The sequence below is a fragment of the Bradyrhizobium sp. AUGA SZCCT0160 genome, assembly GCF_018130105.1.
In the GTDB taxonomy this organism is placed as follows: Bacteria; Pseudomonadota; Alphaproteobacteria; order Rhizobiales; family Xanthobacteraceae; genus Bradyrhizobium.
Genome location: NZ_JAFCMD010000022.1, coordinates 1 through 113,801, shown reverse-complemented (window position 1 = coordinate 113,801; position 113,801 = coordinate 1). Strand labels below are relative to the sequence as shown.

Annotated in this window: 108 protein-coding genes, 1 tRNA gene and 2 pseudogenes (1 of these 111 running past the window's edge); 67 read left to right on the top strand and 44 right to left on the bottom strand. The window is 63.2% G+C overall.

What is annotated here, in order from left to right; translation table 11 throughout:
* Positions 1-139: the beginning of an RluA family pseudouridine synthase gene (locus tag JQ558_RS29055; RefSeq protein ID WP_212295926.1), read on the bottom strand. It extends 605 nt beyond the left edge of the window; the window shows 139 of its 744 coding nt (coding positions 1-139); it begins with the start codon at positions 137-139; its stop codon lies off the left edge, out of view.
* A gap of 28 nt (positions 140-167) precedes the next feature.
* On the opposite strand from JQ558_RS29055, the gene ftsY reads away from it, so the two are divergent.
* Together ftsY and JQ558_RS29045 are read left to right on the top strand one after the other, a co-directional pair.
* On the top strand, positions 168-1,115 hold the full coding sequence (gene ftsY, locus JQ558_RS29050; protein WP_212295925.1) for a signal recognition particle-docking protein FtsY: 948 nt from the start codon (positions 168-170) through the stop codon (positions 1,113-1,115).
* 61 nt (positions 1,116-1,176) lie between these two features.
* The gene (locus JQ558_RS29045; RefSeq protein WP_212295924.1) at positions 1,177-1,779 is read left to right on the top strand and encodes a septation protein A; all 603 of its coding nucleotides are present in this window, start codon (positions 1,177-1,179) and stop codon (positions 1,777-1,779) included.
* 154 nt (positions 1,780-1,933) lie between these two features.
* Here JQ558_RS29045 and JQ558_RS29040 read toward each other — a convergent pair whose 3' ends face one another.
* From JQ558_RS29040 to ccmA, 6 genes are all read right to left on the bottom strand, one after another.
* The gene (locus JQ558_RS29040; RefSeq protein WP_192739317.1) at positions 1,934-2,293 is read right to left on the bottom strand and encodes a helix-hairpin-helix domain-containing protein; all 360 of its coding nucleotides are present in this window, start codon (positions 2,291-2,293) and stop codon (positions 1,934-1,936) included.
* A gap of 241 nt (positions 2,294-2,534) precedes the next feature.
* Positions 2,535-3,131, bottom strand: coding sequence for a DsbE family thiol:disulfide interchange protein (locus JQ558_RS29035; protein WP_212204128.1), 597 nt, complete (start codon positions 3,129-3,131; stop codon positions 2,535-2,537).
* Entirely contained in the window at positions 3,128-3,307 is a 180-nt protein-coding gene (gene ccmD / locus JQ558_RS29030; RefSeq protein ID WP_212295923.1) for a heme exporter protein CcmD, read from the bottom strand. The genes JQ558_RS29035 and ccmD overlap by 4 nt, the downstream gene beginning before the upstream one ends.
* Positions 3,307-4,038, bottom strand: a complete 732-nt coding sequence (locus JQ558_RS29025) for a heme ABC transporter permease (protein ID WP_283813708.1) — start codon at positions 4,036-4,038, stop codon at positions 3,307-3,309. The genes ccmD and JQ558_RS29025 overlap by 1 nt, the downstream gene beginning before the upstream one ends.
* Positions 4,039-4,119: 81 nt before the next feature.
* The gene (gene ccmB, locus JQ558_RS29020; protein ID WP_212295922.1) at positions 4,120-4,788 is read right to left on the bottom strand and encodes a heme exporter protein CcmB; all 669 of its coding nucleotides are present in this window, start codon (positions 4,786-4,788) and stop codon (positions 4,120-4,122) included.
* Between the two features lie 268 nt (positions 4,789-5,056).
* Entirely contained in the window at positions 5,057-5,659 is a 603-nt protein-coding gene (gene ccmA, locus JQ558_RS29015; protein WP_212273358.1) for a heme ABC exporter ATP-binding protein CcmA, read from the bottom strand.
* 227 nt (positions 5,660-5,886) lie between these two features.
* Between ccmA and acnA the strand changes: the two genes are divergently transcribed.
* From acnA to JQ558_RS29000, 3 genes are all read left to right on the top strand, one after another.
* A complete protein-coding gene (acnA, locus tag JQ558_RS29010) occupies positions 5,887-8,607 on the top strand; it encodes an aconitate hydratase AcnA (protein ID WP_212204131.1) in 2,721 nt (906 codons plus the stop codon).
* 247 nt (positions 8,608-8,854) lie between these two features.
* On the top strand, positions 8,855-9,616 hold the full coding sequence (locus JQ558_RS29005; RefSeq protein ID WP_192739310.1) for a DUF1223 domain-containing protein: 762 nt from the start codon (positions 8,855-8,857) through the stop codon (positions 9,614-9,616).
* Positions 9,617-10,236: 620 nt separating this feature from the next.
* On the top strand, positions 10,237-10,608 hold the full coding sequence (locus tag JQ558_RS29000; protein ID WP_211999183.1) for a DUF2794 domain-containing protein: 372 nt from the start codon (positions 10,237-10,239) through the stop codon (positions 10,606-10,608).
* Positions 10,609-10,699: 91 nt separating this feature from the next.
* Here the strand turns inward: JQ558_RS29000 and JQ558_RS28995 are convergent, their stop codons facing one another.
* The 4 genes from JQ558_RS28995 to JQ558_RS28980 form a co-directional block, all read right to left on the bottom strand.
* Complete coding sequence (locus JQ558_RS28995; protein WP_212295921.1) at positions 10,700-11,239, bottom strand: GNAT family N-acetyltransferase; 540 nt, start codon at positions 11,237-11,239, stop codon at positions 10,700-10,702.
* 83 nt (positions 11,240-11,322) lie between these two features.
* Complete coding sequence (locus JQ558_RS28990) at positions 11,323-12,114, bottom strand: Bax inhibitor-1/YccA family protein (protein WP_212204133.1); 792 nt, start codon at positions 12,112-12,114, stop codon at positions 11,323-11,325.
* A gap of 245 nt (positions 12,115-12,359) precedes the next feature.
* The gene (locus tag JQ558_RS28985) at positions 12,360-14,933 is read right to left on the bottom strand and encodes an ABC transporter permease (protein WP_212295920.1); all 2,574 of its coding nucleotides are present in this window, start codon (positions 14,931-14,933) and stop codon (positions 12,360-12,362) included.
* Positions 14,930-15,649 carry an ABC transporter ATP-binding protein gene (locus JQ558_RS28980; RefSeq protein WP_212295919.1) on the bottom strand — a complete coding sequence of 240 codons (720 nt, stop codon included), beginning with the start codon at positions 15,647-15,649 and terminating at the stop codon, positions 14,930-14,932. The genes JQ558_RS28985 and JQ558_RS28980 overlap by 4 nt, the downstream gene beginning before the upstream one ends.
* Positions 15,650-15,704: 55 nt before the next feature.
* On the opposite strand from JQ558_RS28980, the gene JQ558_RS28975 reads away from it, so the two are divergent.
* The 13 genes from JQ558_RS28975 to JQ558_RS28915 all read left to right on the top strand — a co-directional run bounded on the left by JQ558_RS28975 (position 15,705) and on the right by JQ558_RS28915 (position 29,875).
* Entirely contained in the window at positions 15,705-16,352 is a 648-nt protein-coding gene (locus JQ558_RS28975) for an arylesterase (protein WP_409410599.1), read from the top strand.
* 146 nt (positions 16,353-16,498) lie between these two features.
* Positions 16,499-17,035, top strand: a complete 537-nt coding sequence (gene thpR, locus JQ558_RS28970; protein WP_192739017.1) for an RNA 2',3'-cyclic phosphodiesterase — start codon at positions 16,499-16,501, stop codon at positions 17,033-17,035.
* A gap of 121 nt (positions 17,036-17,156) precedes the next feature.
* A complete protein-coding gene (gene zapE, locus JQ558_RS28965; protein ID WP_212204136.1) occupies positions 17,157-18,344 on the top strand; it encodes a cell division protein ZapE in 1,188 nt (395 codons plus the stop codon).
* 232 nt (positions 18,345-18,576) lie between these two features.
* Positions 18,577-19,545, top strand: coding sequence for a malate dehydrogenase (mdh, locus tag JQ558_RS28960; RefSeq protein ID WP_212204137.1), 969 nt, complete (start codon positions 18,577-18,579; stop codon positions 19,543-19,545).
* Between the two features lie 132 nt (positions 19,546-19,677).
* A complete protein-coding gene (gene sucC / locus JQ558_RS28955; RefSeq protein ID WP_212204145.1) occupies positions 19,678-20,874 on the top strand; it encodes an ADP-forming succinate--CoA ligase subunit beta in 1,197 nt (398 codons plus the stop codon).
* 2 nt (positions 20,875-20,876) lie between these two features.
* Entirely contained in the window at positions 20,877-21,353 is a 477-nt protein-coding gene (locus JQ558_RS28950; protein ID WP_212295917.1) for a DUF1579 family protein, read from the top strand.
* A gap of 36 nt (positions 21,354-21,389) precedes the next feature.
* A complete protein-coding gene (gene sucD, locus JQ558_RS28945) occupies positions 21,390-22,274 on the top strand; it encodes a succinate--CoA ligase subunit alpha (protein ID WP_212295916.1) in 885 nt (294 codons plus the stop codon).
* A gap of 137 nt (positions 22,275-22,411) precedes the next feature.
* Entirely contained in the window at positions 22,412-25,369 is a 2,958-nt protein-coding gene (locus JQ558_RS28940) for a 2-oxoglutarate dehydrogenase E1 component (RefSeq protein ID WP_212204151.1), read from the top strand.
* A gap of 167 nt (positions 25,370-25,536) precedes the next feature.
* Complete coding sequence (gene odhB / locus JQ558_RS28935; RefSeq protein ID WP_212295915.1) at positions 25,537-26,781, top strand: 2-oxoglutarate dehydrogenase complex dihydrolipoyllysine-residue succinyltransferase; 1,245 nt, start codon at positions 25,537-25,539, stop codon at positions 26,779-26,781.
* Between the two features lie 13 nt (positions 26,782-26,794).
* Positions 26,795-27,109, top strand: a complete 315-nt coding sequence (locus JQ558_RS28930; RefSeq protein WP_212295914.1) for a DUF2442 domain-containing protein — start codon at positions 26,795-26,797, stop codon at positions 27,107-27,109.
* A 13-nt stretch (positions 27,110-27,122) separates the two neighbouring features.
* Entirely contained in the window at positions 27,123-27,869 is a 747-nt protein-coding gene (locus JQ558_RS28925; protein WP_212295913.1) for an SDR family oxidoreductase, read from the top strand.
* A 36-nt stretch (positions 27,870-27,905) separates the two neighbouring features.
* On the top strand, positions 27,906-29,309 hold the full coding sequence (lpdA, locus tag JQ558_RS28920) for a dihydrolipoyl dehydrogenase (RefSeq protein WP_212204157.1): 1,404 nt from the start codon (positions 27,906-27,908) through the stop codon (positions 29,307-29,309).
* 35 nt (positions 29,310-29,344) lie between these two features.
* Positions 29,345-29,875, top strand: a complete 531-nt coding sequence (locus tag JQ558_RS28915; RefSeq protein ID WP_212295912.1) for a hypothetical protein — start codon at positions 29,345-29,347, stop codon at positions 29,873-29,875.
* A gap of 48 nt (positions 29,876-29,923) precedes the next feature.
* Here the strand turns inward: JQ558_RS28915 and JQ558_RS28910 are convergent, their stop codons facing one another.
* Positions 29,924-30,514 (bottom strand): DUF4337 domain-containing protein, encoded by a 591-nt coding sequence (locus JQ558_RS28910; RefSeq protein ID WP_212204161.1) that lies wholly within the window; start codon positions 30,512-30,514, stop codon positions 29,924-29,926.
* Positions 30,515-30,628: 114 nt separating this feature from the next.
* Positions 30,629-31,600, bottom strand: coding sequence for a tyrosine recombinase XerC (locus tag JQ558_RS28905; protein WP_212273350.1), 972 nt, complete (start codon positions 31,598-31,600; stop codon positions 30,629-30,631).
* 145 nt (positions 31,601-31,745) lie between these two features.
* Between JQ558_RS28905 and JQ558_RS28900 the strand changes: the two genes are divergently transcribed.
* Positions 31,746-33,956, top strand: a complete 2,211-nt coding sequence (locus JQ558_RS28900) for a primosomal protein N' (RefSeq protein WP_212295911.1) — start codon at positions 31,746-31,748, stop codon at positions 33,954-33,956.
* A gap of 29 nt (positions 33,957-33,985) precedes the next feature.
* Here the strand turns inward: JQ558_RS28900 and JQ558_RS28895 are convergent, their stop codons facing one another.
* Positions 33,986-34,609, bottom strand: coding sequence for an MSMEG_1061 family FMN-dependent PPOX-type flavoprotein (locus JQ558_RS28895; RefSeq protein WP_212273348.1), 624 nt, complete (start codon positions 34,607-34,609; stop codon positions 33,986-33,988).
* Positions 34,610-34,871: 262 nt separating this feature from the next.
* The gene (locus JQ558_RS28890) at positions 34,872-35,369 is read right to left on the bottom strand and encodes a septal ring lytic transglycosylase RlpA family protein (RefSeq protein WP_212273347.1); all 498 of its coding nucleotides are present in this window, start codon (positions 35,367-35,369) and stop codon (positions 34,872-34,874) included.
* 691 nt (positions 35,370-36,060) lie between these two features.
* Between JQ558_RS28890 and JQ558_RS28885 the strand changes: the two genes are divergently transcribed.
* The 6 genes and pseudogenes from JQ558_RS28885 (at position 36,061) to JQ558_RS28860 (ending at position 42,933) form a co-directional block, all read left to right on the top strand.
* On the top strand, positions 36,061-36,621 hold the full coding sequence (locus tag JQ558_RS28885) for a F0F1 ATP synthase subunit delta (protein WP_212204173.1): 561 nt from the start codon (positions 36,061-36,063) through the stop codon (positions 36,619-36,621).
* On the top strand, positions 36,621-38,150 hold the full coding sequence (atpA, locus tag JQ558_RS28880) for a F0F1 ATP synthase subunit alpha (protein ID WP_212204174.1): 1,530 nt from the start codon (positions 36,621-36,623) through the stop codon (positions 38,148-38,150). Before JQ558_RS28885 ends, atpA begins: the two co-directional genes overlap by 1 nt.
* A gap of 89 nt (positions 38,151-38,239) precedes the next feature.
* Positions 38,240-39,118, top strand: a complete 879-nt coding sequence (locus JQ558_RS28875) for a F0F1 ATP synthase subunit gamma (protein WP_212204176.1) — start codon at positions 38,240-38,242, stop codon at positions 39,116-39,118.
* Between the two features lie 58 nt (positions 39,119-39,176).
* A complete protein-coding gene (gene atpD / locus JQ558_RS28870) occupies positions 39,177-40,622 on the top strand; it encodes a F0F1 ATP synthase subunit beta (RefSeq protein WP_212204177.1) in 1,446 nt (481 codons plus the stop codon).
* A gap of 97 nt (positions 40,623-40,719) precedes the next feature.
* Positions 40,720-41,127 (top strand): F0F1 ATP synthase subunit epsilon, encoded by a 408-nt coding sequence (locus JQ558_RS28865; protein WP_212204178.1) that lies wholly within the window; start codon positions 40,720-40,722, stop codon positions 41,125-41,127.
* 196 nt (positions 41,128-41,323) lie between these two features.
* Positions 41,324-42,933: pseudogene (locus JQ558_RS28860) on the top strand (adenylate/guanylate cyclase domain-containing protein).
* 9 nt (positions 42,934-42,942) lie between these two features.
* Here the strand turns inward: JQ558_RS28860 and JQ558_RS28855 are convergent.
* The 10 genes from JQ558_RS28855 to JQ558_RS28810 form a co-directional block, all read right to left on the bottom strand.
* A complete protein-coding gene (locus JQ558_RS28855; protein WP_212295910.1) occupies positions 42,943-43,599 on the bottom strand; it encodes an HAD family hydrolase in 657 nt (218 codons plus the stop codon).
* Between the two features lie 10 nt (positions 43,600-43,609).
* Entirely contained in the window at positions 43,610-44,119 is a 510-nt protein-coding gene (locus JQ558_RS28850; protein WP_212295909.1) for an RNA pyrophosphohydrolase, read from the bottom strand.
* Positions 44,120-44,179: 60 nt separating this feature from the next.
* Positions 44,180-44,683: an RNA pyrophosphohydrolase gene (locus tag JQ558_RS28845; RefSeq protein ID WP_212204181.1), complete on the bottom strand. Its 504-nt coding sequence runs from the start codon at positions 44,681-44,683 to the stop codon at positions 44,180-44,182.
* A 96-nt stretch (positions 44,684-44,779) separates the two neighbouring features.
* Positions 44,780-45,985 carry a divergent polysaccharide deacetylase family protein gene (locus JQ558_RS28840; protein ID WP_212295908.1) on the bottom strand — a complete coding sequence of 402 codons (1,206 nt, stop codon included), beginning with the start codon at positions 45,983-45,985 and terminating at the stop codon, positions 44,780-44,782.
* A 263-nt stretch (positions 45,986-46,248) separates the two neighbouring features.
* Positions 46,249-47,610: a S41 family peptidase gene (locus JQ558_RS28835; protein WP_212204183.1), complete on the bottom strand. Its 1,362-nt coding sequence runs from the start codon at positions 47,608-47,610 to the stop codon at positions 46,249-46,251.
* Positions 47,607-48,929, bottom strand: a complete 1,323-nt coding sequence (locus tag JQ558_RS28830) for a murein hydrolase activator EnvC (protein WP_212204942.1) — start codon at positions 48,927-48,929, stop codon at positions 47,607-47,609. Before JQ558_RS28830 ends, JQ558_RS28835 begins: the two co-directional genes overlap by 4 nt.
* 141 nt (positions 48,930-49,070) lie before the next feature.
* Positions 49,071-49,553, bottom strand: coding sequence for a 23S rRNA (pseudouridine(1915)-N(3))-methyltransferase RlmH (gene rlmH / locus JQ558_RS28825; RefSeq protein WP_211999212.1), 483 nt, complete (start codon positions 49,551-49,553; stop codon positions 49,071-49,073).
* A 101-nt stretch (positions 49,554-49,654) separates the two neighbouring features.
* On the bottom strand, positions 49,655-50,011 hold the full coding sequence (rsfS, locus tag JQ558_RS28820) for a ribosome silencing factor (RefSeq protein WP_212295946.1): 357 nt from the start codon (positions 50,009-50,011) through the stop codon (positions 49,655-49,657).
* 211 nt (positions 50,012-50,222) lie between these two features.
* A complete protein-coding gene (locus tag JQ558_RS28815) occupies positions 50,223-50,849 on the bottom strand; it encodes a nicotinate-nucleotide adenylyltransferase (protein ID WP_212295907.1) in 627 nt (208 codons plus the stop codon).
* A gap of 49 nt (positions 50,850-50,898) precedes the next feature.
* Positions 50,899-52,191: a glutamate-5-semialdehyde dehydrogenase gene (locus JQ558_RS28810; RefSeq protein WP_212273343.1), complete on the bottom strand. Its 1,293-nt coding sequence runs from the start codon at positions 52,189-52,191 to the stop codon at positions 50,899-50,901.
* 198 nt (positions 52,192-52,389) lie between these two features.
* Between JQ558_RS28810 and JQ558_RS28805 the strand changes: the two genes are divergently transcribed.
* Positions 52,390-52,668, top strand: coding sequence for a type II toxin-antitoxin system ParD family antitoxin (locus JQ558_RS28805; RefSeq protein WP_212204187.1), 279 nt, complete (start codon positions 52,390-52,392; stop codon positions 52,666-52,668).
* Between the two features lie 148 nt (positions 52,669-52,816).
* Here the strand turns inward: JQ558_RS28805 and proB are convergent, their stop codons facing one another.
* A complete protein-coding gene (proB, locus tag JQ558_RS28800; protein WP_212273342.1) occupies positions 52,817-53,959 on the bottom strand; it encodes a glutamate 5-kinase in 1,143 nt (380 codons plus the stop codon).
* A 143-nt stretch (positions 53,960-54,102) separates the two neighbouring features.
* On the opposite strand from proB, the gene JQ558_RS28795 reads away from it, so the two are divergent.
* The gene (locus JQ558_RS28795) at positions 54,103-55,071 is read left to right on the top strand and encodes a Bug family tripartite tricarboxylate transporter substrate binding protein (RefSeq protein ID WP_212273341.1); all 969 of its coding nucleotides are present in this window, start codon (positions 54,103-54,105) and stop codon (positions 55,069-55,071) included.
* A gap of 49 nt (positions 55,072-55,120) precedes the next feature.
* Here the strand turns inward: JQ558_RS28795 and JQ558_RS28790 are convergent, their stop codons facing one another.
* The 4 genes from JQ558_RS28790 to JQ558_RS28775 all read right to left on the bottom strand — a co-directional run bounded on the left by JQ558_RS28790 (position 55,121) and on the right by JQ558_RS28775 (position 59,376).
* Positions 55,121-55,801 (bottom strand): ankyrin repeat domain-containing protein, encoded by a 681-nt coding sequence (locus JQ558_RS28790; protein WP_212295906.1) that lies wholly within the window; start codon positions 55,799-55,801, stop codon positions 55,121-55,123.
* 17 nt (positions 55,802-55,818) lie between these two features.
* Positions 55,819-57,444, bottom strand: coding sequence for an alkaline phosphatase family protein (locus JQ558_RS28785; RefSeq protein ID WP_212295905.1), 1,626 nt, complete (start codon positions 57,442-57,444; stop codon positions 55,819-55,821).
* Between the two features lie 79 nt (positions 57,445-57,523).
* Entirely contained in the window at positions 57,524-58,582 is a 1,059-nt protein-coding gene (gene obgE, locus JQ558_RS28780) for a GTPase ObgE (protein WP_212295904.1), read from the bottom strand.
* Positions 58,583-58,896: 314 nt separating this feature from the next.
* Positions 58,897-59,376, bottom strand: a complete 480-nt coding sequence (locus tag JQ558_RS28775) for a MaoC family dehydratase (RefSeq protein WP_212273337.1) — start codon at positions 59,374-59,376, stop codon at positions 58,897-58,899.
* A gap of 168 nt (positions 59,377-59,544) precedes the next feature.
* On the opposite strand from JQ558_RS28775, the gene JQ558_RS28770 reads away from it, so the two are divergent.
* Entirely contained in the window at positions 59,545-60,459 is a 915-nt protein-coding gene (locus JQ558_RS28770) for a DMT family transporter (RefSeq protein ID WP_212204203.1), read from the top strand.
* Positions 60,460-60,624: 165 nt separating this feature from the next.
* Here JQ558_RS28770 and JQ558_RS28765 read toward each other — a convergent pair whose 3' ends face one another.
* From JQ558_RS28765 to rplU, 3 genes are all read right to left on the bottom strand, one after another.
* A complete protein-coding gene (locus JQ558_RS28765; protein WP_212204205.1) occupies positions 60,625-61,218 on the bottom strand; it encodes a GNAT family N-acetyltransferase in 594 nt (197 codons plus the stop codon).
* 125 nt (positions 61,219-61,343) lie between these two features.
* The gene (gene rpmA / locus JQ558_RS28760) at positions 61,344-61,613 is read right to left on the bottom strand and encodes a 50S ribosomal protein L27 (RefSeq protein ID WP_192739055.1); all 270 of its coding nucleotides are present in this window, start codon (positions 61,611-61,613) and stop codon (positions 61,344-61,346) included.
* A 90-nt stretch (positions 61,614-61,703) separates the two neighbouring features.
* Complete coding sequence (rplU, locus tag JQ558_RS28755) at positions 61,704-62,177, bottom strand: 50S ribosomal protein L21 (protein WP_212204208.1); 474 nt, start codon at positions 62,175-62,177, stop codon at positions 61,704-61,706.
* 386 nt (positions 62,178-62,563) lie between these two features.
* On the opposite strand from rplU, the gene JQ558_RS28750 reads away from it, so the two are divergent.
* Positions 62,564-63,700 (top strand): ROK family protein, encoded by a 1,137-nt coding sequence (locus JQ558_RS28750; protein WP_212204210.1) that lies wholly within the window; start codon positions 62,564-62,566, stop codon positions 63,698-63,700.
* Between the two features lie 304 nt (positions 63,701-64,004).
* On the opposite strand, the gene JQ558_RS28745 is transcribed toward JQ558_RS28750, so the two are convergent.
* Complete coding sequence (locus tag JQ558_RS28745; protein ID WP_212295903.1) at positions 64,005-64,868, bottom strand: alpha/beta fold hydrolase; 864 nt, start codon at positions 64,866-64,868, stop codon at positions 64,005-64,007.
* Between the two features lie 140 nt (positions 64,869-65,008).
* On the opposite strand from JQ558_RS28745, the gene JQ558_RS28740 reads away from it, so the two are divergent.
* The 3 genes from JQ558_RS28740 to JQ558_RS28730 all read left to right on the top strand — a co-directional run bounded on the left by JQ558_RS28740 (position 65,009) and on the right by JQ558_RS28730 (position 66,982).
* A tRNA-Ser gene (locus tag JQ558_RS28740) sits at positions 65,009-65,098 on the top strand.
* Positions 65,099-65,620: 522 nt separating this feature from the next.
* Entirely contained in the window at positions 65,621-65,929 is a 309-nt protein-coding gene (locus JQ558_RS28735; protein WP_212295902.1) for a hypothetical protein, read from the top strand.
* Positions 65,930-65,953: 24 nt separating this feature from the next.
* Positions 65,954-66,982, top strand: a complete 1,029-nt coding sequence (locus JQ558_RS28730) for a cupin-like domain-containing protein (RefSeq protein ID WP_212295901.1) — start codon at positions 65,954-65,956, stop codon at positions 66,980-66,982.
* Positions 66,983-67,995: 1,013 nt separating this feature from the next.
* Here the strand turns inward: JQ558_RS28730 and JQ558_RS28725 are convergent.
* Both JQ558_RS28725 and JQ558_RS28720 read right to left on the bottom strand, forming a co-directional pair.
* A complete protein-coding gene (locus tag JQ558_RS28725; RefSeq protein ID WP_212295900.1) occupies positions 67,996-68,955 on the bottom strand; it encodes a hypothetical protein in 960 nt (319 codons plus the stop codon).
* Positions 68,956-68,962: 7 nt separating this feature from the next.
* A complete protein-coding gene (locus tag JQ558_RS28720; protein WP_212295899.1) occupies positions 68,963-70,342 on the bottom strand; it encodes an MBOAT family protein in 1,380 nt (459 codons plus the stop codon).
* A gap of 493 nt (positions 70,343-70,835) precedes the next feature.
* Between JQ558_RS28720 and JQ558_RS28715 the strand changes: the two genes are divergently transcribed.
* The 30 genes from JQ558_RS28715 (at position 70,836) to JQ558_RS28570 (ending at position 102,551) form a co-directional block, all read left to right on the top strand.
* A complete protein-coding gene (locus JQ558_RS28715; protein ID WP_212204219.1) occupies positions 70,836-71,576 on the top strand; it encodes a FadR/GntR family transcriptional regulator in 741 nt (246 codons plus the stop codon).
* Positions 71,577-71,614: 38 nt separating this feature from the next.
* Positions 71,615-72,514, top strand: coding sequence for an NAD(P)-dependent oxidoreductase (locus JQ558_RS28710; protein ID WP_212295898.1), 900 nt, complete (start codon positions 71,615-71,617; stop codon positions 72,512-72,514).
* Between the two features lie 10 nt (positions 72,515-72,524).
* Positions 72,525-73,208, top strand: a complete 684-nt coding sequence (locus JQ558_RS28705; protein ID WP_212204221.1) for an amino acid ABC transporter permease — start codon at positions 72,525-72,527, stop codon at positions 73,206-73,208.
* 8 nt (positions 73,209-73,216) lie between these two features.
* Positions 73,217-73,888: an amino acid ABC transporter permease gene (locus JQ558_RS28700; protein WP_212204222.1), complete on the top strand. Its 672-nt coding sequence runs from the start codon at positions 73,217-73,219 to the stop codon at positions 73,886-73,888.
* A 1-nt stretch (position 73,889) separates the two neighbouring features.
* Positions 73,890-74,645, top strand: coding sequence for an amino acid ABC transporter ATP-binding protein (locus JQ558_RS28695; RefSeq protein ID WP_212204944.1), 756 nt, complete (start codon positions 73,890-73,892; stop codon positions 74,643-74,645).
* 18 nt (positions 74,646-74,663) lie between these two features.
* Positions 74,664-75,464 carry a transporter substrate-binding domain-containing protein gene (locus JQ558_RS28690; RefSeq protein ID WP_249127817.1) on the top strand — a complete coding sequence of 267 codons (801 nt, stop codon included), beginning with the start codon at positions 74,664-74,666 and terminating at the stop codon, positions 75,462-75,464.
* A gap of 66 nt (positions 75,465-75,530) precedes the next feature.
* Positions 75,531-75,977: a ribose 5-phosphate isomerase B gene (gene rpiB / locus JQ558_RS28685; protein ID WP_212204225.1), complete on the top strand. Its 447-nt coding sequence runs from the start codon at positions 75,531-75,533 to the stop codon at positions 75,975-75,977.
* Positions 75,978-75,999: 22 nt separating this feature from the next.
* On the top strand, positions 76,000-76,971 hold the full coding sequence (locus JQ558_RS28680) for a ribokinase (RefSeq protein WP_212295897.1): 972 nt from the start codon (positions 76,000-76,002) through the stop codon (positions 76,969-76,971).
* Positions 76,972-77,133: 162 nt separating this feature from the next.
* Positions 77,134-78,210: a sugar phosphate isomerase/epimerase gene (locus tag JQ558_RS28675; protein ID WP_249142684.1), complete on the top strand. Its 1,077-nt coding sequence runs from the start codon at positions 77,134-77,136 to the stop codon at positions 78,208-78,210.
* 31 nt (positions 78,211-78,241) lie between these two features.
* Entirely contained in the window at positions 78,242-79,393 is a 1,152-nt protein-coding gene (locus tag JQ558_RS28670) for a Gfo/Idh/MocA family protein (protein WP_212295896.1), read from the top strand.
* Between the two features lie 339 nt (positions 79,394-79,732).
* On the top strand, positions 79,733-80,998 hold the full coding sequence (locus tag JQ558_RS28665; protein WP_212204231.1) for an ABC transporter substrate-binding protein: 1,266 nt from the start codon (positions 79,733-79,735) through the stop codon (positions 80,996-80,998).
* A 115-nt stretch (positions 80,999-81,113) separates the two neighbouring features.
* Positions 81,114-82,169, top strand: a complete 1,056-nt coding sequence (locus tag JQ558_RS28660; protein ID WP_212204234.1) for an iron-containing alcohol dehydrogenase — start codon at positions 81,114-81,116, stop codon at positions 82,167-82,169.
* 136 nt (positions 82,170-82,305) lie between these two features.
* On the top strand, positions 82,306-83,142 hold the full coding sequence (locus tag JQ558_RS28655; RefSeq protein WP_212295895.1) for a helix-turn-helix domain-containing protein: 837 nt from the start codon (positions 82,306-82,308) through the stop codon (positions 83,140-83,142).
* Positions 83,143-83,282: 140 nt separating this feature from the next.
* Positions 83,283-84,299 (top strand): branched-chain amino acid ABC transporter permease, encoded by a 1,017-nt coding sequence (locus JQ558_RS28650; protein ID WP_212295894.1) that lies wholly within the window; start codon positions 83,283-83,285, stop codon positions 84,297-84,299.
* A 3-nt stretch (positions 84,300-84,302) separates the two neighbouring features.
* Positions 84,303-85,364, top strand: a complete 1,062-nt coding sequence (locus JQ558_RS28645) for a branched-chain amino acid ABC transporter permease (RefSeq protein WP_212204244.1) — start codon at positions 84,303-84,305, stop codon at positions 85,362-85,364.
* 23 nt (positions 85,365-85,387) lie between these two features.
* Positions 85,388-86,170, top strand: a complete 783-nt coding sequence (locus JQ558_RS28640; protein WP_212204950.1) for an ABC transporter ATP-binding protein — start codon at positions 85,388-85,390, stop codon at positions 86,168-86,170.
* A complete protein-coding gene (locus tag JQ558_RS28635) occupies positions 86,157-88,418 on the top strand; it encodes an ABC transporter permease (RefSeq protein ID WP_212295893.1) in 2,262 nt (753 codons plus the stop codon). The genes JQ558_RS28640 and JQ558_RS28635 overlap by 14 nt, the downstream gene beginning before the upstream one ends.
* Positions 88,419-88,429: 11 nt before the next feature.
* A complete protein-coding gene (locus JQ558_RS28630; RefSeq protein ID WP_212295892.1) occupies positions 88,430-89,263 on the top strand; it encodes a phosphoenolpyruvate hydrolase family protein in 834 nt (277 codons plus the stop codon).
* 39 nt (positions 89,264-89,302) lie between these two features.
* On the top strand, positions 89,303-92,209 hold the full coding sequence (locus JQ558_RS28625) for a flotillin family protein (protein WP_212273323.1): 2,907 nt from the start codon (positions 89,303-89,305) through the stop codon (positions 92,207-92,209).
* 3 nt (positions 92,210-92,212) lie between these two features.
* Complete coding sequence (locus JQ558_RS28620; protein ID WP_211995586.1) at positions 92,213-92,650, top strand: SRPBCC family protein; 438 nt, start codon at positions 92,213-92,215, stop codon at positions 92,648-92,650.
* A 3-nt stretch (positions 92,651-92,653) separates the two neighbouring features.
* A complete protein-coding gene (locus JQ558_RS28615) occupies positions 92,654-93,097 on the top strand; it encodes an SRPBCC family protein (protein WP_212204253.1) in 444 nt (147 codons plus the stop codon).
* Between the two features lie 9 nt (positions 93,098-93,106).
* The gene (locus JQ558_RS28610) at positions 93,107-93,931 is read left to right on the top strand and encodes a xanthine dehydrogenase family protein subunit M (protein ID WP_212295891.1); all 825 of its coding nucleotides are present in this window, start codon (positions 93,107-93,109) and stop codon (positions 93,929-93,931) included.
* Between the two features lie 11 nt (positions 93,932-93,942).
* The gene (locus JQ558_RS28605; RefSeq protein WP_192740553.1) at positions 93,943-94,425 is read left to right on the top strand and encodes a (2Fe-2S)-binding protein; all 483 of its coding nucleotides are present in this window, start codon (positions 93,943-93,945) and stop codon (positions 94,423-94,425) included.
* 10 nt (positions 94,426-94,435) lie between these two features.
* Positions 94,436-96,115, top strand: a complete 1,680-nt coding sequence (locus JQ558_RS28600; RefSeq protein WP_212295890.1) for a xanthine dehydrogenase family protein molybdopterin-binding subunit — start codon at positions 94,436-94,438, stop codon at positions 96,113-96,115.
* Between the two features lies 1 nt (position 96,116).
* Positions 96,117-97,142, top strand: a complete 1,026-nt coding sequence (locus JQ558_RS28595; protein ID WP_249119764.1) for a xanthine dehydrogenase family protein molybdopterin-binding subunit — start codon at positions 96,117-96,119, stop codon at positions 97,140-97,142.
* 10 nt (positions 97,143-97,152) lie between these two features.
* Positions 97,153-98,034: a MoxR family ATPase gene (locus tag JQ558_RS28590; protein WP_212295889.1), complete on the top strand. Its 882-nt coding sequence runs from the start codon at positions 97,153-97,155 to the stop codon at positions 98,032-98,034.
* On the top strand, positions 98,031-99,149 hold the full coding sequence (locus JQ558_RS28585) for a VWA domain-containing protein (protein WP_212295888.1): 1,119 nt from the start codon (positions 98,031-98,033) through the stop codon (positions 99,147-99,149). The genes JQ558_RS28590 and JQ558_RS28585 overlap by 4 nt, the downstream gene beginning before the upstream one ends.
* Positions 99,146-100,051, top strand: a complete 906-nt coding sequence (locus JQ558_RS28580; RefSeq protein ID WP_212295887.1) for an amidohydrolase — start codon at positions 99,146-99,148, stop codon at positions 100,049-100,051. The genes JQ558_RS28585 and JQ558_RS28580 overlap by 4 nt, the downstream gene beginning before the upstream one ends.
* A gap of 30 nt (positions 100,052-100,081) precedes the next feature.
* Positions 100,082-100,930 (top strand): MBL fold metallo-hydrolase, encoded by an 849-nt coding sequence (locus tag JQ558_RS28575; protein WP_212295886.1) that lies wholly within the window; start codon positions 100,082-100,084, stop codon positions 100,928-100,930.
* 22 nt (positions 100,931-100,952) lie between these two features.
* Positions 100,953-102,551 carry an isochorismatase family protein gene (locus JQ558_RS28570; protein WP_212295885.1) on the top strand — a complete coding sequence of 533 codons (1,599 nt, stop codon included), beginning with the start codon at positions 100,953-100,955 and terminating at the stop codon, positions 102,549-102,551.
* 82 nt (positions 102,552-102,633) lie between these two features.
* Here JQ558_RS28570 and JQ558_RS28565 read toward each other — a convergent pair whose 3' ends face one another.
* The 5 genes from JQ558_RS28565 to JQ558_RS28545 form a co-directional block, all read right to left on the bottom strand.
* Positions 102,634-103,233: a thiamine pyrophosphate-dependent enzyme gene (locus JQ558_RS28565; RefSeq protein WP_212295884.1), complete on the bottom strand. Its 600-nt coding sequence runs from the start codon at positions 103,231-103,233 to the stop codon at positions 102,634-102,636.
* Entirely contained in the window at positions 103,230-103,787 is a 558-nt protein-coding gene (locus JQ558_RS28560; protein WP_312015046.1) for a thiamine pyrophosphate-binding protein, read from the bottom strand. Before JQ558_RS28560 ends, JQ558_RS28565 begins: the two co-directional genes overlap by 4 nt.
* 180 nt (positions 103,788-103,967) lie before the next feature.
* Complete coding sequence (locus JQ558_RS28555) at positions 103,968-105,008, bottom strand: serine hydrolase (protein ID WP_212295882.1); 1,041 nt, start codon at positions 105,006-105,008, stop codon at positions 103,968-103,970.
* Between the two features lie 215 nt (positions 105,009-105,223).
* Positions 105,224-105,706: a transcription elongation factor GreA gene (gene greA / locus JQ558_RS28550; protein WP_212204281.1), complete on the bottom strand. Its 483-nt coding sequence runs from the start codon at positions 105,704-105,706 to the stop codon at positions 105,224-105,226.
* A 186-nt stretch (positions 105,707-105,892) separates the two neighbouring features.
* On the bottom strand, positions 105,893-106,915 hold the full coding sequence (locus JQ558_RS28545; protein WP_212295881.1) for an LLM class flavin-dependent oxidoreductase: 1,023 nt from the start codon (positions 106,913-106,915) through the stop codon (positions 105,893-105,895).
* Positions 106,916-107,113: 198 nt separating this feature from the next.
* On the opposite strand from JQ558_RS28545, the gene JQ558_RS28540 reads away from it, so the two are divergent.
* The 3 genes from JQ558_RS28540 to JQ558_RS28530 all read left to right on the top strand — a co-directional run bounded on the left by JQ558_RS28540 (position 107,114) and on the right by JQ558_RS28530 (position 109,827).
* Positions 107,114-108,133 carry a glycoside hydrolase family 3 N-terminal domain-containing protein gene (locus JQ558_RS28540; RefSeq protein ID WP_312014830.1) on the top strand — a complete coding sequence of 340 codons (1,020 nt, stop codon included), beginning with the start codon at positions 107,114-107,116 and terminating at the stop codon, positions 108,131-108,133.
* A 111-nt stretch (positions 108,134-108,244) separates the two neighbouring features.
* Entirely contained in the window at positions 108,245-108,451 is a 207-nt protein-coding gene (locus tag JQ558_RS28535; RefSeq protein WP_192740564.1) for a hypothetical protein, read from the top strand.
* Positions 108,452-109,206: 755 nt separating this feature from the next.
* A complete protein-coding gene (locus JQ558_RS28530; RefSeq protein WP_212295880.1) occupies positions 109,207-109,827 on the top strand; it encodes a helix-turn-helix transcriptional regulator in 621 nt (206 codons plus the stop codon).
* A gap of 171 nt (positions 109,828-109,998) precedes the next feature.
* Here JQ558_RS28530 and JQ558_RS28525 read toward each other — a convergent pair whose 3' ends face one another.
* The 3 genes from JQ558_RS28525 to JQ558_RS28515 all read right to left on the bottom strand — a co-directional run bounded on the left by JQ558_RS28525 (position 109,999) and on the right by JQ558_RS28515 (position 111,909).
* Positions 109,999-110,244, bottom strand: a complete 246-nt coding sequence (locus JQ558_RS28525; RefSeq protein ID WP_212204289.1) for a hypothetical protein — start codon at positions 110,242-110,244, stop codon at positions 109,999-110,001.
* Between the two features lie 248 nt (positions 110,245-110,492).
* Positions 110,493-110,885, bottom strand: a complete 393-nt coding sequence (locus JQ558_RS28520; RefSeq protein ID WP_192740568.1) for a response regulator — start codon at positions 110,883-110,885, stop codon at positions 110,493-110,495.
* Positions 110,886-111,183: 298 nt separating this feature from the next.
* Positions 111,184-111,909: a Crp/Fnr family transcriptional regulator gene (locus tag JQ558_RS28515; RefSeq protein ID WP_212204291.1), complete on the bottom strand. Its 726-nt coding sequence runs from the start codon at positions 111,907-111,909 to the stop codon at positions 111,184-111,186.
* 940 nt (positions 111,910-112,849) lie between these two features.
* Between JQ558_RS28515 and JQ558_RS28510 the strand changes: the two genes are divergently transcribed.
* Entirely contained in the window at positions 112,850-113,266 is a 417-nt protein-coding gene (locus JQ558_RS28510) for a response regulator (protein ID WP_212295879.1), read from the top strand.
* A gap of 356 nt (positions 113,267-113,622) precedes the next feature.
* A pseudogene (locus JQ558_RS37505) lies at positions 113,623-113,801 on the top strand (flagellar protein); the annotation flags it as partial.

Sequence of the window (113,801 nt, the reverse complement as noted above, 5' to 3'; positions counted from 1 at the left end):
GCAGGCCGCAGGGCTTGTCGATGACCAGCATCAGCCCGTCGCGGTGGAGCACGCGAGCCTGGATTTCTTCCGCGGTCAGGTCGGGGACCTCAGGGGATGCCCCGCCAATATCAATGGATTGGTTGTGGCTTTCGTTCATGGCGCGAAACCGCTAACACACGTCCGACATGAGCGATACCACTCCTGGAACTCCAAAACTGAGCTGGTGGCGGCGGCTTTCGAGCGGCCTGAAGCGAACCTCGAGTTCGATCGGGTCAGCCGTTGCCGACCTCGTCATCAAACGCAAGCTCGACCGCGCCATGCTCGATGATATCGAGGATGTGCTGCTGCGCGCCGATCTCGGCACCGAGGTCGCGGTGCGGATCGCGGACGCCGTCGGCGCCGGCCGCTACGACAAGGCGATCTCGGCGGATGAGGTCAAGGCGGTGGTCGCGACCGAGGTCGAGAAGGTGCTGGCGCCGGTGGCCAAGCCGCTGGTGATCGACGCCGCTCAAAAACCGTTCGTCATTCTCGTGGTTGGCGTCAACGGTTCCGGCAAGACCACCACCATCGGCAAGCTGGCGGCGAAACTGAGCGCCGAGGGCCGCAAGATGATGCTGGCGGCCGGCGACACGTTCCGCGCCGCCGCGATCGAGCAATTGAAGGTCTGGGGCGAGCGGACCAAATCGCCTGTGATCGCGGGCGCGCAGGGGTCTGATTCAGCGGGCCTCGCCTTCAATGCGCTGACCGCAGCGAAAGAACAGAACGTCGACGTGCTGCTGGTCGATACTGCCGGGCGATTGCAGAACAAGGCCGAGCTGATGAAGGAGCTCGAAAAAGTCGTCCGCGTCATCAAGAAGGTCGATGCCTCGGCCCCGCATGCGGTGCTGCTGGTGCTCGACGCCACGGTGGGACAAAATGCGCTGTCGCAGGTCGAGGCTTTTCATCGTACCGCAGGCGTCACCGGCCTTGTGATGACCAAGCTCGACGGCACCGCGCGGGGCGGCATCCTGGTGGCGCTGTCGGAGAAATTCAAACTGCCGGTGCACTTCATCGGCGTCGGCGAAGGCGTCGACGATCTGGCGCCGTTCACCGCGCGGGACTTTGCGAACGCGATTGCAGGAATCGAGGCATGACCCCGAAAAGTGGGAGCCGGTTTTCGGAAAAGGTCATGCCTCAAACAAAGAGCGCAAGTTGATGGACAAGACCCAGCCGCATCCGCTGTTCAAGCTTGCGACCGAACTCGGTCCGCTGATCGTGTTCTTTGTCGCCAACGCCAAATTCGGTCTGTTCGTCGCCACCGCCGCTTTCATGGTGGCGATCATCGCCGCGATGATCGCGTCCTATGTGGTGACCAGGCATGTGCCCATGATGGCGATCGTCACCGCCGTCATCGTCATCGTGTTCGGCACGCTGACCCTGGTGCTGCATGATGAGACCTTCATCAAGATGAAGCCGACCATCATCTACGGCCTGTTCGCCGCGATCCTCGGCGGCGGCCTGTTGTTCGGCCGTTCCTTCATCGCCGTCATGTTCGATCAGGTGTTCAACCTGACGCCGCAGGGCTGGCGCATCCTCACCATGCGCTGGACGCTGTTCTTTTTCGCAATGGCGCTTCTGAACGAATTCATCTGGCGCACCCAGTCGACCGACTTCTGGGTCGGCTTCAAGGTGTTCGGCGTGATTCCGCTGACGATGATCTTTGCGATCGCCCAGATGCCGCTGACCAAGCGCTATCATCTGGAGCCGGCCTCGCTGGAAGCCAGCGAAGCGGACGCGGGAGATGTGAGGAAGGGCTGAGAGTTAGTGTCCTGGACGCGGTGCAGCGTTCTTTACGATGCACCGCAGAGCCGGGACCCATCTATCCGTTTGAGCCGATCTATCCGTTAGAGTGGGCCCCGGCTCTGCAGCGCACCGCAAGAGCGCTGCGCTGCGTCCGGGGCACGATAACCAATCAGCTCTTTTGCTTGGCGATCACCTGGTCCTTGATCTTGTCGTAGGTCGCCTGCGGGACGATGTTCTTGTGCACCAGATCGTCCTTGCCCTTGTAGGGACGGCCGGCGACGATCTTGGCGGAATAGGCCTTGCCAATCCCCGGCAGCGCTTCGAGCTGGTCGACGGTCGCCGAATTGATGTCGAGCAGTTCGGCCTTCGGGGCCGGCGCCATCTTCGACTCCTGGGCCTTCGGCGCGGGAGCCATCTTGCTGTCGGATTTGGTCGCGGGCTGCGCGGTCTGGGCCATCGACGGGGTTGCCGTCATCAGGCCAACCGTGAGCGCAGTTGCGAGAAGAGAAGCGAGCGTGAAATGACGCATAGAAGTGTCCCTCCAAGGACGGTTTAAGTAACGCCATCAAGCTAGCTTCGAATTCGTGGCGGCGCCATGGCCGGCAAATGAACGGCAGATAAAAGCTGGAAATTATTTATCCCTCGTCATTCCCCGATGCGCAATTGCGCATCTGAGGGCGAGCGAAGCGAGAGCCCGGAATCCATCAGATCGCAAGTCGCGTCGACAAATTGGGCTCGCGCCAAGGCGCGCCCCGGAATGACGGCCGGAGCTAACTCCCCGCTCGCAACGCCTTCTCGATCTCGGCCTTCAGCACGGTATCGACATTGGCTGGCGTGATCGGCCCGACCAGTTTGTAGACGATGGTGCCTTCGCGGCCGACCACGAAGGTTTCAGGCACGCCATAGACGCCCCATTCGATCGAGCCGCGGCCATTGCTGTCGGCGCCGACCATGCTGAACGGGTTGCCGTAGCGGCCGAGGAAGCGGCGGGCGTTGTCGGGCGAATCCTTGTAGTTGATGCCGACGATCTGCAGCCGCTTGTCCTTGGCCAGAGCGGTGAGCAGCGGCATCTCGTCATGGCATGGTACGCACCAGGACGCCCAGACGTTGACGACGCTGACCTTGCCCTTGAAGGCCGCCGGGTCGAGCCCGGGAACGGCGATGCCGTTGTCGACCAGGCCTGCCAGCGCCGGCAGCGCGGTCTGCGGCGCCGGGCGGCCGATCAAAGCGGATGGAATTTTCGAAGGATCGCCGCCGTGCAGCCGCAGCAGGAACAGCCCGGCGACCGCCATGAAGCCGATCAGCGGCAGCGTCACCAGCCAGCGCCGGCTTTGCCGCGGTGCGTCAGATGCCGCCGGCCCGCTCATCTGATATCCGCCGCACTGCGGCCGGAGCGCCGGGTGATGCCGCTGGCCTCGAGCTCGCGCAGGCGCGCCTTCTGGCGGCGAAAATCGATGGCGATCCAGGTAATCAGGATCGCGACCACCGCGGCGACCAGCGCATAGGACGTCACGATGAAGGAGGCATAGGGACCGAGCGCCATCACGCGGCCTGTTGGCTGGCTTGCATGATCTGCAAGCTGCGCACGCGGCGGCGCAGGATCTCGTTGCGCATCGCCGCCAGATGCAGCGTGACGAACAGCAGCGAAAATCCAACCGCCATCACCAGCAACGGAATCAGGAAGGCGCGGTCGAGCGTGGAGCCTCCCATGCGAAGCACCGAGGCCGGCTGATGCAGCGTGTTCCACCAGTCGACCGAGAATTTGATGATCGGCAAATTGAGCGCGCCGACCAGTGTGAGGATCGCCGCCGCCCGCGCCGCGCGCGAGGGATCGTCCACCGCGCGCCACAGCGCGATCAGGCCGAGATACATCAGGAACAGGATCAGCACCGAGGTGAGCCGCGCATCCCATTGCCAATAGGTGCCCCACATCGGCCGGCCCCATAGCGAGCCCGTGACCAGCGCGAGAAATGTGAAGGCGGCGCCGATCGGGGCGGCGGCTTTCGCAGCGACGTCGGCGAGCGGATGCCGCCACACCAGCGTGCCCAGCGCCGCAAGGCTCATGACGCCCCACACGAACATCGACAGCCAGGCGTTGGGCACGTGGATGAACATGATTTTGACGGTGGCGCCCTGCTGATAATCGTCGGGTGCCATTGCTGCCTGGTACAAGCCGATGAGCAGCAGGATCGCGGTCGCGCCCGCCAGCCACGGCAATATGCGCCCCGTCAGCGACAGGAATTTGGTGGGGTTGGCGAGGTCGATCAACGTCATGGGCATCCTGATAATCGTCGGCGGCGGGGCAGGCAATGCGGCTTGTTCTGTTCCATCAAGTGTTGATCGGCATCAAACTATCTAGTCCAGCCCGTGCCGCAGGCTGGCGGCTGCGGCAAACGGTCCGATCACGAAACTGACCAGCGAGATCGCGCACAGGATCGAGAACGGCGTTCCAAACGGCAGCGGCCCCGATATCGCGGCCTGCGACGCTGCGACGCCGAAAATCAGCACCGGGATCGACAGCGGCAGCACCAGCACCGCAAGCAACAACCCGCCGCGATGCAGCGTCACCGCCAGGGCGGCGCCGATCATGCCGATAAAAGTCAGCGCCGGCGTTCCCACCAGCAGCGTCAGCGCCACGGCCGAGGTCGCGGTGGCGTCGAGATTGAGCATCAGCCCAAGCACGGGGGTCGCGATGATCAGCGGCAGCCCGGCGGCGAGCCAGTGCGCCAGCGCTTTGGCGGCACAGGCCAGTTCCAGCGGCGTCCGGCCCATCACGATCAGATCGAGCGAGCCGTCCTCGTGATCTGCCGTGAACAGACGGTCGAGCGTCAGCAGACTGGCCAGCAGCGCGCCGAGCCAGAGAATGGAGGGCCCGAGCCGCGTCAGCAGCGCCAGGTCGGGCCCGAGTGCAAACGGCATCAGCACGGTGACGGTCAGGAAGAACAGCACGCCGATCAGCGCGCCGCCGCCGACGCGCAGCGCGATCCTGATATCCCGTCGAATCAGCACGGCAAGGGCGGTCATTCCGGCGCTCGCAATGGCTGCATGCGGTGTGCAATCCGCTGTGACGGCGTACACCGGTAGCTCCCTCCCCCCTTGCGGGGGAGGGCGGGGGAGAGGGGTAGCTCCGGAAATGGTGTCTGAGGGGGGCTATTGTCGCAGGTCGAACGGAGAGAGCACGTCGTGGGATACCTCTCTCCCTGACCTCGAGAGCGAGCTTCGCTCGCCTCGGACCCCGCAAGGGGGGAGGGAACGGAGAGAGTTGTACCAAGAGGCGAGAAGCTCAGCGCACTCACTGCCCGCCCCCCATCCGCAATTCGTCCGCCTCGATCCCGAGCGGCGCATGGGTGGCCGCGACGATGATGCCGCCGCGCGCGAGGTGATCGCGCATCAGGCCCGCGAACAGATCCTGCCCGGCGGCGTCGAGCGCCGAGGTCGGCTCGTCCAATAGCCAGACCGGCCGCCGCACCGCGAGCAGCCGGGCGATCGACAACCGGCGCCGTTGGCCGGCCGACAGATACGCCGCCGGCAGATGCGTCGCGTGCGCGAGCCCCACCTTGGCGAGGCTTTCGTTGGGATCGCTGGCGTCCCCGCCCAGAAAATCCCGCCAGAACGACAGGTTCTCCAGCACGCTGAGCGCGGGCTTCAGTGCGTCGCGATGGCCGAGATAATGGGCCTGCTCGGGCAGCGTTAGTTCATCAGCGCCGCCTTCCAGCGCGACCGATCCGCCTGCCGGCACCAGCAAGCCCGCGATCAGCCGCAGCAGCGACGTCTTGCCGGACCCGTTGGGGCCGATGACGGCGAGCGCTTGGCTAGAAGCGGCCTCGAAATCGAGCCCGGAAAACACCGCGCGCCCGCTCCGCACACAATCGATCTGACGTCCTGTGAGCCGCATCTTGCCTCGTTACGGCCCTTCAGAAAACCTTGGGGTACCGCATCAGAATTTTTGGGTCGCGCAATGCTGCAGCACGATCGTGGTTGTGGCGGCGCATCTAGAAAGATTCTATAAGCCCGGAACTTGATGCAGCACACAACCGGCGGCCGCAAGCCGGTAAGCCGACCGCGCTGACGGTGTTTAAATACCCCTTGCCGGGTATAACTGAGAATTGGGATTTCCTGACAATGACCTCGCTCGACAGCTTCAAATGCCGCAAGACCCTCAAGGTCGGTGGCAAGACCTACGTGTATTACAGCCTGCCCGCCGCCGAGAAGAACGGTCTGAAGGGAATTTCCAAGCTTCCCTATTCGATGAAGGTGCTGCTGGAAAACCTGCTGCGTTTTGAAGACGATCGCACGGTCAAGAAGGCCGACATCATCGCGGTGTCGAAATGGCTGAAGACCCGCAAGCTCGAGCATGAAATCTCGTTTCGCCCCGCCCGCGTGCTGATGCAGGATTTCACCGGCGTGCCGGCGGTGGTCGATCTCGCCGCGATGCGCAACGCAATGCAGGCGCTCGGCGGCGACGCCGCAAAGATCAATCCGCTGGTGCCGGTCGACCTCGTCATCGACCACAGCGTGATCGTCAACTTCTTCGGTGACAACAAGGCGTTCGGCAAGAACGTGGTCGAGGAATACAAGCAGAACCAGGAGCGCTACGAGTTCCTGAAGTGGGGCCAGAAGGCGTTCACGAATTTCTCGGTGGTGCCGCCCGGCACCGGCATCTGCCACCAGGTCAATCTCGAATACCTCGCCCAGACGGTGTGGACCCGCAAAGAGAAGATGACGGTCGGCAGGAAGACCGGCACGTTCGAAGTCGCCTATCCCGACACGCTGGTCGGCACCGATTCGCACACCACGATGGTCAACGGTCTTGCCGTGCTGGGCTGGGGCGTTGGCGGCATCGAGGCAGAAGCTGCGATGCTCGGCCAGCCGCAGTCGATGCTGCTGCCCGAAGTGATCGGCTTCAAGCTCAAGGGCCAGATGAAGGAAGGCGTCACCGCCACCGATTTGGTGCTGACCGTGACGCAGATGCTGCGCAAGCAGGGCGTGGTCGGAAAGTTCGTCGAATTCTACGGCCCCGGCCTTGATTATCTGTCGGTCGCGGACAAGGCGACGATCGGCAACATGGCGCCGGAATATGGCGCGACCTGCGGCTTCTTTCCGGTCGACGCCGCGACCATCGATTATCTGAAAACCTCTGGCCGCAAGGCCGATCGGGTCAAGCTGGTCGCGGCCTACGCCAAGGCGCAGGGCCTGTTCCGCACCGCCAAATCGGCCGATCCCGTGTTCACGGAAACGCTGACGCTCGATCTTGCCGACGTGGTGCCCTCGATGGCCGGACCGAAGCGCCCCGAAGGCCGCGTCGCACTTCCGGCGGTCGCCTCGGGCTTCTCCGCAGCGATGACCACCGAATACAAGAAGGCGGCGGATGCCTCGCATCGCTTCGCCGTCGAGAGCCGCAAGTTCGACCTCGGCCATGGCGACGTCGTGATCGCGGCGATCACCTCCTGCACCAACACGTCAAATCCGAGCGTGCTGATCGGCGCGGGCCTGCTGGCGCGCAACGCCGCCGCCAAGGGCCTGAAGGCCAAGCCATGGGTCAAGACCTCGCTGGCGCCGGGCAGCCAGGTGGTCGCGGAATATCTGTCCAATTCCGGACTGCAACTCGATCTCGACAAGGTCGGCTTCAACCTGGTCGGCTTCGGCTGCACCACCTGCATCGGCAATTCCGGCCCGCTGCCGGAGGATATTTCGAAGTCGATCAACGACAATGGCATCGTCGCCGCCGCCGTGTTGTCGGGTAACCGCAATTTCGAAGGCCGCGTGTCGCCGGATGTGCAGGCGAATTATCTCGCCTCGCCGCCGCTGGTCGTCGCCTATGCGCTGGCCGGCACCGTGACCAAGGACCTTTCGGTCGAGCCGATCGGCGAAGGCAAGGACGGCAAGCCGGTGTTCCTGAAGGACATCTGGCCGACCACCAAGGAAATCAACGCCTATATGAAGAAGTTCGTCACCGCGACGATCTTCAAGAAGCGCTACGCCGACGTGTTCAAGGGCGATACCAACTGGCGCAAGATCAAGACGGTCGAGAGCGAGACCTACCGCTGGAACATGAGCTCGACCTATGTGCAGAACCCGCCCTACTTCGAAGGCATGAAGAAAGAACCGGAACCGATCGTCGACGTGGTCGATGCGCGGATTCTGGCGATGTTCGGCGACAAGATCACCACCGACCACATCTCGCCGGCCGGTTCGATCAAGCTGACCTCTCCGGCCGGAAAGTATCTGTCGGAGCATCAGGTGCGTCCGGCCGACTTCAACCAGTACGGCACGCGGCGCGGCAACCATGAGATCATGATGCGCGGCACTTTCGCAAATATCCGCATCAAGAACTTTATGCTCAAAGGCGCTGATGGAAATATTCCGGAAGGCGGATTGACAAAGCATTGGCCCGACGGCGAGCAGATGTCGATCTACGACGCGGCGATGAAGTACCAGGCCGAGCAGGTGCCGCTGGTGGTGTTCGCCGGCGCCGAATACGGCAACGGCTCGTCGCGTGACTGGGCGGCGAAGGGCACCAGGCTACTCGGCGTCCGCGCGGTGATCTGCCAGAGCTTTGAGCGCATCCATCGCTCCAACCTGGTCGGCATGGGCGTGCTGCCGCTGACCTTCGAGGACGGCCAGTCCTGGACATCGATCGGGCTGAAGGGCGACGAGAAGGTGACGATCCGCGGCCTGCAGGGCGATTTGAAGCCGCGCCAGAAGCTGACCGCGGAAATCGTGTCCGGCGACGGGTCGCTGCAGCGCGTTTCGCTGCTCTGCCGCATCGATACGCTCGACGAACTCGACTACTACCGCAACGGCGGTATTCTGCACTATGTGCTGCGCAAGCTTGCGGCTTGAGTTCTGTTTTGATGCGTTTCTTCACGCGAAGGCGTATCCACCACCGGATCAAGTCCGAGGGCATACTTCGCTTGAAAACGCCCTGAAACGCGGATTTGTGATCGGTGGCTCACTGCTACGTGAGTAGCGACCGGGAAGAAGGCGGCCTATGAAAAGGCCGCTTTCTTGCGTCTGGGGTGCGCGCTTAGGGATAGAAAATCATGCCCCGTACAAATACGGATAGAAATCGCCGGGACCGGTTCGCAGTATGACAGCGATGATGGCCAATAGTTCGATTTCGCGATGGTCGAGTGCGCTTGGCGTCTGTGCCATCGTCGCGATTATCCGTCCCGCTCATGCCGACCCGCGCGCGGTCGTCGAGCTGTTCACCTCGCAAGGCTGCTCGTCGTGCCCGCCGGCCGACGAGATCATTGGCGAGCTCGCCAAGGACCCCAACGTGATCGCGCTGAGCATGCCGATCGAATATTGGGATTATCTGGGCTGGAAGGATACGCTGGCGGACTCGCGCTTCAGCGCGCGCCAGAAAGCCTATTCGCAAATGCGTGGCGATCGCGACGTCTACACGCCGCAGGTCATCGTCAACGGTTCGGCGAAGGTGGTCGGCAGCGATCGTGCAGGCATCGACAGCGCAATCCAGCACACCCAGAAAGCCGCCGGCGTGATGTCGGTACCGGTGACGATGACGTTGTCCGGCAAGCACATCAACGTGTCGGTGGCGGCGAGCAACGCGCCGACTTCATCGCAGGGCGAAGTCTGGATTTGCTCGGTCTCGAAGGCGGTGCCGATCTCGATCGGGCGCGGCGAAAACCGCGGCCGCCAGGTCACCTACTACAATGTGGTGCGCAACATCCTGAAGGTCGGGGACTGGAACGGCAATTCCGGAAGCTGGACCGTTCCGCTTGAAAACATCTCCCGCGATGGCGTCGATGCCGCGGTCGTCTATGTCCAGGACGGCAATCGCGAAAAGCCCGGCCCGATGCTGGGCGCGGCCTACACGCCGCTGCGCTGATTTCGGATTTCTCGCGCCACCCAAGCTGTCGTCGCCCGACAACGTAGTCTGCCTTGCGCAGACTACGTAAACTTGTCTGCGCTTCGGGCGATCCAGTAGTCCGAAAAACCAGCGATATATCTCGCCGCCGCGGCGTACTGGGCCCCCGCTTTCGCGGAGGACGACAGCAGAAATTGTGGGGCGCTTTGCGCGGATCCGGTGGAATGCTCCGCAATGACGATGCACCCCCCAAAAGAAAAAGGACCAACTCTCGTTGGCCCAGTGCGGGAGAAAGCTCCCCTGCGAACAGACCCGATCCCGACGACCCCGGGGGGCTGGGGGCTGAGGAATCCGGAACCGAAAGGACCGGGTCAACGCAGGATTCACTTGTCGCAAGCCAGCGGGGCGGGCGATGGGCGGAAGTGGGGCAGCAATATGATTCCTCTAACGTTCCCGTGACTCGGTATTTCCGGTGTTGCCGCACGGCCCGTCGCGGTTTTCCGCCGCAATTTCAAAGGGCCTTGCGGTGCCCGGCGGTTAGCGCGATCATGTCATTGTCATGATCCGAAAGTGGGACCGGGTTTTAGTGGGGACCGGTTTTTTCGGAACAAGATCATGCCGGAGACGACAGGAGGCGCTCGATGAGTTCGATGTCGGAGGACACTGATCCAAGCGGGAGTCGCGCGGTGGCGCGTACCGCCACTGCAAGTCCGCTGCCGAATAGCGTTACGTTCAATCGCCTGGAGCTCAATCGCATCCTCAATCTGTACGGCCGCATGGTCGCCGATGGCGAGTGGCGCGACTATGCCATCGACTTCCTGAAGGACCGCGCGGTGTTTTCGGTGTTCCGCCGCGCCTCCGAAGTACCGATCTATCGCATCGAGAAGGATCCGCGGCTGGCGCGCAAGCAGGGCATGTACAGCGTGATCTCGGCGACCGGGCTGATCCTGCGCCGCGGCCATGAGCTTGAGCGCGTGCTGCTGGTGATCGATCGCAAGCTGGCGGTTGTGTAGCGCGGTCTCGTAGCCCGGATGAGCGCAGCGACATCCGGGGCCAGTGCCTCGACGACTCCCGGATTTCGCGTCGCTCATCCGGCCTACGATTCTAGGCCTTCGAATCCGCGGGCACCGTCGTGGCGCCTTCGCCAAGCGCGCGCTGCATCATCACCGTGTCCAGCCAGCGTCCGAATTTGAGACCGACGCAGGGGTGCGTCCCGATCATCTGGAAGCCGGTCTTGGTGTGGACGCCGATCGAGCCGGCGTTGGCGGAATCGCCGATGACGGCGATCATTTGCCGGTAGCCCCGCGCTTCGCATTCGGCGATCAGCCGCTGCAGCAGCAACAGGCCGATGCCGCGGCGGTGGGTCGCCGGCTGCAGATAGACCGAGTTCTCCACCGTGAAGCGATAGGCCGGCCGAGGGCGGTAGGGGCCGGCATAGGCATATCCGATCACCCGGCCTTCGACCGCGGCGACGAAATACGGAAATCCCCCGTCCATCAGCACACGGAACCGCCTTGTCATCTCGGCGAGATCGGGCGGGATCAGCTCGAATGTCGCGGTGCCGTAGCGCACCGCGTGCTCGTAGATTTCGGTGACAAAGGGAAGGTCGGCCTCGGTGGCGGGCCTGATATCGGGCGTAGACATGGTGACAGATTATTTTTGCTGGCCGCAAAAGAAAAGCCCCGGCCGCGAGGCCGGGGCTTCAATTCTTTGGCTGGACTGGAGCGCTAGTCGCGCTGGCCAAGCAGCTGCAGCAGCAGCGTGAACAGGTTGATGAAGTTCAGGTAGAGCGAAAGTGCGCCGGTAATCGCCGCCTTTTCCGCAATGTCACCGCCCTGCGAGGCATAGCCGTAGATGTAGTCGTTCTTCAGCCGCTGGGTGTCATAGGCGGTGAGGCCCGCGAACACCAGCACGCCCACCACCGAGATGATGAACTGCAGCATCGAGCTGCCGAGGAACATGTTGACCAGGCTCGCGATGATGACGCCGATCAGGCCCATGAACAGGAACGACGCCATGCCGCTCATGTCACGTTTGGTGGTGTAGCCGTAGAGGCTCAGCGCGCCGAACGTTGCCGCCGTGATGAAGAACACCCGCACGATCGAGGTGTGGGTGTACACCAGGAAGATCGACGACAGCGAGATGCCCATCAGCGCCGCGAACGCCCAGAACAGCAATTGCGCCGTCGCGGGCCTCAGCCGGTTGATGCCAAACGAAATCGCGAACACCATGACCAACGGCGCGAGGATAAACAGCCACTTCAGCGGGCTGACATACATCGCGTAGCCGAACGGCGTCAGGAACTCCCTGCCGAACTTGGCGACGCCGGCCGACTGATCCGGGGTCACCGCCATCATATAGACGCCGAGCGCCGCCAGACCGGTGATGGCCAGGCCGATCGACATGTAATTGTAGATGCGCAGCATGTATGCGCGCAGACCGGCATCGACGGCCGCGGCATCGACGCGTCCGGCGGCCCGGCCGAAAGGAGAAGCGTAGTTACGGTCTAGGTCCGACATGGTCGAATTCCCGTTGGTTGCCCGGCGGATCGCAAGGGGTTTGCGTCGCCGGTTAGAATATCTAGCCCAAAGGCCGCGATTTGCTGACATTAATTCGGTGTCATCAAACCGGCCTCTGTCCCAGGCTGGTATGTGGGAAACTAACACATCCGCTGCAAGCTTCCACGCGCGGCTGAATGTCGCTCTAGATAGCTATTTTCCAGCAAAAGCAGCGTTAACGCGGCCTTGCCGCCCGCTACAAATTGTCACAAATTTCGCAGCACGCTGGCCGGCTTCTGGTTCAGGGCCAGCAACGTGCCGGCGAGTCCGAGGCCTACCGTGACGATCAGGGCCGCGGCGACGACGCCGGCGGCGCTGCCGGCCTGCCATATGAAGCTCAGCGTCATCAGCCGCGTCACGATCAGCCAGGCCGCGACCGAGCCTGCGATCACGCCGAACACCGCCGTGGCCAGGCCGATCATCAGATATTCCAGCGCGTAGGCGCCGAGCAGCCGCACCCGCGTCGCGCCCAGGGTCTTCAGGATCACAGCGTCATAGACCCGATGGCGATGGCCGGCGGCGAGTGCGCCGCCCAGCACCAGGATGGCCGAAATCAGTGTCACGGCGCTGGCGCCGCGGATCGCGAGCGTGAGATTGGTGACGACGGTGCCGATCGTGTCCAGCGCCTCGCGGACCCGTACGCTGGTCACCATCGGGAACGCGTCGGCCACCTGCTTGATGATCCGGGCGTCGCCGGCCGGATCCGGGTGGACCTCGGACAGGGTCGCGACATGGGTGTGCGGCGCGCCCTTGAAGGCGTTGGGCGAGAACACCAGCACGAAATTGATGCCGAGGCCCTGCCAGTCGACGTTGCGCAGATTGGCGATCTTCGCCGGGATGTCGCGGCCCAGCACATTGACGACGATCTCGTCGCCGATCTTGAGCCTCATTCCGTCGGCGATCTTTTTCTCCATCGAGACCAGTGGTGGCCCGCGATAGTCCGCGCCCCACCAATCGCCCTCGACGACTTTCGAGCCCCTGGGGATGTCGGCCGTATAGGTCAGGCCGCGGTCGCTCTGCAGCACCCATTCGGTATCCCGCGTTGGTTTGAGCTCGTCGGCCTTGACGCCGCGGGCTGCTACGATGCGTCCGCGCAGCATCGGCACATCCTCCACGGTCGATTGCGGCGCTGTCTGCTTGAGAAACGCGCCGAAGCGATCGGCTTCCGAGGTCGGGATGTCGATGAAGTAGAACGAGGGGGCGCGGTCCGGCAACGCCGCCAGGAATTGCCGGCGCAGATTGCCGTCGATCTGGGTGATGGTGACGAGGACGGCGAGGCCAAGGCCCAGCGACATCACGACCGACGGCGTCAGCGCGCCGGGACGGTAGATGTTGGCAATCGCCAGCCGCAGCATGGTGATATCCGATCGCGGCAGCCGGCGCGCCAGCGCCATCAGGCCGGCGGCGACGCCGCGCAGCAACGCGAACACCGCAACCGACGATGCGACGAACACGGCCGCGATGCGCTTGTCGTAGGCAAGGCCGATGGCGACTGCGATCAAAAGCGCAATCACGACGGCCATCAAGGCGAGGTATCGCCAGCGCGGACGGTGCCATTCGCGGGCGACTTCCTCGCGGAACAGCGCCGCCACCGGCACGTCGTGCACCCGTCCGAGCGGCCACAGCCCGAACGCAAGCGCGGTCAGCAGGCCGTAGATGAAGGACAATGCGAGTTCGTCGAGGTGCAGCGCGGGGATCACCGGCAGCGGCAGCAGCTTGCCGAACAGGCCGACGATGACGAACGGCAGCGCGGCGCCTGCGACGAGCCCGATGATCGAGCCGATCCCGGCGAGCACGACGACCTGGGTCAGATAGATCGTGAAGACGTCGCGGCCGGTGGCGCCGAGCGCCTTGAACGAGGCGATGACGTCGCGGCGGCGGTCGATATGGCTCTTGACGGCGTTGGCGACGCCGACACCGCCGACCAGGAGGGCGGCAAGGCCGACCAGGGTGAGGAACTGGGTGAAACGGCTGATGGTGCGCTCGAGCTGCGGCGAGGCGTTGGCGCGGCTGCGGATCCACCAGCCGGCCTCCGGCAACGCGGCCCGCACGCTATCGATCAGCTGGGTCGCGGCGCGCTCGTCGGCCGCATTGTCGGGCAGTTTCAGCCGATAGATCCAGCGCACCAGGCTGCCGGGCTGCAGCAATCCGGTCGCGCGCAGACTGGTTTCGCTGACCAGGACGCGCGGCCCGAGCCCGACATTGCCGGCGAGCTTGTCCGGTTCCGCGCCGACCACGCTGCGGATCTGGTAGTTGGCGTTGCCGATGCTGATGCGGTCGCCGAGCTTGAGATCGAGCCGCGCCAGCAGCACGGAATCCACCGCCGCGCCGAATACGCCGTCGCGCTCGGCCAGCAAGTCCGCAACCGGCATCTTGGGCTCAAGCGTCAACTCCCCGAGCATCGGGTATTTGCCGTCCACCGCCTTGAGTTCGACCAGCGCCAGCCTGCCGTCGCCGCTGCGGGCCATGACGCGCAAGGCGGCTGCGACCGAAACCTCGCCGCGGGCGCGCAGGAAGGCGATTTCCTCTGGCGTGGCTTCGCGCTGGATCAGCGAGAATGCGACGTCGCCGCCGAGCAAGGTGCGGCCCTCCCGGCTCAGGCCGTCGCTAAGGCTGGCCGCGACCGAGCCGACCCCGGCGATCGCCATCACGCCGAGCGCGATGCAGGCGATGAAGACGTAAAAGCCGCGCAGGCCGCCGCGCAGTTCGCGAAACGCGTAACGCAGCGCCAGTGATGATGATGCGCGGCTGCCGCCAGCGGCTTCCGACGCCATGGTCATGAAGTGGACTGTCCGTCGATGCGGCCCGAGCGCAGCCGCACCACGCGGTCGCAGCGTTGCGCCAGCGAGGTGTCGTGCGTCACCAGCACCAGCGTCATGCCGCGCTCGGAATGCTTGGTGAAGAGCAGGTCGACGATCTGCTTGCCGGTCGCCTCGTCGAGATTGCCGGTCGGTTCGTCCGCGACGAGGATCGCAGGATCCGGCGCCAGCGCGCGGGCCAGCGCGACGCGCTGCTGCTCGCCGCCGGAGAGCTGCGTCGGATAGTGATGCAGCCGATCGCCGAGGCCGACCGAGGTCAGCTCCTGCTCGGCTCGTTTGGCCGCAGCGGGATTGCCGGCGAGCTCCAGCGGCACCGCGACGTTTTCCAGCGCCGTCATGGTCGGGATCAGATGGAACGACTGGAACACGATGCCGACCTGGCGGCCGCGGAAGCGGGCGAGGGCGTCCTCGTCGAGGGCATTGAACGGCGTGCCGTTCACCACCACCTCTCCGCTGTCAGGCCGCTCCAACCCCGCCATCACCATCAGCAAGGTGGATTTCCCCGAACCTGACGGTCCGATCAGGCCGATCGCTTCGCCCGGTGCCACACGAAGGCTGATATCCTTCAGAATATGAACGCGTGCCGCGCCCGTACCGAGCGAGAGATTGACGTTGGAAAGGGAAATGGTGTCCGGCTCCAGGCCGGTTAGTGAAGAGGGTTCGATGAGACTGTCCATGGATCGGTCATATGGCAATTCCGCCGCCGGGGTCGAGGGCCGGATAGGCATGTTCGTGCACATACTCGTGTTGATTATGGCCTTGATGACGACACAGACGGTTTTTGCGCAGACCCCGGCCACACCTCCGGTCAAGCCGATCAAGATGGTCGTGCTCGGCGACTCCTTAAGTGCCGGCTATGGCCTGGCGGCGACCGGGGCGTTCCCCGCCCGCCTGCAAAAAGCGTTGGAAGCCAAGGGGATAAAGGTCGATATGATCAATGCCGGGGTGTCCGGCGACACCACGTCAGGCGGCCGCGACCGGCTCGACTGGTCGGTCCCGGAGGGAACCGAGGCCGTGATCCTCGAGCTTGGCGCCAATGACGCCTTGCGCGGCACCGATCCTGCCGTCACCCGCGCCGCGCTCACCGATATCCTGACCCGGCTGAAGGCCCGCAAGATCGCCGTCCTGCTGTGCGGGATGCTGGCGCCGCCGAATTATGGCAGCGAGTATGCGGCCCGCTTCAACGCGATCTACCCGGAGCTTTCGAAATCCTTCGGCGTGCCGCTCTATCCGTTTTTCCTGGAAGGCGTCGCCACTGAGGCCAAGCTTAACCAGCCGGACGGATTGCATCCGACCGCTGAGGGCGTCGACATCATCGTGAAAAATATTCTGCCCAGTGTCGAGGCATTTCTTGGCGCGATAGCTGCGCAACGCAGCTGAAAATACAGCAGTGAATAACCCTGCCCGATAGTTTTCCCCGTAGCTTTCCGGTCCAGTGGCGCCGGCTGCTTCGCAGGGTCATATAACTCAGGTAGAAATTGGTGATCGGTGATTCGTCATCGGGTTTCAGCATCGGGAGTCGAGCGATGCCGCGTTTGTTTGCTGGACTGGAAATTCCGGCCGAGATTGGCCAGACCCTTTCCAATTTGCGTGGCGGCCTTCCGGGCGCACGCTGGATCGATCCCGAAAATTATCACGTCACCTTGCGTTTCATCGGCGACATCGACGGCATGTCGGCGAATGAAATCGCCTCGATGTTGTTTCGGGTCAACCGCAAGCCGTTCGAGGTCAAGGTGCAGGGCCTGCAAAGTTTTGGCGGCCGCAAGCCGCGGGCGGTGGTCGCCTCCGTCGAGCCGAGCCGGCCGCTGATCGAATTGCAGGCCGAACTCGAGCGGATGATGCAACGCATGGGGCTAGATCCCGAGGGACGCAAATTCACCCCTCATGTGACGCTGGCGCGGCTGCACGACGCCTCGAGCCAGGATGTCGCCGACTATCTGTCGGTGCGCGGCTATTTTCCGAGCCGCACCTTCATGGCCTCGCGCTTCGTGCTGTTCTCGTCGCGCGCTTCGACCGGCGGCGGCCCCTATGTGGTCGAGGATTCCTACGCGCTGAGTGCGTGAGGGCGCTTCTTACCTCGCCCCGCTTGCGCCGTAAGAACGGGGCGAGGGAGAAGAAAGCGCATACCCCCACCACCAATTCACGGCTTGCAATTCTCGCACGCTTGGGGCCGTAAGGTGGGCCATGCTGTCGACGACCTCACCCACCTCGTTCCGCGCCCATTATCAGGGGCTGGTCACCTCGGGCGCGATCGAGGCCGACCCGGCGCAGGCCCGTGCTGCGGACGCCTTTGCTGCGCTGGAAGACCGGCTGTCGAGCTACAAGCCGCGGCGCAAGCAAAGCCTGCTCGGCCGGCTGTTCGCCGACAAGGACGAGCCGCCCCCGCGCGGGCTTTACGTCCATGGGGAGGTCGGTCGCGGCAAGACCATGCTGATGGACCTGTTCTTCCAGCAGAGCGCCATCGAGCACAAGCGCCGCGCGCATTTCCACGAATTCATGGCCGAGGTGCACGAGCGGATTTACGGCTACCGGCAGGAGATCGCGCGCGGCGAGATCGCCGACGGCGATGTGATCGCGCTGACCGCGAACGCGATTTTCGAGGAGGCGTGGCTGCTGTGCTTCGATGAATTCCACGTCACCGACATCGCCGACGCCATGATTTTGGGGCGGCTGTTCTCAAAGCTGTTCGAGCTCGGCACCGTCGTGGTGGCGACCTCGAACGTGGCGCCCGAAGACCTCTACAAGGGTGGCCTCAACCGCGCGCTGTTCCTGCCGTTCATTTCGCAGATTGCCGATCGCATGGACGTGCTGCGGCTCGACGCGCGCACCGACTTCCGGCTGGAAAAACTCGCCGGCGTGAAGATGTGGCTGGTGCCGGCGGATGACGCCGCCGGTGACGCGCTCGACAAGGCCTGGCGCAAGATGACCGGCAACGCGCCCTGCAAGGCGCGCGATATCGCGATCAAGGGCCGCATCCTGCGCGTGCCCTGTTCGTCGCATGGCGTCGCCCGCTTTTCGTTTGCCGAACTCTGCGAGCAGCCGCTGGCCGCCTCTGATTATCTGCGGCTGGCGCACGATTATCACACCATCCTCGTCGATCGCATTCCTGTGATGGACTATGCCGAACGCAACGCGGCCAAGCGCTTCATCTCGCTGATCGACACGCTCTATGACAATGCCGTGAAGCTGATGGCCTCGGCGGACGCCGATCCGGTGTCGCTGTATCTGGCAACCGACGGCATTGAGGCGAACGAGTTCAAGCGGACCTCGTCGCGCCTGATCGAAATGAGTTCCGAATCCTATCTGGCGCTCCCGCACGGGCGGAAGGATTCAGCGGCGAGCGGCTCCAGCACCGGGCTGGTGGAGACATAAGCGCTCCGCCGTCATTGCGAGCGAAGCGACTTGTCCGCCGTAGCTCAAGAGCGAAGGCGGAAGCAATTCACCTTTCCGCACGGGGATAGAGGCGACCGTGGCATACCTGATCGAAATGAAGGCAAGGCCTACAATTGGGCACGCCGCGACTTGAACGTATCATTCGAAAGGGATAACCAGCCTCCCAGTTCACTCTCCATCCTCCTCTACGTCTCAGAAGGACAAATTTCCCATGGCGCGCGACAAGATTGCTTTGATTGGCTCCGGTCAGATCGGCGGAACGCTGGCTCACCTCATTGGCCTGAAGGAGCTCGGCGACGTCGTCATGTTCGACATCGCCGAGGGCGTGCCGCAGGGCAAGGCGCTCGACATTGCGCAGTCGTCGCCGGTCGACGGTTTCGACGCGCATCTGACCGGCGCCAATTCCTATGAGGCGCTCGACAATGCCAAGGTCTGCATCGTCACCGCCGGCGTGCCGCGCAAGCCCGGCATGAGCCGCGATGATCTGCTCAGCATCAACCTCAAGGTCATGGAGCAGGTCGGCGCCGGCATCAAGAAATACGCCCCCGACGCCTTCGTCATCTGCATCACCAACCCGCTGGACGCGATGGTATGGGCGCTGCAGAAGGCTTCCGGCATGCCGCACAAGAAGGTGGTCGGCATGGCCGGCGTGCTGGATTCCGCGCGCTTCCGTTATTTCCTCGCCGACGAATTCAACGTCTCGGTCGAGGACGTCACCGCCTTCGTGCTCGGCGGCCATGGCGACACCATGGTGCCGCTGACGCGTTACTCCACCATTGCCGGCATTCCGCTGCCCGACCTCGTCAAGATGGGCTGGACCTCGCAGGCGCGGATCGACGAGATCGTCGATCGCACCCGCAATGGCGGAGCCGAGATCGTCAACCTGCTGAAGACCGGTTCGGCCTTCTACGCCCCGGCGGCTTCCGCGATTGCGATGGCCGAGAGCTATCTGAAGGACAAGAAGCGCGTGCTGCCCTGCGCCGCCTATCTCAACGGCGAATACGGCGTGAAGGACATGTATGTCGGCGTGCCCGTCGTCATCGGCTCGAAGGGTGTCGAGCGCATTGTCGAGATCGAGCTGGCCGGCAAGGACCGCGAAGCCTTCGACAAGTCGGTCGGCGCTGTGCAGGGCCTGGTCGATGCCTGCAAGAAAATCGCTCCCGATCTGCTCGGCCGTTGATTTTATTTAGCTTTCGCCCTGGAAACGGGGCGAAAGCGTTTCTGGCTTGCAGTTCTATTGGTATATGGTATGCCAACTACCAATACCGGTGGGCCGTAGAACTTGCCGTGTGAAGGTTTGGGGAGCGTCCAGATGAATATCCATGAATACCAGGCCAAGGCGTTGCTCAGTGAATTCGGGGTGCCGATTTCGCGCGGCGTGCCGGTCTTGAAGGCCTCGGATTCGGAAGCCGCCGCCAAGGCGCTTCCCGGCCCGATCTGGGTGGTGAAAAGCCAGATCCACGCCGGCGGCCGCGGCAAGGGCAAGTTCAAGGAAGCTTCCGCGGGCGACAAGGGCGGTGTGCGCATCGCCAAGTCGGTCGCCGAGGTCAACGAGTTCGCCAAGCAGATGCTGGGCGCGACCCTCGTCACGATCCAGACCGGCGCCCACGGCAAGCAGGTCAACCGCCTCTACATCGAGGAAGGCTCCGACATCGACAAGGAGTTCTATCTCTCGATCCTGGTCGATCGCGAAACCTCGGAAGTCTCGTTCGTGGTCTCGACCGAAGGTGGCGTCAACATCGAGGACGTCGCGCACAACACCCCTGAGAAGATCATCACCTTCTCGGTCGATCCGGCCACCGGCATCATGGCCCATCACGGCCGCACGGTCGCGAAGGCGCTGAAGCTCTCCGGCGATCTGGCCAAGCAGGCCGAGAAGCTGGTTGCGCAGCTCTACAAAGCCTTCACCGCCAAGGACATGGCGATGCTGGAAATCAATCCGCTGGTCGTCACCAAGCAGGGCGATTTGCGCGTGCTCGACGCCAAGGTCGCGTTCGACGACAACGCGATGTATCGCCATCCGGAAGTCGCCGCCCTGCGCGACGAGACCGAAGAGGACGCCAAGGAAATCGAGGCGTCGAAATACGATCTCAACTACGTCACGCTCGACGGCACCATCGGCTGCATGGTCAACGGCGCCGGCCTTGCCATGGCGACGATGGACATCATCAAGCTCTACGGCATGGAGCCCGCGAACTTCCTCGACGTCGGCGGCGGCGCGAGCAAGGAAAAGGTTGCGGCCGCCTTCAAGATCATCACCGCCGACCCGAACGTAAAGGGCATCCTCGTCAACATCTTCGGCGGCATCATGAAATGCGACATCATCGCCGAGGGCGTGGTCGCGGCCGTCAAGGAAGTCGGCCTGAAGGTGCCGCTGGTGGTTCGGCTCGAGGGCACCAATGTCGACGCCGGCAAGAAAATCATCCGCGAATCCGGTCTCAACGTGCTGCCCGCCGATGATCTCGACGACGCCGCGCAGAAAATCGTGAATGCCGTCAAGGGAGGCTAGCGATGGCTGACCGTCTCGCCGCACCGACTGCCCTGGAGGAACACCGCAAGCTCGCCGTGTTTGCCGGCGAGTGGAGCGGCGAAGAGATGGTCTATCCCTCGCGCTGGAACGCGGGCGGCCCGGCGACCGCGCATGTCACAGCGCGCATGGATCTCAACGGTTTTTATCTGATCCAGGACGCGGTCCAGATGCGCGACGGCAAGGAAACTTTCGCCACCCATGGCGTGTTCACCTACGACCGCGAGGACCGGCACTACAAATTGTTCTGGCACGATTCGCTCGGCTACTACTCGCCGGCGCCGGCCTCCGGCGGCTGGACCGGCAAGACGCTGATCCTGGTGCGCGGCTCGCTGCGCGGCAATGCGCGCCACGTCTATGAAGTCGTCGACGACAACAACTACACCATGAAAATCCAGTTCTCGCCTGATGCCGAAGGTTGGGCCGACGTGCTCACCGGTACGTATCGGCGAATCCACTGATCCCGTTTCCGATCACCCAGGGAAGTAACATCCATCATGTCCGTTCTGATCGATCAAAACACCAAAGTCATCTGCCAGGGTTTTACCGGCAAGAACGGCACGTTCCATTCCGAAGCCGCGATCGCGTACGGCACCAAGATGGTCGGCGGCACCTCGCCGGGCAAAGGCGGTGCGACGCATCTGGGTCTGCCGGTGTTCGACACCGTCGCCGAAGCGCGTGAGAAAACCGGTGCGGACGCGAGCGTCATCTACGTGCCGCCGCCGGGGGCGGCGGATGCGATCTGCGAGGCGATCGACGCGGAGATCCCGCTGATCGTCTGCATCACCGAGGGCATTCCGGTGCTCGACATGGTCCGCGTCAAGCGTTCGCTGTCAGGGTCGAAGTCCCGCCTGATCGGACCGAATTGCCCGGGTGTCATGACCGCGGGTGAATGCAAGATCGGCATCATGCCGGCCAATATCTTCAAGCCCGGCAGCGTCGGCATCGTCTCCCGTTCGGGCACGCTGACCTATGAAGCCGTGTTCCAGACCACCCAGGAAGGTCTCGGCCAGACCACCGCCGTGGGCATCGGCGGCGACCCGGTCAAGGGCACCGAATTTATCGACGTGCTGGAAATGTTCCTTGCCGACCCCAAGACCACCTCGATCATCATGATCGGTGAAATCGGCGGTTCCGCCGAGGAAGACGCCGCCCAGTTCATCAAGGACGAGGCCAAGCGGGGCCGCATGAAGCCGATGGTCGGCTTCATCGCCGGCGTCACCGCCCCTCCCGGCCGCCGCATGGGCCATGCCGGCGCGATCATCTCCGGCGGCAAGGGTGACGCCGGTTCCAAGACCGCAGCGATGGAATCGGCCGGAATCACGGTCTCTCCGTCGCCGGCGCGGCTTGGACACACCCTTGTCGAAAAATTGAAGTCCTAATTCAATTCTTGGTTCTTTTGGGCGGGAAGTTTCGCGCTAAATAGGGTAAAGGTGCTTTACCTCGCTGGTCCGGGCCTCCGGACCGGCCAAAGCGCCGTTTTCCACGCGCGAAGCCAAAAAATTACCAGGACGCCATCATGTCTCGCCAGGACGCGAATGCTGCATTTGCCCTCTCTTCCTTTTTGCAGGGCACCAACGCCACCTACATCGACGACCTCTACGCCCGCTACGAACAGGACTCCGCCTCGGTCGATCCCGATTGGCAGGAATTCTTCAAGAGCCTGAAAGACACCCCGGCCGACGTCCGGAAGAACGCCGGCGGCGCTTCCTGGGGCCGCGACAACTGGCCATTGACGCCGCGCGACGAACTGACATCGGCGCTGGACGGCAACTGGGCGCAGGTCGAAAAGGCGGTTGGTGCCAAGCTGGCGGCCAAGGCGCAGGCCAAGGGCGCCGAAGTGGCGTCGGCCGACATCAACCAGGCGACGCGCGATTCGGTCCGCGCCCTGATGCTGATCCGCGCCTACCGGATGCGCGGTCATTTCCACGCCAAGCTTGATCCGCTCGGCATCGAGGCCCAGCGCGACCGCGAGGAGCTTGATCCGCGCACCTACGGTTTTGCCGAGGCCGATTTCGACCGCAAGATTTTCCTCGATCACGTGCTCAGTCTGGAATACGGCACGCTTCGCGAAATCGTCGCGATCTGCGAGCGCACCTACTGCCAGACACTCGGCGTCGAGTTCATGCACATCAGCAACGCGGCGCAGAAGGCCTGGATCCAGGAACGCATCGAAGGTCCGGACAAGGAAATCAGCTTCACGCCAGAAGGCCGGCGCGCGATTCTGAACAAGCTAATCGAAGCCGAAGGCTTTGAGAAATTCTGCGACATCAAATTTACCGGCACCAAGCGCTTCGGCCTCGACGGTGCCGAATCGCTGATCCCGGCGCTGGAGCAGATCATCAAGCGCGGCGGCAATCTCGGCGTAAAAGAGATCGTGCTCGGCATGCCGCATCGCGGCCGCCTCAACGTGCTGACCCAGGTGATGGGCAAGCCGCACCGCGCGCTGTTCCATGAATTCAAGGGCGGCTCCGCCAATCCCGACGCGGTCGAAGGCTCCGGCGACGTCAAATATCACCTCGGCGCCTCGTCCGACCGCGAGTTCGACAACAACAAGATCCATCTGTCGCTGACTGCCAACCCGTCGCATTTGGAAATCGTCGATCCGGTCGTGCTCGGCAAGGTGCGCGCCAAGCAGGACCAGCATGGCGATCCGCCGGACATGCGGATTTCGGTGCTGCCGGTGCTGATGCATGGCGACGCCGCCTTCGCCGGCCAGGGCGTGGTCGCCGAATGCTTCGGCCTGTCCGACCTGAAGGGCTACCGCACCGGCGGTTCGCTGCACTTCATTGTCAACAACCAGATCGGCTTCACCACCTATCCGCGCTACTCGCGCTCCTCGCCCTATCCGTCCGACGTGGCGAAGATGATCGATGCGCCGATCTTCCATGTGAACGGCGATGATCCGGAAGCCGTGGTGTTCGCGGCCAAGGTCGCGATCGAATTCCGGCAGAAATTCCACAAGCCCGTCGTGATCGACATGTTCTGCTACCGCAGGCATGGCCACAACGAAGGCGACGAGCCGATGTTCACCCAGCCGGTGATGTACAAGAAGATCGCAACGCATCCCGGCACGGTCGAGCTTTATTCCAAGCGGCTGATCGCTGACGGCGTCTTGACCGAGGGCGAGGTCGAAAAGGCCAAGGCCGACTGGCGTGCGCGGCTCGATGCCGAACTCGAGGCCGGCTCGGGCTACAAGCCCAACAAGGCCGATTGGCTCGACGGCAAATGGGCCGGCTTCAAGTCCGCCGATCAGGAAGAGGATGCGCGCCGCGGCGTTACCGGCGTCGATACGGCTATCCTGAAGGATATCGGCCGCAAGATCACCAAGGTGCCCGACGGCTTCCGCGTTCACCGCACCATTCAGCGCTTCCTGGAAAATCGAGCCAAGGCGATCGACAATGGCGTCGGCATCGACTGGGCCACCGGCGAGGCGCTGGCGTTCTGCACGCTGATGCAGGAAGGCCGGCACGTCCGCCTGTCGGGGCAGGACTCCGAGCGCGGCACCTTCTCGCAGCGCCATTCGGTGCTGATCGACCAGGAGGACGAGAGCCGTTACACGCCGTTCAATCACCTTGGCCCTGATCAGGGCCACTACGAGGTGATCAACTCGCTGCTTTCGGAAGAGGCGGTGCTCGGCTTCGAGTACGGCTATTCGCTGGCCGAGCCGAATGCGCTCGCGATGTGGGAAGCCCAATTCGGCGACTTCGCCAACGGGGCGCAGGTGCTGTTCGACCAGTTCATCTCCTCGGGCGAACGCAAATGGCTGCGCATGTCGGGTCTCGTCTGCCTGCTGCCGCATGGCTATGAAGGGCAGGGACCGGAGCACTCCTCGGCGCGGCTCGAACGCTTCCTGCAGATGTGCGCCGAAGACAACATGCAGGTGGTCTATCCCACCACGCCGGCGAATTACTTCCACGTGCTGCGGCGTCAGCTGCATCGCGAAATCCGCAAACCCCTGATCCTGATGACGCCGAAATCGCTGCTGCGCCACAAGCGGGCGGTGTCGCGGCTCGACGAACTCGGCAAGGACGCCACGTTCCACCGCATCCTCTACGATGACGCCCAGATGCTGCCGGACGAGAAGATCAAGCTGGTGGACGACGACAAGATCCGCCGCATCGTGCTGTGCTCGGGCAAGGTCTATTACGATCTCTACGAGGAGCGCGAGAAGCGCGGCATCGATGACATCTACCTGATGCGCGTCGAGCAGCTCTATCCGGTGCCGCTGAAGGCGCTGGTGCACGAACTCGCCCGCTTCAAGAATGCGGAAGTCGTCTGGTGCCAGGAAGAACCGCGCAACATGGGTGCGTGGCACTTCATCGAGCCCTATCTCGAATGGGTGCTGAACCAGATCCACGCGCCGAACAGGCGTCCGCGTTACGCCGGCCGCGCGGCGGCGGCGGCCACGGCCACCGGTTTGATGTCGAAGCATCTGGCGCAGCTCAAGGCGCTGCTGGATGACGCGCTGAACTGATCCGTCATGCCCCGCGAAGGCGGGGCATCCAGTACTCCGCGCCGTTCGTTTTAATCGCAATCGTCACGGAGTACTGGATTGTCCGCCCCTGAGCGCAATTGCGCACAAGGCGGGCGATGACAGTTTGAAATAGATGACTGCTTAAGGGTATTGAGGAAAAACAGACCATGACTGACATTCGCGTTCCGACGCTCGGCGAGTCCGTGACGGAGGCCACCATCGGCCGCTGGTTCAAGAAGGCCGGCGATGCCGTGGCGGTGGACGAGCCTTTGGTGGAGCTCGAGACCGACAAGGTCACCATCGAAGTCCCGGCGCCTTCAGCAGGCGTGCTGGGCGAGATCGCCGCCAAGGACGGCGAAACCGTCGCCGTCGGCGCGCTGCTCGGACAGATCAATGACGGCGCGGCAGGCGCCAAGCCCGCGGCCGCTCCCGCAAAGGCAGCAGCGCCGGGCGCTCCGCCGCCCGCCGCTGCCACAGCACCTGCTGCGGCGCCAAAGGCCGCACCCGCGGACACGCCGCTGGCGCCGTCGGTGCGCAAACTCTCCGTCGAGAGCGGCGTCGATGCCGCGACCGTGCCCGGCTCCGGCAAGGATGGCCGCGTCACCAAGGGCGACATGCTGGCTGCGATCGAGAAGGCGGCTTCGGCGCCGACCCCGGTCAATCAGCCCGCCGCGGCCGTGCAGGTGCGTGCACCGTCGCCCGCTGACGATGCCGCGCGCGAAGAGCGCGTGAAGATGACGCGGCTGCGCCAGACCATCGCGCGCCGCCTGAAGGACGTGCAGAACACCGCGGCGATGCTCACGACCTTCAACGAGGTCGACATGAGCCACATCATGGCGATGCGGACGCAGTACAAGGACGTGTTCGAGAAGAAGCACGGCACCAAGCTCGGCTTCATGGGCTTCTTCACCAAGGCCTGCGTGCAGGCGCTCAAGGATATTCCCGCCGTCAATGCCGAGATCGACGGCTCCGATCTGATCTACAAGAACTACTATCATGTCGGCGTCGCCGTCGGAACCGACAAGGGCCTAGTCGTCCCCGTGGTGCGCGACTGCGACCACAAGTCGATCTCCGACATCGAAAAGAGCATCGCCGATTTCGGCCGCCGCGCCCGCGACGGCCAGCTCAAGATCGACGAGATGCAGGGCGGTACCTTCACCATCACCAACGGCGGCATCTACGGTTCGCTGATGTCGACGCCGATCCTGAACGCGCCGCAGTCCGCCATTCTCGGCATGCACAAGATCCAGGAGCGGCCGATGGCGATCGGCGGCAAGATCGAGATTCGCCCGATGATGTATCTGGCGCTGTCCTACGATCACCGCGTCATCGACGGCAAGGAAGCGGTCACGTTCCTGGTCCGCGTCAAGGAGAGCTTGGAAGATCCGGCGCGCCTGGTGCTGGATTTGTGACGGACGTCTATGGATGGAAGTACATCAGACTAACGACAAGGGCGAAGCAGGATTCCCACTTATCGTCAGTGCGGAGCCGGTCATGTTTGGTGTTCTACATGTTGTGTTCGATGATGGGTACGAAGGCGTTCTAGATCTGCGCTCGGTTATGGATAGGGCCATCTGGCAGAACATTCGTACCAAGGAAGATTTCTTCAAGATCGAATTGGATCGGATCGGCGGTCAATTGTCCTGGCCTAAGGGTGGTGGCGCTACGGAGCTTCCTGCGGACGGCATTCGCGCAGCTTGCGAGCACCAGGAAAAGTTACTCAGATCGATACGTTGGTAGTTGGGGGCTGCGGATGGATAAAGTTGTTGTCATCACCGGCGGTAGCCGCGGCATCGGCCGTGCCACCGCGATTGCCGCGGCGGCGCGCGGTTTTCGGGTCGTCGTCGGTTACGCCAGTAACGAGGCGGCGGCGAACGAAGTCGTTGCCGAAATTGAGCGCAGGAACGGCAAGGCCGTCGCGGTGAAATGCGACGTTGCCGAGGAAAGCGACATCCTCGCGCTGTTCAAGGCGGCCGATCAGTTCGGTACGTTAGGGGCGCTCGTCAACAACGGCGGTATTGTCGGTCAGAGCGGCGTGCGCGTCGACGAGATGTCGGCCGAGCGCATCCAGCGCGTGATGGCGGTCAACGTTACTGGATCCATCCTGTGCGCGCGCGAGGCCGTGAAGCGCATGTCGACCAAGCATGGCGGCAAAGGCGGCGTTATCGTCAATCTTTCCTCGGTCGCGGCGAGACTCGGTGCGCCGAATACGTATGTCGATTACGCGGCCTCCAAGGGCGCGGTCGATTCGTTCACGGTCGGGCTCGGCCATGAGGTCGCCGGCGAGGGCATTCGCGTCGCCGCGATCCGGCCCGGGCTGATCGATACCGAAATTCATGCGGCCGGCGGCGAGCCCGATCGTGCTCATCGTCTTGCGCACATGGTGCCGATGAAGCGCGTCGGCACCGCGGAAGAAATCGCCAATGCCATCGTCTGGCTGATGTCGGATGACGCTTCGTACGTCACCAGCGCCATCCTCGATGTATCGGGCGGCCGGTAATACCCTGTCATAGAATTCAGTTACGGGACTTCAATCATGGCTTCTTACGATCTCGTCGTCATCGGCACCGGTCCGGGTGGATATGTCTGCGCGGTGCGCGCCGCGCAACTCGGCATGAAGGTCGCGGTGGTCGAGAAGAATGCGACGCTCGGGGGCACCTGCCTCAACGTCGGCTGCATGCCGTCGAAGGCGCTGCTGCATGCGTCCGAGATGTTCGAGGAAGCCGGGCACTCCTTTGCAAAAATGGGCGTCAGCATTTCCGCACCGAAGCTTGATCTGCCTTCGATGATGAATTTCAAGCAGCAGGGCATCGACGGCAACGTCAAGGGCGTCGAGTTCCTGATGAAGAAGAACAAGATCGACGTCATCAGCGGCACGGGCAAGGTTCTCGGTGCCGGCAAGGTCGAAGTGTCAGGCGGTGACGGCAAGGCGCAGGCGATCGAGACCAAAAACATCGTGATCGCCACCGGCTCCGACATCGCGCGGCTGAAGGGCATCGAGATCGACGAGAAGCGGATCGTGTCGTCGACCGGCGCGCTGTCGCTCGACAAGGTGCCCTCACACCTGCTGATCGTCGGCGCCGGCGTGATCGGGCTCGAACTCGGTTCGGTGTGGCACCGGTTAGGTGCGAAAGTCACCGTGGTGGAATTCCTCGACCGCATCCTGCCCGGCATGGACGGCGAAGTCGCAAAACAATTCCAGCGCATTCTCGAAAAGCAGGGCTTTGCGTTCAAGCTCGGCGCCAAGGTTACGGGTGTCGACACGTCGGGCAAGACGCTGTCGGCCAAAGTCGAGCCGGCGGCGGGCGGTGCAGCGGAGAGCATCGAAGCCGATGTGGTGCTGGTCTGCATCGGCCGCGTGCCTTACACCGACGGCCTTGGGCTGAAGGAGGCCGGTATTGCGCTCGACAATCGCGGCTGCGTCGAGATCGACGCGCATTTCTCGACCAACGTGAAGGGCGTCTATGCGATCGGCGACGTGGTGGCGGGTCCGATGCTTGCGCACAAAGCCGAGGACGAAGGCGTGGCATGTGCCGAGATCATCGCAGGGCAAGCCGGGCATGTGAATTACGACGTCATCCCGGGCGTTGTGTATACCACACCGGAAGTTTCGTCGGTCGGCAAGACCGAGGAAGAGCTGAAGCAGGCGGGCGTCGCTTACACGTCGGGCAAATTCCCCTTCACTGCCAACGGCCGCTCCAAGGTCAACCAGACCACGGACGGCTTTGTAAAGATTCTCGCCGATGCGAAGACCGATCGCGTGCTCGGCGTGCACATCATCGGCCGTGAAGCCGGCGAGATGATCCATGAAGCGGCCGTTCTGATGGAGTTTGGCGGTTCCGCCGAAGATCTGGCACGGACCTGCCACGCGCATCCGACCCGCTCGGAGGCCATCAAGGAAGCCGCGCTTGCGGTCGGCAAACGGGCCATCCATATGTGATCGATGCCCGGCACACGCCGGGTCGAGATTTTCAGATGATGCGCCGCCTACTTAAGCCGTTATGGATTCTGCTTGCGGTCATCTTCCTGATCGAAGCATGGCTGTGGGATCATCTCGAGCCGATCGTCGAGCGCATCGTCGCGTGGATTCCGTTCCGCGCGTTCAAGCGATGGCTGTCCGAGCGTGTCGATACGCTGTCGCCGGCGATGACGTTGATCGTGTTCGCCGCGCCGGTGATCCCGCTGTTTCCGCTCAAACTGGTCGGGCTGTGGCTGCTGGCGAATGAATATTGGATCAGCGCGATCGTCGTCATCGTTCTCGGAAAATTCATCGGCGTCGGCGTCACCGCCTTTATCTTCGAAGTGACGCGGCCGAAGCTGCTGCAGATGCAATGGTTCAAGACGGTCTATGAGTTCATCATGGCGTTGCGCGCCAGGGCGGCCGCACTGGTCGAGCCGGTTAAGCGCCGGATCGCGGAAATGCTGCGCGGCGACGGCAGCGGCTGGTCAGCCCGGACGCTGAGGCTGGTCCAGCGTTTTCGCAAGCGCGTGCACGAGGCGCGGTAAAGCCGGTGACCGAACTCACACCTCTCCCGATGGGAGGAGTGAAACAAGCTACATCAAATGCACGGCATGCGGCGCGAACAGGCCGATCAAGGTGAAGCCAATTCCGATCACCGCGAGCAGGGCGGAACCCCAGGCCAGCACGATCATGCCGGTGATGATGGTCGCCGATGCCAGCACGATGCCGATCTGGAACGCGGCCGAAGCGACTTCGTAGTGATGGTACTTGGCCATCGCCTCGTCGCGCAAATGTTCGGCATGCTTGGCGCGCTTCATGAGTTCTTCCGAGCCCTCGCCGGTTTCCGGCTCCGAGCGATAGCGCGCCGCAGTCTTGGTCCAGTCATCGATCTGCTTTTGCAGCGCCGCCTTTGCGGCCGGATCGCTGGTGACCCCGAGGCTCAGCTTGGCGTGCTCGGCGGTGGCCTGAACCGTGGTGCGGCGGATGCTCTTGGCCTGGAAGAATGCCCAGAGGTTCGACGCCTCGACATTCTTGCTGATCGATTCGGTCTGCGCGCCCTTGCCGAGGGTCTCCGACAGCGCAAGAAACAGCGCAATGACGGCGATCAGCAATGCGATTCTCTTGTTGGAGCTGGAAGCGTGCTCGGCGTGCTCCGCATGCTCCATGCTTTCATGTGCGCCCATGTTTCTCTCCTGCCAATGGTGATCAGACGATTGCCGAACAAATAAGGCGGGCGCAAGGGGGCAGGAGCGGGCAGTCCACGATGTGACGATAGTATGTCGGAGCGCGGCCGGCGTTCAGCCGCGCGGATGCGCCGTCTTGTAAACTTCCAACAGCCGCTCGCTGTCGATGCCGGTATAGATCTGCGTGGTCGAGAGCGAGGCGTGACCGAGCAATTCCTGGATCGCGCGCAGATCGCCGCCGCGCGACAGCAGGTGGGTAGCAAAGGAATGCCGCAGCGCATGCGGCGTCGCGCTGTCGGGTAGGCCGAGCGCGCCGCGCAGCCGCTCCATGGTCAGCTGGATGATTCGCGGGCTGAGCGGCCCGCCGCGTGCGCCGACGAAAATCGGTCCCTCCGGGTTAAGCTGATGCGGGCAGACGGCGGTGTAATCGGCGATCAGCGCCAGCACGTTTTGCAGCACGGGCACCATGCGGGTCTTGTTGCCCTTGCCGGTCACGATGATAACGTCACCTTCGCCGGGCCGCGGCACGTCGCGCTTTTTTAAGCCCAGCGCCTCGGAGATGCGCAGGCCCGAACCGTACAGCAGCGCCATCACGGCGGCATCGCGCGCCCAGATCCAGGGATCGCGATCCTCGCCGGCGCGTTCGTCGGCATCGGCAAAACGTTTGGCGGCCGCCATCTGGATCGGCTTCGGCAGGCTCTTGCCGATTTTCGGCGCACGGATCGCCGAGAGCGCGCCGACCTTGCCCTTGCCTTCGCGCTCCAGAAAACGTCCGAACGAGCGCAGCCCTGCCAGCGCCCGCATCAGCGAGCGGCCCCCGATGTCGTCGGCGCGGCGCATCGCCATGAAGGCCCTGATGTCGCTGGCTTCCAGCGCTGCAAACCCCTTGAGCGTAACTTTTCGGCCCCAGTGCTGGCTGAGAAAAATCAGGCATTGCCGGAGGTCGCGGGCGTAGGCCTCCAGCGTTTTGGGTGACAGCCGACGTTCGGCGCGGAGATGCGACAGCCACCGCGTCATCTCCAACGCCAGCGTCGCGTCGGCGCAATCGAGTTCGATCGGTTGGGGTGACGGAACAGGCTTGGTCATGGACTATGGGCGCCCTGATTCTCCTGATTATATCGCACCTCTTTCGTTTACCGTTCGCTAACTTGCCCCACCAGCGCAGGTGCCACTGGCCCTCGCGGCCGCGCGCCCTTAACTTGAGCCCTTCCGCCCCTTAAGCCTGATTCCCATGGACCATTCGACGCGCAGCAGCAGTTCCTCCGCCACATCGACGCGCGTCGTCGATGTGCTGGTGCCGGTTGCGCTCAATCAGGCCTATTCTTATCGCGTCCCGCGCGGCATGGAGCTGAAGCCCGGCGACGTCGTCTGCGTGCCGCTCGGGCCGCGCGAGGTGGTGGCCGTGGTGTGGGCGGAAAACGCCAATCCCGATCCGCGCCTGCATAACCGCTTAAAGGATGTCGGCGAAAAGCTCGACGTGCCGCCGCTGAAGCAGGAACTGCGCTCGCTCGTCGATTGGGTCGCCAATTACACGCTCTCCGCCCGCGGCATGGTGCTGCGCATGAGCTTGCGGATGGGCGAAAATCTCGGCCCCGAGCGGATGCGGCTCGGCGTGCGGCTGGTCGGTGAGCCGCCGCGGCGCCTGACGCCGGCGCGGCGGCGGGCTATTGACGTGCTGTCGGACGGCCTGCTGCACGGCAAGTCCGAAGCCGCGCGAGAAGCCGGTGTCAGTTCGGGCGTGATCGACGGGCTGGTCGATGAGGGCACGCTTCAAGTCGAGGCGATGCCGCCGCCGCTGGCGCCGCCGGCGCCCGATCCGTCGTTTGCCCAGCCTGAATTCTCCCGGCAGCAGCGCACCGCCGTCGATGCAATGCGGGCGCTGGCGGCGAGTGGCAGCTTTCACGTCGCGCTGCTTGATGGCGTCACCGGTTCGGGCAAGACCGAAGTCTATTTCGAGGCGATCGCCGAAATTATCCGCCGCGGCAAGCAGACGCTGATCCTGATGCCGGAGATCGCGCTGACCGGACAATTCCTCGACCGCTTCGCGCAGCGTTTTGGGGTGCGTCCTCTGGAATGGCATTCCGAACTGACGCCGCGCACCCGCGCCCGCAACTGGGCGGCGATCGCAGCCGGCGAAGCGCCGGTCGTGGTCGGCGCGCGCTCGGCATTGTTCCTGCCCTATGCCGATTTGGGCTTGATCATCGTCGATGAGGAGCACGACCAGGCCTACAAGCAGGATGATGGCGCGCACTATCACGCCCGCGACATGGCGGTGGTGCGCGCGCATGTCGCGAAAATCCCGATCATCCTGGCTTCCGCAACGCCATCGATCGAGACGGAAGTCAACGCGCGCAAGGGCCGCTATCAGCGCATAGCATTGCCGTCGCGCTTCGGCGGCCAGCACATGCCGCATATCGAGGCGATCGATTTGCGCCGCGAACCGCCGCCGCGCGGCCGCTTCGTGTCGCCGCGGCTTGCCGATTACATCGGGCAGGCGATCGAGAAGCGCGAGCAGGCGCTGTTGTTCCTCAATCGCCGCGGCTACGCGCCGCTGACGCTGTGCCGCGCCTGCGGGCATCGCTTCTCCTGCACGATCTGCGACGCCTGGCTGGTGGATCATCGCTTTCGCCAGCGGCTGGTCTGTCACCATTGCGGCTTCTCGATGCCGCGTCCGAATATCTGTCCGCATTGCGCGGCTGAGGAATCGCTGGCCGCCATCGGGCCCGGCGTCGAACGCCTGCAGGAGGAAGCGGCTCAACTATTTCCGAACGCGCGCACCATGGTGCTGTCGAGCGACCTGATCACCTCGATCGAAACCATGCGCAGCGAGCTGAACGAAATCGCCGAGGGCCGCGTTGATATCATCATCGGCACGCAGCTGGTGGCGAAGGGACATAATTTCCCGCGGCTCAATCTGGTCGGTGTCGTCGATGCGGATCTGGGCCTGAGCAATGGCGATCCGCGCGCCGCCGAGCGGACGTTTCAATTGCTCAACCAGGTGATCGGCCGTGCCGGGCGCGACCAGGGCCACGGCATCGGTTACCTGCAGACCCATCAGCCCGATCATCCCGTGATGAAGGCGCTGGTCGCAAGCGATCGCGAGGCGTTCTATGCCACTGAAATCGATCAGCGTGAACGATCGGGCTATCCGCCGTTCGGCCGGCTCGCCAGCCTGATCATTTCCGCCGGCGACCGGCCGACCGCCGAAGGTTTTGCGCGCAAGTTAGCCGCCATCGCGCCGATCGACGAGCGCATCCAGGTGCTGGGGCCTGCGGAAGCGCCGCTGGCAGTTATCAAGGGCCGCTATCGCTTCCGGCTATTGGTAAAGTCGCTGCGCAATGTCGATCTGTCGGACTATTTGCGCGAATGGCTTGCGGCGGGTCCGAAGACAAAAGGCAATCTCAAGCTCGAGGTCGACGTCGATCCGCAGAGCTTTTTGTAAAGGCCATCATTGGCCGGCGACAATCCGCATCAACCGTTCGACCACAGATTGGTCGTGTATCCCTGCTCGACAAAGGCATCGATTTTCGCCGCCTGATCCTCGGCGGCGCCGGCCCTCGCCGCGAAGACTTTTCCGAACGAGATGCGCTTGGGTTCCGGCCAATGCTCGGGTTGCCAGAGCTTTGACCGGAGCACCGCGCGGGCGCAGTGGAAATAGGAGCGTTCGATGTGGATCCGGATCGCCAGCAGCGCCGGACGGCCTTCCTTGCCAAGTGTCGCCAGCAGTTCGGCATCGTCAAAGATCTCGGCCCGCCCCGAGAGTCGCAGCGTCTCGCCGGTCCGGGGTCGCAGGAAAATCATCCCGATCCGGCCGGTCTCGATGATGTTCTGCAGGCCGAACGCAAGGTTGTTGCCCGCCCGTTCCGGGAGCAGAACCGTTGTTTCATTTTCGACGCGGACAAACCCGGGCTCGTCGCCCTTCGGGGATACTTCGATCGGCCCGTCGCGGCCGGCCGTGGCCATCAGCCCAAACGGGCACGTTTGCAAGAAGTCGATCGCCTGTTCGTCGAGACAGGGCGCTATTTTGGCCTTGGTGGTCGCCCGTGGTTCGGGAAGAACACTTCGCAGTTGTTCCACGGTTTTGATCTGGCTCATGATCGATCTCGTCAGTGCTGGTTCAAGGACTGCGGAACGCGCCCTGTTGCCCGCAGAACCTAGCACGATCCTCCTGCCACCGTGGTGGCCAGAGCCGCTCAGCGCCGTTCGGGCGGGGCGGCAAGTCGAGCGTGGTCAAATAAAAAGCCTGCCGTCATTTGCGACGGCAGGCCCTTATCGGTGCGCGAAAGTACTGCGCCCGTTACGCAACGCAACGCTTACCAGATTTGTTGAACCGGAAACGGCGTATGATCGGCGCTATTTAAGAGACGACCTCGGCGGTGATGCGACCGACGCCCTTGGCGCGGGTCAGTCCGACCGCGCTGGCAGCGCCGGTCGAAAGGTCGAGCACGCGCCCTTTAATGAACGGGCCGCGGTCGTTGATGGTGACGATGACGCTGCGGCCGCCATGGGTCACGCGGAGCTTGGTGCCGAACGGCAGGCTGCGATGGGCCGCGGTCATGGCGTTCTGGTTGAAGCGCTGGCCGGACGCGGTCTTGCTGCCGGATTCATTGCCGTAAAAGGAAGCCATGCCCGAGAAGCTGCGCCCGGAGCTTGAGCCGATCGACGCGTTGGCGTCCTGCCAGTTGCTCTTGGCCTTCTGGGCGTGGTGGGAATGATGGTGGTGATGGCGGTGGTGCCGGGATTTGGCCGAAGCTTCGGTAATGCTGCTACCGACCAGGAGAGTTGCGGCGATCAAAGCAAACGCCGTACGCGACCGGGTGACAGTTCCCGGCAGCAGGTTCTTGGAATTCAACATCAATATAATCCCTCAGACAGTATTGCCACATATGTGACAAGTGGAACCCCCGTTCCCATGTACGAGACTGCCGTTTGAGTAGGCATTGAGGCATGAATTGGGCAGTAATCTGTGTTTTTCTCCGGCTGACATATCTTGTTACCTAGATCAACTAAACAACGGGTATTTCTCAATACGCTGCTTTAACGATATTTTAACCATAACTATACTTACTATTACTGATGAATTAAGTGTTCGTTAGCGTTCACGAAGTTGCGACAAGTAAACGGCAGGGAACCGGATTCGGTCTGTGCAGACGGCTCATGGCGCCCATGCAAATACGGGCGGAACAATTTGGCGTAGTGCTGACGCACTCCGGCGCGGAGCGAAGGGTGGCAAGATCGTGACGGCTGATTTGCCGCGATCTGCGCGTGACACCCGCGGTTCGAAAGTCGGCTTGAAGGTCGGTTTGGAAAATTGAATTAGAGGCCAACTAAAATAGTCGTACGACAAGGCATCGCCCGCGCGCGCCGTCATGTTGCACCTGCGCGCTTGCTATGTTAGCAAAGCCGCGATTTTAACGATCCCGGCACCTCTCGTGTCGGTCGAAAATCGAAGTCCCGCTTGAATTCCAAGGGCTTGGATCGCTAGGCGCCGCTTTCGTGGCGACGGTTTTTCCCTTGCGAGTTTGACAGCAAAAAAGAGCGTCTCTGTGGCTGCTGAAGATCCGTCCGTTTCGGGAGTGTCAGGCCGTTATGCAACGGCCTTGTTCGAGTTGGCGCGCGACGAGAAATCGATCGACGCAGTAAAAGCCGATCTCGATAGATTCGAGGCTATGCTGGCCGACAGCGCTGATTTGAAGCGCCTGGTCCGCAGTCCGGTTTTCTCGGCAGATGCGCAGTCGAAGGCGCTCACCGCGATTCTCGACAAGGCCGGGATTTCGGGCACTTCTGCCAAATTCCTCAAGGTCCTGACCGCCAATCGCCGGCTGTTCGCCGTCGGTGACGTAATCCGCGCCTTCCGCGCGCTGGTGGCGAAGTTCAAGGGCGAAGCTACGGCAGACGTCACCGTCGCCGAATCGCTCAGCGACAAGAATCTCGACGCTCTCAAGACCGCACTGAAGTCAGTGACGGGCAAGGACGTCGCGCTCAACGTGAAAGTCGATCCCTCCATTATCGGCGGCCTGGTGGTCAAGCTCGGCAGCCGCATGGTGGATAGTTCGCTTCGCACCAAACTCAATTCGATCAAGCACGCGATGAAAGAGGCAGGCTGATGGACATCCGCGCCGCGGAAATTTCCGCGATCCTCAAGGACCAGATCAAGAATTTCGGCCAGGAGGCTGAAGTTACCGAAGTCGGACAGGTGTTGTCCGTCGGCGACGGCATTGCCCGCGTCTACGGCCTCGACAACGTCCAGGCCGGCGAGATGGTCGAATTCGAGAACGGCACCCGCGGCATGGCGCTGAACCTCGAAACCGACAACGTCGGTATCGTGATCTTCGGCGCCGACCGCGAGATCAAGGAAGGCCAGACCGTCAAGCGCACCCGCGCCATCGTCGACACGCCCGTCGGCAAGGGCCTGCTCGGCCGCGTCGTTGACGCACTCGGCAACCCGATCGACGGCAAGGGTCCGATCCAGTCCACCGAGCGCAAGCGCGTCGACGTCAAGGCGCCCGGCATCATTCCGCGCAAGTCGGTGAACGAGCCGATGGCGACCGGCCTCAAGGCGATCGACGCCCTGATCCCGGTCGGCCGTGGCCAGCGCGAGCTGATCATCGGCGACCGCCAGACCGGCAAGACCGCGATCGCGCTCGACACCATCCTGAACCAGAAGCCGCTCAACGCGCAGCCGGACGAGAACATCAAGCTGTATTGCGTCTATGTCGCGATCGGCCAGAAGCGCTCCACCGTCGCCCAGTTCGTGAAGGTGCTCGAAGAACAGGGCGCGCTGGAATATTCGATCGTGGTCGCCGCTACCGCGTCCGACCCGGCGCCGATGCAGTACATCGCGCCGTTCACCGGCTGCACCATGGGCGAATATTTCCGCGACAATGGCATGCACGCCGTCATCATCTATGACGACTTGTCCAAGCAGGCCGTCGCCTATCGCCAGATGTCGCTGCTGCTGCGCCGCCCGCCGGGCCGCGAAGCCTATCCCGGCGACGTGTTCTATCTGCATTCCCGCCTGCTCGAGCGCGCCGCCAAGCTGAACAAGGACCAGGGCTCGGGTTCGCTGACCGCGCTGCCGGTCATTGAGACCCAGGCCAACGACGTGTCGGCCTACATTCCGACCAACGTGATTTCGATTACCGACGGTCAGATCTTCCTGGAAACCGACCTGTTCTTCCAGGGCATCCGTCCGGCGGTCAACGTCGGTCTGTCGGTGTCGCGCGTCGGATCGTCGGCGCAGACCAAGGCGATGAAAAAGGTCGCCGGCAAGATCAAGGGTGAGCTGGCGCAGTACCGCGAAATGGCGGCGTTCGCGCAGTTCGGTTCCGACCTCGACGCCTCGACCCAGCGCCTCTTGAACCGCGGTTCGCGCCTGACCGAGCTCCTGAAGCAGCCGCAGTTCTCGCCGCTGAAGATGGAAGAGCAGGTTTGCGTGATCTGGGCCGGCACCAACGGCTATCTCGATGCGCTTCCGCTCAACAAGGTGCGTCCTTTCGAAGACGGCCTGCTGTCGCTGTTGCGCGGCAAGAACGTCGAAATCCTCAACAGCATCCGCGAAAGCCGCGATCTCAGCGACGAAACTGCGGGCAAGCTGAAGGCGGTTGTCGAAGGTTTCTCCAAGACGCTTGCTTGATGGGCCGTCATGGCCCGGCGCTAGCCGGGCCTGATGAAAAGAGGCTTGCGGTCGGATCCTAGAGGTCTGATCGCCGGGGTGAACTAAGAATGGCTTCACTGAAAGACATGCGGGTCCGCATCGCCTCGACCAAGGCGACGCAGAAGATCACCAAGGCCATGCAGATGGTCGCAGCCTCCAAGCTGCGCCGCGCGCAGACCGCCGCCGAAGCGGCGCGGCCCTACGCGGAAAAAATGGACGCGGTGATTTCGAACATCGCCACCGCAGCCGCGGGTTCGCCCGGCGCGCCGGCGCTGCTTGCCGGTACCGGTAACGATCAGGTTCACCTGCTGCTGGTTTGCACCGGCGAGCGCGGTCTGTCGGGCGCGTTCAATTCCTCGATCGTACGGCTGGCGCGCGAACGCGCGCTGTCGCTGATCGCCCAGGGCAAAGAGGTCAAGTTCTTCTGCGTCGGCCGCAAGGGCTACGAGCAGCTCCGCCGCCAGTTCGACAGGCAGATCGTCGAACATCTCGACCTGAAATCGGTGCGTCAGCTCGGCTTCATCAATGCCGAAGATATCGCCAGGAAGGTTCTGGCGCGTTTCGATGCCGGCGAATTCGACGTCTGCACGCTGTTCTATTCGCGCTTCAAATCCGTGATCTCCCAGATCCCGACCGCGCAGCAGATCATCCCGCTGGTGGTGGAAGCGCCGGCCGCAAATGCCGGCCCGTCGACGTCCTACGAATATGAGCCGGAAGAAGACGAGATCCTGACGCGCCTGTTGCCGCGCAATCTCGCGGTGCAGATTTTCCGCGCGCTGCTGGAAAACAACGCTTCGTTCTACGGCGCGCAGATGAGCGCGATGGACAACGCCACCCGCAACGCCGGCGACATGATCCGCAAGCAGACCCTTATCTACAACCGAACCCGTCAGGCCCAGATCACCAAGGAGCTGATCGAAATCATCTCCGGCGCCGAGGCACTCTAGCCATTCGCGCGACACCCTGACGGACTTCCTTAAGACAGAATTCGAAGGAGAGAGTTTTATGGCCGCAGCACCAGCAAACCAGACCGGACACATCACCCAGGTCATCGGCGCCGTCGTCGACGTGCAGTTCGAAGGGCATCTGCCCGCCATTCTGAACGCCATCGAAACCAAGAACGCCGGCAACCGCCTGGTGCTCGAGGTGGCGCAGCATCTCGGTGAATCCACGGTGCGTACCATCGCGATGGACACCACCGAGGGTCTGGTCCGCGGCCAGGAAGTCACCGACACCGGCGCGCCGATCCGCGTTCCTGTCGGCGCCGGCACACTGGGCCGCATCATGAACGTGATCGGAGAGCCGATCGATGAAGCCGGTCCGATGGTGTCCGAAGGCCTGCGCCCGATCCATGCGGAAGCGCCGAGCTATACCGACCAGTCCACCGAAGCTGAAATTCTCGTCACCGGCATCAAGGTCGTCGACCTCTTGGCGCCTTACGCCAAGGGCGGCAAGATCGGCCTGTTCGGCGGCGCCGGCGTCGGCAAGACCGTGCTGATTCAGGAACTGATCAACAACGTCGCGAAGGCGCACGGCGGTTACTCGGTGTTCGCCGGCGTCGGCGAGCGCACCCGCGAAGGCAACGACCTCTATCACGAGTTCATCGAATCCAAGGTCAACGCCGACCCGCACAATCCCGATCCGAACGTGAAGTCGAAATGCGCGCTGGTGTTCGGCCAGATGAACGAACCCCCGGGTGCCCGTGCCCGCGTCGGCCTCACCGGTCTGACGGTCGCCGAGCACTTCCGTGACCAGGGTCAGGACGTGCTGTTCTTCGTCGACAACATCTTCCGCTTCACCCAGGCAGGCTCCGAAGTGTCGGCGCTCTTGGGTCGTATTCCTTCGGCGGTGGGTTATCAGCCGACGCTCGCCACCGACATGGGCGCGCTGCAGGAGCGCATCACCACCACGCACAAGGGCTCGATCACCTCGGTGCAGGCGATCTACGTGCCGGCCGACGACTTGACCGACCCGGCGCCCGCGACCTCGTTCGCCCATTTGGACGCGACCACGGTGTTGAACCGCGCGATTTCGGAAAAGGGCATCTATCCCGCGGTGGATCCGCTCGACTCGACCTCGCGCATGCTGTCCCCGCTGGTCGTCGGTCAGGAGCACTACGAGACCGCGCGTATGGTTCAGCAGGTGTTGCAGCGCTACAAGTCGCTGCAGGACATCATCGCCATTCTCGGCATGGACGAACTCTCCGAAGAGGACAAGATCGCGGTTGCCCGCGCCCGCAAGATCGAGCGCTTCCTGTCGCAGCCGTTCCATGTCGCCGAAGTGTTCACCGGTTCGCCCGGCAAGTTCGTCGACCTCGCCGACACCATCAAGGGCTTCCGCGGCCTGTGCGAAGGCAAGTACGACCATCTGCCGGAAGCGGCGTTCTACATGGTCGGCAACATCGAAGAAGCCGTCGAGAAGGGCAAGAAGCTGGCGGCTGAAGCGGCTTAAGTTACTTCGTCATTGCCGGGCTTGACCCGGCAATCCATCGCCAAGAAAAATTCTCTTGATGGACCCGCGGGTGACAGCGGAAAGAACGGAAAGATCCATGGCCACCTTCCACTTCGATCTGGTTTCCCCCGAAAAACTCTCCTTCTCCGGCGAGGTCGATCAGGTTGACGTCCCCGGCGTGGAAGGCGATTTCGGCGTTCTGGCCGGCCATGCGCCGGTTGTGGCCGCGGTCCGTCCCGGCATCCTGACCATCACCTCCGGCGGCACGCATCAGAAGATGATCGTGCTCGGCGGTCTCGCCGAAATGTCGGAGAAGGGCCTCACCGTGCTCGCCGACGTTGCCACCTCGATTCAGGACATCGATCGGGCCCAGTTCGCCGAGACGATTGCCGAGATGGAAGCCAAGCTCGCCGAGAAGGAAGGCACCGAACTCGACCACGCCATCGAGCGGCTCGATCACTTCAAGAGCATCGAGCATCAGCTCAGCTCCACGGCGATGCATTAAGCCCCGGGGTCCCGCTCCGGGGCGCAATGAAGGCCCCTGATAGCATCAGCGCTCGTCACACCGTGACGGGCGCTGAACATTTTGCGGCAGTATTTCTTTCGCAAGCCGCCCGGGCTGTGCCGGGAACCGCTACAGTTGCGCCCGGGAACTTCTGACGGCATTCTCCCGTACCAGAACGTGGTTCGGGGTTGTTTTTATGAAGCGCAAGATCGCGGCGATTTTTGCAGCCGATATTGCCGGCTACCGCCGCCTGGTTGCCGAGGACGAAGAGGAAACGCTGCGGCGGCTCGCGTCCTATCGTGAAGTGACCGACGATTTCATCGCCAAAGGCGGCGGCCGCATTTTCAATACTGCGGGAGACGCGGTGCTTGCCGAATTCCCGAGCGCAGTGGAAGCGCCGTACGCTGCGCCATCGATATCCAGGAAAGCCTGCGCACCCGCAACATGGCGTATCCGCCGAGCCGGCAGATGTCGTTTCGCATCGGCATCACGATCGGCGATGTGGTCGAGCGCGACGGTGACCTGCTGGGCGAGGGCGTCAACATTGCCGCACGCCTCGAGGGCCTCGCCGAAGTCGGTGGCATCTGCGTCTCGCGCGCGGTGCACGAACAGGTCGCCAACAAATTGTCGGTGCAGTTCGCCGATATCGGCGCGCAGGACGTGAAGAACATCCCGACCCCGGTGCATGCCTTCATGGTGGCGATGCGCCGCGAAGACGGCTCCTACTCGACGCCGCAGGTCAAGAAGCCGATCAAGGCTTCGGATCACGGTGCGCCAAACTGGATGTGGCCGGTCGCGGTCACCCTGGTCAGTTTGGCTGCGATCGGCGTCGGCGGCTTTCTGTATTTCACCAAGCTGGAGAACATGGCGGCGAGGCAGGCGCCGCAAGTGGCGAGCAGCCATGTGAGCTCGGCGCCGGCGCCAGTGTCCGTGCCGCCGGTGGCTACGCCATCATCTCCATCGCCGCTTTCGCCGTCTAGTGAGACCCTCGCAATCGCTGCCGTGCCATTTGTCGGTGAGCGGATTCGCGCGGCGCTCGAAAAGGAGTACGTGCCGGGCACCGACTTCAAGGCGGTCGCGCTCAACTTCGGCGGATTCAACGCCTTCGTCACCGGGCAGGCGAGTGAAGAAGTGGCAAAAAGCATGGCGGTCGAGCAATGCCAGAAGCGCGCGGACAGCGCTTCGTCACCGCGAAAATGCGAACTCTATGCTGTCGGCAACAAAGTCGTTTATGCGCACGGCAAGCCGCCCCTGCCACCGCCGCCCTGGATCAAACACGACCAGACAACCGAACGGCCATTTTCCTCAAAGGAAATGCCGTTGACGCGTGATCCCGGCAAGGCGCGGATTGAAAATATCTATGTGCCGGCCCGTAAGACCAAGATACTGGCAGTCGGCCCCGGCGTCGGTCAATACGACATGGTCGTCGGTGTGGATACGGTAGAGGAGGCGGCGCGACGGAGTCTGGAATCGTGTGGCGCCATCGCCGGCGTTCCCTGCATGATTGTAGCGCTGAACGACACGTTCATCGTCCCAGTTCCGACAACGATGAGGGTGACCGGCTTCTTCAAGGCGGCCGATACTTCGCTGGTCGCACCTGAAGCGCGCGATGATGCCGCGCGCAAACTTGCCGATGCTGCAGGTGGATGGAGCGCGGTCGCCGTGGGCGCCGCCAGGCGGCCCGGTCTGGGATTGAAGCAAGCCAGTGAGCAGGCCGCAGTCAACGAAGCCCTCAGCGACTGTGCCAAGCGCGACAGCGATTGCCGTGTCGTCGCGGTCGGGCCGTTTACGGTGGGGCCCAACTAGCGGCGTCTATCAGCTCTGGCGCTTCATCTCGCGCAGCAAGGCCGGCAAGCCGGCCAGATCTTTCAGTATGAAATCGGCGAGCGCGGCATCGGGCCAGCGAACATGGTTGCGGCCCCAAGGGCCGCGTTCAAGTAAGGCGGTCTTCATGCCAAAATTCCGCGCCGGAATGACGTCGTTATCGAGACGGTCACCGACATAGAGCACTTCGGCTGGATCGAGGTCGGTCATCGCGAGCGTCTTGCTATAGAAATCGAGCGAAGGCTTGTCGACGCCGAGCTCCGCCGAGGTCGTGATCAATCTGGCCTCGAGGCCGAACGAATCGAGCGCCGCCTTGGCCGTGGGCGGTTGATTGCCGGCGATATCGACAAACCAGCCGTCATGCGTCAGTTCGGACAGGCACGGCCTCGCGTCGGCGTAGAGATCGCCTGCTTCGATCCTGAAATCCGTTCCGCTTCGCTTGCGCTCGGCGACAGCGGCACGGACGTCAAAACCCGGCCGCAGCCGCTCGAAGACCAGGCGGTAATTCTCGCCTTTGGCAATGATATCGTCGAGCACGGCCAGAAACTCGGCCCTGTCGACGCCCATGGTGTCGGCCCAGCCGTGCAGCAAGCGCGTTTCGTCGATCAGCGTCTCGCCAACGTCGAAAAATATGGCGCGGATCGGCATCGGCACTTTCTTAAGTAGGTGTGGCTGCAAATCGTGCGAACGCCGTGGCGACGGTCATGTACACCTCGCGCCGGAACGGCACCACGAGACCGGCAACACGGTCGAGCCGTTCCCAGCGCCATTGGTCGAATTCGGCCGGCTGCCCGTTGCGCGGCGTCAACGGGTCGATCTCGTCGTCACGCCCGGTGTAGCGCAGCGCGAACCATTTTTGCCGCTGGCCGCGGAATTTGGCGAGGCGATGCGAGGGGGGACCGTCATAGGGCGGGAACTCGTAAGTCATCCAGTCGGTTTCACCGAGATGCTCGGCGCTGACCGCCCCGGTCTCCTCCCAGAGTTCGCGCATCACCGCATCACGCGGATTCTCGTTAGCGTCGATGCCACCCTGCGGCATCTGCCATTCGAGGCCGGGGAGGATGATCTCGGGTCCATCGTCGCGGAAGCGCCGGCCGATCAGCACCTGACCGGCAGCGTTGAACAGAGCGATCCCGACATTGGGGCGGTACGGTTTTGTATCTGTCATTGATGCTTGATGTGTTAGGCGTCATTCCGGGTTCGCTCGCGCTCCGGAATGACGGGTACATTACTTGCCCGCGAGGCTGGAAAATTCCTGCACCACGCGTTCATAGACCGGCCGCTTGAACGGCACGATCAGGCTCGGAAGATTCTTCATCGGCTCCCAACGCCAACTGATGAATTCGGCCTTGTGGCCGCCGCCGGGGCTCGCGACATTGATCTCGCTATCCTTGCCGGTGAAGCGGACCGCAAACCATTTCTGGCGCTGCCCGCGGTACCGGCCCTTCCAGGTACGGCCGGCCACGGTGCGCGGAATGTCGTAGATCAGCCAGTCGGCGACCTCGCCGAGTTTCTCCACCGAGCGAACGCTGGTTTCCTCATAGAGCTCGCGCTTTGCCGCCGCCCAGGTATCCTCACCGGGATCGACGCCGCCTTGCGGCATCTGCCAGACGTGCGTTTCGTCGACATGCTCGATGCCTCCGGCGCGGCGACCGATGAAGACCAGCCCCGCCGCATTAATCAGCATCATGCCGACGCATGTCCGGTAAGGCAGGTCTTCGTAGCGCGCCATTCCGTCGATTTTCCTTGCAGGTTTCCTACACACACAATTCGAACGATCAGGCGGGCGGAATCCGGCAATGCCGGATTGGCGCCATCAGGTTGATCCCTATCCTGATTTTGATTTCAGCATCGCCGTTGTCAATGGCACAAGCAGGATGCCACGGGTCTCGAGCGTCTTGATCCAGGCGGCGAGCCGCTCGATCGAAATCGGCAGGGCCGAGGCGACGCCGACGGCCAAGCCGCGTTCCTTGGCCAGGGTTTCGAGCTTGAGCAGCGTCCGGTCGATCTCGGCCGAGGTCGGCACCGCGTCGATGGTGAAATCGGCCTTGGTGAAGGGCATCGCCTGACCCGCCGCCAGTGCGGGGGCGGCGCTGCGCGGGGTGGAGCCGTCATCGAGATAGCCGAGGCCGCGCTTGGCCGCCTCGCGGATGATCGGCTGCATCACGGCGTCCGTTGCCACAAAGCGCGCGCCCATGAAGTTGGCGATCCCCGCATAGCCCTGGATCCGGCTCATATGCCAATATAGCCGGTCGATATTCTGCTCGGGCGCCAGCGTCGTCAGCAGGGTCTGCGGGCCGGGATCGTTGTCGGGATAATCGAACGGTTCCATCGGGACCTGCAGCAGAATCTCGTGGCGTTGCGCCCGCGCGCGCTCGGCGAGTTTCGTCGGGTCCGCCCCATAGGGCGTAAACGCCAGCGTCACGGCGGGCGGCAACTTCATGATGGCATCAACCGTCTTGGCGGCGCCGACACCGAGGCCCCCGACGACGATGGCGACAACGGGCATCTTGGCGGCCTTGGCGCGGTCGGCGTCGGCGGCATAGACCGTAAATGGCTTCAGGCCGTCGGCAACCACCGGGATCATGCCGTAGCGCGACTTCTCCAGCAGGCGCGGATCGATGCCGGCCATCGCGGTTGCCGGCGCTGTCTCCGCATCGTTCTTGTTGCCGGCATCGCCGCCGATCACGACGTCCTGCCGCTTGCCGCTGGATCCGTCGATGATGGTGACGGTCTTGTTTTCGCCGGCCGCAGCCTGTTTGGGCGCGGATGTCGCAGCCTGCCCGGCGGGACCGGCCGCGGCCGCGGTGGCTTTCTCGTCAGTCACGGGCGTCTTGCGCATGGCGACGTGCGCGACCGGCTCGCCGCCAAACGGATTGTCCGCAAACAGGGCGATGGTGGCAAAGCCGACCAGGAACAGGCCAAGCAGCACGGCCAGCGCCTGCATCGCGGTGAACGGCAGCCGGAACCGGCGCTTCTTGCGCTTGGTGTCCTGTCCGAGCGGCGTGCTCAGCTCGTCGGCCGTTTCCGTCATGAACCTCCCCGAATCAACCACCGACGATACCACGATGGACCGGATTCGAGCGCTCGCGACCCGCTCAAAAGCGGTCCACCCCGAGATGCGGCGGGGATATAGCGTTTTCGAGCGAAGTGGGACCCGGTTCGCATAGCAATCAAGCTTGCACAGATTGCGTAGACTTATCTGCGGTAGAAAACACGTCAAAACAAGAATCTGGAACCGGCAACAAAAAGGGCGGCCCGAACGCCGCCCTTTTCACGGAAACTAGCGTGGTTCGATCAGTTCGCAGCCTTGGTGGCGGGCTTGTCGATCGCCGCCTTGTCGCCGGTCGCGGGCGCCGCGGTGGCGGTCGACTTGATGCCGTGCAGGAGGTCGGCCGCGGTCTTCAGGGCCTTGTCGTCCTTGGCATCCGGCGGCACGTAGGATTGCGAGCCGGTCTTCTCGTCGCCGTCGTTCTTCAGATGGCCGCGAAGCGAGGCTTCGCCCTTGGTGTCGGTCCGCGACTTCAACTCGTCAGGAACGTCCTGCAGTATTTCGATATCCGGAACGATGCCCTTGGCCTGGATCGATTTGCCGGACGGCGTGTAGTAACGCGCGGTGGTCAGCCGCAGTGCGCCGTTGCCGCTGCCGAGCGGGATGATGGTCTGGACCGAGCCCTTGCCGAACGAGCGGGTACCGATCAGCGTCGCGCGCTTGTGGTCCTGCAGCGCACCCGCCACGATTTCGGAAGCAGAGGCGGAGCCACCGTTGATCAGCACGATCACCGGCTTGCCCTTGGTCAGGTCGCCGACATGCGCGGCGCGGCGCTGGGTTTCCTCGGCATTGCGGCCGCGGGTCGAGACGATCTCGCCGCGCTCGAGGAAGGTGTCGGAAACCGTCACCGCTTCCTCCAGCAAGCCGCCGGGATTGTTGCGCATGTCGATGATGAAGCCCTTCAGCTTGTCGGCGCCGATCTGGTTCGTCAGATTGCCGATCTCGCGCTTGAGGCCCTCGGTGGTCTGTTCGTTGAAGGTCGTGATGCGGATATAGGCGATGTCGTCCTGTTCGACGCGGGCGCGCACCGAACGGACGCGGATATTGTCGCGTACCAGCGTGACTTCGATCGGATTGTCCTGGCCCTTGCGGATGATCTTGAGCCGGATCTTGGTGTTGACCGGCCCGCGCATCTTCTCGACAGCCTGGTTGAGGGTGAGACCCTGCACGGCTTCGTCGTCGAGATTGGTGATGATGTCGTTGGCCATGATGCCAGCCTTCGACGCCGGCGTGTCGTCGATTGGGGACACGACCTTGATCAGGCCGTCTTCCATCGTGACTTCGATGCCGAGGCCGCCGAACTCACCGCGGGTCTGCACCTGCATGTCGCGGAAGCTCTTGGCGTCCATGTAGCTGGAATGCGGATCGAGACCGGCCAGCATGCCCGAGATGGCGGACTCGACCAGCTTGGAATCGTCTGGCTTCTCGACGTAGTCGCTGCGCACCCGCTCGAATACATCGCCGAACAGATTGAGCTGGCGATAGGTGTCCGAGGTCGCCGCACGCGCGACCGATCCCATCAGCACAGAACGAGGCTGCGTCACGAAGAGCGTCAATGCTGCGCCGGTGGCGGCGCTGAGGAGAATTACTGAAGTCTTGCGCATCATCCGCGAACCTTTTCGCCTTCATTTGCGGCCCACCATGGGCCTGGATCGATTGGAGTGCCGTCCTTACGGAACTCAACATAGAGCACGGGCTGACTCGCGGTGGTGGCGAGAATCGATGCAACCTGGGATGTCGATCCCATGGTGGCGACCGGCTCCCCCGTAAGTACAAACTGGCCGATGTTAACCGAAATGCGCTCCATCCCGGCGATCAGGACATGATACCCGCCACCGGCATTAAGGATCAAGAGTTGTCCGTAGCTGCGGAACGGCCCGGCGTAAACAACCCAGCCGTCACACGGGGTTGTGACTTGGGCGCCGGCCCGGGTTGCCAAGGAAATGCCTTTTTCGGCGCCACCCGCGCCGTCGGAACCGCCAAAATCGCGAATCTTGCGGCCATTGACCGGCAGGGCGAACAATCCCTTGGCGGAGGCAAAGGCGATCGCCGGGCTGAGTCGGGCAGGATCCTTCAGCGCCCCCAGATTGGGCTTGCCGCCGGGGGTCACCGGGGCCCCCTTCAGGCTGGCGGTGGCGGCCGCCTTGGCGGCGCTTTTCAGGTCCTGCTCCAGTTTGGCGATCAGGCCCTGCAAACTGTCGACCTGTTTGGACAGCGTGATGGCGCGGGCGCCTTCCGCTTCCATGTCCTTTTCGATCGCGCTCTGCTTTCGCTGCCGCTCGTCGACCAGCGCCGCTAGCCGGACCTGATCGTCTTTCAACTTGTCACGATCGAGCGCCAGCGCATCGCGCTCGGTGGCGATGGTCTTGCGGAGCGCGACGAGTTCGCCGAGATCGTTGGCCAGTCTTTCCGCGCGACCGCGGAGTTCGGGCACGACAGATCCGAGCAGCATGGCGGTGCGGAGCGATTGCAGCGCGTCTTCCGGGCGGACCAGCAGCGCCGGCGGTGTGCGCCGTCCGGCACGCTGCAGCGCCGCCAGCACCTCGATGATTTCGGCACGGCGCGAGTCGAGGGAGCCGCGAATCTGCTGCTCACGGCTGTCGAGCGGACGCAGCCGCGCTTCGGCGTCGCCGATGCGCGTTTCCACGCCGCGCACCTGGGCGGCGATGTCGATCAGCTGCGCATTGAGCTTGCTGCGGTCCTGCCCGATCGATGCGATATCGGCTTTCAGCTTCTGCTGCAGCTCGGCGGCCTTCTTCTGCTGCTCTCGCGCAGCTTCCAGTTCCTGCTCGCGTTCCTTGATGGCTTCGGGGGAAGGCGCGGCGGCTTGTTGGGCAGGCAACTGTTGGGCCGGCGCTTGTTGGGATGGCGCCGGCTGTGCGGGCGCCGTCACCTGCGCGGCTGCCGGCGAAATCGAAAGACCCATCAGGCTTGCGGACAACAGCACAACGCAAAGCGGAACACGCGACGCCAACGAACCATCATGGCCGATGCCGTCAGGGCGTACTTGAATGTCCCGTGTTGTGTGCATCCAGTTATTCAGCGCTCTCTATTCACGCTACCGTGCCTAAGCGCGGTGATAGGGGTGGCCCGACAGAATCGTCGCGGCCCGGTAAATCTGTTCCAGAAGCATGACGCGGACCATTTGATGCGGCCAGGTCGCCGAGCCGAACGCAATGCGCAGTTTGGCTCTGCGCTGCAAATCGGGCGAAAGTCCGTCCGCGCCGCCGATTGTGAAAATTGTGTTGGCGACCGCTTCATCCCGCCAGCGGCCGAGCTGCTGGGCGAAGCTTGCGCTGTCGATGCTCTTGCCGCGTTCGTCGAGCGCCACCAGCACGCATTTCTCCGGGATCAGCGCTGCAATCGCAGCCGCCTCTTCGGCGATCCGGGTCGCGGCGTCGCGCGCGCGGCTTTCCGGAATTTCATGAATCTCGAGGCCGCGAAAGCCGAGCTTGCGGCCGATGTCCTCGAAGCGCTCGCGATAGCGTTCGGCCAGTTCCCGCTCCGGGCCCTGTTTCAGCCGGCCGATTGAAACGACGACGATCTTCATTCAAAGCATGCCGCGCCGAAAAAGCGTCAAATCGTTTAGTCGCGCGCCAACGGCGCGCGCACGCGACATGCGCTGCAGCCGATTCGCATCGGCTCAAAAACTCAGATCGCCTCAGCCGCCGCCGGGTTTTGCGTCCACAATCTTTCCAGATTGTAGAATTCACGCACCTCGGGTCTGAATACGTGCACGACCACATCGCCGGAATCGATCAGCACCCAGTCGCAATTGGGCAAGCCCTCGACATGAATGCCTTTGATGCCGGTTTCCTTCAGGGCCTTGGTGACGTTTTCCGCGATCGCGCCGACGTGCCGGTTGGCCCGGCCGGAGGTGACGATCATGTAGTCGGAAAAAGCCGATTTGCCGCGAAGGTCGATGGTGACCGTTTCTTCCGCCTTCATATCGTCGAGGCGGGAGAGGATCATATTCAGCGTCTTGTCGGCGTCGGGTTGCGCCTTCAAGGCCGCAGCTTTGGTCGATGTTTTGCGCGCGGTTTTTGCAGCAGGCTTTGCAGCAGAAGTCTTGGAAACCTTGGGCAAAACAGACTTGGACAATACAGATGTGGCCAGGGACCATTCCTTTCACTGTATCGCGAACGCCGAATCTTGGTGTCCACGGGCTATATTAGGCATGTGGGGTTAACGGTTTCAATATTCCAGTGAGACCCAGCCCTCACTTCGTCCTCCAGCTTCCGTCCGAGTTCCGAAGGCCGGTCGAAGACAGGTTCAGTTTCATGCCGGTAAGGAAGGCCCAGGCGGGCGTGTGCTGCTCCGCCAACCGGGCAGCCTGATTCTCGGGCAGGCGGTAGCGCGCCAGCGCCTGTGCGGCGGGTGCGGCAAGCGCCCGGAAACTCTGTGGGGGGCGGTCGATCACAGCGATCGGCACCTCGGACGCGATGCGCCGCCAATCCTTCCAGCGATGGAACTGCGCGAGATTGTCAGCGCCCATGATCCAGACAAAATGCACACCGGAGACGCGGCGCCGCAAATGGATGATCGTGTCGACAGTATAGCGGGTGCCGATGACAGCTTCGAGACAGCTGATATCGATGCGCGGATCGTCGGCGACCCTGCGCGCAGCGTCGGCGCGTTCGGACAGGTCATGCAGCCCGCCATTGTCCTTCAGCGGATTGCCCGGTGTCAGCAGCCACCAGACGCGATCGAGCTTCAGACGCTTCAGCGCGAACTGGCTGATGGCGCGGTGCGCCGCGTGCGGCGGATTGAACGAGCCGCCGAGCAGGCCGACGCGCATGCCCTTGGTGTGGAACGGGATCGCCTGCGAAGCGGATTGTGGCGGCATCAATGCTGCCACTGCGCGCGCGGGGGGTTGCTCGAAAGCGTTGTTGGGGTCACGGCCGCGTCTGCCCGGTGCCGCGGACGCGATATTTGAAACTGGTCAGTTGCTCTGCGCCGACAGGGCCGCGGGCGTGGAATTTGCCGGTGGCAATGCCGATCTCGGCGCCGAAGCCGAATTCGCCGCCATCGGCGAATTGCGTCGATGCGTTGTGCAGCACGATCGCCGAGTCGACCTCGCTCAGGAATTTCTCGGCGGCATCTGCGTCTTCCGTCACGATCGCATCGGTGTGGTGCGAGCCGTGATTCTGGATATGCGCGATCGCGTCATCGAGCCCATCGACGACTTTCGCGGCGATGATCGCGTCCTCATACTCGGTGTCCCAGTCCTCGTCGGAGGCGGGTTTCACTCTGCTGTCGACGCGCTGCACGGCGGCGTCGCCGCGCACTTCACAGCCGGCATCGATCAGCATTTCGACCAGCGGCTTCAGGCTGACAGATGCGCCGGCGCGATCGATCAACAAGGTCTCGGCGGCCCCGCAAACGCCGGGGCGGCGCATCTTGGCATTGAGCACGATCGACTTCGCCATTTCGAGCTTGGCGGTGTGATCGACATAGACGTGGTTGACGCCTTCGAGATGCGCGAACACCGGCACGCGCGCTTCGGCTTCGACGCGCGCGACGAGACTCTTGCCGCCGCGCGGCACGATCACGTCGACGCCGCCGTTCAAGCCGGTCAGCAGCAGGCCCACCGCCGCACGATCACGGGTCGGCACCAGCGTGATCGCGGCTTCGGGCAGACCGGCTTCGCGAAGACCCTGCACCAGGCAATCATGGATCGCGCGGCAGGAACGGAAACTGTCGGAGCCGCCGCGCAGGATCACGGCGTTGCCGGATTTCAGGCACAGCACGCCGGCGTCGGCGGCGACGTTGGGGCGGCTTTCGAAGATCACGGCGATGACGCCGAGCGGCACCCGCACGCGCTCGATGGTCATGCCGTTGGGGCGCTGCCAGCTTTCGGTGACGGCGCCGACCGGATCGGCAATGCCGCGCACGGTCGCGACACCCTCGGCCATCGCTTCGACCCGGGCCGGCGTCAGCGTCAGGCGATCGATGAAGGCCGACGTCGCGCCGCCGGAGCGCACTTCGGCGACATCCTCGGCATTGGCGGCGAGGATATCGGGCGCATGGCTGCGGATCGCGGACGCGATGGCGTCGAGCGCCCGGTTTTTCTGTTCGGGCGAGGCGAGTGCCAGCACCCGCGCAGCAGCGCGCGCGCGGGAAGCGAGTTCGGTCATCAAAGCGGGTAAATCGGCGTTGCCGTCGATTGCCTTGAGGGGCGCGGTCATGGTGGTCCCGGGGGTATCAGGTTAAGGCCATGTCCTAGCACGGAAATCCCGCTCTTGCGAGGTGCGGAGCCGGCATGGCTGGCTGGCGGTCAAGGGCTGGTGGCTCGGCCAATGACGGAGTTGAAGGCAAATACTGTTCACCTTGCGACGGGCCCAGAATATCATTAAATATCAAACTATGATACTTGAGGACGCGAAATGGCAAGTAGTTACAGCATCGGCAAGCACTTCGAGGGGTTCATCGAAGGCCTGATCGAGACTGGCCGCTATTCTACGGCAAGTGAGGTCATGCGCGAGGGGCTGCGGCTCGTCGAAGAACGTGAGGAACGGCGCAAGGCCAAACTCGAGGCGCTGCGCGCCGAAATCCAGAAGGGTCTCGACAGCGGGCCGATGGAAGAGATCGATGTCGCGGAATTTTTCAAAAGCATAAAGACACGGGGGCGGGAGCAATTGGCCGCGCGCAAACGAGCCAAATAGATTTCAACTTCGATGGAAGTGTTCAACTTCCGTCATGGCCGGGCTTGTTCCGGCCATCCACGTCTTTGCATACACAACAAAAGTAAGACGTGGATGCCCGGGACAAGCCCGGGCATGACGAACGTGATGCACTTAGCCCGAAACCACTTTATTTGGCCGGAATAGTCCCCGCCGGCCCCACCACCAGATCATCGCGGTGAATCATCTCGGCCCGGCCGCTGATCCCCAGAATGGTCATCACGTCAGGCGAGGAGCGGCCTTTGATCTTCTCGGCGTCCTCGGCGTCATAGGCGACGAGGCCGCGGCCGATCTCATGGGTATCCGGGCCGCGCACCACCACGGCGTCGCCGCGGGCGAACTGGCCGTCGATCCGGATCACGCCGGCCGGCAGCAGGCTCTTTCCGGCGCGCAGCGCCGTGACCGCACCGGCGTCGATGGTCAGTGTGCCCTTCGGCTCCAGCGAACCCGCGATCCAGCGTTTTCGCGCCGTGACGGGGTTGGCCGGCGTCAGGAACCAGGTGCAGCGGCCGCCGTCGGCGATGGCCTGCAGCGGATGCTCGATCTTGCCCGACGCGATCAGCATGTGCGTCCCGGCGGTGGTCGCGATCTTCGCCGCTTCGATCTTGGTGTACATGCCGCCGCGCGACAGTTCGGATTCGGCAGCCCCCGCCATCGCCTCGATTTCCGAGGTGACCGATTCGACGACCGGAACCAGCTTCGCGTTGGGATTGGCGCCGGGCGGCGCATCGTAGAGGCCGTCGATGTCGGACAGCAGGATCAGCAAATCGGCGCTCGTCATGGTGGCGACGCGCGCGGCGAGGCGGTCATTGTCGCCGTAGCGGATTTCGTTGGTGGCGACCGTGTCGTTCTCATTGATGACGGGCACCGCGCGCCATTCCAGCAGCTTGGCGATGGTCGAGCGGGCATTGAGGTAGCGCCGGCGCTCCTCGGTGTCCTGCAGCGTCACCAGGATCTGTCCGGCCCCGATGCCGTGATCGCCGAGCACTTCCGACCAGATCCGCGCCAGCGCGATCTGTCCGACGGCCGCAGCCCCCTGGCTTTCCTCCAGTTTTAACGGCCCGCGCGGCAGCTTGAGGCGGCTGCGTCCGAGCGCAATCGACCCCGATGAAACCACCAACACGTCGCGGCCCTGGCCATGCAGCTTGGCGATGTCGGCGGCCAGCGCTGATAGCCAGGACGAGCGCACTTCGCCCGCGTCGGAATCGATCAGCAGCGACGAGCCGACCTTGACGACGATACGGCGAAAATTCTTGAGCGCGGGGCGGGCCATGGATCAGGTCTTCGAATGCTATGGAAGGGGGCTGTTTTGCAGCAGGACGGGGGGCGGTGCAAGCGACCCGGCACCGTATGAGCCATGTTCCAATGGCGGCCGCAGTCTGGTGTAATGGGTCAAATCTTGCGGGGGGAAGGTAAATGGATCGTCGCAGTTTTTTGGCGGGAAGCATCGGATGGTCGTTGGCAGCTAGTGCCGGTGAGGCGTTCGCCCAATCCGGTCCGCTGACGAGGATCATCTTCCCGTTCGCGGCGGGCGGCAGCGGCGACATGTTGTGCCGCCAGCTGGCGCAATACCTTCCTCCGCTGATCGACCGCAGCGTCATCGTCGAGAACCGTACCGGCGGCGATGGGCTGATCGGCATCCGGGCGGTGAAGGGCGCCGCCCCCGACACCACCACCGTCCTGGTGACCACCGGCCCGACCATGTACCTGCTGCCGATGGTGGAGAACCAGCCGAGCTACGACTCGGCGAAGGATTTCATCCCGGTCTCACAGATTGCCCGCTTCGAATTCGTTGTGGTGGTGAGCCCCTCGATCGGCGTGACGGACTTCAAGCAATTGGTGGCCTGGATCAAAGCCAATCCCTCGAAAGCCAGTTACGGCGTGCCGTCGAGCGGCACCATTCCGCATTTCACCGGATGGCAGCTCGAAAAGGCGCTTGGCCTTTCCATGACGCGTGTGGCGTATCGCGGCTCGGCGCCGATCATCACCGATCTCGTCGGCGGACACATCCCATTCGCCGTCACGACGCTTTCGGACACCATCACGCAGCATCGGGCCGGCGGCATCCGCATCGTAGCGGTGAGCGGCCCGGCGCGCTCGCCCTTCCTGCCCGACGTGCCGAACCTGAAGGAACTCGGCGTCGATCTGGTGGCTGACGGCTGGTACGGCATGTGGCTGCCGGCGGGCAGTTCGCCGGATTTCGCCAAGAAGCTGAGCGCTGCCGCAGCCGAAGTGCTGGCAAAGCCTGATGTGAAGGAGAAGCTCAACGCCGTCTCGCTCATTCCGGTCGGCTCGACGCCGGAGGATCTGACCAAGGCGCTCGCGGCCGACACCGCATTCTGGCAGCCGATCGTGAAGGCCACGGGCTACAAGATCACGAATTGAGGGCTGGCGCGCACGGATATCGGCCTGAGGATTCGTTCAGGACTACCCCTCACTTCGCGCCGGCCTTTTCCAGGATGGCCACCATCTCGCGATAGCCGCGACCTTTGGCGAGTTTGAGCGGTGTCGCGCCACTGCCGTCCGGAATGTTCACGTCGGCGCCGGCCTCGACCAGGGCACGCAGCGTCTCGGTGTGGTTGCTGCCGCCGTCGCCAAGCACGATGGATTCGATCAGCGCGGTCCATTTCAGATTGTTGACATGATCCAGCGGTGCCTTGGCGGCGACCAGCATTCGCACCACTTCAGCATGGCCAAGGTGAGCTGCCGCGATCAGGGCCGTGCCGTCGTAGCGGCTGGTGACGGCCTTTGGGTTGCCTCCACCCTCGATCGCGATTCGGAGCATCGGCACATCGTTGGCGACCGCCGCGATCGTGATGATGTCGTAACGGTCGGCTTCAAGCTTGTTCGGATCGGCACCGAGCCGGATCAAAGCGCGGGCAGCATCGTGCTTTTTCAGGTAGACGGCGACGTGCAGCGGCGTTCGCTGCCGGCTGTCGACAGCTTCCTTGTTTTCATTCGAGGCGATGCGCTGTTCGATTTCGGCGACGTCGCCGCGGGCGGCCGCGGCATGCAGGCCACTATAGGCACGCAGTTCCGTCTCGGTCGGGGCGATCTGGGCGAAGGCGGGCAGCGCAGTCACGAGCGCGATAAGCAGGACAGCGAGGACGTGCATGGGAGAGCCTCCCGGCGCTACTGTGTTGCAATCCGCTTGCGGATCGCGGCCAATTCCGCCTCGTCCCAGATGCCGATCAGGACGCCGTTTTTCACCTGAAGCTGGTTCTCCGCGTAGGCGGCGATCTTCGCGTTCGGCGTGGTGATGTGCATCTTGGGATGCAGCGCCCAGTCGAACAGCGCCGCTTGCAGCCGCGCGATCACCTCAGTGCATGCAGGGTCTTCGCCGCGATCGGCGAATTCCAGGGGATCACTTTCGAGGTCGTACAGCATCGGGCGGAAGCCTGAGGCCTGAACGTATTTCCAGCGGCCGTCGAACACCATGAACAGGCGGCATTGCTCGATCGGCTGGTTCAGCTTCAAGCGAACGTCCTGCATGCAATAGTCGTATTCGGAGAACACCACCTTGCGCCAATCGGCGGGCGCTGCGCCATGCAGCAGCGGCAGCAGGGAGCGACCTTCGAGAATATGATCCGGCGCCTTGCCGCCGAAATATTCGATGAAGGTCGGCGCCAGATCGATCGCTTCGACCAGCGCATCGCTGACAGTACCGCGCGTCGCGTCGGCCTCGCGTGACGGATCGATCACGATCAGCGGAATTTTGGCGGATTGATCGTGGAACAGATCCTTCTCGCCCATCCAGTGATCACCGAGATAGTCGCCGTGGTCGGAGGTGAACACGATCATCGTGGTGTCGAGCAGGCCGCGGCTCTCCAGGAACTGCATCAAGACGCCCATCTGGTCGTCGATCTGCTTGATCAGGCCCATATAGGTCGGGATGACTTTTTCCCGCGCCTCGTCACGCGCCATGTTGCGGGAGTAGCGCATGTCCATGTAGGCGGCGAACACCGGATGCGCTTCCTGACGCTCCTTCTCCGAACGCACCGCCGGCAGGATGTCGGCCGCGCTGTACATGCTGGCGTAGGGTTCGGGGGCGATATAGGGCCAATGCGGCTTGATATAGGACAGATGCAGGCACCAGGGACGTCCGTCCGTTTCCGCTTCCGCGATGAAGTCCATCGCGCGGCGGGTCATGTAGGGCGTCTCGGAATGCTCTTCCGGGACACGGGCGGCCTTGTCGGCGTGCACCAGTAGCCAGCCGTTCTGCAGCGCGCCGTCGTCATCCGCGCCTGAATTGGCCCAATGCTCCCAGGGGTTGGTGGCCTCGTATCCCTGCTCACGCAGATAATTGTCGTAACGCGGGCGGGGCCGGTTATCGGGATGCAGACCGTCGTCGCGCTCATAGGGCTCGAAACCGCATTCCGACACATGCACGCCGATGATGGAATCCGGCGCGATCCCGAGCGCCTTCAGGCCTTCGATATCAGGCGCCATGTGGGTCTTGCCGACCAGCACGTTGCGGACGCCGATCTTGTTCAGGTGATCGCCGAGCGTGGGCTCGCCCACCCGCAGCGGCCAGCCGTTCCAGTGCGAGCCGTGCGAGCGCATGTAGCGGCCGGTGTAGAACGACATCCGCGACGGGCCACAGATCGGTGACTGCACATAGGCTTTTGAGAAGCGCACGCCGCGTTTCGCCATCGCATCGATGTTCGGCGTCGTCAGCGTCGGGTGGCCGGTACAGCCCAGATAATCATAGCGAAGCTGATCGCACATGATCCAGAGGACGTTCTTGGGCTGCGGCATGCTTCACACAGGGTACGATTTCAATCGTCCGATGCTGCAATATCGAACGGCTGATTGCAAACGTACTCGCAGTGCGAGGTCAGCCCTGCGGCGTCGCCGGGGTCCAGGGCTCGGCCTGTGCCGCGCCGCCCTTGGCCTTCAGCGAAACCGGGGCCTCGCCGATCACCTCGACGAGCGCCTTCAGCGCTTCCGGCATGCCTTCGCCGGTTACCGCCGAGATCAGCAGCGGCGTCTTCTTCGCCGCGCGCTTCAACCGGTCCTTTTGCTTCTTCAGCTCGTCCGGCGTCACGGCATCGATCTTGTTGAGCGCGACGATCTCGATCTTCTCGGCGAGATGTCCCTCATAGGCATCGAGCTCGGTGCGGACCGTCTTGTAGGCATTGCCGGCATGTTCGCAGGTCGCATCGATCAGATGCAGCAGCACGCGGCAGCGCTCGACATGGCCCAAAAACCGGTCGCCGAGGCCGGCGCCTTCATGCGCGCCCTCGATCAGGCCGGGAATATCCGCCAGCACGAATTCACGGCCCTGCGCGTTCACGACGCCGAGCTGCGGATGCAATGTGGTGAAGGGATAGTCCGCGATCTTCGGTTTTGCCGCGCTGACGACGGAGAGGAAGGTCGACTTGCCGGCATTGGGCAGGCCGACGAGGCCGGCATCCGCGATCAGTTTCAGCCGCAGCCAGATCCAGCGTTCCTCGCCTTCCTGGCCGGGATTGGCGTTGCGCGGCGCGCGGTTGGTGGAGGATTTGAAGTGCGCATTGCCGAAGCCGCCATTGCCGCCTTCGGCCAGTACGAATTTTTCGCCGAGCGTGGTGAAGTCGTGGATGAGCGTTTCACGATCTTCATCGAAGATCTGCGTGCCGACCGGCACCTTGAGCACGATCGACTTGCCGTTGGCGCCATGGCGGTCCTTGCCCATGCCATTGGTGCCCTTCTGCGCCTTGAAGTGCTGCTGATAGCGATAGTCGATCAGCGTGTTCAGGCCATCGACCACTTCGATGACGACGTCGCCGCCGCGGCCGCCATTGCCGCCGGAGGGGCCACCAAACTCGATGAACTTCTCGCGGCGGAACGCCACGCAGCCGTTGCCGCCGTCGCCGGAGCGGATATAGACCTTTGCTTCGTCAAGGAATTTCATGATGGCTTCTATGGCGTTTCGAGCGAATTGCGCAGCGGATCGCGATGCAATCAAGTTTACGCAGATTGCGTAGACTTATCTGCGGCAAACGCGTCAAAACGATCGCTGGAGCCTCGTTCCGATCAATCGGTGCAGAATAGGTTCTAGGTAAGGCAGGGGGGGCGCTGCGGCAACCCTTAAGCCGTCAAACATTGCCGAAAAGCCTTAATTTTCGGGACTTTTTGCCGCCCAGGGCGATATTTAGGCCTCTCAAGCGGGATATCGCTCCAACCAGCGCATATCGGGGCTCGCGGCGATCGAATGGGGCGGCGCGATCAGGTTGGCCGCTTGCGGATCAGAAATTTCTGCATTCCCTCCAGCACCAGTTCCTTGCGTTGGTTGAACACGGTCGAGCGCAGCGTCACCACGCCGGTGGTGCGGCCGGGGACCAGTTCGGTTACTTCAAGCGCGGGATAGATGGTGTCGCCGGCATAGACCGGCTTGAGGAACCGGCTCGACTGTTCGAGGAAACCGATCAGCGATTCCTCGACGATGTAAGGAAACAGCCCGGCGCCCGGCGCGGTGTGCACCAGGGTCTGGAATCCATGCGCCAGCAGGTCCGGCATGCCGCGGCTGCGGCAATATTCGACATCGTAATGGATCGGGTGGGTATCGCCGCTCGCGGTCTGGAACGCGGCGAACACGGCCGAGGTCTGGGTCCGGCTCGGGATCACGAAACGCTCGCCGAGTTTGAAATCCTCGAACCAGCGCTGCTCGGGCACCATGCGATGCTGTGCGGGGTCGAACTCGGCCATGGCGGATTTCCTGTTGTGCTCTGCGAGATGGCGTACCGGTAGCGCAGCAGCCATGCTGCGACAATCCGTTCAAATCGTCATGCGCGGGCTTGTCCCGGGCATCCACGCCTTTAAAACAACGACGCACCAAAACGTGGAAGACCGGCGCAAACCCGGCGCTTTGAGGAAATGTCCCTGTTCGCAAAACCATCCACCTATGACGAGCGTTCCGCGCGGCTGGCCGGCATCGGATTGATGCTGCTGTCGATCTTCATGTTCTCGTTCGGCGACGCGCTCGGCAAGTTCATGGTCGCGACCTATTCGGTCGGGCAATTGCTGTGGCTGCGCGCCTGCGCGGCGCTCCTGGTGCTGCTGCCGATCATCTGGAGGCAGCGCGCCGAATTCACGCGCCTGGAACGGCCCTGGCTGCAATTGCTCCGGGTAACGCTCTCCACGCTGGAAGTTGCCGCCTTCTTTATCGCGACCGTCTACCTGCCGCTCGCCGACGTCATCACCTATTATCTGGCGGCGCCGATTTTCGTCACGGCGCTGTCGGGGCTGGTGCTGGGCGAGCGCGTCGGCTGGCGGCGCTGGAGTGCGATTCTGATCGGCTTCGTGGGCGTACTGATCGCGCTGCGGCCGTCGGCGCAGACCGTGAGCTGGCCCGCGATGATCGCGCTCGGCGGCAGCCTGTCGTTTGCGCTTTTGATGCTGATCACGCGATCGCTGCGGGCGACGCCGGACATCGTACTGACGACAACGCAGTTTGGCGGCACGTTCCTGCTCGGCGCGGCGATGTCGCCGGTCGGCTGGGTAACGCCTACGCTCGGCAGCCTGGGCATGTTCGCCGCCGCGGGAGTGATTTCGGTGTGCGCGCTGCTGTGCATCAACCGTTCGCTGAAGCTGGCGCCGGCCAGCGTCGTGGTGCCCTATCAATATTCAATGATCGTGTGGGCGGTGATCTTCGGCTTCGTGGTGTGGGGAGACGTGCCGTCACCGGCGACCATCATAGGTGCCGCGATCATCATCGGCGCCGGACTTTACATCTTCCTGCGCGAGCAGCAGCTCGGACGCGAGGAGACGGTGGTTAATCCGCCGGCGTAGCTCCTCTGTCGTCCCGGCCTTGCGCCGGGACCAATACGCCGCGGCCTCTCGATGTAAGAAAGCTGTTCACCGACTTTCGCTCCACCACAAACGCCTGTGGTTATGGGTCCCCCGATGCGCTCTTGCGCATCTGAGCTCAAGGCCGGGACGACGGTGGAGAGAGCGCTACCGCTCCCGCCGCGTCGAACTGCCCCAGTTCTTCAGCGACGACCACACACTGCGAGAAAGCCGAAAACAATCGACCGGGGTCGATGATCCCAGCGCCTCGAAACGGTGCAACTCAACGCCGCTCCACTGGAAGCCGCATTTCTCCAGGATGTTGCGCGAGGAGGGGTTGGCGACGCGAGCGCCCGATATCAGGTGCTCAGCATCGAATTCCTCGAAGTGAAAATCGATCACCGCGCGCGCAGCTTCGGTGCCAAAGCCCTGGCCCCAATGCTCGACGCCAAGCCAATAGCCGAGTTCCGGCGCATCCTGCTCGCGCCAGTCGATGCCGACCATGCCGAGCGGCGAATGGTTGTTCTCGATCAGGAACACGGTCGCCCGGCCGCCGCCCAACGCGCGCACGAATTCGACGGCGTGATCCCTTGAATACGGATGCGGCAGGCGGCGGGTGTTTTCCGCAATGCGGCGATCGTTGGCGAGGTACGCAATCGCTTTTACGTCCGCGAGCGTCGGCCGGCGCAAGGTCAGCCGCTCGGTCTCGAGGACGCATGGACTGGCTTCACGCAATGTCGGGGTCGGGATGTCCTGCAACATGTCGGGCTCCTGAAATGCGAAAACATACGCAAACAAAAAAGGGAGGCCGGTTTCCCGCCTCCCCTTGGAGCCTTATTTGACTCCGCCGGTTCAACAGGACCCGGCGGACTCATGTTGTCCACCGTCTATTCGGCCGCCTCCGCCATCGGAACAACCGATACGAAAGTGCGGCCATTACCTTTTGCACGGAACTCGACGTGACCTTCGATCTTGGCGAACAGAGTATGGTCGGTGCCCATGCCCACATTAAGGCCGGGATGCCAGGTGGTGCCGCGCTGACGCGCGATAATGTTGCCGGGGATCACGTGCTCGCCGCCATACGCCTTGATGCCAAGGCGCTTGCCCGCTGAATCACGTCCGTTCCGCGATGAACCGCCTGCTTTTTTGTGAGCCATGGCCCGTCTCCAACTTCGCCGTAATCTAGATCAATTCCTTGACGGAATCATTTCACGCTTTGTCACGCATCAAATCTTGATGCGCTGATATCACTTCTTGGCTGCGGCCTTCTTGGCCGGAGCCTTTTTTGCGGCGGGCTTTGCCGCAGCCTTCTTGGCGGGCGCCTTCTTGGCCGCCGGTGCCTCGTCGCCCTCGGCGGGCGCCGCGACAACCTTTTCTTTCTTCGGCCGCGGGCCGATCGAAGGCTTGGCGTTATCGGCCAGGATCTCGGTGATGCGAAGCACCGTGAGCTCGTCGCGATAGCCGCGCTTGCGGCGCGAATTCTTGCGGCGGCGCTTCTTGAACGCGATCACCTTGGGGCCGCGCTTGTGGTCCAGCACTTCTGCCGCGACCGAGGCGCCTGCCACCGTGGGCGCGCCCAGCACCGGCGTGTCACCGCCGAGCACCAGAACTTCGCCAAGTTGCACGATCGTGCCGACGTCGCCGGCGATCTTGCCTATCTCGAGTACATCATTCGGAACGACCCGGTATTGCCGGCCGCCGGTTTTGATGACTGCGAACATCGTTTTATTCCTTCGTGTTCGATCCCGGCCTCGGACGTCGTCCCCATAGGGTCATGTCCGGGTCGGCTTTTTGGTCAGTCGTTATGGGTACGATTTTCGCACGGTCGGGGTGTGAACCCTCAAATTCGCGCAAAAACAAGCGGCGCGAGAAATCCCGCGCCGGATGCCGGGACTTATAGCCGCTGGCAGCCCCGAGTCAAGGCAAAGGAGCGCCAAAACTGGCCCAAAATGAGGGATTTGGGGTCAGAAGGGGCGAATGCCGAGTGCCGAATAGCGAATAAGGGGGCAACTCGCCATTCGCCATTCGCTATTCGCCACTCGCCCAAGTGAAACCAATGGGTTCCCCGCCCGTTGTGTCACCGAAATCCGGTTGGGCAAGGGCAAAAATGGCAGAGGACACAGTCAAAACCACGGGCATCGCCCGCCACGGCGCCAGCCGTCTGCCGTCCGTGGAGGTCGATAGTTTCAACATCGAGCTCAAGGACGATGACGGGTTTCTCGGCGACCGCGCCAGCAAAAGCGCGTTTCGCGAGATTTTGGAGGGGCTGCGCAAGCCGCTGAAGAAAAACGGCGACGATCCCTTGGGCAGGAGATCCACCGGCGATATTGCCAAGAGCGAGCTCGACGAGGTGCTCCTGGGCAAAGATGTCGCCGCTGCGGCGCTGGTGCACGGCGCGATCGAGGAATTCGCACAGGAACTGGCCTATGTGACCGGGCGATTCCTCAAGACCAAGGCCTGGGCCGATACCGAGCGCATCGTGGTCGGCGGCGGCTTCCGGCAAAGCCGGGTCGGCGAACTTGCCATCGCCCGCGCCGGCATCCTGCTCAAGGCCGAGGAGCATGAGGTCGATCTGGTGCCGATCCGTTTTCACCCGGATGAGGCCGGCCTGATCGGCACGCTGCATCTGGCGCCGTCATGGATTTTCGAGGCCCATGACAGCATCCTCGCCGTCGATATCGGCGGCACCAACATCCGCTGCGGCGTGGTCGAGTCGCGCTGGAAGAAGGCGCCCGATCTCTCCAAGGCCGCTGTGTGGAAATCCGAGCTGTGGCGGCATGCCGACGATGAGCCGACGCGCGAAGGCGCGGTGAAGCGGCTGGTCAAGATGCTGAAGGATCTGATCGCCGAGGCTGAAGCAGAGGGCCACAAGCTGGCGCCTTTCATCGGCATTGCCTGTCCCGGTGTGATCAATGAGGACGGCTCGATCGAGAAGGGCGCGCAAAACCTGCCGGGCAATTGGGAGAGCAGCAAATTCAATCTGCCGGAAAGTCTCGTGGAAGCTATACCGATGATCGGCGATCATGACACCGCGGTGTTGATGCACAATGACGGCGTCGTGCAGGGGCTTTCCGAGGTCCCTTACATGCAGGATGTCGAGCGATGGGGCGTGCTGACCATCGGTACGGGTCTCGGCAATGCGCGCTTCACCAATCGCAGGAAAGAAAACGGCAGGGGCGAAAAGGCCAAAGACAAGGGCGACAGCGACAAGGACGACAAGAAAGCAAAGAAGGGTAAAGATTAACGGGCGCGTTCGAGTGCGGTTAATGCCGGCGCGCATCGAGAAAACCCTTGAAACAAGGGGCTGGAGCGATCTTCCCGCCTCCAGCGCTGCGCGCGATGAGAGTTCGCATCGCGCGCGGTAAGGTTGACTGGTTAGGTTAAAATCGGGATCGCGTTGCCCTTTCCGCGCGCGCCGCTACCGTCAAATCGTCGCTCCAGCTGACCGGCGAAGCCGCACTTCCCGGCCAGAATTTCAAAGCAGCGGCACGGGGCCGTCAGTGTTTTGTCGCGTCTGGCGGCCCCACCTTTATCTCGACCTTCAATCCTCATTTCCAGCCGATGCGCTGAAAGAACGCCGCGATCTCGGATGCCGCGCGATCGGGATCCTCGCGATGCGCGAAGTGGCCCACGCCTTCAAACATCGCGAGGTCGAGATTTGAAAAAGTCTCGCCGAGCCGATCGGTCCAGGCGTAGGGAAACAGCGGGTCGTGTTCGGCCCAGCGAACGCAGGTCGGCAGATCGATCGGCGCCAGCGTGGGCGCCTCGCCCTTCAGCATGCGGATCCGCCCGGCATGCGCACCGCGATAATACGCAAAGCCGCCGGCGAGGTTGCCGTCTTTGAGGAAATTGTCGACGAACGCTTCGAGCACGTCGTCGAACGCTCGGCTGCGATGGCTCCAGTGTGTCAGGAAATAACCGATATAGGCGCGGCAGCTGTCGCGGCTGGCGCCGATCAGTTTGGGTGCGATCTCCAGCTGGTTGAGCGACTGGTACCAGATATGGTTCAGCCGGTCCGGCTCCGCCATCCGCCGCCCGATGCCGGGATAGAGAAAATCGAAGAAGAACAGTCCGGCGATGCGCTCGGGCGCGGCGCGCGCCAACGGCTGCATCAGCCCGCCGCCGACGTCGTGGCCGACAATGCCGGCCTGCTCGAGGCCGAGCGCGTCCATCAGCGCCAGCATATCCGCGGCGTGCTGGTCGGGACCGTGCGGCCCGTTGGGCTTGTCGCTGTCGCCGAATCCGCGCAGGTCGGGCGCATAAAGCGTGAAGCGATCGGCGAGCCGCGCCATCACAGGCTCCCAGGTCAGCCAGAATTCGGGCCAGCCATGCAGCAGTAATAGGGGCTGTCCTTTGCCGGCGCGGGCGACATGGAACGCCGCGCCATTGGCCCGAATTGTCAAATGCTCCATTTTTCGGCTCCTTTTTTCAGATCCTGGGTACGCCTGGGCGTCAGCGAAAATCTTGCCCCCGCGCCTTGTCTGGCCCGCCGTCCTCGCCTAGAACTCGCCCCGACCGCGGGGCCTCGAGGAATCACCCCAAAATGGCGCCTGGAGAGGTGGCAGAGTGGTCGAATGCACCGCACTCGAAATGCGGCATAGGTGCAAGCCTATCGGGGGTTCGAATCCCTCCCTCTCCGCCAGTTTACGCGATTTAACACGCCAAACTACGATTTTGCCCGCTTGGGTTTGCGGCCTCTTCCCGTCGCTGCGAGGCGAATAGCGGATGTGTGTGGATGTCAACGCACCGCGAGCGCCTGTGGGAGATCGCTCCTGAACGGTCGCCACTCAACGCGGTGGCATGTCATTCCTATGGAGTTCCGGCCAATCTCGGTTGGGCATGCATACGGAGACGCATCGGCAAGTTGCAGAACCCATCTACGCCGAGAGTGATGTGGAGGTTTTCTAGCACGCTCATTCGGCATGACCGATTCGGCGGCGTCGATGGCGCCGTCGGTCCTTCCGATAGCTGATCTGGAACGCGCGCTATGGCGGCGGCTGTGTTGATGCTACTGCTCCCAACAGATCACAGGTAGAAATTTATTGACATACAATCTCAATTGCGATGCTATCGATCAAGAAGATTTCAAAAGAATGAATTTCATCGCGGCACGTCAAGAAAACCATCGCTTGTGCGGCCCGACAAAAATCGGAGCATTAAAAGCATGCCAGTTGATTCTGATCCGCCGAAAAAAGCCGACGCGACTCCCGAAGATGCACTGTTGCCGACCTCGGCGAAGCCAGACGGCAATCCCGAGAAAGCGCTGCTCCCGACTGCGGCCAAACCGGATGCCAATCCGGAGGATGCGCTGCTTCCGACAGCGGCGAAGCCGGATGCCGATCCGGAATCCGCATTGCTGCCCACGGCCGCGCGAGCGGACGCGCCTCCCGAGGATGCCCTGTTGCCGACCTCCGCGCGAAAGGGAAAGCCGGATGCGGCGCCCGAGGATGCGTTGTTGCCGACGAAGACTTGAGCCATAGCGGCAACGTGCTCACAGATGAAGCAGATGAGCTCGGTACAGCAGGAAGAGTGGATCGCCTGGATCGCTCGTAACCTGCTGCGCGGCGTTTCGAAGTCGGAGATCGGAACGGTGATGACTGAAAAGGGCTTCAGTTCGACCCAAGCGGAGGATCTCGTTCATCGGGTCACGAACGATCCGATCTTCCGCGGCGCCGAGCCACTCGGCCGCCGCGTTGGAAATCTCGAAGCGCTTTTGGATGTCAGGCGTGCCCTTTTCCGCCAGGACCCCGCGAACTCCTCGATTGAACGGCGCCGCGATCTGTCGCGTGAGGAATTTCACATGGGATATTACTGCCGCAACAGACCGGTCATCATCACCGATCTGGTCGAGCGCTGGCCGGCGTTCGGCTTGTGGACGCCCGACTATTTCAGAAAGCAGTGCGGCGACGTCATCGTGGAGATCCAGTCGAACCGAAAGACACATCCGGTCTATGAAGTCTTCTTGAAGGGGCACACGAAGAAGGTGCGGTTTGCTGAATATATCGACCTGCTTGAGCAGGGCGGCGAGACAAATCAATATTATCTGACGGCGAACGACCGCTTGCTCGACAATGAGAAGATCCGCCCGCTGCTGAAGGACTTCTGGCCCTTCCCCGAATACTTCCGCGAGGGTGATCGGGAGCAAAAACAATTCTTGTGGTTGGGACCGAAGGGTGCGGTCTCGCCACTTCATCGGGACCGGCTAAACGTATTCATGACCCAGGTCTATGGCCGCAAACGCGTCAAGATGATCTCCAGCGACGCGCTGCATTTGGTCTATAATTTCGAGAGCTTTTTTAGCGAGGTCGATGCCGAGGACCCGGATCTACAAAACTACCCGCGATTTGCCGAGGCGGAGATCATCGACGTCGTGCTCCAGCCGGGCGAGGCGCTCTTGATACCGGTGGGATGGTGGCATCACGTGCGTTCGCTCGACATCAGCATCAATGTCTCGCTCACTAATTTCCTTTTTGGGAATGATTTCGAGAACCTTTACCCGAAATCGACTCAGGACAGGATGGGTTAGGACGATCGTTCGAGCATGGGATTGTGATCGGCGCAACGACCGATCCAGGGCGGGCATTCAAAATCGAGTCCTTATTTTCGCGCATCCCGGGGAGACAATCATGACCGACCGCGCAGCAGAGTTAGATCGTCCGTGCCGTTATCTATCCGGCGAGCTTTCCACACGCGCGGTAGCGTTGATTGGATCGATCCGCGTCCGAACTGGCAGTTGCGGCGTTCTGACCCGACGGGCAAATCAGAGGTTCTGATTTACAGAATTCATGTCAAGCCCTGAAGTAAAAAATATTTCGCTTTTACGGAATGAAAATCAGTGACACATATATCGCCATCCTGTCCCACTCGGAGGGGCGTTGGCCATCGTCACAACGAGGGGCAGGTCGCGGTGGACGCTGATGTTGCGATTGACGGTCGCGGCAAAGGCGTACGGCGAAAGCGTGTGGTCCTGGCGCCCGTAACGGCGTCAAGCTCCGAAGAAGCTAATGCTTCCGAGGGGCGACGGTGGCAATAGAGGCCGTCTCACCGGGGAGAGCGCGTCATAAGCCGTAAGGCCATCGCGCAGGGAATGTCGGATTGCCTCCGCTGCCCTGTATGCTCGTGTGCACCATCTTGTTGCACAATCGCACATGAGATCGCGGGTGCAGCGCGCATCCGGCATTCCCTGCGCCCTCTCATTTTCGAGAGGTGCGAAGATGACCTGCAAACCTCGGGCGCAACGCGCTGCGGGAACGCGAATTTGCGTTCCGTTGCGATGCGTTTCGTTGAAAAGTATACGGGACTGCCTGCAACGGCCAACATTCTTGTCCACGAGGCGGCGTCTGGCGTAACGCAGCGGCGGCCTGAACCGGGGAGAATGTCATGTCAGCGACCGTCCGACCGGCCACCAAGAAGGGGGCCGCGATTTTTCTGGCGCAGTTCATCGGCGATGATCAGCCGTTTGACGTCTTGCAAACAAACACGTTGGCGCGGGCGTGCCATTCGAAGCTCCAGGTTAGGCCTCGAAATGGTGACTCCAACCTAGCGGGCAAGCTCCGAGGATGTCCGCTTTACCACCTCGCTATCCATTTTCCGCTCGATCGCTCTCTCTAAAGAGCGGGCCATGATGATAGCCGATCGTTCGTCAAGATGTGCTCCATCGGTCCATCGGATCTCGTTGGATGGATAGTCCAATGATAACCATTTGCCGTGCTCGTGCCCAAAAGCCTCTGCCATTGCTGACCGGCCCGTTGTCATATATCGGGACTGCGCGAATGCGGGGCCCAGAGGAAGTTCGTAAAAGAACACCGAAATGCTTTGCTTCTCGAGCGTCTCCACGATGTGCTTCAATTCGGCTACGTTTCGACGGATGATCTGATCGTGATCCGCATTATTCCACTCAGCCAGGATAGCAGTGAGCACAACTGGGTTGGCTTCGGGGGCTGGCGGCTTTCGTAGAATTACCTCTTCCAAGGCCGATTGCCGAAGAAGCGCAGATTTGTCATCCCTGTCAAAGCGCCGCCAATCGTCGAGCTTTTGCTGGTACAACGCGGCTAATGTGCGAAGGGGCCTGAAATTCATTGGTGCGCGCGCAGGCTCCGCATTGCTCGTGCGGACCCTCTCGACCATTGCCTGGTCGACACCGCGAGAAAGCGTATTGGTCTCGATAGCTATGAGCCGCGGCCGAACACCAGCCGCCGCCTCAATCATTGCCGCCCCGGTCAACGGAGATCCGCCAGGCAGCGCCAGATTGCGAACGTAAAGTTTATGAAAAAATTCTTCGTGCAATCGCACGGTGAACGAACTGCCCGTTAACGCGATCGGAGCAACTGGACTGTTGAGATAACGATCGGCAATCCTGGACTGTATTTCATCCGTCGTGGTCGCGGGAAAGTCAGGGATATCTTTGAGGAACTGAGGGGCTATCCAACACATTGCCAATACTGCGACACATACAGCGCTCGCCTTCACGAACCAGCTCATCGAGGCAGTACGGTCCATGTCCAACCTAGAACTGGAAATATATGAACGCTGTGTCGGGACCGGCTTCGATTAGCATCAGAGCTGCCATCGCGCCATACACATAGGGATCGAGGTTACCCCGTAGCACAACGAGCCTCTCCGAGGTAATAAAATGCTGTATGAGAACTGGCAGCGCATAGATCAGCACCAGACTTCGGTAAATGCGCGCAGGATTGGGCACGGACTGATCAATAAACATACCAGAAATATAATCCATCGCATGCTCGAAATTCGGGAGCTTGAAAAAAACCCACAGGAAGGAGACGCATAAAAAAACAACAAGCATGCGAGCCGCAACGATCACGCGACGCAGAGCGGCAATCGCTGCAAGTTTTTCTATCAAGGGCAGGAACGGACGCTCGATCACCAGAAGGAGGCCGTGCATTAGCCCCCATGCCAGGTAGCTCAATCCGGCGCCGTGCCAAAGACCACCCAGGCCCATCACGATCATTAGATTGAGGTACATCCGCCCTTTACCATCGCGGTTGCCGCCTAACGGGATGTAGAGGTAGGTGCGGAGCCAGGTTGACAGCGAAATGTGCCAGCGCGTCCAGAATTCAGCAAACGACTGCGAGATATAGGGCAAGTTGAAATTTATTGGCAGACGGTAGCCGAACAGCAGCCCCAGCCCGATCGCGATAGCAGAATACCCGAAGAAGTCGGCATAGATTTGATAGCTATAGAGGAACAGGCAGAGCCAACGGTCGCTGCTTCGAAGCGCATGGTATAGAGGATAATCCATGTTGGTCGTAAGCGTGTTGAGGTTGTTCGCGACAAACATTTTGAAGAAGTAGCCGGTGACAATCCATCTGGCCGCCTCGACGAACGGCACTTCGTTGATAAATTTCGGTTGGATCTGCGGCAGAAAGTTTTCCGCTCGCGTGATAGGCCCGGAGACGAGCTGCGGGAAGAATATGATGTAAAGAAACACCTCCCATTGGGAGGGGGCTGGGCCGGCGCGTTTCGTCATGTCCACCAGCAAGCTGATGTTGTGGAAGACGAAGAACGAAATGCCTATTGGGAGCGGAAGTTTCAGCAAGAGGTCGATCGCGCCAACATCCGAGAGTGCCGGTGAGGAGGGGTCGACGAACAGCAATTTGTATTTGAAAAAGGCGAGTAACGCGAGATTGAATGCAATGCCGGCCGGCAGCCACAACTTGCGTCGAACCATGGCCTTCAAGAGAAAGAAGTAAGTCCCGAAGACCGCTATCGCGAGCAGCGCCAGCAATTCCGGTTGCCCGAATCCGTAGAAAAACAGGCTAGCAAGAACCAGGATGTAGACCTGATATGGGCGAACGAGTGGCCAGTAATAAAGGGCAAATACCCCAGACACGAACACCGCAAATTGCCACGACGTGAAAGTCAACGAGTTAGCCTCCAGGCAGGGGGAGTGGTTGGAAAAATCCCATCTGCCGATCTCGCATCCCAGACGCAGCGCCTGTTCAGCGGAGCACCAAGCCAGACATAAATCGCGAAAACAACCCCATGCAAAGTAGAATGGGCCTCGAAGCACTCGTGCGTTGCGTCCGGAGGCACGCGAAGAAAATGGTCCATGGACATGGCCCAATCCAATCTCTTCCCACGCTCGCTGTCGTGGCGCCCGGCTCATCGGCAAAGAGCGGAGCAGAGGCGGCCTCCAGCTGAGTCACTGTCCACGGCGAACCGGAAGGCCTTGCCGACCTTCGCATCCTCAAGCGCTTCACGTTGATCGGCCTGCCTCGCTTCTGACCGCCCTTCATTTTGTTCCAAGCGTGCACGGCACGCCGTGCGGCAAGGCGTGGCACCCAAAGGGGCTTGACGCCTGCAGTCTGGTCATCCTACTGGTCTTACCAAGGTAATATCAAAAATGATCGGCGGGAATGGAACTCAAGCGAGCGGCCGAGGGTGAAAGGGGTTTCCAGAAGGTCTTTGCCTTCCTGCGCGACCGGTTGATCGCCGGTTCGCTCAAGCCGGGCGACCGTCTGGTCTCCGAACGCGAGCTCGCGACGCAGCTCGGCGTTAGCCGGCCGCTGGTGCGGGAAGCCCTGCGCGCCCTGACCATGCTTGGCATCGTCGAAATCCGTGATCGCATCGGCACCGTGGTGACGCGTCCGGACGTTTCCGTGCTCAACGACTTCTTCACCTTCGCGCTGGCCCAGCAGGCCGACATGGTGGACGACGTGATGCAGGCGCGCATCGCGATCGAATGTCAGGCCGTTCGGCTGGCCTGCGAGCGCGCCAGCATCGCCGATTTCGAGCATCTGCAGCGTGCGCTGGCGAAAATTTCGGAAACCATCGACGAGGCCGATGCGGGCGGCATGGCCGACTTCGAGTTTCACCAGTCGATCGTGCTGGCGTCCCATTCGGAGACGCTCGCCGTCCTGCACAATTCGATGGCCGGCCTGTTGACGCACTCGCACCGCAGCCGGCGCGAGCTCGTGCAGGCCTTCCCGTCGATGAAGACGTACTTGATCGACGATCACAAGCGCATCTTCGACGCGATCGTCGCACGCGATCCCGAGCGGGCGGATACGACGCTGCGCCGACATTTTGCGATCGGCGATGAATACCGACGGCGAGCCGTCGTCGGTCAGAAAGACAGCCGGCAGATATCACGCTGACTGCTATCGACGAGAACAACGAGACGAAGAGAGAAGCGATGGGACGGGACGGCAAGGGAAGCGTTGGCTTCATCGGCATCGGTACGATGGGCCGGGAAATGGTCCGCAACCTGCTCAAGGCCGGGCACGTCGTCAGGGCTTTCGACGTTGCCGAGGCCGCAATTGCCGACGTGGTTTCGCAAGGAGCCGTGGGCGCCAACAACCCTGCGGATGCCGGGCGGGGCTGCGACATCGTCGTCACCATGCTGCCTGACACGCCGCATGTCGAAGCGGTGATCTACGGCGAGGACGGCCTTTTGAAATCGCCGCCTGCGGGCAAGCTGATCGTGGACATGAGCACGATCTCGCCGGTCGCGGTCCGCCGCATCCATGCGGATCTGCAACGCGCGGGCGTCAGTTTCATCGATGCCCCCGTGTCCGGCGGCCCTCTCGGCGCCAAGAACGGCGCGCTGTCGATCATGGCTGGCGGCGAAGCGGAAGCCTTCGGTAGGGCTGAACCGTTCTTCAGGGCCATGGGCACCACCATCACCCATGTCGGCGCTGCCGGCGCCGGACAAACCGTCAAACTCTGCAATCAGCTGATCTGCGGCATCAACATCCAGGCGATCTGCGAAGCGCTCGCGTTGGGTCGCGCCTCCGGCGTCGATCTGGATTTGCTTCGCCGCGTTCTGCTGGGCGGCTCGGCCGCATCGTGGATGCTGGACAAGCTCGGTCCGGCGATGATCGCAGGCGACGTCGGCGCCGGCTTTCGGATCGACCTGATGCTCAAGGATCTCAGGCTGGTGCAAGAGCATGCACAGGCGCTGAACGTGCCGCTGCCTGGAACCGCACTCGTCACCAGCCAATATGTCGACGCGCGGGCGCACGGTGAGGGCGCGAACGGCAATCAGGCCCTGTTCCGTGTCTACGACCGCATGACCAATCAAAGCACTGGATGATCCTGTTGCAATGAACATCGAACTCGACTTTCCCGCAGTGCTGGAACGGTGGCCGAACTTCCTCGGAGGCGCCATTCTGACGCTCGAGCTCGCGTTCCTGGCGACGGTTTCGGGCGCCCTTCTCGGTACACTTGCGGCCGTGGGCCGCGGAGCCCATAGCCGGCTGATTACGCGTATCTGCAAAGTCTATGTGGAAGCGATCCGCAATACGCCGCTGCTGGTCCAGATATTCCTGGTCTATTTCGGACTTGCCAGCATCGGACTGAAACTGTCCGCCTTCACCGTTGCGGTGGTTGCCCTGACGATCAATGTCGGAGCCTATACGGCCGAGATCATGCGGGCAGGTTTCGAAGCGATCCCGCGCGGGCAGATCGAGGCGGCGGAAGGACTCGCGCTCTCGCGCTTCCAGATCTATTGGCACATCATCCTGCTGCCCGCAGTCGAAAAGGTTTATCCGGCGCTCACCAGCCAGTTCGTCCTGCTGATGCTTGCCTCGTCGGTCTGCTCGCAGATCTCCGCCGAGGAATTGACGGCCGTGGCCAACTACGTCCAGTCGGATACCTACCGGGCGTTCGAGACCTACATCATCGTCGCCGTGCTCTACATTCTGCTGTCGCTGGTCATGCGCGCGGGATTCTGGGGCCTCGGCCTCGTCCTGTTTCCGCGCCGGCGGCGGCTCGGCACGGCGTTGTGAGGTAGCGCATGGGCGGACATCTCAACGCCAACCACCTGCTTTTCCTCGGCCATGGCGCGCTATGGACGGTCGGGCTTTCCCTGATCGCTCTCATTGGCGGCGGTATCGTCGGCTTCGTGATCGCACTCGCGCGCATTTCTCCGCTCAAATCCGTGCGACTTCTCAGCGCCGCCTATGTGCAACTGGTTCAGGGCACGCCGCTCCTCGTCATCCTGTTCCTCGGCTATTTTGGACTGGCAGCGATTGGCCTCAAGATGTCGCCGCTAGCCGCCGCCAGCGCTTCGCTTACCCTCTATGTCGCCGCCTATCTCGGCGAGATCTGGCGCGGCTCGATCCAGTCGGTGCCAAAGCCGCAATGGGAAGCGGCGGAAGGCCTGGCGCTGAGCCGGACCCAGCGCATGATAAAGGTGATCCTGCCGCAGGCGATGCGCATCGCGACGCCGCCCACCGTCGGCTTCATGGTGCAGATCATCAAGAACACCTCGCTCGCCTCGGTGGTCGGTTTCGTCGAACTGATGCGCTCGGGACAGATCGTCAACAACTCGCTGTTCGAGCCATTCATCGTCTACGCCATCATCGCCGCCGTCTATTTCGCCATGTGCTACCCGCTGTCCCTGTTCAGCCAGAAGCTGGAGCGGCGGATGGGACGTGGCAGTGCCAACAACCTCAGTCTGGCCTGACATGCAGCAAACCGCATCTTCCACTCCCATCGTATCTCTCCGCGACGTGCAGAAGAGCTTCGGCTCGCTGAAGGTGCTCGATGGCGTGAGCTTTACCGTCGAGCGCGGCGAGGTCCTTGCCATCATTGGCAGGTCGGGTTCCGGCAAGAGCACGGCGCTGCGCTGCATCGACCGGTTCGAGAAGGTCGACGGGGGCGAGATCACTGTCTGCGGACGCAGGGTCGATCTTCCAGACGTCGATCTGCGGGCGCTGCGACAGGATGTCGGTATCGTATTCCAGAGCTACAACCTGTTTCCGCACCTCACGATCGAGCAGAACATCACGCTGGCGCCGTGCTCGGTGAAGCGAATGGATCTGTCCGAGGCAAAGGCGCTGGCGCACAAGGTGCTGGCGCAGGTCGGTCTCGAAGAGAAGATTCACGCCTATCCGGAACAGCTATCCGGTGGCCAGCAGCAACGCGCCGCCATCGCGCGTTCGCTCGCCATGCAGCCCAAGGTCATGCTGTTCGACGAGGTGACCTCGGCGCTCGATCCGGAATTGACAGGCGAAGTCCTGAAGGTGATCGAACAGCTCGCCGCCGATGGCATGACCATGGTGATGGTCACGCATGAAATGGGATTTGCAAGGAGCATCGCCGATCGGATCGTCTTCATGCATCGTGGCAAGGTTCACGAAACCGGGCCTGCCTCGATCCTGACGGCACCGACGACGCCGGAACTCGTCCAGTTTGTGGGGACGGGCAATCTAAAATCATAACAGGAGAGGAAAAAGCCAATGATGATCGGAAACCGGAAGATCTGGAGCAGCGCCGTCGCTGCCTGTTGTCTCGTCGTGCTGGCTGACCGGCCGGCGCAGGCCGACCTGCTCGATGACATCACGCAGGCCAAGAAGATCCGTATCTCGACGGACCTTGCAATTCCGCCGTCCGGCATGATGGACAGCAGCATGAAGCCGACCGGCTCCGATGTCGAGGTTGCCCAGTTGCTGGCCAAGGATTGGGGCCTTGAGCTGGAGTTCATCCAGACCACCGGCGCGACGCGGATCCCGAATGTGCAGACCGGCAAGGCCGATATCATCATATCCACCCTGTCGGTCACGCCCGAGCGGGCCAAGGTGATCGATTTCACGAAGAAATACGCAACGCTGCAATCGGATATCGGCTGCCTGAAGTCGCTGAACGTCAAGGACTGGCCGGACCTGAAGGACAAGACCGTGGGCGTCTCGCGCGGCACCACGCAGGATACGATGCTGTCGAACATGAAGGACAAGGAACTGAAGATCGCGCGCTATGACGACGATGCCACCGGCGTGACGGCGGCGGTCTCGGGTCAGGTCGATTGCGTCGGCTCGTCGGCCACGATCATCAACCAGATCGGCATCAAGAACCCGGCGCGCGTTTTCGAATCCAAGATCCCGCTCGCCAGCTTCGAACTCGCCATCGGGCTGAAGAAGGGTGAGACGCGCCTGCTGGAGAAGCTCAACGCGTGGGTCACCGAAAACGTCAAGAACGGCAAGCTCAACGCCATCTACAAGAAATTCCACGGGGTCGAGCTGCCGCCCGACATGCGTGGTTGAACGAAGCACAACCGTGACAGCCGGGTGCGGCTGTCACGGTCCCAAAAACAACGAAATGGAAATCACATGCGCCTTGTCATAGGATCCGACCACGCCGGCTGGCCGCTCAAGCAAGCCGTCATCGACCATATCCGCAGCCTCGGCCACGAGGTCGTCGATGTCGGCTCCTATGACGAGAAGCCGGTGGATTTTCCCGATATCGCGCGGGCCGTGGCGAAAAAGGTCACGTCTGGCGAAGTCGCGCGCGGCATCATGGTTTGTGGCACCGGTGTCGGTGCCTCGATTGCGGCCAACAAAATGAAGGGCATCCGCGCCGCGGTATGTCACGACGTCCATTCGGCCCATCAGAGCGTCGAGCATGATGATGTGAATGTCATGTGCATTGGTGCGCAGATCGTCGGGCCGTGGCTCGCCAACGATCTCATCTCCTCGTTTCTCGCCGCCGAGTTTTCGACGGACGAAGATTTCCGGCGCCGCGTCCAGAAGCTTCACGAAATGGATGCGGAAGGCTGACGTCTTTGCTTGGGAGCGGGCGATGATCCTCGTGTTCGGTTCGCTCAATGTCGATCTGGTCGCCAGGGTGCCGGTCATTCCCGGCCCCGGCCGGACGGTGCTCGCCCCATCCTATCAAACCCACTTCGGCGGAAAGGGTGCCAACCAGGCGGTCGCCGCCGCACGGATCGCCGGCCCGGGAAAGGTCCGCATGGCGGGCCGGCTGGGGCGGGACGTATTTGGCGACGAGTCGCTCAAGAATCTCGCCGGCAACGGCATCGACACCGGCCAGATCGTCAGGGTCGATGCGCCGACCGGCTGTGCATTCATCACCGTCGATTCGAGCGGGGAAAACGCGATTACGGTGGCGAGCGGCGCTAACAGTACAGCCTGCGCGGCCGATGTCGCGGAGACGCTCTTTAACGCCGACACCGTTCTGGTGCTACAGATGGAGGTGCCGTACGCCGAGTCCCTTCACCTTGCGCGCAAGGCCAGGTCAGCCGGTGGCAAGGTTATCTGGAACCTGGCGCCGGTCCCGGATCAGATGACAGGCGCGATGATCCGCGATCTGCTCGAATCTGCGGACTACCTCATCGTAAACGAGCACGAGGCGCTCGACCTTGCTGCCGCGCTCGACGCAGGCGTGACGGATTTCGAGACCGCCTGCAGCTGGCTCGCCAGATCGGGCGGATTGACTTGCGTGGTGACGGCCGGAGCACAGGGGGCACTGGCCTGCACTGCCGACGATACCCGGTACCGCGCGCCGTCCCCGAGTATCAGACCGGTCGACACCACGGGCGCCGGCGATACGTTTGTCGGCGCCTTTGCTTCGATGATCGGCGAAAAATCGTCGCTCAAAAAGGCGTTGGAAGTGGGGTGCGAGGCCGCGGCCTTGAGTTGCCTGAAGCCCGGCGCGCAGAGTGGCATGCCGCTGAGAGACGCTTTACGCGAGGTGCCACCGAGGCAGGCCAGCGACAGTCCCGAACATAGCACCTGCACTCAGATGCGTGGATGACGCCGGCATTTTCAAAGAGGGCTGACAATCCACTTCCGGCAGGCGAGCCCCCTATGGGGCGGGACCGAGATGGTCTCGCGTATTGAACGGCCGGCATCCCTGTCGGACAATGACGCTGCGTCCTGCAGGCGTAGCGCAGCGGCCCGAACCGGAGAAAATGTCATGTCAGGGACGACCATCCAACCGGCCACCATGAAGGGGCCCGCGATTTTTCTGGCGCAGTTCATCGGCGATGATCCGCCGTTTGACAGCTTCGATGCCATCTGCGGCTGGGCGGCAGGGCTTGGTTACAAGGGCGTTCAGGTCCCGACCTCCGATCCACGCCTGATCGACCTCGACAAGGCCGCCACCTCTCAGGCCTATTGCGATGAAATTGCCGGCGTGGCCGCGAGCCATGGTCTGGTGATCACCGAATTGTCCACCCATTTGCAGGGACAGCTGGTCGCGGTTCATCCGGCCTACAACGAAGCCTTCGACGCTTTTGCACCGCCGGCCGTCAGGGGCAGGCCGAACGAACGTCAGATCTGGGCAACAGATCAACTGATGAAGGCCGCGCAGGCGTCCCGCCGCCTCGGCCTCACCGGCAGCGTGAGCTTCACCGGCGCGCTGGCCTGGCCGTTCCTTTATCCCTGGCCGCAGCGGCCGCCGGGCCTGATCGAGGCGGCGTTCGACGAACTCGCGCGTTGTTGGCGTCCGATTCTTGATGCGTATGAGGAAGCTGGCGTCGACCTTTGCTACGAGATCCATCCAGGCGAGGACGTCTGCGACGGCATCACCTTCGAGATGTTCTACGAGCGCACCGGCAATCACCCGCGTTGCGCGATCAACTACGATCCGTCGCACTTCGTCCTGCAGCAACTGGACTATCTGGCCTTCATCGATATTTACGCCGGGCGCATTCGCGCCTTCCACGTCAAGGACGCGGAGTTCAATCCGACGGGGCGGCAGGGCGTCTATTCGGGCTTCCAGTCCTGGATCAATCGCGCCGGCCGCTTTCGCTCGCTCGGCGACGGACAGGTCGATTTCAAGGCGATCTTCTCGCGGCTGGCTGCCATCGGATTCGACCGCTGGGCGGTGCTGGAGTGGGAATGCTGCCTGAAGAACGCGGAGGACGGCGCGCGCGAAGGCGCTACCTTTATCCGCGATCACATTATCCGCGTCACCGATCGAGCCTTCGACGATTTTGCGGGCGGCGCCAGCGACGAGGCACAGATCCGGCGGACACTGGGGCTCATCTGAGCGCCGGAGTAGATCGACGGGAGCGCGCGACATGGCTGAACCACGCATTCGACTTGGAATGGTAGGCGGCGGGGAAGGCGCCTTCATCGGCGCCGTCCACCGTATCGCCGCGCGCCTGGACGATCGCTACGAACTCATCGCCGGCGCGCTTTCGGCCTCGCCCGACAGAGCGATGCGATCGGCGGCGGCGATCGGCCTTCCATCCGATCGATCCTATCCGGACTTCCGGACCATGGCGCAGGCCGAGGCCGCGCGAACCGACGGCATCGAAGCGGTTGCGATCGTCACCCCAAACCATATGCACGCCCCGGTCGCCGACGCCTTCCTGGATGCGGGCATTCACATCATCTGCGACAAACCGTTGACGACAACCCTTGAGGAGGCGCGCCGCTTGCGCGACAAGGCGCGCGCGAGCGGACTGATATTCGCCGTCACCTATAATTATTCCGGCTATCCGCTGGTCCGGCATGCACGCGCCATGGTTCAGGGCGACGAACTCGGCGCGATCCGGATCGTGCAGGTCGAATACCCGCAGGATTGGCTGGCCGATCCGCTTGAGGCCACCGGCCAGAAGCAGGCCGACTGGCGTACCGATCCGGCGCGCGCGGGCGCCGGCGGCTGCGTCGGCGACATCGGTACCCATGCCTACCAGCTGGCGCACTTTGTTACCGGCATGATGCCTGAGCAGATCTTGGCCGAGACGACCATCTTCGTGCCGGGCCGCCGTGTCGATGACAATGTGCAAATTCTGCTGCGCTACAAGAGCGGGGCGCGGGGCGCCTTGTGGGCGAGCCAGGCTGCACCCGGAAACGAAAACGGGCTGCGGTTACGGATCTTCGGCGAGAAGGGCGGTCTTGACTGGCGGCAGGAAGAGCCGAACCTTCTCGTTTGGTCGCCGCTTGGTGAGGCGACGCGCCTGGTACGCCGCGGCGCAAGGTCTGTGAATGCCGCCGGTCAGCGTGTCAGTCGTACGCCACCCGGCCATCCCGAAGGATATCTGGAAGCGTTCGCGACGATCTATACCGAAGTGGCCGCAGCTATTGTAGCCGGGCGTACCGCTTCCCTTGCTGATCCCCGAGTGACCTTTCCAACGATCGAGGATGGCTTTGCCGGTGTCGCGATGGTGGACGCCGTGTTGCGCTCGAGCGCCGCCGGAGGGGTCTGGATGTCAATTGAATTGTGAACGCACCGACGCGCCGACATGGCTGTTGCGTGGTGCGTTGGCCTTCCGCAGCGCGGTGAGAAGGAATTGGGTAATCAACACGTACCTATCCGGCTCGTCTCAATTCGCTCAGCGGATGAGTAATAGATGTGATCGGGCAGGGAAGCGCTCGCAGCCGGCGAGATGCTGCGCTGCCCGCGCATGACAGCGTCCGCGAAAATGAGACGCTTGGATATTGGCGGCTCGGGCTTTGATCGGCAGCTTTCCTGAAGGCGCCCGCAAGGGGCGCGTCAGGAGACGCTCATGAGGAAGGTCCGGCGTGGTTGCCGGATTCTCTTCCGCGTCAGAGGGAGGACAACAATGCGCAAGTCTTTGCTTGGCGCCGTCGCGGTGGCTGCCCTTATGCTGCCCGGCGCAGCTCTCGCCCAGAGCGGCACCATCAAGATCGGCATTCTGGTGGCGCTGGAAGGCGCCTTCGCGACCGGTGGCCAGGATGGCGTCCGAAATGTCGAACTGGCTCTCAAACAGGTCAACAACACCATTGCCGGCAAGAAGATTGAAACCGTCGTCGCTCCGACGGATACCAAACCCGACACAACGGTCCGTATGGCTCGCAAGCTTATTGAGCAGGACAAGGTCGACTTCATCATCGGCCCGCTTTCCGGCTCGGAAGGCATCGCCATGCGCGACTTCGCCAAGACCATCCCCGACAAGGTGGTGATCAACGGCATTTCCGGCGCGCTCGAGACGACATGGGTCGATCCGGCGGCGAATTTCTACCGCTTCAACCTCGACGGCTCGCAATGGGGCTACGGCCTCGGCGGCTACGTCGTGAAGACGAAGGGCTGGAAGAAGGTTGCAACGATCGCAGCCGATTACTCGTTCGGCTATACGAACTTCATGGGTTTTGCGGTGGATTTCTGCAAGTCGGGCGGCGACATCGTCCAGCGGTTCTGGCAGCCGCTCGGCCAATCGGATTTCGGCGGGATCATCGCGCAGCTGCCGGACAATGTAGATGCGATCTACCTGGGCCTGGGCGGCACGGATGCGATCAACTTCCTCAATCAATACCAGCAGGCCGGTGAAAAAACCCGCCTGATCGGCGGCACCATCATGGCCGACCAGACCGTTCTGACGGCGAAAGGTAAAGCGAAAGACGTGCTGAAGGGCACGCCGACCTCCGGACCCTTCGCCGCCGACAATACCGACCCGGCATGGACCTCGTATGTGAAGCTCTATCAGGACAGCTTCCCCGCCAACCAGCGCCTCCCGTCGCCTTCGCTGTTCGGTCTCGGCTACTACGTCGCCACGCAGGCCGCCATCAAAGGGCTCGAAGCGGCCGGGGGCGATCTGTCCAACGGGCAGGCAAAGTTCAAGGAAGCGCTCAACAAGCTTCAGCTCGACAGCCCGATCGGCAAGATCACGCTGAACGAAAACCGGCAGGCGACCGGAACGGTCTTCGTCAACGAAGTGGTCGATGGACCGGACGGCAACTTGACCAGCAAGATGGTGGCCAAGACCGAAAACGTGAACCAGACGCTCGGCATGACGACGGCTCAGTTCAAGGCCCTGGGGCTGCCGGCGCGCGATGCGGTCGACTGCGCCAAGCTGCGCGCGGGCGGCTGAGCGCGCCTGCCGCTGATGTCATCTTCGGTGGCCGGTGCTCTCAGCCGGCCATCGCTTCCTTCGGAAATTCCGCCATTGCAGACTTCATGCGGCGGAAACGCCGGGAGCGTCTCCGATGACTCTCATCGACTATCTCACACGCACCCATTTCGCTGAGGCCGCGATCGAGGATGCGCTTCCCGAGGAGGTGGGGCCGCTCGCTCGGGCGCTGGTGCTCGTTGACAGCGAGCCGGGAAGCGCGGCCGTTTGCTCGCGCGTGCAGGAGTCGCTCGGCCAGACGGCGATCAGCCTGGCGCGGACCGATCGTGCCAGCCCTCATGGAGAAGCAACCGTCAGGATTCTGAGCGCCATGAGTGACATCCGGACGGACACGCTGATCGCCGTGGGTGGATCTGCGGCCGTCGGGCAGGCGCGGCTCGCTGCGGAGCATGCATTGCGGCGCGGCGAACGCCTCATGCTGATCGCGGTTCCTGCCGGCCTTTGCGATTTCGGATTAGCGCGGCGGGTGCGCCTGGGGCAGGGCCAGCCGGTCACCTGCCCGCGCCCCGACCGGGTCATCGCCGATCCGACGGTGCTTGAGGGAGCGTCCTCACGCCGCCTCGCCGCCGCGGCCATGGAGGTGCTGGTCCATGCCATCGAAGCCTACGCCAGCCCCGTCTACCATCCGCCGGCAGACGCGCTGGCGCTGGAGGCCACAAAGCGGCTCACGCGGTGGCTACCCGTGGCGCTTGCTTCGCCCAGTCACCGGGAAGCGCAGCGCGAATTGATGGCCGCGGCATTGACGGCGGGGCTCGCGCTGGAAAAAGCGGTCGGCGGGGTCGATGCGCTTGCGCATCCGATCAAGGCTGAACTTGGACCCGGCGTCCTGCAAGGCGACCTCCATGTGCCATTGATGGCGGCCATGGCCGACTTCAACACCGAAGCCGTGGGCGATCGATACGCCGCCATGGCCGAAACCTTCACCAGAACAACGCCAGAGCCGCACTTGAGCACCGCCATCGGAGCGTTCGCCCGCGCCATCGGCCTGCCGACCTCCTTGCGGGAGATGGGGATCAATCCGGCCCAGTTCGACCGTTTTGCGGAAATGGCCGCGAACGACCCCGGCGCCCTTGCCAATCCCCGACGGCTGACTCCAGGCGACTGCCGCCGCATTCTCGAGGCCGCCTGGTGAGCACGAACGAGCAGCACCCGGCGCGGGGCAAACGGCCTGGACCGGTGGCGGCCGGGGCAATTTGCCTGTTGTCACAACGCGATCTCCTTATACATTCTTCCATAACCGCGCACAAAGATGGGCGGGGAGGAAACCGATGAGTATTGCTCACGCGGTCGCACATGGTGCGTTCGGGCGCGCTTGCCTCTATGAGCTGGATCGGCCGATGGTGCCGCATGCCCATCGCGAGGGGCACCTGATCTTTCACGTCAGCGGACCGGTCGCCAGCGTGGTTGTCGATGGCAAGGCCTTGCCGCTCACGCCCTCCAGCGCAACGGCAATCAGCCCATGGCAACCGCATTATTTCGCGCCGGTTGACCGCCGGGAATCAACGCTGACGCTCGTTCTCTACATCCGCCCGGGCTGGTTTGTTGAGGCGAGCCACACGGCCTTTGAAATCCTGCGCTTCGGCCGCTCTACCGTCGAAATGAGCGACCACATCACCCGGCTTGTCCTGGAAACCGCACGGCTTCTCGCCGACCATGGCGGCTGCGACGGCTCTTTCGAAGACCGGCTCAGTGCGCTCACCCAGGCGGCCTTCGATCAGACCTGGCAGTGGACGAGCGCGACTGACAGGCCGGCTGCCCATTGCTCGGGACTGCGGGATTTCCGCCTGAGGCGCGCGATCAGCCTGCTGAGCGAGAGGCTTGGCGAGCCCGTCGACCTTGCAGAGATTTCGCGGAACGCCGGGCTTTCGCGCCCGCATTTCTTCAAGCTGTTTCGCGAGCAGATGGGTCTGCCCCCGACGATCTTCCTCAACGCCCTGCGCATGGAGCGCGCGATCGATCGATTGGCCGGAGGCACGGAAACGGTTTCTGAAATCGGGCTCGATCTCGGCTTTGCGACCCCGGCGAGCTTCTCGCGGTTCTTCATCGCCAATGGCGTCGTGCCGCCGAGCGCCTACCGGCGCAGCGTTGCGGGCCTCACACACTGAAAAAGAGGTGCATCACTCCAAAGAAGAGACGTTCGGGCTAGAGAACAGACGTTCGGGAAAAGACAGGCCGGCAACTTCGATCTAGCCTTCAATCCAACGGTGGCGAAGTTCGCCACGGGAAGCTGTTGGGCCGTTCTGAGATGGACAATTACATCAAGCGCTATCCGCTCTGGAGCCTGATCTTTTTCCTCTTGGCCGCAGCGTTCCTGTGTCTTGTGCTGGCCCCCTGGCCACCCGAACTGGTGGCGGTTTGGGGCCGCAAGCAAATTTTCCTGAATGCCCTTTTGGGCGGCATCACGCTTGGCGCGCTCTATTTCCTCGTGGCTGCCGGCTTCACGCTGATCTTCGGCCTGATGCGCGTCGTCAATCTGGCGCATGGGTCGTTGTTCCTGATCGGTGGATATGTTGGCTACGAGGTCGCGACCGCCTCGGGTTCGTGGCTGCTGGCATTTCCGATTGTGTTCATCGTCGTGGGGCTGATCGGGCTCTTGATGCAGTTCTTCATCTTCTCGAAAATGGAAGGCGAGGAGCTCCGCCAGACGCTGGTCAGCATCGGGCTTTCGATCGTGTTTGCCGACCTCATGCTGTGGTGGTGGGGTGGGCAATCCTATTCCATTCTCGCTCCGCAATTCCTGCAGGGGCCGATGGAATTGCCCCTCGTGAGCAACATCAACGACGCGACCGGCGTGGTCACGTGGCTGCGCTACCCGTCCGTGCGTGTCTGGATCCTGGCCGCGGCAATCGGGATCGGGATCGCGATGTGGCTGGTTTTGAACCGCACCGCGCTCGGCATGCTGATCCGTGCGGGCGTGGACGACCGTGAGATGCTGGCCGCCTCCGGCGTGCGCATCCACTTGGTGTTTCTGGCGGTGTTCGGCTTCGGCGCCGGGCTTGCCGGTATTGCGGGGATCATCGGTGCCACGTTCCAGTCGCTGTCGCCTGGGGAGGATACGCGTTTCCTGCTGGCGAGCCTCGTGGTGGTGATCGTCGGAGGCATGGGGTCGATCGTCGGCGCGGCTTTGGGCGCGCTGATCATCGGGGTGGCCGAGCAGATGGGGTTTGTCTACGCGCCGACCTATTCGATCGTTCTCACCTTCCTCATCATGGCGGCGGTGCTGGCGTTTCGGCCGCAGGGCCTTCTGGGAACGAGGCGATAGGCCATGTCGGTTGCCGATCAAGCCCCTCGCTTCGCCAGCCCCGTCGACCAGCGGATGTGGTCCGAGCGCATTCCCGCCCCCTGGTGGATCCTCGGGTTGATCCTGCTGTTGCTACCGATCGTGGCCAACAATTTCTGGCTGTTCCAGATCATGGGCTGGACTTTCATTCTGGGCATGATCGGGCTCAGCCTGATGTTCCTCGCCGGCTATGGCGGAATGGTGAGCCTGCTGCAAATGTCGATTGCGGGGTTGGCCGGCTACATGGTCGCCATCCTCGGGCCGTCCGGCGCGGCCAATGTCAGTCTCGGCCTCTCCTGGTGGATCGTGCTCCCGGCCGCCTTCCTGATCGCGGCGCTTTTCGCGACGATGTGCGGCGCGCTCGCCGTTCGCACGGATGGCATCTACACGATCATGATCACGCTCGCGATCGCGGCGGCCTTTTTCTATTTCACACGACAGAACTACTCCATCTTCAACGGCTATTCCGGGTTCAACCTCGTGTTGCCGCCGAAGCTCTTCGGCGTGAACTGGCGCGATCCCCTGCCTTTCTACTACCTCTCCCTTGCCTGCGCCGCGCTTTGCTACGGCGCAGTGGTCTATCTGGCGCGCTCCCCCTTCGGGCTCGCTCTTCAGGGCGTGCGCGACAACCCGCGCCGCATGGCGGCACTGGGTTTCAACGTCACCGCCCATCGCGTGGCAGCCTACGCGCTGGCGAGCGTTTTCGCCTCCACGGGCGGGATTCTTCTGGTCTGGCAGAATGCGCAGATCGCGCCGGGTACGATCGGCATTTCCTCCGCGATCGATGTGCTCGTGGTCGCTGTCGTCGGCGGGATGCGCCGTCCGCTCGGACCGTTTATCGGCGCTTTCATCTACGTGTTGCTGCAGGTGTTCTCGACCGACATTCTCGGCTTTTTCGGGTTCTCGGCGGATCGCTTCAAGCTGATCATCGGGATCGGCTTCCTGGCGATCGTGCTGTTCTCGCCGGATGGCGTGCTCGGCCTATGGGATCGCTGGCGCGCGAGGATGGCGGCGCGCAAGGCCGCGACGACGGGAGGCGGGGCATGAACGCGCCCGTTGTGTCTTCCCGGATGAACGTGCCCGGGGCCGGCAATGCCAGCTCCGGCAATGCGCTGGAACTGCGCGGCATCACCAAGATGTTCGGCGCACTGGCCGCAATCTCGGACGTCACGCTTTCGGTGAAACCGGGCGAAAGGCGGGCCGTTCTCGGATCGAATGGCGCGGGCAAAACCACGCTGTTCAACTGCATCACCGGGGATTTTCTGCCCACAGCGGGCCTGGTCCGGTTTTTTGGCGAGGATGTGACGGTCTTCCCGCCTCATGAGCGCATCCGCCGGGGCCTGCGCCGCACCTACCAGATCTCCTCGCTCTTCACCGGGCTGAGCGTGATGGACAACGTCTATCTGGCCTGCTGCGGCGTTTCGCGAAACCGTTTCTCGTTGGTCCGGCCTCGGCCCGACGATGCCCTCGTGCAGGCCGCGGAAATACTGGTCGAAGCCGTGCACCTGACTGCCGATAAGGACCGCCTGGTCGGCGAACTGGCCTATGGCCAGCAGCGCCAGCTCGAAGTTGCCCTGGCGCTATCAGGCGCGCCGCGCTTTGTGCTGTTCGACGAGCCTGCGGCAGGGCTGTCGCCGACCGAGCGCGCCGAACTGGTGACGATTTTGACCTCGCTGCCGGCGCATATCGGCTTCATCATTATCGAACACGACATGGATGTCGCGCTGCGTGTCGCCGACAGCGTGACGATGATGCACAACGGCCGGATCTTCAAGGAAGGCCGGTCCGACGAGATCGAATCCGATCCGGAAGTTCAGGAGCTTTATCTCGGAGGCGGTCATGCCCATCACTGACCGCCGTCAGCAGCTACGCGGCACGCTGCCGGCGCTCCAGGTCAGCGGGCTGAACCTGTATTACGGCCGCTCGCACGCGCTGCAGGGCGTCGATCTGACCTTGCAGGATAGTGTGCTCAGCCTGGTCGGCCGCAACGGCATGGGCAAGACCTCGCTGTGCAAGGCGATCATGGGCCTGGTGCCGGTGTCGAGCGGCTCGATCAGCGCGTTCGGTGAGGAACTGGTCGGCCGTTCCACCACCGACATCGCCCGGCTCGGGATCGGCTATGTGCCGCAGGGCCGGCGACTGTGGCGGTCGCTGAGTGTCGACGAGCACTTGCGGCTGGCGCAGCGCGGGCCGCGCGGCGGCTGGACGCGGGAGCGGGTCTACGACACCTTTCCGCGGCTTGGTGAACGCAAGAACAACGCCGGCTCACAGCTCTCCGGCGGCGAGCAGCAGATGCTGGCGATTTCGCGGGCGCTCCTGCTCAATCCGCGGCTCCTGATCATGGACGAGCCGACCGAAGGCCTCGCGCCTGTCATCGTCGCGCAGGTCGAGGACATGCTGGTGCGGCTGAGCGAGGAAGGCGACGTCGCTATCCTCGTCATCGAACAGAACATCGGCGTGGCGACCGAGATCTCCGAAACGGTCGCGATCATGGTCAACGGCCGGGTCAACCGCGTCATCGAGGCGGCGCGGCTGGCAGCCGATCGGGACCTGCAGCAGCGCCTGCTCGGCGTTGGTCGCCATGGCCACGAGGAGATCGAACCGCCGCCTGCTTCTGCGAGCGAGCCCGGCGGCCGCCGGACCGCAGCGGCGCCAGCTCGCAACGATGCGCCGATCCGGGTCTATTTGTCGAACCCGGTGCTGCCGACCCGCTGGAGCGCCGATGTTGCGGCCGCGCGGATCGAGGCGTCCGCGCACACCCTGACGCGCATGCCCGTCGTCGCCGCGACCGCCGCGTCCGACCGCAAGGTTGGGCGCAGCATAGGTGGTCTCAACGAACCGTTCGTCGCGGTAGCCGGTACGCTCGATACCAAGGGCGAGGAGCTGCGCTTCATCGCCGACATCATCAAGGCGGCGGGCCTGCCGGTGAAGCTGGTCGACCTGTCGACCACGGGCCGGATCTCCGGCGCGGATGTGCCGCCGCTGGAAATCGCACTGCATCACCCGCGCGGTTCCGCCGGGGTGTTCAATGCCGACCGCGGCGCCGCCGTGGCGGCGATGGCGGAGGCTTTCGAGACCTGGGTGAAGGGCAAGTCCGGCCGCGACGGCGTCAGGCTGCTCGGCTTGATTTCCGCCGGCGGCTCCGGCGCCACGGCGCTCGCGACGCCGGCGATGCGGGCGCTGCCGGTCGGCGTGCCGAAGCTGATGATCTCCACCGTCGCCTCCGGCAACACGCGGGCCTATGTCGGTCCCTCCGATATCACGATGATGTATTCCGTCACCGACGTTCAGGGACTGAATGCAATTTCGCGGCAAGTGCTGGCGAACGGCGCGCAGGCGATGGCCGGGATGGCGAGGGCGCGGCTGGAGGCGAGCAAGGCGCCGCCGCCGCGCCGCCACGCTGGCGGCGAGCGGCCGCTGGTCGGCCTCACGATGTTCGGCGTCACCACGCCTTGCGTGCAGCAGGTGACGAAACTGATCGGCGACGATTACGAATGCCTGGTGTTCCACGCCACCGGCATCGGCGGCCAGTCGATGGAGAAGCTGATCGACGGCGGCATGGTGCCGGCGGTGATCGACGTCTCGACCACCGAAATCGCCGACCTGTTGTTCGGCGGCGTGTTTCCCGCGACCGAGGACCGGTTCGGCGCCATCATCCGCACCCGGATTCCCTATGTCGGTTCGGTCGGTGCGCTCGACATGGTCAATTTCGGCGCGCCCGACAGCGTCCCCGAGCGCTATCGGACGCGGTTGCTTCATCAGCACAATCCGCAGGTCACCCTGATGCGGACAACGCCCGCGGAGAATGCCGCAATGGGCCGCTGGATCGGCGAACGGCTCAATCTGATGGAAGGCCCGGTGCGCTTCCTGCTGCCGGAGGGCGGAGTTTCGGCGCTCGACGAGGCGGGTAAGCCGTTCTTCGACACCGCGGCGCGCGAGGCGCTGTTCGGCGCGCTGGAGGCGAGCGTGCGGCAGACGGCGTCGCGCCAACTCGTTCGCGTTCCGCATCATATCAACAGCGCGGCGTTTGCGGCCGCGCTTGTGCAGCATTTTCGCGCGCTGCAAGGCGCGCGGCCGCGCGCACGTGCGGCGGGCCGGTAGGGAATCACAGCATGGCAGCGATCGATCGGCAGGCTCTTCTCACCAGGTTCCGCGACATGATCGCGCGCGGCGAGCCCATCGTCGGCGGCGGCGCCGGCACCGGGCTATCAGCCAAATGCGAGGAAGCCGGCGGCATCGACCTGATCGTGATCTACAATTCCGGCCGCTTCCGGATGGCCGGGCGTGGTTCGCTGTCCGGCCTGATGCCGTATGGCGACGCCAATGCGATCGTGATGGAGATGGCCGCCGAGGTGCTGCCGGTCGTGAAGAAGACCCCGGTGCTGGCCGGCGTCTGCGCCACCGATCCATTCCGCAGCATGGACCGTTTTCTCGACGAGGTGAAAGCTGCGGGCTTTTCCGGCGTACAGAATTTTCCGACGGTCGGGCTGATCGACGGCAGCTTCCGTATCGGGCTGGAGGAAACCGGCATGTCCTACGCGCTCGAGGTCGAGATGATCGCGCTGGCCGGAGCCAAGGGCCTGTTGACGACGCCCTATGTGTTCTCGGCCGACGATGCCGCGGCGATGGCGGGCGCGGGGGCTGACATCATTGTCTGCCATTTCGGGTTGACCGCCGGCGGCGGGATCGGCGCGCGGACCGCACTGAAGCTCGAGGATGTTCCGGCCATGCTGGACGCCTGGGCGGCGGCGGCGCTCGCGGTGAAACCTGATGCGATCATTCTCGTGCATGGCGGTCCGGTGGCAGAACCTGCGGACGCTGAATTCGTCATCAAGACCTCGCGGCATTGCCACGGCTTCTACGGCGCTTCCTCGATGGAGCGGCTGCCGGTCGAAGTCGCGATCCGCGAGCAGACCCGAAAGTTCAAGGCCATCAGCCGCAGCTGAACGGACCATGCGACAGCACTTTGTGAAGGGAGAACAGATATGTCAGGCCAGCTGATCGGAGCGCTCATTCTCTGGCTGATCGTCGCGATCATCGTGATCGCGATCGTCGTCTATCTGGTGAACTGGCTGTACCGGCGCTCGTCGAAGGAAGCAGCGTTCGTCCGTACCGGTGCTGCCGGCGAGAAAGTGGTGATCGATTCCGGCGCCTTCGTGCTGCCGTTCATCCACGACATCACGCCTGTCAACATGAACGTGCTGCAGATGCGGGTGCATCGCGGCCAGGACGACGCCATCATCACCCGCGACCGGATGCGGGTCGACATCGACGCCGACTTCTACGTCCGCGTCCGCGCCACCGCCGAGGCGGTGTCGCTCGCGGCCTCGACGCTCGGCCGGCGCACCATGCAGCCGGAGACGCTGCACGAACTGTTGTCGGGCAAGTTCGTCTCGGCGATCCGCTCGGTCGCCTCCGAGATGACGATGGAGGACATGCACGAGCAGCGCGGGGTCTATCTCGCCAAGGTCAAGGAGGCTGCCGCCGAGGCGCTTGCCCAAAACGGGCTCGAACTGGAATCGGTGGCGCTGACCAATCTCGACCAGACCGACCTGCAATATTTCAACGCCTCGAACCGCTTCGATGCCGAGGGCCTGACCCATTTGATCGAGCAGATCGAGGGCCGCCGTAAGGCGCGCAACGACATCGAGCAGGATTCGATGATCAAGATCCGCTCGCGCAATCTCGAGGCGGAGAAGCAGTCGCTCGAGATCGAGCGCGAGAGCGAACTGGCGCGACTGGAGCAGCAGCGCGACGTCGAGGTGCGCCGCGCCGTGCAGCGCGCCGAAATCGCCCGCGAGCGAGCGATGCGCGACACCGAGGCCGAGCAGGCTCAAATCAACGCGCGCGAGGAAATCGAAAAGTCGCGGATCGGCAATGAACGCGCCATCAGCGAGGCAAGGATCGCCTCCGAGCGCGACGTCCGCCAGCGCGAGATCGAGCGCAGCCAGACCGTCGACCAGGCCGAGATCGCCGCGCGCGAGACGGTGGAGAAGGCGCGGATCGCCAACGAACAGCTGATCAAGGAGGCCCGCATCACCGCCGACCGCGAGATCCGCGAGCGCGAGATCGAGCAGTTGCGGGCGTTGCAGGCCGCTGAAATCGCCGCGCGCGAATCCACAGAACGCGCCCGGATTGCGCAGGAAGCCTCGGTCAGCACCGACCGGATCGCCAACGAGCAGCGGATTTCCAGCCTCGACATCGAGAAGCGGCGGTCGATCGAGGAAGCCGACATCGCCGCGCGGCTCGCCACCGAATCCGCCGAAATCGCCCGCAACAGCGCGATCATCGCCAGCCGCCTCGCCGCGGAGGAAAAGCGGCTGGCGCGCGAGATCGTCCGTGATCGTACCGTCCAGCAGGAGACCATCGCGGCGAAGGAACTGGTGGAGTCCGCCCGCATCGTCCAGGAGGAGCGCGTTCGCGCGCTGACGATCACGCGCAACCAGGCGATCGACGAGGCCGAGATCGCAGCATTGCATGCGGTCGAGGCGGCCCGGATCGCCAACGAGAAGGAAATCGCGGCGCATCGCATTCTCGCCGAGCAGGAAACGCGGTCGCAGGAGATCGCGCGGACGCAGAGGCTGGAAGGCGCCGAGATCGCCGCGCGCGAGGCGACCGAGACCGCCCGCATCGCACAGGAGCAAGCGGTTGCCGCCTCGCGGATCGCTTCCGATCTCGAAATCCGCAGCCTCGATATCGATCGCGCCAAGGCGATCGAGACCGCCGAAATCAAGAAGCGCGATGCGGTCGAGGTCAGCCGGATCGAGGCCGAGCTTGCGATCGACAAGGAGCGGATCGCGGCCTCCAAGAGCCGCGAGGTGCTGCAGATCGATCAAAAGAAGACCGTCGAGATCGCCGAAGAGGAGCGCGTCATCGCGATCTCCGCGCGGAAGATCGAGCGGGTCGATTCCGACCGTGCCGTGCGCGCCGCCGAGATCAATGCACGCCAGGAGGTCGAGAAGGTCGACATCACGCGCGAGCGCGAACTGGAGGTGGCTCGGCTGGAACGCCGCAAGGCGCTCGAACAGCTCGATATCGCGCGCAACCAGGCGCTGCAGGAATCCGAAATTGCGGCGCGCGAGGAAATCGAACGTGCGCGCATCGCCTCCGAGCGCGGCCTCGACGAGGCCCGTGTGGGCCGCGACCGCGACCTGCGCAAGCTCGAGGTCGATCGCGAACGCGAGGTCGAGAGCGCGGTGATGGACAAGGCGATCGCGATTTTCGAGAAGTCGCTGCTGGAATCCGCAGCCCAGGTAAAGGCGGAGATGGCGAAGGCCAAGGCGGTGGAGGCCGAGGAGATCGTCAAGACGGTGCGCGAAAGCGAGAACGCCAAGCGACGCACCGCGGTCGAAGTCATGCTGGCGAGAAAGAACGCCGATGAGAAGCGGATTGGGGCCGAGGCCGATGCGATCCGCGCCGCGGTCGATGCGGAAGCGCAGAAGCTGCTCTACGAGGCCGAGAACGCGCTCACCGACGAGGCGCGGTACGGCCTGTTCCGGCGACGGCTTCTGGACCGGATCGAGGGCATCGTTCGCGAAAGCGTCAAGCCGATGGAGAAGATCGAGGGCATCCGCATCCTGCATGTCGACGGGCTCGGCGGCATGGCCGGCAATGGCGGCGGCAGTTCGCGCACGCCAACCGACGAGGTGATCGAATCGGCGCTGCGCTACCGGGTGCAGGCGCCGCTGATCGATCAGGTGCTGAAGGAAATCGGAATCGAGGGCGGCAACCTCGCCAAGATGGGCGGCTTGATGCGCGAGGCCAGCGACATGCAGCGCGTCAGCAAGGAGGCCCTGCCACCCAAGCCGAAGGACGGGCCAGCCCTCACAGAGTCGGGGCCCGGCGAGCGCAAGCCGTCCGGCCGCGGCGATAAAGGCAAGGGCAAGGAGTAATCAATGGCCCGCGTCTACGTATCCAGCGTCATCAATGCGCCGGCGACCAAGGTCTGGGCGCGCGTGCGCGACTTCAACGGTTTGCCGAACTGGCATCCCGGTATCGCGGAGAGCCGGATCGAGAACGGTGAGCCGGCCGACAAGGTCGGCTGCGTCCGTGCGTTCGCGCTGCGCAACGGCGACCGGCTGCGCGAAAAGCTGCTCGGCCTGTCGGACTTCGACATGGTCTGCACCTATTCGATCCTGGATTCGCCGATGCCGCTGACCAACTACGTCGCCACGCTGCGGCTGACGCCGGTCACCGATCAGGACCGCACCTTCATCGAATGGAGCGCCGATTTCGACTGTGCGCCGGAACTGGAAGCGGACTTGGTCGGCGGCGTCGGCGGCAATGTGTTCCAGACCGGTTTTGACGCGCTCAACCGCGCCTTCGGAGCCTGAGCCATGCCGCGGGTGGTTCGCAGTACCATCATCGACGCCCCGGTCGAGCGCCTGTGGGCGGTGCTGCGCGACTTCAACGGCCATGAATCCTGGCATCCGATCGTCGCCAAGAGCACCATCGAGCGCGGCTATCCGTCCGACAAGATCGGCTGCGTCCGCCGCTTCACGATGCAGGACGGCGCCGAATTGCGTGAGCAACTGCTGGCCCTGTCGGATCTGGAAATGACCTTCAGTTACTGCCTGCTGGAGACGCCGATTCCGCTGTTCAACTACGTCGCCCATGTCCGGCTGCTGCCGGTCACCGACGGCAACCGCAGCTTCTGGCAATGGGAGGGCCGGTTCACCACGCCGGCCGGGCGCGAGACGGAGCTCGCCGAGCTCGTCGGCAACGAAGTCTATTCAAATGGCATCGCGGCGGTCCGCCAGCTGCCCGAACTCGCAGGTTAGGAAAACGCCATGCCCGTCAATGTCCGCATCGTGCAGGGATTACAGGAAGCCGCTGAAATCCTGGCCAGCGACCGCGGCGCGCAATTGCTCGGCGGCGGCACGCTGCTGGTGCGCGATATCAACGAAGGCGTGATGACGGAAGGCACGTTGCTGCGCGCGGTCGATCCGGCGCTGCTGGCGATGAACACCGGCGGTGCACGGGTCGAACTCGGCGCCGGCGTCACCATGGCGATGGTGCTGGCCAGCCGGGACCTGTCCTATCTGCACGCGGCGGCGCGCGGCATTGGTGGCCCCGCGGTGCGGACCACGGCGACCATTGGCGGCAATCTGTTCGCCGCGACGCCCTATGGCGATTTCACCACCGCGCTGCTGGCGCTCGACGCGGTCGTCACGCTGCATGCCGGGCTCGGCGGTGCGCGGGTGATGCCGCTGGAGGAGATGCTGGCGAACCGGGCGCGGGGCGGGGTGGGACTGGTTGCTTCGGTTGGCTTCAGCCGCCCGGCCGGCGCCGATGCGTTTCGCTTCGTCAAAGTCGCCCGCGTGCGGCCCAAGGGCGTCTCGGTGCTGTCGATCGCGGCGCATCTGCCGCAGAACGGCGGACGGATCAGCGGCGCGCGGATCGCCTATGGCGCGATGGGGCCGACGCCGCTGCGCGCCAAGGCGGTCGAGCGTGTGCTGGAAGGCCGCAGCCTCGACGCCGCCACCATTGCCGCTGCGAAGACCGCGGCGCTCGAGGGCACGCAGCCCGCGACCGATGCGATCGCCTCGGAGTGGTATCGCCGCGAAGTATTGCCTGTGCATCTCGGTCGGCTGCTTGCCGGCGAGACATCCTGAAGGAACGCAGAATGGCCCGGATGCCTGTACAGTTTCGCCTCAACGGCTCTGATCGCGCGGTGTTCGTCGAGCCGGCAGAAACGCTGCTCGGCACCATCCGGCGTGGGCTCGGCGATTTCGCCCCCAAGTTCGGTTGCGGCCAGGGCACCTGCGGCGTCTGCACCGTGCTGGTCGATGGCGAGCCGCGATTGGGCTGCCTCACGCTCAGCGTGACCTGCGAGGGCCGATCGATCGAAACCGCAAGTGGGCTCGCTGATGGGCCGACCCTGCATCCGCTGCAGGCCGCCTTCATGGAGCATTTCGCCGCGCAATGCGGTTTCTGCACGCCCGGCATGCTGATGGCGGCGAAGGCGCTGCTCGACCGCAATCCGAACCCTACACGTGTCGAGGTCGTCGAGGCGATCGCCGGCAATGTCTGCCGCTGCACCGGCTACGAGCCGATCATCAACGCCATCCTGGCCGCCGCGCAGCAGCGCGGCGTCCGCCGCGCCTGAGGAGATCCCGATGCTGGAGTTTCGCAAGGATCTGTTCGCCGACGAGCGCGACGACAATCTCAACGTGATCGGCAAGGGCGAGCAGCGCCAGGACATGCTGGGGCATGTCACTGGCCGCACCCGCTTCTTCGACGATCACGGCTTTGACGGCCTGCTGCATCTGAAGGTCGTGCGCTCGCCGCATCACCACGCCCGGATCCGGAGCATCGACGTGACAGCCGCGGAGCGCGCGCCTGGCGTCAAGCGCGTGATCCGCGGGCAGGACGTGCCGCTCAACAAGAACACGCTGCTCAGCCTGATCGATTTCGGCAAGGACGACGAGCCGACGCTGGCGGTCGACAAGGTGCGCTACAAGGGCGAGCCGATCGTCGCCATCATTGCCGACAGCGAGGCGGAAGCCCTGGCCGCGGTCCAGCTGGTTCGGGTCAGCTACGATCCGCTGCCCACGGTGTTCGACGTGCAGGAGGCGCTGAAGCCGGGCGCGGTCGTCGTCAACGAGACCTATCCCGGAAACTATTTCGAGTATCACGACAAATACGACCATCAGAAGCTGCGCTTCGGCGATGTCGAGGCCGCGTTCCGCACCGCCGATCACGTGATCGAGGAACGTTACCAGATGTCGCCGATCGAGCACGCCTCGACCGAGACCAACGGCACCATCGCCGCGCCCGAAACCAACAACCGTTACGTCGTGCATTCCTGCGCGCAGGGCCTGTTCTTCTCGCTCGGCACCACCGCGAAAATCCTCGCGCTGGAATCCAACCGGCTGCATTTCATCGGCGGCACCGTCGGTGGCGGCTTTGGCGGCAAGGTCGACTCGCTGACCGAGCCGCTGGCGGTGCTCGGCGCGATCCTCACCGGCCGGCCGGTCCGCTACGTGCTGGGGCGCGAGGAGGAGATGCAGTTCGCCTCGCCGCGCGGGGCCGAGCGGCACGTCATCAAGGACGGCGTGATGCGCGACGGCCGTATCGTCGCGCGGCAGATCACCTCCTATTTCGATGCCGGCGCCTATACGCGGCTGACCAGCTACGGCGTGGTCAAATGCGTCGCGCACATGCCGGGGCCCTACACGATCCCGAATGTGCGCGGTGACGCCTATTGCGTCTTCACCAACCGCGTGCCGGCCACCGCGATGCGCGGCTTCGGCGTCACCGGGGTGGACTTCTCGATCGAGGTGCAGATGGACAAGCTGGCGCATCTGGTCGGCATCGACCCGATGGAGTTCCGCATCCTCAACGCCTATCGCGACGGCGACATGAAGGCGCATCGCCGCGTCGCGCACAACACCGCGCTGATCGAATGCGTGCAGGTCGTGGCGCAGAAGGTGAATTGGCCTTTGAGCGAAACCGCGCGGCGCGCTTCGTCGCTGAGCGGCGGCGGCGGCCCGCGCGCGGCTATACCGCCCACCGTGACCGATGAGAGCGGCCGGATCGGCCGGCCGGAGACGCGGCAGGCGCCGCCACAGCTGACGCCGGGCGCGGCACCGCTGCCGGCGCATCAGCCTCGGCCCGCCGTGCCGGTCTATCAGCCGCCGCCGGCGCATCAGCCGGCGGCAGCATTGCCGAACTATCCGTCGCAGCCAGCCGATGCCGCGCCGCTGCCGGCTCCGGCGCCGCCGGTTCCGAATGCGCCGGCGCCACCCCAACACGGCGCGGCGCGGTTCTCGTCGGTGTTCACACGGAGGCGCTGAGATGGCACGGCATCAGGGGCGCGGAATGGCGTCCATCAACTACCCGATCGGCATGAATCTCGGCGGCGATCCCAGTCAGGCGCTGGTGCACGCCAATCCGGATGGCAAGTTCACCGTGGCGCTGTCGGCGATCGATCTCGGGCAGGGCATGAAGCAGGTCAGCCGGCAGATCGCGGCGGAGACGCTGGGCGTGCCGATCGAGGATGTCTATGTCGACACCGCCGACAGCGACACCGGTCCACACGATATGGGCTCGTTCGCCTCGCGCGGCACGCATCGCGTCGGCAACGCGGTGATCGTCGCCGCAAAGGAGGCGCGGGGCGTGCTGCTGGAGGCGGCCGCCGAGGAGCTCGAGGTCAACGCCGACGACCTCGTCACCGACGGCAAAGGCAACATCCACGTCCGCGGCGCGGCGTCGAAATCGATCACCGTCAAGGCCGCGTCGCAGGCAGCGCAGTTCAAGCAGGGCAAGACGATCTCCGGCCGCGGCATCTTTCTGATCCCGCTGTCCACGGTCAATCCGGAGACCGGCGAGATGTCGCCGGTCACCGCCTACGCCCACGCCTGCCTCGTCGTCGATCTGGAGGTCTGCGACGAAACCGGTGACGTCAAGGTCAACAAGCTGACCAGCGCCTATGAACTCGGCCGCGCGCTCAATCCGAAAATGGTCGAGCAGCAACTGGTCGGCGGCGCCTGGATGGGCATGAGCCACGCGCTCTACGAGACGCCGGAGCCGTATTATCCCAACCCCGAACATGGCGGCCGCGACTACAACGAATATCTGATGCCCGGCCCCGGCGACATCGCGCCGCACGACATCACGGTGCTGGAGCGACCGGCGCCGGACGGCCCGTTCGGTGGCAAGGGCCCCGGCGAGATGTGCGCCAATCCGGTGCTGCCGGCGGTCGCCAACGCGATCTTCAACGCCATCGGTGTGCGGATCGACACGCTGCCGATCACGCCGGAAAAGATCCTGCGTGCGCTGAAGGCGCAGGGCGGCGCGCGGCCGCAAGTCCGGCGCGCATAGGGGGCTCGGGATGGCGGTGCGCGGCAGTGTTGGTGGGATCGATCGGCCGGAGAAACTGGCCGAGGCGCTGCGCGCGGCCTATTACCTCGCCGATGACGGCTTTGCCACGGCCGGCTACCTCGCGCTCGCGCTCGGCAAGCCGCTGCTGCTGGAAGGCGCGCCGGGTGTCGGCAAGACCGAGGCCGCCAAGGCGATCGCCGGAATCATGGGACGGCAGCTGATCCGGCTGCAATGCTATGAGGGCATCGATTCCGCCGCCGCGCTGTATGAGTGGAACTACCCGCGCCAGATGCTGGCGATCCGCCAGGCCGGCGACGAGCCGATCGACATCTATCGCGACGATTTCCTGATCGAGCGGCCGATGCTGGCGGCGCTGCGCCGGCCGGAATCGACGGTGCTGCTGATCGACGAAATCGACCGCTCCGATCCGGAGTTCGAGGCGTTCCTGCTCGAATTCCTGTCGGACTTCTCGATCTCGATCCCGGAGCGCGGCACGCTGCGCGCGCATGAACGCCCGGTGGTGGTCCTGACCTCGAACCGCACCCGCGATCTGCACGAGGCGCTGCGGCGGCGCTGCGTCTATCACTACATCGCCTATCCGGATCCGGAGCGCGAGGCGCGGATCATCATGATGCGTTCGTCCTCTGTCGCCGAGGCCACCGCACGCGCGATCGTGACGGCGGTCGGTCGGCTGCGGCAGGAGCCGCTCACCAAGCCGCCCGGCGTCGCCGAAGCGATCGACTGGGCGGAAGCGTCGACGCTGCTGGCGAAAACCGGCGCACCGTGGCCGGACGCGTTCCGGCGCGCGATCGGCGTGGCGCTGAAGGACGAAGAGGATCTCGCCTTCATCGCGCCGCGGCTCGATGCCATTATCGCGGAGATCGCAGCATGACGGCGCTTGCTCTGCCGCGCGCGGCCCGGCCGCTGCTGGAGTTCATCGCACTGCTGCGGCGCAACGGCTTTTCGGTCGCGCCGGAACAGGGCCTGGCGTTTCTGCGCGCGATCGAACTGCTCGGCCCGCGCGATATCGAGGACATCCGCCGCGCCGGCGTCGCCACGCTGGCGCCGCCGTTCGAGCGGCAGCCGGATTTCGACATGCTGTTCGACATGCATTTTCTCGGCCTGGCCGGCGTGCTGTCCGATCAGGTCGCCGAAAGCGACGAGGAACTGCAAGTTCAGGACGATGGCGCCGGATATGACGCGCCGCTGTCGGACGAGACAAACGAAACCGGGCAGGCGGCGACCTCCAGCGAGGCGCTGTCGCGGCGGAAGCTGCGGCCGGACGATGAGAGCCAGCAGCTGGCGCGTTTCAGCCGGCATTTGCCGGCCCGGCTGCCGCGCCGCCGCGGCTATCGGATGCGCTCCGCCAGGCGCGGCGGGGGCTTTGACTTGCAGCGCTCGCTGCGGGACGCCATCCGCACCGATGGCGAGATCTTCTATCTGCGCCGCCGCGAACGACAATTGCGGCCACGCGCCATCCTGCTGCTGATCGACGTGTCGGGTTCGATGAAAGCGCGCTCCGACGCGCATCTGCGTTTTGCCCATGCACTGGTCAACGCCGCGCCGCGCGTCGAAGTGTTCACGTTCGGCACGCGGCTGACCCGGCTGACCCGCGCGCTGCTGTTGAAGAACCGCGAGCAGGCGCTTGCGGTCGCAGCCGACCTCGTGGCCGATTGGGACGGCGGCACCCGGATCGGCGATGCGCTGGCCGCCTTCCTTTCGGTGCCGCGTTTCGCCGGCTATGCCCGCGGCGCGCTGGTGCTGGTGCTGTCCGACGGGCTCGAGCGCGGCGACCCGGCGCAGATGACACGCGCGGTCGGGCATCTCGCCGCGCGCGCCTGGCGGATCGACTGGCTGACGCCGCTCGCCGCCGCGGCCGATTATCGCCCGGAGACCGCCGCGTTGCGCGCGGTGCTGCCAATGCTCGACAGCGTCGCCAATGGCGCGACGACGGAGCGGCTGTGCCGGCATGTTCTCGATCTCTCACGACGGAGGGCCGCCCGATGAGTAAGCCTGCGTCCGGCTGCGTCGATGCGCATCATCACATCTGGCGGCAGCAGGATCTGCCCTGGCTGCTCGGGCCGATGCAGCCGCGGATCTTTGGGCCCTATGAGCCGATCCGCCGCGACTACACCATCGCGGAATATCTGGCGGATGTTTCCGCCGCCGGCATCACGCGGTCGGTTTACGTGCAGGCGAACTGGGCACCGGCGCGCTTCCTCGATGAGGTCCGTTATGTCAGCGACGCCGCCCGGGAAACCGGCTGGCCGCACGCCATCGTCGCCTATGCGGATTTCACCGTGGAGGATGTGCGGCCGCAGCTGGAGCAACTGGCGGCGTTCCCGCTGGTGCGGGGCGTCAGGATGCAGTTGCACTGGCACGACAATCCGCAATACCGTTTCGCATCGGCTCCGGGTCTGGCGCGCGATCCGACGCTCCGGCGCAACATCGCGCGATTGAGCGAATATGGCTGGGCCTTCGATCTTCAGGTGTTCGCGCCGCAGATGGCCGGCGCGGCCGAGCTTGCCGATAGCTGTCCCGGCGTCAGCTTCGTTCTGCAGCATGCCGGCATGCTGGAGGATTTGTCGCCGGCCGGCATCGAAGCCTGGCGCACCGGCATGGCGCTGCTGGCGCAGCGGCCCAACGTCGTGGCGAAGCTGTCCGGCCTCGGCACCTTCCTGCATCGCAACGACCCGGCGCATATCGGTTTCGTGGTCGGCGAAACCGTGCGGCTGTTCGGCGCCGGACGCTGCATGTTCGGCTCGAACTTTCCGATCGAAAAACTCTGGACCCGCTACGAGGCGTTGTTCGATGCCTACCGCACGGCGACGCAGACGCTGTCCGCAGCTGACCGGCAGGCGATCTTTCACGACACCGCCGCCGGGATTTACCGGCTGGCCCGACCTTAGACAACAACAGGATTCAACGAGGGGAAACACATGGCGCTCGAAATCAAGATCCTGGACTACGGCGACATCGAACTTGAATCCAGCTTCCTCGTGCTGGGACGCGACTGCGGGCGCACCAGGCGGGTTTACACTTACGGCTTCCTGATCCTCGGCGGTCCGTGGCCGATGGTGGTCGATACCGGCTATCGCCACAATCAGATCATGGAAAGCCTCGGCATGCGCGGGCTGCAGCACCATGAGAACATGATCGAGAACCAGCTCGCCAGGCATGGCGTGCGGATGGGCGACGTCCGCTACGTCATGCACACTCATCTCCACATCGACCATGCCGGCAAGGACGAGTTGTTTCCGATGAACACGACGGTCCTGCTGAACCGGCGCGAACTGGAATACTCGGTCTCGGGCCTGATGCATCCGCAGTATCCGGCGCCTGACATCAAGCATCTGATCGACCGGCTGCACACCCGCCACGCGTTGCGTCTCGAGGATCTCGAACTGTCCGGCCCGATCGAGGTCTGCCCCGGCGTCACCGTCGATGCGGCGGGCGCTCACACCGAAGGCTCAATGAACATCCATGTCGAGACCGCCGAGGGCCGCGCCACCATATGCGGCGATGTGATCTACGATTTCAACGACCAGATCGTGAATCCTTTCCACGAACTGCATCACAACGAGCCCCGCACCACAGGCAATCACGGCAACACCAAGCGCGAGGAGAAGGCCGCGATCAAGCGGCTGCTGTCCGGTTCGCGCTTCCTGCTGCCGGTGCATGACAAGCCGGCCAGGGTCGAGCACGGCCAGGTCGTGGCGCGCCTCGACATGGCGGTGCCGGGACCGACCGTGCAATCGCTGCCGGCGCGTAATTGGTTCGCAGCGTGAGCGGCGGTTTCGGAGACCGACGATGACCACGCATATCGCGCTGCGGCCATCCTTTGCCGAACTGATCGACCTATGGGCGCCGGTGCGGCAGGCCGCAACCGGATTCCAGTTCACGGAAGGTCCGGTCTGGCACCCGAAGGCGCATGATTTGCTGTTCTCCGACATGCCGGGCGACGTGCGCCGCCGGCTCGACGGGCAGGGCGTTCGCGAGGCGATGCGTCCATCCAACAAATGCAACGGCATGACCTATGATGCCGGGCTGAACCTGATCGTCTGCGAGCACGCCACCTCCACGCTGGTACGCGAACGCCCCGACGGGCGGCGCGAGATTTTGGCGTCGCATTTCGACGGGCTGGAGCTGAACTCGCCGAACGACGTCTGCGTCAAGTCCGACGGTGCGATCTATTTCTCCGACCCGTGGTATGGCCGGATGCCGGTCTACGGCGTCGAACGGCCGCGTCAGCTCGGCTTCCAGGGCGTCTATCGCGTGCCGCCCCGCGGCGGCGAGCCGCAATTGCTGGTCGACCGCTATCTGTTCGATCAGCCGAACGGGTTGTGCTTTTCGCCGGATGAGCAGCGGCTCTACGTCAACGATACCGTCAAGCATCTGATCCGCGTGTTCGACGTCGATGCTGGCGGCGGTCTCCGCAACGGCCGGGTGTTCGCCTCCAACATCGTCTCGGCCACCGAGCCCGGCGTGCCCGACGGCATGAAGTGCGACGCGCTCGGCAATGTCTGGGTGTCGGCGCCGGGCGGAATCTGGGTCTATGCGCCGGACGGCAGATTGATCGGCAAGCTGCGCGTTCCCGAGCTGGTCAGCAATCTGACCTGGGGCGGGCCGGATTGGCGCACGCTCTACATCACCGCGACGCATTCGGTTTATGCGGTGCCGGTGAAGGTCGGACCGCGCAACGAGCCCTATATGCGCGCCGGCCAAAATTCGCCGGCCGCGGCCCGGCCGGAGCCGGCTCCGGTGGCCACCGTCAATCGGTCCGCAGCCCAAATCGCCGAGCCGGGTTATGCGGTCGATCCGATGCGCTGCGCGCTGATCATTCAGGACATGCAGAACGACGTCGTGATGGACGGCGGCGCCTTTGCGTCATCCGGCTCGCCGGTGCATTGCCGCGAACAGAACGCCATCGCCAACGCGAAGCGGCTTGCGGAGGCTGCGCGTGCCCGCGGCGTCATGGTGATTCACGTCTGGTTCGTGGTCGAGCCGGGCGCGCCCGGCGTGACCGCGAATGCGCCGCTGTTCGAAGGGTTGATCGACGCGAAAGCACTGGTGCGGGGCACCTGGGGTGCTGCGCCGGTGTCGGGGCTGGAGCCGCACGCCGGCGACCAGGTCGTGGAGAAAATGCGGATGAGCGCCTGGGAGGGCACCAGGCTGGAGGCCATGCTGAAGGCGGCCGGGCGCGATTTCGTCATCGTCACCGGCGCCTGGACCAATATGTCGATCGAACATACCGCCCGCACCGGCGCGGACAAAGGCTTCTACATGATCGTGCCGGAGGATTGCTGCTCGACGATGAACGCCGAATGGCACATCGCCGCGGTGAACTACGCGATCCAGAACGTGGCGATGGTGACCCGCGCCGACGACCTGATCGCCGCGATGTCCTGATCGAGGTTGCCAAGCCGGCGGGCCCCGGCATCGCGAGGTTGAGCATGTCCCGCGTGTTGCCGTTCAGCGTCCTTTATTTCTGTCAATTATACAGCGAGCCGTCGCCCAGCACGGATTGCCTGAAGCGGGTGGTGAGGATACCGCCGTCGGCGGGCGGCAGCACGAAGTAAAGCGCTTCCGGATTGATCTTGACCTGCGCGAACACGGGCCCGTTGCCACGGTGTGCGAGATCGCGGATCTCGGTGACCTCGGCCATGGTCCTGACGATCCGCGATGTCCTGAAGCCGGCGGCCGTGGCGATCCCGGCGAGATCGACGCCGCCTGCCGTGTGGGTCTTCTGCATTCCGGTCTCGCCGAAGCGCTCGTTATCCAGCACGGCAATGGTGAGATTCGCCGGGTTCTGCACGGCGATCGTGGCAAGCGCGCCGAGGCTCATCAGCATTTCGCCGTCGCCGGTGATGACGAGGACCCGGCGCTTGGGCTGCGCGATGGCAAGACCAAAGCCCATCATGGCGGCCGCGCCCATCGCGCCCCAGAGCGGGAAGTTGTTCGGGCTGTCGCCCGCAGCCGAGATATCCCAGTTGGGGGCGCCGAGCCCGGCAACGACCAGGAGATCGCTGCGATCGCGCAGCAATTCATTGACGACATCGCGGCGATGCAGCAGTTCGTTGGGAACGTTCATTTGCGGGCAAGCTCCTTGAAATTCTTGGCACCGAGCACGCGCTGTCCGATCAGGACGGCGGCGGGCCGCCAGGTGTTGAAGGCAAGGTTGGCCGCGCCGGAAACGGTCGAAGCGACCAGATGCGGCTCGTCGGCGCGGGTCACGATCACGCCCATGGCTTCGAGCGCGGCCCTGGTGCCCTGGCCCATCGGGACCTGCCACGGGTTGAACTCACCCCATTCGCCGCGCATCGTCACCAGCATCAAGAGCGGCATGCGGCAGATCATCGGCAGCGACAGCATGTTGATGCAGTTGCCGACGCCGCTCGATTGCAGCAGCAGGACGCCGCGTTCTCCGCCGAGCCAGGCACCTGCCAGCATGGCGATCCCTTCCTCTTCGGTGGTCAGTGTGATGACACGGGCTTGAGGATCCGCCTCGAATGCGCGGATGAGGCGGCTGTGCCCCGCATCCGGCACCATTCCGACCTGGCGCACGTCAGCCTCCTTGAGGACGCGGTACACGTCGTCGGGCCAGGTCGGCAGTGCGACCGGCTCTTTCTTCTGCAGATCCGCCACGGAGAGGCTCCCCTTTTTCTCGATCTCGAACACGCGTTGCAGGGATAGTACGACGCCGTTTCGTCGAGAAGGTATGCAAAATTGAAAAGCGGCCGGTCGCGTCAGCCCGGCTCGCTGCACCGCCATATGACAACACGGGAGCCACAGGCCGGGCGACTTATGACGGCCACCGGCGCGTCGCTATTCTCGCGCCAATTCAGGCAGCACGTGGTAGCGGGCGATCTCATGCGGAAATTCGCCGCGGTTGGCGAGCAGGACGATACCGACCTTGTGCGCCGGCACCAGGCCGAGATAGGCCGACGCGTTGTTAAGTCCGCCCGGCTTGTCGACGACGGTCACGTCGTTCAAGTGGATGTTTTCCCAGGCCATCGCCTGTCCGAACTTCTCGGTCACGTGAAATGCCTCACGCTGCGTCATCTGCAATGCTTGCCGCAACTGCGGATCGATCGCCTCTCCATCGATGAAGGCAGCCAGAAAGGTGGCCAGATCGCGCGCCGAGGTGAACATCTGACCAGTCCTCGGGAAATCGTAGTAAGTCTGCTGATCTCCAGGCGGACCGATCGCCATGCCCGTATCGGAGTAGCCCTGCACGACACGCTCCATCAGCTCCGGAGCCATCATGGCGCGATGGTCCGGCCCGCGCTCGGGAAGGAATGTCTGGTTCATGCCGAGCGGTTTCAGGATATTCGCCTCGATGAGATCACCGATCGGCTGGCCGTAGCGGCGTTCGAGCGCGAGCTGGAGCAGCACATATCCCGCGTGGGTGTAGATGCGCTGCTTGCCCGGCTGCTCGCCTGATGGCGGCGTCCATGCGTTGAGCGCCTCGAAGAACTGCGGCAGGTTAAACGAATCGTTCGGCCATGGGGGGTGATCGGTCGGCAACAGGAGCCCGGATGTATGCGTTGCCAGTTCGCCGATCGTCACGCGCTTGATGTAGTCGCCGCGCAGCTCGGGGACATATCTGCTCACGGGATCATCCAGACGGAGTTCGCCGCGGAGCGTGCCCAGCGCGAGCAGGATTGCCTCGAACGGTTTGCGCACCGACGCGACGTTGAACAACGTGTCTGAAGTGATTGGCTGCCTTGTCGCCTCATCGGCGACGCCGTAGTTGAAGAACTCGGTGTGACCCGCAGCGTAGACGGCCACAGCGAGACCGCCCGGCTTCCCCACGGTCTCCGGCGCCAGATAGGCCGTGACGATGTGCTGAATTTTGGCGTCCATGCCAATATCCGCGACCGACCCGCCCGCCAGCGCGAGTAGCAGAACGGGAAGAACGATCAGGCCTGTCGGTCGATGATGTCGCCACCGGCGCGTGGAACTTGTCACCATCATGAGCCATCGTCTCGTTGACGCCGATGGACCTTTTTGCGGGCACGATTCTGGCGCTTGTCGGGAAGCGCCCGTCAATTTGCTGTGAGTTGCCGAATTCCTTGGGCTCAGGAGATCGCAATGATCTCGAGCTCGTGACCGGATACGCCGACGACATCTCCGACAGCTTTGCCCATCAGAGATATTGCCACCGGGGACACGAAGGAAATGGAGCCGGCCTTGGGGTCCGCTTCGTCCTCTCCCACGATATGATATTTCTGCACGCGCCCATCCTCGCGCCTGAAGGTCACCGTGCTCCCGAACGCAACCTTGTCGACTGACGTAGGCTTGGCGACGAGCTGAGCCGTCCGAACTCTCGCCGCAAAGTAGCGCGCATCGCGCAAGGGCGTTGCCGCTTGCCGCCGCCGCTCATTCACGTCTTCGATCTGCTGCGCCGTCTCGTACGCCTCGCGCGCCTGTTGTAGTTGAAACTCGAGCGCCTTCAATCCTGCTTCCGTAACCAGGTTCGGATGAGCAGAGATCGGACGGTCGGGGAGCAGCGTCTCAGATGCGGTTTCGGCACTGTCTTCCTTGGTGAAGGCAACGCTCAACTCGGCCTCCTTTCGAGTGGGATACGCCAGGAAATGGAATTGTAACACAACGCTCGGCGGTTTTTGCGTATCACATATCGCGGAGCGGATGGAACCAGGTTGCCTCTTTGGGGGTACCGCCTGTTCTGGAGGCCGCGCGATCCCGGCGCGAAGCGGATGCCGGCCGTGGAAATATTCCAACAGCCCTCAGCGCCACCCGAGCGCGGGAGCCACGTGCGTCAGAATCGATTCGATGACATGGGCATTGTAGGCGACGCCGAGCTGGTTCGGGACGGTCAACAGCAGCGTGTCGGCCTCATCGATCGCCTCGTCTTTCCTCAGCTGCTCAATCAGCACGTCCGGCTCGGCCGCATAGCTGCGGCCGAAGATCGCCTGGGTCTCCGGCGAGATAAAGCCGATTTGGTCATCCTCGTCTCCACCGCGGCCGAAGTAAGCGCGATCACGATCATCCATGATGGCGATGATGCTGCGGCTGACGGACACCCGTGGCTCGCGCGCATGGCCTGCCTCTTTCCACGCCGAGCGGTAGGCCCTGATCTGGGCAGCCTGCTGGATGTGGAAAGCCTCGCCGGTTTCGTCGTTCTTGAGCGTCGAACTCTGCAGGTTCATGCCCAGCTTCGCTGCCCAAATTGCCGTGGCGTTCGAGCCGGCTCCCCACCAGATGCGATCACGCAGTCCCTGGGAGTGCGGTTCAAGACGCAGCAATCCCGGCGGATTTGGAAACATCGGACGTGGATTGGGCTGCGCGAAGCCGTGGCCATCAAGCACGTCGAGAAAGACCTGGGCATGGCGCCGGCCCATGTCGGCTTCGGTCTCGCCTTCGGCCGGTTGGTAGCCGAAATACCGCCATCCATCGATGACCTGCTCGGGCGATCCTCGGCTAATTCCAAGTTGCAGGCGCCCGCCCGAGATGAGATCGGCCGCGCCGGCGTCTTCCACCATGTAGAGCGGGTTCTCATAGCGCATGTCGATAACCGCCGTGCCGATCTCGATGCGGCTGGTTTTCGCGCCGACCGCCGCCAGCAACGGGAAAGGCGAGGCGAGTTGGCGGGCGAAGTGATGAACGCGAAAATAGGCGCCGTCGGCGCCCAATTCCTCGGCCGCGATGGCCAAATCGATGGATTGCAGCAGCGTGTCCGCCGCCGAGCGGGTCTGCGATTGCGAAGAGGGTGTCCAGTGCCCGAACGACAGGAATCCGATGCTTTTCATGCGGGGTCATCTAGGTGCTTTCTGTCGATTTGCCACCGTCACCGCGAGCGGGACTGTCCGCGCACCGAACATGGAATCGACTGCTCGTCTCCGTCTCCCGCGCAGGCTGGACCAAAAGTGCTCTTGGGTGTTACAGGGTCGAAACACAAGCCGGTCGAACATCGTTGAGTGTTGTTGGCTTTTCGGCACGCGGGATCGGTGATCAGGACTGCCATGCCCGTCGGCGAACTCTTCATTCTCGGCTTCTTCGGCAAAACCATCCCGGCATGGCTGCGGGAATTTGCGGCCAAGTACGGCTTGGGCGGCGTGATCCTGTTCGATTATTCCTGCCAGACGCAAAAATACGACAACAACATTGAATCGCCGGAGCAGGTGCAGCGTCTCTGCGAGGAGATCTCCCGCCTGCCGTCGCGGCCGATGGTGTTCATCGACCAGGAGGGCGGGCTGGTGCGGCGGCTCAAGGAGAGTAAGGGGTTCAAGCCGCTGCCGAGCCCGAAGGAATTCAACCATCTTGCTTTGAGCGAGAAGCGGGAAGTACTTGCCGCCAGTTTTGCCGAAATGCGCCGTCTCGGCATTCACTACGACTTCGCGCCCGTCATCGACGTTGATTACAATCCCGATAATCCGAACATCGGCAAGATCAAGCGTTCCTGGTCCGCCGATATCGGCGAGGTGGAGGCCAATGCGCTGCTGGTGAGCGAGGTCGCGCGCGCGGCGGGCATCGGGCTTTGTCTGAAGCATTTCCCCGGCATCGGCGGCGCGGTGGTGGATTCGCATCAGGAGTTCATGGACATTTCCGACAGTCTGCGCACCGAGCAGGAAGAGCTGTTCTATTCGCTGGCGCCAAAAATGTTCGGCGATGCCGTGCTGGTCAGCCACGCCATCGTCAGGCAATGGGACCGCGACAATCCGATGACCCTGTCTGCCGCCGGCCTTGCCCGGTTGCGCCAGCGGCTTCCCGATACGCTCCTGATCACCGACGACATGCAAATGCAGGGTCTGCAGAAGGCGTTGGGCACGCGGCAAGCCAGCCTTCAATCGCTCAAGGCCGGTATCGACATGCTCTGCATCGGCAACAATCTGTTCGATCAGGAGCGGGAAATGGCCGCCATCGCCCAATCCGTCGAGCAATCCCTTGATAATGGGACCTTAACGGGTTCCGCCATTAAGGAATCGATCGCCCGCGTCATCAGGCGAAAGGCGCTTTTGGCGGCCTGATAGGCCCCAACGGCTGGCTATGCGTACCGGCGCGCCGGTTCCCCGCCAACGATGGGTTGCCTTGCGAGGCCGTTGAGACTACAAGCCTTTTTTCCAACGGGAAGACAGGCGATGGCCCACAATTACGCAATCAATGACGACGTGCACCACCAGCTGCAGGGGCCGCAGGGCCGCGCCACCGTCAAGGAACGCAGCATCTACACCATCGTCACCTGCCTGCCGATCGAGGCCGACGGCCGCCCGCGCTACCGCATCAAGAGCAAGACCGAGAACGTCGAGCGCGTCGTGACGGAGGAGCAGATCAGCCGGCTCGGCTGATCCGCTGCCATTCTTCATTTGGACGGCTGCTTGTTTGGACGGTTGGTGCGCGCCCGCAACGCCTTGTCGTGCGCGGCGATGTCGACATCGCCGTCTGCCTTCTCTTGATTTCGTTACTGTTGATGTCGCGCGTCGGTCATCGCGCGGCCTGCACCTAGCAAATCGGTGAAGCCGTGGTCGCCTGCGATCACAGTGTTTCTACGGCTCTCTGTGAAGCAATTCACACGCGGGTGCCGGCACCGGCGTTAACGACGGCGCATGACAACGCGGCGGAAAGCATATTGGTGGTTCAGGCTCGTTGCCTCGGGACGCTTCCTCGAAAAGTTCCCGTGGCTCCCGCGCAACTGACCCGCGTCGAGGTTGCGTCCGATCCGTCGCTTAGCGGAAACAGCGACGAATATTTCATCGAAGCTGCGTCTGCGAATTGCCGGTGAGGCCCCCACATGCGGCTTGTTGCGTTGCCGCATGGCTGCCTGGTTTAAACAGTTCAGCGGATGGGACCATAACGAATCAAATTGAGTGCATTAGAGAAGCAAATACCCATAAGGCGAAATTATGAGGGATTGAGCCGCGAGGCCAACGCATTTCTACGGGCCGTAAAACTACGGAGTCCTGAACCGGTGGCATCGTACTTCCTCGATTGAAGGCCAAAACCCCTCGCATTGGTTTAGTTTCCGGTCCACTTGCCGGTTCCCCGTATTCTTACTGGTTAAAAAATTAACCACCGGCGGCGATGGAATCGATAAATTAGTTATATGTCGCAGCAAGACCATCGAGCCAGTGATTCCCACTTTCCGACGTGGATGGAAACCGTCACGCCTCTCGAGAGCAATCTTGAAATCGTCCAGTTGTCCGTCGCGCGTGCTCGCGCAACAGAAGAAGCGGAAGCGTCGATCGCTCGCCAGTTGAACGGACCGCTGACAGCGCTGCTGCTCTACATGAACGAGATCAAGCAGCACAGCCACCAGTTCTCCGAGGCGCCCGGCAATCGCGTCTACCTGCAACAGGTCGTCGACAACGCGGTTCAACAACTCGAACGCGTCTGCGTCGTGGTGAAGCAGATTTCGGACAAGCATCCCGCCTTTGCTTCTGAATCCGATCGCAAGCAGGGGCGGGAGAGCCAGGCCAACCGCACCAAGGATGGCGGTCGCACGCCGGGGGTGATGTTCGCCTCGGAGTCCGGTCAGAAGCCGCTCACCAAGCGCGAGCGCGAGGTGCTGAGCCTGATCAGTGAAGGCTGCTCCAACAAGCAAGGCGCCTTGCGGATGAACATCAGCCCGAGGACGTTCGAGAGCCATCGCGCCGAAGCCATGCGCAAGCTCGGCGCCCGCAACACCGCGGATCTCGTCCGCAAGGCGTTGTTGCAGCCGGCCTGATTATTTCATTTGCTCAGAATGCAAATGTGCACTGCGCCTGCGGTGGAAGCACCGCAATGCTGCAGGTTCACAAAAGCCGATTGCAATCGCGACAGGGCCGACGGGGTCGGACCAGAGGGTGATCCGGAACAGCGGGAGCCGGATTTCCGAGAAGATCGCGCCAGGTTGCGCTCAGCAGAAGTCTTCCGCGAATGAGCGCATGCGGGGTGCGGGCCGGGCGGCGATGGCCGGTTTTGGGCCTTCCGGGATGATGGTGATCACCCAGGCCGCCGGAACACTCGACTTGTTTTCCACGATCGATCGAACGTGGCCGGTGACGGCCGAGCCGGCCGAGCGGAAGGTTGCGGTTCTGCCGTTGAACTGGGCGATACGGAAACGCCGCACTTCTTTCTGATCGCTCGTTTCGAACGTGAACATGAGGGTGCTCCTTGGTCCACGCGACTATCGCGATTCAACGTTATCCGTCTGTGAAAATCGTAAACCGTAGTAGTACGGCAAGCCGCGCCTGCGGCGCGCGGGGCCGTCCCGTCCGGACACTGCGAGGCAGGTCGGATGCCGCCTCGGCGTTCGCCGATACCGCTTTGCGTCTGATGGCCGCGAGGATAGAGGGCGAGGCGGCGCTGGATGGCGGCCTTCAGCGCGACGCGGCGCGCCCGGGCACGATGCTATTCGGCCGCGCTGGGGAACACGGCTTCCATCTTGGTCTTCAGCGTCGCCGCGTTGAACGGTTTGACGATGTAGTTGCTGACGCCGGCCTTCTTCGCGGCGATGACGTTCTCCGTCTTCGATTCCGCCGTTATCATGATGAAGGGCGTGTTTGAGAATTCCGGGCTCGCGCGGACTTCCTTCAGCAGGTCGTAGCCCGTCATCGGCTCCATGTTCCAGTCGGAGATCACGAGGCCGTATCGCTTGCCCTGCATCTTGGCGAGCGCCGCCGAGCCGTCGCTGGCATCGTCGACGTTCTCGAATCCGAGCTGCTTGAGGAGGTTGCGGATGATGCGGATCATGGTGCTGTAGTCATCGACCACCAGGATCGGCATCGACAAATCAAAAGCCATGTCTTTACTCCGCGCAGCTAGCAAACCGCCGAACACGGGTGAACTCGCGTGGCATTCGAAATCGTCTCGATGCTCTTTCCCGAACCTGCCCGTCAGCACCGTGACAAGTATCAGGGGTCATTGAACAGCGCGTTAACTCGCGGCCGAATAAATCCCGGGCAAATGCCGGGGCCTGGCCGTAATTATACGGTGAGTTCCCGGCTGGCCGGATCGCGGGGCGCAATCTTCACGCGCATCGCCCGGCCGGCGCCTATCAATGGGCTCGGGAGCCCGCCCGCCCATGGACAGCGGCCGAGGGTCACGCCGCCGCGCAATGGATGCGCGAATGCAGCAGGCGGTCGTACTGGGTCTTGACCGTCGCGTAGCACTCGCAGGAGGTCCTGATCAGGCCGTCCAGATTGGTGATCTCGATATGTCCGCGGCTGTAATGGATGAAATTCGCCTGCTGCAGCGTGTTGGCCACCAGCGATACGCTGTTGCGACGCGCGCCGATCATCTGCGCCATCGCTTCCTGGGTCAGCACGAGCTTGTCGCTGCCGGACAGGTCGCGGGTATGTAACAAGCAGCGCGCCAGCCGGGACTCTACCGTGTGCGAGGCGTTGCAGCCCGCAGTCTGCTGGATCTGCGCGTAGACCGCCAATCCGTGCCGTGCCAGCAAAGTGCGCAGCGTCGCGCTCTGGTCGGCAGCCGCCCGAAGCTGATCGAGGTCGATCGTCGAGGCCACGCCGGGGACCAGCACCAGCGCGCTGTTCAGCGCGATCGGGTCGCCGAGGGCGGAGAATGCGCCGAAGATGCTGTCGCGGCCGACCATCGCGATCTGGACGTGCTCGCCTCGCGCGAGCTTGACCACGAGCGAGATCACGCCTCGGTGCGGCAGGTAGGCGCGCTTGAGCGTCTCGTCGACTTCCACCAGCACCAGATCCTGGGTGAGGTCGGCGGAGCGCAAATGCGGGCGGATCAATTCAAAATCGTCCGCAGTCAGCGAAGACAAAAATCCATTCGGGGAACGAGGGGCTGAATCCAAAGCAGTCTCCTGCCTTACGGTCAAAGCCGGTCTCAGGGTGCCAGGCACCAAAAATATGCAATATACGCCGTCAAAAATGCCCGTTCATCTTGCCATGAATCGCCGGCGGGAAATATCGGCAAATAGCCGCACTCTGCCGCTGCCTTGGCTCCGTTGGCGCCACTGCGCCTAGTGGCCGCCTGAAGGCGCCCAGCCCTGAGAAGGGAGGTGGTGGCGTCGGTCGGTGCTGGCCCGGCGTCGAAGGTCACGGACGCCGACGAGGCTGTCGCGGCCCATCTTTGCGACCTCCAACGTCTGACCTTCGGAAAGGCTGACCACCGTTGAAACGACCCCCTGAGGGGCAGGTAGACCCCGCGGCCAAGGCGCCGGCCTTGCTCGGGACCCCGCCCTCGGCCGGTTCGACGGTCTCAAGTACAGCCAGGGACTGGGGCGCAGAGCCCTGTAACAGGCGACTAGGAGGGCTGCGCCCGCACTCTCAATCCGGGCCGAAGGCGGGACTTGAACGGTCTCGCATCAGCTATGCCGCCGCGTGGCGGAATGGTCCCGAGCTTGCTCAAGGTTGTGGAACCCGCCCTATACCCTGTGGAGGGCAGACAGACTCGGCCATTTGCGACGGAATTGCGAATAGTGCGCTGATTCGCAAGGCAAAACCCGCTCAAGAAGGCCTTGATGCGCCGTTGGGGTAGGGTGGCGTCGTTATGTGTCTCTTGCAGCGCATCCGGTACGGCGAAGGAGGCCGTCATGCGTCGTATTCTGGTTGTCGATGACGACCTTCATACCCGCCTTGCGGTACGCGCCTGGCTCAATCAGTGCGGTTTCAGGGCCGCGATCGCGCCCAACGGCCTCGCAACTTTGCGTCGAACCAGAAAAGGGTGGCGGCTGCGCACGTGCTGCGACTGAGGAGCGATTGAAGACAGGTATCTTGCTTCGGGGGGCTGAAATGACACGGGTACTCGTTGTCGATGACGATCCGATGGTTTGCATGGCCATTGAGATCTATCTGGAGCGTCACGGGTTCGAAGTGACGATAGCCGATGGCGGCGAAGCCGGGCTACGCGCGCTCGAAGACGCCAGTTTCGACCTGATGATCGTCGATATCTTCATGCCGCATATGCGCGGTTTCGAATCGATCCGGATATTCCACGAGCGCGCGCCGGCCATTCCGCTGGTCGCAATGTCCGGATACGCGTTTGCGAATCTCGACTCGCCGGCGCCGGACTTTCTGCGAATGGCGCTCGAACTCGGCGCGGCGCGCTGCCTGCGCAAGCCGTTTACGCCGGCGGCGCTGCTGACGGTCATTAGCGAATGCCTCGACGAAGCGCGGACGCGCTATGCGGGCGTCGCCGAGTCGAGATAAGCACTCCAGGCTATCGCCGCCTTCGGCCGCGGCCCGACGTTATCTTCTCCGTTGTACCGGTTCGATTGGTACCGTCGAGGCGCTTGTCGGCGGCTTGATCACCGTGAATGCAGAACTCTGAGATCGTTCCCGCTCGCGGGAGCGAGCCGCATGCGATCGTTGCGAAACTCTGGCCGTCCGCGTCGGTAAGAATCTGTTTACCATAAATGATGATGCAGCGACTTTTTCCGCCCTCGCGTAGTCGTGCGGACATGCAAGTTAACCAGTGGGTAGGCGTGGGGAGACCAGTGTGGCACGGGCGCCGAATGAAAGTTGCGGCGTTGCGTCAACAGCGTTCATCCAGAAGGATATGAGTCATGTCAGGTATTGTTCTCTCGTCGTCGGTTCGCCAGAACCTTCTCTCGCTGCAGTCGACCGCCGATCTGCTCGCGACCACGCAGTCCCGCCTCTCGACCGGCAAGAAGGTCAACACGGCGCTCGACAATCCGACCAACTATTTCACCGCCGCCTCGCTCGATAGCCGCGCCAGCGACAT

Bases quoted from the DNA above. Each gene is read 5' to 3' on its own strand.
- ftsY (WP_212295925.1), top strand. From the start codon at position 168: ATGAGCGATACCACTCCTGGAACTCCAAAACTGAGCTGGTGGCGGCGG.
- JQ558_RS29045 (WP_212295924.1), top strand. From the start codon at position 1,177: ATGGACAAGACCCAGCCGCATCCGCTGTTCAAGCTTGCGACCGAACTC.
- JQ558_RS29040 (WP_192739317.1), bottom strand. From the start codon at position 2,293: ATGCGTCATTTCACGCTCGCTTCTCTTCTCGCAACTGCGCTCACGGTT.
- JQ558_RS29035 (WP_212204128.1), bottom strand. From the start codon at position 3,131: ATGAGCGGGCCGGCGGCATCTGACGCACCGCGGCAAAGCCGGCGCTGG.
- ccmD (WP_212295923.1), bottom strand. From the start codon at position 3,307: ATGGCGCTCGGTCCCTATGCCTCCTTCATCGTGACGTCCTATGCGCTG.
- JQ558_RS29025 (WP_283813708.1), bottom strand. From the start codon at position 4,038: ATGACGTTGATCGACCTCGCCAACCCCACCAAATTCCTGTCGCTGACG.
- ccmB (WP_212295922.1), bottom strand. From the start codon at position 4,788: ATGACCGCCCTTGCCGTGCTGATTCGACGGGATATCAGGATCGCGCTG.
- ccmA (WP_212273358.1), bottom strand. From the start codon at position 5,659: ATGCGGCTCACAGGACGTCAGATCGATTGTGTGCGGAGCGGGCGCGCG.
- acnA (WP_212204131.1), top strand. From the start codon at position 5,887: ATGACCTCGCTCGACAGCTTCAAATGCCGCAAGACCCTCAAGGTCGGT.
- JQ558_RS29005 (WP_192739310.1), top strand. From the start codon at position 8,855: ATGACAGCGATGATGGCCAATAGTTCGATTTCGCGATGGTCGAGTGCG.
- JQ558_RS29000 (WP_211999183.1), top strand. From the start codon at position 10,237: ATGAGTTCGATGTCGGAGGACACTGATCCAAGCGGGAGTCGCGCGGTG.
- JQ558_RS28995 (WP_212295921.1), bottom strand. From the start codon at position 11,239: ATGTCTACGCCCGATATCAGGCCCGCCACCGAGGCCGACCTTCCCTTT.
- JQ558_RS28990 (WP_212204133.1), bottom strand. From the start codon at position 12,114: ATGTCGGACCTAGACCGTAACTACGCTTCTCCTTTCGGCCGGGCCGCC.
- JQ558_RS28985 (WP_212295920.1), bottom strand. From the start codon at position 14,933: ATGACCATGGCGTCGGAAGCCGCTGGCGGCAGCCGCGCATCATCATCA.
- JQ558_RS28980 (WP_212295919.1), bottom strand. From the start codon at position 15,649: ATGGACAGTCTCATCGAACCCTCTTCACTAACCGGCCTGGAGCCGGAC.
- thpR (WP_192739017.1), top strand. From the start codon at position 16,499: ATGCCGCGTTTGTTTGCTGGACTGGAAATTCCGGCCGAGATTGGCCAG.
- zapE (WP_212204136.1), top strand. From the start codon at position 17,157: ATGCTGTCGACGACCTCACCCACCTCGTTCCGCGCCCATTATCAGGGG.
- mdh (WP_212204137.1), top strand. From the start codon at position 18,577: ATGGCGCGCGACAAGATTGCTTTGATTGGCTCCGGTCAGATCGGCGGA.
- sucC (WP_212204145.1), top strand. From the start codon at position 19,678: ATGAATATCCATGAATACCAGGCCAAGGCGTTGCTCAGTGAATTCGGG.
- JQ558_RS28950 (WP_212295917.1), top strand. From the start codon at position 20,877: ATGGCTGACCGTCTCGCCGCACCGACTGCCCTGGAGGAACACCGCAAG.
- sucD (WP_212295916.1), top strand. From the start codon at position 21,390: ATGTCCGTTCTGATCGATCAAAACACCAAAGTCATCTGCCAGGGTTTT.
- JQ558_RS28940 (WP_212204151.1), top strand. From the start codon at position 22,412: ATGTCTCGCCAGGACGCGAATGCTGCATTTGCCCTCTCTTCCTTTTTG.
- odhB (WP_212295915.1), top strand. From the start codon at position 25,537: ATGACTGACATTCGCGTTCCGACGCTCGGCGAGTCCGTGACGGAGGCC.
- JQ558_RS28930 (WP_212295914.1), top strand. From the start codon at position 26,795: ATGGAAGTACATCAGACTAACGACAAGGGCGAAGCAGGATTCCCACTT.
- JQ558_RS28925 (WP_212295913.1), top strand. From the start codon at position 27,123: ATGGATAAAGTTGTTGTCATCACCGGCGGTAGCCGCGGCATCGGCCGT.
- lpdA (WP_212204157.1), top strand. From the start codon at position 27,906: ATGGCTTCTTACGATCTCGTCGTCATCGGCACCGGTCCGGGTGGATAT.
- JQ558_RS28915 (WP_212295912.1), top strand. From the start codon at position 29,345: ATGATGCGCCGCCTACTTAAGCCGTTATGGATTCTGCTTGCGGTCATC.
- JQ558_RS28910 (WP_212204161.1), bottom strand. From the start codon at position 30,514: ATGGGCGCACATGAAAGCATGGAGCATGCGGAGCACGCCGAGCACGCT.
- JQ558_RS28905 (WP_212273350.1), bottom strand. From the start codon at position 31,600: ATGACCAAGCCTGTTCCGTCACCCCAACCGATCGAACTCGATTGCGCC.
- JQ558_RS28900 (WP_212295911.1), top strand. From the start codon at position 31,746: ATGGACCATTCGACGCGCAGCAGCAGTTCCTCCGCCACATCGACGCGC.
- JQ558_RS28895 (WP_212273348.1), bottom strand. From the start codon at position 34,609: ATGAGCCAGATCAAAACCGTGGAACAACTGCGAAGTGTTCTTCCCGAA.
- JQ558_RS28890 (WP_212273347.1), bottom strand. From the start codon at position 35,369: ATGTTGAATTCCAAGAACCTGCTGCCGGGAACTGTCACCCGGTCGCGT.
- atpA (WP_212204174.1), top strand. From the start codon at position 36,621: ATGGACATCCGCGCCGCGGAAATTTCCGCGATCCTCAAGGACCAGATC.
- JQ558_RS28875 (WP_212204176.1), top strand. From the start codon at position 38,240: ATGGCTTCACTGAAAGACATGCGGGTCCGCATCGCCTCGACCAAGGCG.
- atpD (WP_212204177.1), top strand. From the start codon at position 39,177: ATGGCCGCAGCACCAGCAAACCAGACCGGACACATCACCCAGGTCATC.
- JQ558_RS28865 (WP_212204178.1), top strand. From the start codon at position 40,720: ATGGCCACCTTCCACTTCGATCTGGTTTCCCCCGAAAAACTCTCCTTC.
- JQ558_RS28855 (WP_212295910.1), bottom strand. From the start codon at position 43,599: ATGCCGATCCGCGCCATATTTTTCGACGTTGGCGAGACGCTGATCGAC.
- JQ558_RS28850 (WP_212295909.1), bottom strand. From the start codon at position 44,119: ATGACAGATACAAAACCGTACCGCCCCAATGTCGGGATCGCTCTGTTC.
- JQ558_RS28845 (WP_212204181.1), bottom strand. From the start codon at position 44,683: ATGGCGCGCTACGAAGACCTGCCTTACCGGACATGCGTCGGCATGATG.
- JQ558_RS28840 (WP_212295908.1), bottom strand. From the start codon at position 45,985: ATGACGGAAACGGCCGACGAGCTGAGCACGCCGCTCGGACAGGACACC.
- JQ558_RS28835 (WP_212204183.1), bottom strand. From the start codon at position 47,610: ATGATGCGCAAGACTTCAGTAATTCTCCTCAGCGCCGCCACCGGCGCA.
- JQ558_RS28830 (WP_212204942.1), bottom strand. From the start codon at position 48,929: ATGGGTCTTTCGATTTCGCCGGCAGCCGCGCAGGTGACGGCGCCCGCA.
- rlmH (WP_211999212.1), bottom strand. From the start codon at position 49,553: ATGAAGATCGTCGTCGTTTCAATCGGCCGGCTGAAACAGGGCCCGGAG.
- JQ558_RS28815 (WP_212295907.1), bottom strand. From the start codon at position 50,849: ATGCCGCCACAATCCGCTTCGCAGGCGATCCCGTTCCACACCAAGGGC.
- JQ558_RS28810 (WP_212273343.1), bottom strand. From the start codon at position 52,191: ATGACCGCGCCCCTCAAGGCAATCGACGGCAACGCCGATTTACCCGCT.
- JQ558_RS28805 (WP_212204187.1), top strand. From the start codon at position 52,390: ATGGCAAGTAGTTACAGCATCGGCAAGCACTTCGAGGGGTTCATCGAA.
- proB (WP_212273342.1), bottom strand. From the start codon at position 53,959: ATGGCCCGCCCCGCGCTCAAGAATTTTCGCCGTATCGTCGTCAAGGTC.
- JQ558_RS28795 (WP_212273341.1), top strand. From the start codon at position 54,103: ATGGATCGTCGCAGTTTTTTGGCGGGAAGCATCGGATGGTCGTTGGCA.
- JQ558_RS28790 (WP_212295906.1), bottom strand. From the start codon at position 55,801: ATGCACGTCCTCGCTGTCCTGCTTATCGCGCTCGTGACTGCGCTGCCC.
- JQ558_RS28785 (WP_212295905.1), bottom strand. From the start codon at position 57,444: ATGCCGCAGCCCAAGAACGTCCTCTGGATCATGTGCGATCAGCTTCGC.
- obgE (WP_212295904.1), bottom strand. From the start codon at position 58,582: ATGAAATTCCTTGACGAAGCAAAGGTCTATATCCGCTCCGGCGACGGC.
- JQ558_RS28775 (WP_212273337.1), bottom strand. From the start codon at position 59,376: ATGGCCGAGTTCGACCCCGCACAGCATCGCATGGTGCCCGAGCAGCGC.
- JQ558_RS28770 (WP_212204203.1), top strand. From the start codon at position 59,545: ATGTCCCTGTTCGCAAAACCATCCACCTATGACGAGCGTTCCGCGCGG.
- JQ558_RS28765 (WP_212204205.1), bottom strand. From the start codon at position 61,218: ATGTTGCAGGACATCCCGACCCCGACATTGCGTGAAGCCAGTCCATGC.
- rpmA (WP_192739055.1), bottom strand. From the start codon at position 61,613: ATGGCTCACAAAAAAGCAGGCGGTTCATCGCGGAACGGACGTGATTCA.
- rplU (WP_212204208.1), bottom strand. From the start codon at position 62,177: ATGTTCGCAGTCATCAAAACCGGCGGCCGGCAATACCGGGTCGTTCCG.
- JQ558_RS28750 (WP_212204210.1), top strand. From the start codon at position 62,564: ATGGCAGAGGACACAGTCAAAACCACGGGCATCGCCCGCCACGGCGCC.
- JQ558_RS28745 (WP_212295903.1), bottom strand. From the start codon at position 64,868: ATGGAGCATTTGACAATTCGGGCCAATGGCGCGGCGTTCCATGTCGCC.
- JQ558_RS28735 (WP_212295902.1), top strand. From the start codon at position 65,621: ATGCCAGTTGATTCTGATCCGCCGAAAAAAGCCGACGCGACTCCCGAA.
- JQ558_RS28730 (WP_212295901.1), top strand. From the start codon at position 65,954: ATGAAGCAGATGAGCTCGGTACAGCAGGAAGAGTGGATCGCCTGGATC.
- JQ558_RS28725 (WP_212295900.1), bottom strand. From the start codon at position 68,955: ATGGACCGTACTGCCTCGATGAGCTGGTTCGTGAAGGCGAGCGCTGTA.
- JQ558_RS28715 (WP_212204219.1), top strand. From the start codon at position 70,836: ATGGAACTCAAGCGAGCGGCCGAGGGTGAAAGGGGTTTCCAGAAGGTC.
- JQ558_RS28710 (WP_212295898.1), top strand. From the start codon at position 71,615: ATGGGACGGGACGGCAAGGGAAGCGTTGGCTTCATCGGCATCGGTACG.
- JQ558_RS28705 (WP_212204221.1), top strand. From the start codon at position 72,525: ATGAACATCGAACTCGACTTTCCCGCAGTGCTGGAACGGTGGCCGAAC.
- JQ558_RS28700 (WP_212204222.1), top strand. From the start codon at position 73,217: ATGGGCGGACATCTCAACGCCAACCACCTGCTTTTCCTCGGCCATGGC.
- JQ558_RS28695 (WP_212204944.1), top strand. From the start codon at position 73,890: ATGCAGCAAACCGCATCTTCCACTCCCATCGTATCTCTCCGCGACGTG.
- JQ558_RS28690 (WP_249127817.1), top strand. From the start codon at position 74,664: ATGATGATCGGAAACCGGAAGATCTGGAGCAGCGCCGTCGCTGCCTGT.
- rpiB (WP_212204225.1), top strand. From the start codon at position 75,531: ATGCGCCTTGTCATAGGATCCGACCACGCCGGCTGGCCGCTCAAGCAA.
- JQ558_RS28680 (WP_212295897.1), top strand. From the start codon at position 76,000: ATGATCCTCGTGTTCGGTTCGCTCAATGTCGATCTGGTCGCCAGGGTG.
- JQ558_RS28675 (WP_249142684.1), top strand. From the start codon at position 77,134: ATGTCAGGGACGACCATCCAACCGGCCACCATGAAGGGGCCCGCGATT.
- JQ558_RS28670 (WP_212295896.1), top strand. From the start codon at position 78,242: ATGGCTGAACCACGCATTCGACTTGGAATGGTAGGCGGCGGGGAAGGC.
- JQ558_RS28665 (WP_212204231.1), top strand. From the start codon at position 79,733: ATGCGCAAGTCTTTGCTTGGCGCCGTCGCGGTGGCTGCCCTTATGCTG.
- JQ558_RS28660 (WP_212204234.1), top strand. From the start codon at position 81,114: ATGACTCTCATCGACTATCTCACACGCACCCATTTCGCTGAGGCCGCG.
- JQ558_RS28655 (WP_212295895.1), top strand. From the start codon at position 82,306: ATGAGTATTGCTCACGCGGTCGCACATGGTGCGTTCGGGCGCGCTTGC.
- JQ558_RS28650 (WP_212295894.1), top strand. From the start codon at position 83,283: ATGGACAATTACATCAAGCGCTATCCGCTCTGGAGCCTGATCTTTTTC.
- JQ558_RS28645 (WP_212204244.1), top strand. From the start codon at position 84,303: ATGTCGGTTGCCGATCAAGCCCCTCGCTTCGCCAGCCCCGTCGACCAG.
- JQ558_RS28640 (WP_212204950.1), top strand. From the start codon at position 85,388: ATGAACGTGCCCGGGGCCGGCAATGCCAGCTCCGGCAATGCGCTGGAA.
- JQ558_RS28635 (WP_212295893.1), top strand. From the start codon at position 86,157: ATGCCCATCACTGACCGCCGTCAGCAGCTACGCGGCACGCTGCCGGCG.
- JQ558_RS28630 (WP_212295892.1), top strand. From the start codon at position 88,430: ATGGCAGCGATCGATCGGCAGGCTCTTCTCACCAGGTTCCGCGACATG.
- JQ558_RS28625 (WP_212273323.1), top strand. From the start codon at position 89,303: ATGTCAGGCCAGCTGATCGGAGCGCTCATTCTCTGGCTGATCGTCGCG.
- JQ558_RS28620 (WP_211995586.1), top strand. From the start codon at position 92,213: ATGGCCCGCGTCTACGTATCCAGCGTCATCAATGCGCCGGCGACCAAG.
- JQ558_RS28615 (WP_212204253.1), top strand. From the start codon at position 92,654: ATGCCGCGGGTGGTTCGCAGTACCATCATCGACGCCCCGGTCGAGCGC.
- JQ558_RS28610 (WP_212295891.1), top strand. From the start codon at position 93,107: ATGCCCGTCAATGTCCGCATCGTGCAGGGATTACAGGAAGCCGCTGAA.
- JQ558_RS28605 (WP_192740553.1), top strand. From the start codon at position 93,943: ATGGCCCGGATGCCTGTACAGTTTCGCCTCAACGGCTCTGATCGCGCG.
- JQ558_RS28600 (WP_212295890.1), top strand. From the start codon at position 94,436: ATGCTGGAGTTTCGCAAGGATCTGTTCGCCGACGAGCGCGACGACAAT.
- JQ558_RS28595 (WP_249119764.1), top strand. From the start codon at position 96,117: ATGGCACGGCATCAGGGGCGCGGAATGGCGTCCATCAACTACCCGATC.
- JQ558_RS28590 (WP_212295889.1), top strand. From the start codon at position 97,153: ATGGCGGTGCGCGGCAGTGTTGGTGGGATCGATCGGCCGGAGAAACTG.
- JQ558_RS28585 (WP_212295888.1), top strand. From the start codon at position 98,031: ATGACGGCGCTTGCTCTGCCGCGCGCGGCCCGGCCGCTGCTGGAGTTC.
- JQ558_RS28580 (WP_212295887.1), top strand. From the start codon at position 99,146: ATGAGTAAGCCTGCGTCCGGCTGCGTCGATGCGCATCATCACATCTGG.
- JQ558_RS28575 (WP_212295886.1), top strand. From the start codon at position 100,082: ATGGCGCTCGAAATCAAGATCCTGGACTACGGCGACATCGAACTTGAA.
- JQ558_RS28570 (WP_212295885.1), top strand. From the start codon at position 100,953: ATGACCACGCATATCGCGCTGCGGCCATCCTTTGCCGAACTGATCGAC.
- JQ558_RS28565 (WP_212295884.1), bottom strand. From the start codon at position 103,233: ATGAACGTTCCCAACGAACTGCTGCATCGCCGCGATGTCGTCAATGAA.
- JQ558_RS28555 (WP_212295882.1), bottom strand. From the start codon at position 105,008: ATGGACGCCAAAATTCAGCACATCGTCACGGCCTATCTGGCGCCGGAG.
- JQ558_RS28545 (WP_212295881.1), bottom strand. From the start codon at position 106,915: ATGAAAAGCATCGGATTCCTGTCGTTCGGGCACTGGACACCCTCTTCG.
- JQ558_RS28535 (WP_192740564.1), top strand. From the start codon at position 108,245: ATGGCCCACAATTACGCAATCAATGACGACGTGCACCACCAGCTGCAG.
- JQ558_RS28530 (WP_212295880.1), top strand. From the start codon at position 109,207: ATGTCGCAGCAAGACCATCGAGCCAGTGATTCCCACTTTCCGACGTGG.
- JQ558_RS28525 (WP_212204289.1), bottom strand. From the start codon at position 110,244: ATGTTCACGTTCGAAACGAGCGATCAGAAAGAAGTGCGGCGTTTCCGT.
- JQ558_RS28520 (WP_192740568.1), bottom strand. From the start codon at position 110,885: ATGGCTTTTGATTTGTCGATGCCGATCCTGGTGGTCGATGACTACAGC.
- JQ558_RS28510 (WP_212295879.1), top strand. From the start codon at position 112,850: ATGACACGGGTACTCGTTGTCGATGACGATCCGATGGTTTGCATGGCC.